The 111,272-nt window shown below is 71.1% G+C and carries 107 protein-coding genes and 1 pseudogene (2 of these 108 cut by a window edge); 64 read left to right on the top strand and 44 right to left on the bottom strand.

The window, feature by feature from the left end; all coding sequences use genetic code 11:
• From ACGF0J_RS08210 to ACGF0J_RS08190, 5 genes are all read left to right on the top strand, one after another.
• On the top strand, positions 1-673 hold the 3' portion of the coding sequence (locus ACGF0J_RS08210) for a GNAT family N-acetyltransferase (RefSeq protein WP_393143256.1). 14 nt of this gene lie to the left of the window's left edge; 673 of the gene's 687 nt are visible here — the last part of the coding sequence; its start codon lies off the left edge, out of view; the stop codon is at positions 671-673.
• A gap of 37 nt (positions 674-710) precedes the next feature.
• Positions 711-845, top strand: coding sequence for a hypothetical protein (locus tag ACGF0J_RS08205; RefSeq protein ID WP_393143254.1), 135 nt, complete (start codon positions 711-713; stop codon positions 843-845).
• Between the two features lie 88 nt (positions 846-933).
• On the top strand, positions 934-1,314 hold the full coding sequence (locus ACGF0J_RS08200; RefSeq protein ID WP_393143252.1) for an ArsR/SmtB family transcription factor: 381 nt from the start codon (positions 934-936) through the stop codon (positions 1,312-1,314).
• Positions 1,311-2,402, top strand: a complete 1,092-nt coding sequence (arsB, locus tag ACGF0J_RS08195) for an ACR3 family arsenite efflux transporter (protein WP_393143250.1) — start codon at positions 1,311-1,313, stop codon at positions 2,400-2,402. Before ACGF0J_RS08200 ends, arsB begins: the two co-directional genes overlap by 4 nt.
• A complete protein-coding gene (locus ACGF0J_RS08190; protein WP_393143248.1) occupies positions 2,395-2,817 on the top strand; it encodes an arsenate reductase ArsC in 423 nt (140 codons plus the stop codon). The genes arsB and ACGF0J_RS08190 overlap by 8 nt, the downstream gene beginning before the upstream one ends.
• Before the next feature lie 76 nt (positions 2,818-2,893).
• Here ACGF0J_RS08190 and ACGF0J_RS08185 read toward each other — a convergent pair whose 3' ends face one another.
• From ACGF0J_RS08185 to ACGF0J_RS08155, 7 genes are all read right to left on the bottom strand, one after another.
• A complete protein-coding gene (locus ACGF0J_RS08185; RefSeq protein ID WP_393143246.1) occupies positions 2,894-4,207 on the bottom strand; it encodes a M28 family metallopeptidase in 1,314 nt (437 codons plus the stop codon).
• The gene (locus ACGF0J_RS08180; RefSeq protein ID WP_393143244.1) at positions 4,204-4,479 is read right to left on the bottom strand and encodes a hypothetical protein; all 276 of its coding nucleotides are present in this window, start codon (positions 4,477-4,479) and stop codon (positions 4,204-4,206) included. The genes ACGF0J_RS08185 and ACGF0J_RS08180 overlap by 4 nt, the downstream gene beginning before the upstream one ends.
• 160 nt (positions 4,480-4,639) lie before the next feature.
• Positions 4,640-5,698: an ArsO family NAD(P)H-dependent flavin-containing monooxygenase gene (locus ACGF0J_RS08175; RefSeq protein WP_393143242.1), complete on the bottom strand. Its 1,059-nt coding sequence runs from the start codon at positions 5,696-5,698 to the stop codon at positions 4,640-4,642.
• Complete coding sequence (locus ACGF0J_RS08170) at positions 5,695-6,081, bottom strand: metalloregulator ArsR/SmtB family transcription factor (protein WP_393143240.1); 387 nt, start codon at positions 6,079-6,081, stop codon at positions 5,695-5,697. The genes ACGF0J_RS08175 and ACGF0J_RS08170 overlap by 4 nt, the downstream gene beginning before the upstream one ends.
• A gap of 32 nt (positions 6,082-6,113) precedes the next feature.
• Positions 6,114-7,349 carry an MFS transporter gene (locus tag ACGF0J_RS08165; RefSeq protein ID WP_393143238.1) on the bottom strand — a complete coding sequence of 412 codons (1,236 nt, stop codon included), beginning with the start codon at positions 7,347-7,349 and terminating at the stop codon, positions 6,114-6,116.
• Between the two features lie 107 nt (positions 7,350-7,456).
• Positions 7,457-8,872 carry an FAD-dependent oxidoreductase gene (locus tag ACGF0J_RS08160; RefSeq protein ID WP_393143236.1) on the bottom strand — a complete coding sequence of 472 codons (1,416 nt, stop codon included), beginning with the start codon at positions 8,870-8,872 and terminating at the stop codon, positions 7,457-7,459.
• A 201-nt stretch (positions 8,873-9,073) separates the two neighbouring features.
• On the bottom strand, positions 9,074-9,415 hold the full coding sequence (locus tag ACGF0J_RS08155; RefSeq protein ID WP_393143234.1) for an ArsR/SmtB family transcription factor: 342 nt from the start codon (positions 9,413-9,415) through the stop codon (positions 9,074-9,076).
• Between the two features lie 53 nt (positions 9,416-9,468).
• Between ACGF0J_RS08155 and ACGF0J_RS08150 the strand changes: the two genes are divergently transcribed.
• From ACGF0J_RS08150 to ACGF0J_RS08110, 9 genes are all read left to right on the top strand, one after another.
• Entirely contained in the window at positions 9,469-10,536 is a 1,068-nt protein-coding gene (locus tag ACGF0J_RS08150) for a flavin-containing monooxygenase (protein ID WP_393143232.1), read from the top strand.
• Positions 10,537-10,640: 104 nt separating this feature from the next.
• Positions 10,641-10,991, top strand: a complete 351-nt coding sequence (locus ACGF0J_RS08145) for a hypothetical protein (protein ID WP_393143230.1) — start codon at positions 10,641-10,643, stop codon at positions 10,989-10,991.
• Entirely contained in the window at positions 10,988-12,412 is a 1,425-nt protein-coding gene (locus ACGF0J_RS08140) for an FAD-dependent oxidoreductase (protein ID WP_393143228.1), read from the top strand. The genes ACGF0J_RS08145 and ACGF0J_RS08140 overlap by 4 nt, the downstream gene beginning before the upstream one ends.
• Before the next feature lie 273 nt (positions 12,413-12,685).
• On the top strand, positions 12,686-13,450 hold the full coding sequence (locus ACGF0J_RS08135) for an SDR family NAD(P)-dependent oxidoreductase (protein WP_393143226.1): 765 nt from the start codon (positions 12,686-12,688) through the stop codon (positions 13,448-13,450).
• A 315-nt stretch (positions 13,451-13,765) separates the two neighbouring features.
• The gene (locus ACGF0J_RS08130; protein ID WP_393143224.1) at positions 13,766-14,113 is read left to right on the top strand and encodes an ArsR/SmtB family transcription factor; all 348 of its coding nucleotides are present in this window, start codon (positions 13,766-13,768) and stop codon (positions 14,111-14,113) included.
• A gap of 26 nt (positions 14,114-14,139) precedes the next feature.
• Positions 14,140-14,619, top strand: a complete 480-nt coding sequence (locus ACGF0J_RS08125) for an SRPBCC family protein (protein ID WP_393143222.1) — start codon at positions 14,140-14,142, stop codon at positions 14,617-14,619.
• On the top strand, positions 14,619-15,239 hold the full coding sequence (locus ACGF0J_RS08120) for a dihydrofolate reductase family protein (protein WP_393143220.1): 621 nt from the start codon (positions 14,619-14,621) through the stop codon (positions 15,237-15,239). Before ACGF0J_RS08125 ends, ACGF0J_RS08120 begins: the two co-directional genes overlap by 1 nt.
• Before the next feature lie 171 nt (positions 15,240-15,410).
• On the top strand, positions 15,411-15,803 hold the full coding sequence (locus tag ACGF0J_RS08115; RefSeq protein WP_393143218.1) for a transposase family protein: 393 nt from the start codon (positions 15,411-15,413) through the stop codon (positions 15,801-15,803).
• A gap of 19 nt (positions 15,804-15,822) precedes the next feature.
• On the top strand, positions 15,823-15,951 hold the full coding sequence (locus tag ACGF0J_RS08110; RefSeq protein ID WP_393143216.1) for a hypothetical protein: 129 nt from the start codon (positions 15,823-15,825) through the stop codon (positions 15,949-15,951).
• A 113-nt stretch (positions 15,952-16,064) separates the two neighbouring features.
• On the opposite strand, the gene ACGF0J_RS08105 is transcribed toward ACGF0J_RS08110, so the two are convergent.
• The gene (locus tag ACGF0J_RS08105; protein WP_393143214.1) at positions 16,065-17,294 is read right to left on the bottom strand and encodes a hypothetical protein; all 1,230 of its coding nucleotides are present in this window, start codon (positions 17,292-17,294) and stop codon (positions 16,065-16,067) included.
• Between the two features lie 362 nt (positions 17,295-17,656).
• On the opposite strand from ACGF0J_RS08105, the pseudogene ACGF0J_RS08100 reads away from it, so the two are divergent.
• The 3 genes and pseudogenes from ACGF0J_RS08100 to ACGF0J_RS08090 form a co-directional block, all read left to right on the top strand.
• Positions 17,657-18,103: pseudogene (locus ACGF0J_RS08100) on the top strand (hypothetical protein); the annotation flags it as partial.
• A 384-nt stretch (positions 18,104-18,487) separates the two neighbouring features.
• Positions 18,488-20,017, top strand: coding sequence for an endonuclease/exonuclease/phosphatase family protein (locus ACGF0J_RS08095; RefSeq protein ID WP_393143212.1), 1,530 nt, complete (start codon positions 18,488-18,490; stop codon positions 20,015-20,017).
• 336 nt (positions 20,018-20,353) lie between these two features.
• A complete protein-coding gene (locus ACGF0J_RS08090; RefSeq protein WP_393143209.1) occupies positions 20,354-21,562 on the top strand; it encodes an RNA-guided endonuclease InsQ/TnpB family protein in 1,209 nt (402 codons plus the stop codon).
• A 32-nt stretch (positions 21,563-21,594) separates the two neighbouring features.
• On the opposite strand, the gene ACGF0J_RS08085 is transcribed toward ACGF0J_RS08090, so the two are convergent.
• Together ACGF0J_RS08085 and ACGF0J_RS08080 are read right to left on the bottom strand one after the other, a co-directional pair.
• Positions 21,595-22,008 carry an aminotransferase class I/II-fold pyridoxal phosphate-dependent enzyme gene (locus tag ACGF0J_RS08085; RefSeq protein ID WP_393143207.1) on the bottom strand — a complete coding sequence of 138 codons (414 nt, stop codon included), beginning with the start codon at positions 22,006-22,008 and terminating at the stop codon, positions 21,595-21,597.
• Complete coding sequence (locus ACGF0J_RS08080; protein ID WP_393143205.1) at positions 22,005-22,619, bottom strand: transcriptional regulator; 615 nt, start codon at positions 22,617-22,619, stop codon at positions 22,005-22,007. The genes ACGF0J_RS08085 and ACGF0J_RS08080 overlap by 4 nt, the downstream gene beginning before the upstream one ends.
• Positions 22,620-22,987: 368 nt before the next feature.
• On the opposite strand from ACGF0J_RS08080, the gene ACGF0J_RS08075 reads away from it, so the two are divergent.
• On the top strand, positions 22,988-23,719 hold the full coding sequence (locus ACGF0J_RS08075; protein WP_393143203.1) for an alpha/beta hydrolase: 732 nt from the start codon (positions 22,988-22,990) through the stop codon (positions 23,717-23,719).
• Positions 23,720-23,741: 22 nt separating this feature from the next.
• Here ACGF0J_RS08075 and vanY-N read toward each other — a convergent pair whose 3' ends face one another.
• Complete coding sequence (vanY-N, locus tag ACGF0J_RS08070; RefSeq protein WP_393143201.1) at positions 23,742-25,703, bottom strand: D,D-peptidase/D,D-carboxypeptidase VanY-N; 1,962 nt, start codon at positions 25,701-25,703, stop codon at positions 23,742-23,744.
• A 191-nt stretch (positions 25,704-25,894) separates the two neighbouring features.
• On the opposite strand from vanY-N, the gene ACGF0J_RS08065 reads away from it, so the two are divergent.
• From ACGF0J_RS08065 to ACGF0J_RS08055, 3 genes are read left to right on the top strand one after another with little or no spacing between them, the layout of a single operon-like run.
• On the top strand, positions 25,895-26,569 hold the full coding sequence (locus ACGF0J_RS08065; RefSeq protein ID WP_393143199.1) for a response regulator: 675 nt from the start codon (positions 25,895-25,897) through the stop codon (positions 26,567-26,569).
• Positions 26,570-26,576: 7 nt separating this feature from the next.
• Positions 26,577-28,067 carry an ATP-binding protein gene (locus ACGF0J_RS08060; protein ID WP_393143197.1) on the top strand — a complete coding sequence of 497 codons (1,491 nt, stop codon included), beginning with the start codon at positions 26,577-26,579 and terminating at the stop codon, positions 28,065-28,067.
• Positions 28,064-28,555 (top strand): hypothetical protein, encoded by a 492-nt coding sequence (locus ACGF0J_RS08055; protein ID WP_393143194.1) that lies wholly within the window; start codon positions 28,064-28,066, stop codon positions 28,553-28,555. Before ACGF0J_RS08060 ends, ACGF0J_RS08055 begins: the two co-directional genes overlap by 4 nt.
• Before the next feature lie 118 nt (positions 28,556-28,673).
• Here the strand turns inward: ACGF0J_RS08055 and ACGF0J_RS08050 are convergent, their stop codons facing one another.
• A complete protein-coding gene (locus ACGF0J_RS08050; protein WP_393143191.1) occupies positions 28,674-29,612 on the bottom strand; it encodes a hypothetical protein in 939 nt (312 codons plus the stop codon).
• Between the two features lie 72 nt (positions 29,613-29,684).
• Here ACGF0J_RS08050 and ACGF0J_RS08045 point away from each other — a divergent pair, with 72 nt between their 5' ends.
• The 5 genes from ACGF0J_RS08045 to ACGF0J_RS08025 all read left to right on the top strand — a co-directional run bounded on the left by ACGF0J_RS08045 (position 29,685) and on the right by ACGF0J_RS08025 (position 39,618).
• On the top strand, positions 29,685-29,978 hold the full coding sequence (locus ACGF0J_RS08045; RefSeq protein ID WP_393143189.1) for a YcxB family protein: 294 nt from the start codon (positions 29,685-29,687) through the stop codon (positions 29,976-29,978).
• A gap of 169 nt (positions 29,979-30,147) precedes the next feature.
• Positions 30,148-32,424, top strand: coding sequence for a hypothetical protein (locus ACGF0J_RS08040; RefSeq protein ID WP_393143187.1), 2,277 nt, complete (start codon positions 30,148-30,150; stop codon positions 32,422-32,424).
• Positions 32,425-32,827: 403 nt separating this feature from the next.
• A complete protein-coding gene (locus tag ACGF0J_RS08035; protein WP_393143185.1) occupies positions 32,828-33,211 on the top strand; it encodes a YbaB/EbfC family nucleoid-associated protein in 384 nt (127 codons plus the stop codon).
• Positions 33,208-33,507 (top strand): hypothetical protein, encoded by a 300-nt coding sequence (locus ACGF0J_RS08030; RefSeq protein WP_393143183.1) that lies wholly within the window; start codon positions 33,208-33,210, stop codon positions 33,505-33,507. Before ACGF0J_RS08035 ends, ACGF0J_RS08030 begins: the two co-directional genes overlap by 4 nt.
• Before the next feature lie 6 nt (positions 33,508-33,513).
• On the top strand, positions 33,514-39,618 hold the full coding sequence (locus ACGF0J_RS08025) for a hypothetical protein (RefSeq protein ID WP_393143181.1): 6,105 nt from the start codon (positions 33,514-33,516) through the stop codon (positions 39,616-39,618).
• Positions 39,619-39,674: 56 nt separating this feature from the next.
• Here the strand turns inward: ACGF0J_RS08025 and ACGF0J_RS08020 are convergent, their stop codons facing one another.
• On the bottom strand, positions 39,675-40,127 hold the full coding sequence (locus ACGF0J_RS08020) for a hypothetical protein (protein WP_393143179.1): 453 nt from the start codon (positions 40,125-40,127) through the stop codon (positions 39,675-39,677).
• A 93-nt stretch (positions 40,128-40,220) separates the two neighbouring features.
• On the opposite strand from ACGF0J_RS08020, the gene ACGF0J_RS08015 reads away from it, so the two are divergent.
• The gene (locus tag ACGF0J_RS08015; protein WP_393143177.1) at positions 40,221-41,633 is read left to right on the top strand and encodes a cellulase family glycosylhydrolase; all 1,413 of its coding nucleotides are present in this window, start codon (positions 40,221-40,223) and stop codon (positions 41,631-41,633) included.
• Positions 41,634-41,678: 45 nt separating this feature from the next.
• On the opposite strand, the gene ACGF0J_RS08010 is transcribed toward ACGF0J_RS08015, so the two are convergent.
• Complete coding sequence (locus tag ACGF0J_RS08010; RefSeq protein WP_393143175.1) at positions 41,679-42,056, bottom strand: VOC family protein; 378 nt, start codon at positions 42,054-42,056, stop codon at positions 41,679-41,681.
• Here ACGF0J_RS08010 and ACGF0J_RS08005 point away from each other — a divergent pair.
• Positions 42,055-42,219: a hypothetical protein gene (locus ACGF0J_RS08005; RefSeq protein ID WP_393143173.1), complete on the top strand. Its 165-nt coding sequence runs from the start codon at positions 42,055-42,057 to the stop codon at positions 42,217-42,219. The two genes, ACGF0J_RS08010 and ACGF0J_RS08005, sit on opposite strands and share 2 nt — an antisense overlap.
• Positions 42,220-42,265: 46 nt before the next feature.
• A complete protein-coding gene (locus tag ACGF0J_RS08000) occupies positions 42,266-43,516 on the top strand; it encodes a serine hydrolase domain-containing protein (RefSeq protein ID WP_393143171.1) in 1,251 nt (416 codons plus the stop codon).
• A gap of 45 nt (positions 43,517-43,561) precedes the next feature.
• On the opposite strand, the gene ACGF0J_RS07995 is transcribed toward ACGF0J_RS08000, so the two are convergent.
• Entirely contained in the window at positions 43,562-44,398 is an 837-nt protein-coding gene (locus ACGF0J_RS07995; RefSeq protein WP_393143169.1) for an NAD(P)H-dependent oxidoreductase, read from the bottom strand.
• Between ACGF0J_RS07995 and ACGF0J_RS07990 the strand changes: the two genes are divergently transcribed.
• Both ACGF0J_RS07990 and ACGF0J_RS07985 read left to right on the top strand, forming a co-directional pair.
• A complete protein-coding gene (locus ACGF0J_RS07990) occupies positions 44,385-45,392 on the top strand; it encodes a helix-turn-helix transcriptional regulator (RefSeq protein ID WP_393143167.1) in 1,008 nt (335 codons plus the stop codon). The two genes, ACGF0J_RS07995 and ACGF0J_RS07990, sit on opposite strands and share 14 nt — an antisense overlap.
• 113 nt (positions 45,393-45,505) lie before the next feature.
• Positions 45,506-45,652, top strand: a complete 147-nt coding sequence (locus ACGF0J_RS07985) for a hypothetical protein (protein WP_393143165.1) — start codon at positions 45,506-45,508, stop codon at positions 45,650-45,652.
• Positions 45,653-45,826: 174 nt separating this feature from the next.
• Here the strand turns inward: ACGF0J_RS07985 and ACGF0J_RS07980 are convergent, their stop codons facing one another.
• Both ACGF0J_RS07980 and sigJ read right to left on the bottom strand, forming a co-directional pair.
• Positions 45,827-47,011 (bottom strand): RNA-guided endonuclease InsQ/TnpB family protein, encoded by a 1,185-nt coding sequence (locus ACGF0J_RS07980; RefSeq protein ID WP_393143163.1) that lies wholly within the window; start codon positions 47,009-47,011, stop codon positions 45,827-45,829.
• A gap of 189 nt (positions 47,012-47,200) precedes the next feature.
• Positions 47,201-48,082, bottom strand: coding sequence for an RNA polymerase sigma factor SigJ (gene sigJ / locus ACGF0J_RS07975; RefSeq protein WP_393143161.1), 882 nt, complete (start codon positions 48,080-48,082; stop codon positions 47,201-47,203).
• Between the two features lie 215 nt (positions 48,083-48,297).
• On the opposite strand from sigJ, the gene ACGF0J_RS07970 reads away from it, so the two are divergent.
• Complete coding sequence (locus ACGF0J_RS07970) at positions 48,298-48,927, top strand: LUD domain-containing protein (protein WP_393143159.1); 630 nt, start codon at positions 48,298-48,300, stop codon at positions 48,925-48,927.
• 180 nt (positions 48,928-49,107) lie between these two features.
• On the opposite strand, the gene ACGF0J_RS07965 is transcribed toward ACGF0J_RS07970, so the two are convergent.
• The 5 genes from ACGF0J_RS07965 to ACGF0J_RS07945 are packed head-to-tail and all read right to left on the bottom strand — an operon-like array spanning position 49,108 to position 53,636.
• The gene (locus tag ACGF0J_RS07965) at positions 49,108-49,782 is read right to left on the bottom strand and encodes an HAD family hydrolase (protein WP_393143157.1); all 675 of its coding nucleotides are present in this window, start codon (positions 49,780-49,782) and stop codon (positions 49,108-49,110) included.
• Complete coding sequence (locus tag ACGF0J_RS07960) at positions 49,772-50,851, bottom strand: ABC transporter ATP-binding protein (RefSeq protein WP_393143155.1); 1,080 nt, start codon at positions 50,849-50,851, stop codon at positions 49,772-49,774. The genes ACGF0J_RS07965 and ACGF0J_RS07960 overlap by 11 nt, the downstream gene beginning before the upstream one ends.
• Positions 50,835-51,695 (bottom strand): ABC transporter permease, encoded by an 861-nt coding sequence (locus ACGF0J_RS07955; RefSeq protein ID WP_393143153.1) that lies wholly within the window; start codon positions 51,693-51,695, stop codon positions 50,835-50,837. Before ACGF0J_RS07955 ends, ACGF0J_RS07960 begins: the two co-directional genes overlap by 17 nt.
• Before the next feature lie 10 nt (positions 51,696-51,705).
• On the bottom strand, positions 51,706-52,518 hold the full coding sequence (locus ACGF0J_RS07950; RefSeq protein ID WP_393143151.1) for an ABC transporter permease: 813 nt from the start codon (positions 52,516-52,518) through the stop codon (positions 51,706-51,708).
• Entirely contained in the window at positions 52,518-53,636 is a 1,119-nt protein-coding gene (locus tag ACGF0J_RS07945; protein ID WP_393143149.1) for an ABC transporter substrate-binding protein, read from the bottom strand. The genes ACGF0J_RS07950 and ACGF0J_RS07945 overlap by 1 nt, the downstream gene beginning before the upstream one ends.
• A gap of 134 nt (positions 53,637-53,770) precedes the next feature.
• Between ACGF0J_RS07945 and ACGF0J_RS07940 the strand changes: the two genes are divergently transcribed.
• Positions 53,771-54,499 carry a GntR family transcriptional regulator gene (locus ACGF0J_RS07940; RefSeq protein WP_393143147.1) on the top strand — a complete coding sequence of 243 codons (729 nt, stop codon included), beginning with the start codon at positions 53,771-53,773 and terminating at the stop codon, positions 54,497-54,499.
• A gap of 52 nt (positions 54,500-54,551) precedes the next feature.
• On the opposite strand, the gene ACGF0J_RS07935 is transcribed toward ACGF0J_RS07940, so the two are convergent.
• Positions 54,552-56,996: a glycoside hydrolase family 5 protein gene (locus ACGF0J_RS07935; RefSeq protein ID WP_393143145.1), complete on the bottom strand. Its 2,445-nt coding sequence runs from the start codon at positions 56,994-56,996 to the stop codon at positions 54,552-54,554.
• Positions 56,997-57,194: 198 nt separating this feature from the next.
• On the opposite strand from ACGF0J_RS07935, the gene ACGF0J_RS07930 reads away from it, so the two are divergent.
• The gene (locus tag ACGF0J_RS07930) at positions 57,195-57,779 is read left to right on the top strand and encodes a DinB family protein (protein ID WP_393143143.1); all 585 of its coding nucleotides are present in this window, start codon (positions 57,195-57,197) and stop codon (positions 57,777-57,779) included.
• A gap of 96 nt (positions 57,780-57,875) precedes the next feature.
• On the opposite strand, the gene ACGF0J_RS07925 is transcribed toward ACGF0J_RS07930, so the two are convergent.
• Complete coding sequence (locus ACGF0J_RS07925) at positions 57,876-58,436, bottom strand: TetR/AcrR family transcriptional regulator (RefSeq protein WP_393143141.1); 561 nt, start codon at positions 58,434-58,436, stop codon at positions 57,876-57,878.
• Positions 58,437-58,611: 175 nt separating this feature from the next.
• On the opposite strand from ACGF0J_RS07925, the gene ACGF0J_RS07920 reads away from it, so the two are divergent.
• Positions 58,612-59,085, top strand: a complete 474-nt coding sequence (locus ACGF0J_RS07920) for a DUF1348 family protein (RefSeq protein WP_393143139.1) — start codon at positions 58,612-58,614, stop codon at positions 59,083-59,085.
• A 67-nt stretch (positions 59,086-59,152) separates the two neighbouring features.
• Here ACGF0J_RS07920 and ACGF0J_RS07915 read toward each other — a convergent pair whose 3' ends face one another.
• The 4 genes from ACGF0J_RS07915 to ACGF0J_RS07900 all read right to left on the bottom strand — a co-directional run bounded on the left by ACGF0J_RS07915 (position 59,153) and on the right by ACGF0J_RS07900 (position 63,373).
• Positions 59,153-59,902: a hypothetical protein gene (locus ACGF0J_RS07915; RefSeq protein ID WP_393143137.1), complete on the bottom strand. Its 750-nt coding sequence runs from the start codon at positions 59,900-59,902 to the stop codon at positions 59,153-59,155.
• Complete coding sequence (locus ACGF0J_RS07910) at positions 59,899-61,242, bottom strand: VWA-like domain-containing protein (protein WP_393143135.1); 1,344 nt, start codon at positions 61,240-61,242, stop codon at positions 59,899-59,901. The genes ACGF0J_RS07915 and ACGF0J_RS07910 overlap by 4 nt, the downstream gene beginning before the upstream one ends.
• Positions 61,239-62,327, bottom strand: coding sequence for an AAA family ATPase (locus tag ACGF0J_RS07905; protein WP_393143133.1), 1,089 nt, complete (start codon positions 62,325-62,327; stop codon positions 61,239-61,241). The genes ACGF0J_RS07910 and ACGF0J_RS07905 overlap by 4 nt, the downstream gene beginning before the upstream one ends.
• 347 nt (positions 62,328-62,674) lie before the next feature.
• Positions 62,675-63,373: a TetR/AcrR family transcriptional regulator gene (locus ACGF0J_RS07900; RefSeq protein WP_393143131.1), complete on the bottom strand. Its 699-nt coding sequence runs from the start codon at positions 63,371-63,373 to the stop codon at positions 62,675-62,677.
• A 108-nt stretch (positions 63,374-63,481) separates the two neighbouring features.
• Here ACGF0J_RS07900 and ACGF0J_RS07895 point away from each other — a divergent pair, with 108 nt between their 5' ends.
• From ACGF0J_RS07895 to ACGF0J_RS07865, 7 genes are read left to right on the top strand one after another with little or no spacing between them, the layout of a single operon-like run.
• A complete protein-coding gene (locus tag ACGF0J_RS07895; protein ID WP_393143129.1) occupies positions 63,482-65,113 on the top strand; it encodes an amidohydrolase in 1,632 nt (543 codons plus the stop codon).
• A gap of 24 nt (positions 65,114-65,137) precedes the next feature.
• Positions 65,138-66,742 carry an ABC transporter substrate-binding protein gene (locus ACGF0J_RS07890; RefSeq protein WP_393143127.1) on the top strand — a complete coding sequence of 535 codons (1,605 nt, stop codon included), beginning with the start codon at positions 65,138-65,140 and terminating at the stop codon, positions 66,740-66,742.
• A complete protein-coding gene (locus ACGF0J_RS07885; protein ID WP_393143125.1) occupies positions 66,712-67,686 on the top strand; it encodes an ABC transporter permease in 975 nt (324 codons plus the stop codon). Before ACGF0J_RS07890 ends, ACGF0J_RS07885 begins: the two co-directional genes overlap by 31 nt.
• Positions 67,686-68,537 carry an ABC transporter permease gene (locus ACGF0J_RS07880; protein ID WP_393143123.1) on the top strand — a complete coding sequence of 284 codons (852 nt, stop codon included), beginning with the start codon at positions 67,686-67,688 and terminating at the stop codon, positions 68,535-68,537. Before ACGF0J_RS07885 ends, ACGF0J_RS07880 begins: the two co-directional genes overlap by 1 nt.
• A gap of 2 nt (positions 68,538-68,539) precedes the next feature.
• On the top strand, positions 68,540-69,466 hold the full coding sequence (locus ACGF0J_RS07875; protein ID WP_393143121.1) for an ABC transporter ATP-binding protein: 927 nt from the start codon (positions 68,540-68,542) through the stop codon (positions 69,464-69,466).
• Positions 69,463-70,206 carry an ABC transporter ATP-binding protein gene (locus ACGF0J_RS07870; protein WP_393143119.1) on the top strand — a complete coding sequence of 248 codons (744 nt, stop codon included), beginning with the start codon at positions 69,463-69,465 and terminating at the stop codon, positions 70,204-70,206. The genes ACGF0J_RS07875 and ACGF0J_RS07870 overlap by 4 nt, the downstream gene beginning before the upstream one ends.
• A gap of 14 nt (positions 70,207-70,220) precedes the next feature.
• Complete coding sequence (locus tag ACGF0J_RS07865; protein WP_393143116.1) at positions 70,221-71,606, top strand: amidase; 1,386 nt, start codon at positions 70,221-70,223, stop codon at positions 71,604-71,606.
• Between the two features lie 121 nt (positions 71,607-71,727).
• On the opposite strand, the gene ACGF0J_RS07860 is transcribed toward ACGF0J_RS07865, so the two are convergent.
• On the bottom strand, positions 71,728-72,102 hold the full coding sequence (locus ACGF0J_RS07860) for a DUF6355 family natural product biosynthesis protein (protein WP_393143114.1): 375 nt from the start codon (positions 72,100-72,102) through the stop codon (positions 71,728-71,730).
• 327 nt (positions 72,103-72,429) lie between these two features.
• Here ACGF0J_RS07860 and ACGF0J_RS07855 point away from each other — a divergent pair, with 327 nt between their 5' ends.
• Together ACGF0J_RS07855 and ACGF0J_RS07850 are read left to right on the top strand one after the other, a co-directional pair.
• Positions 72,430-74,454, top strand: a complete 2,025-nt coding sequence (locus ACGF0J_RS07855; RefSeq protein WP_393143112.1) for a glycoside hydrolase family 44 protein — start codon at positions 72,430-72,432, stop codon at positions 74,452-74,454.
• A gap of 172 nt (positions 74,455-74,626) precedes the next feature.
• The gene (locus ACGF0J_RS07850) at positions 74,627-74,923 is read left to right on the top strand and encodes a hypothetical protein (RefSeq protein ID WP_393143110.1); all 297 of its coding nucleotides are present in this window, start codon (positions 74,627-74,629) and stop codon (positions 74,921-74,923) included.
• On the opposite strand, the gene ACGF0J_RS07845 is transcribed toward ACGF0J_RS07850, so the two are convergent.
• Positions 74,913-76,058 (bottom strand): FAD-dependent monooxygenase, encoded by a 1,146-nt coding sequence (locus ACGF0J_RS07845; protein WP_393143108.1) that lies wholly within the window; start codon positions 76,056-76,058, stop codon positions 74,913-74,915. The genes ACGF0J_RS07850 and ACGF0J_RS07845 overlap by 11 nt on opposite strands.
• A 29-nt stretch (positions 76,059-76,087) precedes the next feature.
• Positions 76,088-77,086, bottom strand: coding sequence for an NAD-dependent epimerase/dehydratase family protein (locus tag ACGF0J_RS07840; RefSeq protein ID WP_393143106.1), 999 nt, complete (start codon positions 77,084-77,086; stop codon positions 76,088-76,090).
• Between the two features lie 310 nt (positions 77,087-77,396).
• Here ACGF0J_RS07840 and ACGF0J_RS07835 point away from each other — a divergent pair, with 310 nt between their 5' ends.
• Positions 77,397-77,861 carry a GbsR/MarR family transcriptional regulator gene (locus ACGF0J_RS07835; RefSeq protein WP_393143104.1) on the top strand — a complete coding sequence of 155 codons (465 nt, stop codon included), beginning with the start codon at positions 77,397-77,399 and terminating at the stop codon, positions 77,859-77,861.
• Between the two features lie 20 nt (positions 77,862-77,881).
• Here the strand turns inward: ACGF0J_RS07835 and ACGF0J_RS07830 are convergent, their stop codons facing one another.
• A complete protein-coding gene (locus ACGF0J_RS07830; protein ID WP_393143102.1) occupies positions 77,882-78,760 on the bottom strand; it encodes an alpha/beta fold hydrolase in 879 nt (292 codons plus the stop codon).
• Between the two features lie 313 nt (positions 78,761-79,073).
• Here ACGF0J_RS07830 and ACGF0J_RS07825 point away from each other — a divergent pair, with 313 nt between their 5' ends.
• The 4 genes from ACGF0J_RS07825 (at position 79,074) to ACGF0J_RS07810 (ending at position 82,192) form a co-directional block, all read left to right on the top strand.
• Positions 79,074-79,484, top strand: a complete 411-nt coding sequence (locus ACGF0J_RS07825) for a molybdopterin-binding protein (RefSeq protein WP_393143100.1) — start codon at positions 79,074-79,076, stop codon at positions 79,482-79,484.
• A 13-nt stretch (positions 79,485-79,497) separates the two neighbouring features.
• A complete protein-coding gene (modA, locus tag ACGF0J_RS07820; RefSeq protein ID WP_393143902.1) occupies positions 79,498-80,298 on the top strand; it encodes a molybdate ABC transporter substrate-binding protein in 801 nt (266 codons plus the stop codon).
• An 83-nt stretch (positions 80,299-80,381) separates the two neighbouring features.
• Positions 80,382-81,164, top strand: a complete 783-nt coding sequence (locus ACGF0J_RS07815) for an ABC transporter permease (RefSeq protein WP_393143900.1) — start codon at positions 80,382-80,384, stop codon at positions 81,162-81,164.
• On the top strand, positions 81,161-82,192 hold the full coding sequence (locus tag ACGF0J_RS07810; RefSeq protein WP_393143098.1) for an ABC transporter ATP-binding protein: 1,032 nt from the start codon (positions 81,161-81,163) through the stop codon (positions 82,190-82,192). The genes ACGF0J_RS07815 and ACGF0J_RS07810 overlap by 4 nt, the downstream gene beginning before the upstream one ends.
• 75 nt (positions 82,193-82,267) lie before the next feature.
• Here ACGF0J_RS07810 and ACGF0J_RS07805 read toward each other — a convergent pair whose 3' ends face one another.
• Both ACGF0J_RS07805 and ACGF0J_RS07800 read right to left on the bottom strand, forming a co-directional pair.
• Entirely contained in the window at positions 82,268-83,476 is a 1,209-nt protein-coding gene (locus ACGF0J_RS07805) for a serine hydrolase domain-containing protein (protein WP_393143096.1), read from the bottom strand.
• 469 nt (positions 83,477-83,945) lie between these two features.
• Positions 83,946-84,479 carry a PadR family transcriptional regulator gene (locus tag ACGF0J_RS07800; RefSeq protein WP_393143094.1) on the bottom strand — a complete coding sequence of 178 codons (534 nt, stop codon included), beginning with the start codon at positions 84,477-84,479 and terminating at the stop codon, positions 83,946-83,948.
• Between the two features lie 54 nt (positions 84,480-84,533).
• Here ACGF0J_RS07800 and ACGF0J_RS07795 point away from each other — a divergent pair, with 54 nt between their 5' ends.
• From ACGF0J_RS07795 to pta, 3 genes are all read left to right on the top strand, one after another.
• Complete coding sequence (locus ACGF0J_RS07795; RefSeq protein WP_393143092.1) at positions 84,534-85,307, top strand: alpha/beta fold hydrolase; 774 nt, start codon at positions 84,534-84,536, stop codon at positions 85,305-85,307.
• A gap of 29 nt (positions 85,308-85,336) precedes the next feature.
• Entirely contained in the window at positions 85,337-86,074 is a 738-nt protein-coding gene (locus ACGF0J_RS07790) for a VOC family protein (protein WP_393143090.1), read from the top strand.
• 123 nt (positions 86,075-86,197) lie between these two features.
• A complete protein-coding gene (pta, locus tag ACGF0J_RS07785) occupies positions 86,198-88,273 on the top strand; it encodes a phosphate acetyltransferase (protein ID WP_393143088.1) in 2,076 nt (691 codons plus the stop codon).
• A 62-nt stretch (positions 88,274-88,335) separates the two neighbouring features.
• On the opposite strand, the gene ACGF0J_RS07780 is transcribed toward pta, so the two are convergent.
• Together ACGF0J_RS07780 and ACGF0J_RS07775 are read right to left on the bottom strand one after the other, a co-directional pair.
• Positions 88,336-88,875 carry a GNAT family N-acetyltransferase gene (locus tag ACGF0J_RS07780; protein ID WP_393143086.1) on the bottom strand — a complete coding sequence of 180 codons (540 nt, stop codon included), beginning with the start codon at positions 88,873-88,875 and terminating at the stop codon, positions 88,336-88,338.
• A 79-nt stretch (positions 88,876-88,954) separates the two neighbouring features.
• A complete protein-coding gene (locus ACGF0J_RS07775; protein ID WP_393143083.1) occupies positions 88,955-91,126 on the bottom strand; it encodes an MMPL family transporter in 2,172 nt (723 codons plus the stop codon).
• A gap of 112 nt (positions 91,127-91,238) precedes the next feature.
• Here ACGF0J_RS07775 and ACGF0J_RS07770 point away from each other — a divergent pair, with 112 nt between their 5' ends.
• Together ACGF0J_RS07770 and ACGF0J_RS07765 are read left to right on the top strand one after the other, a co-directional pair.
• Entirely contained in the window at positions 91,239-91,928 is a 690-nt protein-coding gene (locus tag ACGF0J_RS07770; RefSeq protein ID WP_393143081.1) for a response regulator transcription factor, read from the top strand.
• Positions 91,928-93,052, top strand: a complete 1,125-nt coding sequence (locus tag ACGF0J_RS07765; protein WP_393143079.1) for a sensor histidine kinase — start codon at positions 91,928-91,930, stop codon at positions 93,050-93,052. Before ACGF0J_RS07770 ends, ACGF0J_RS07765 begins: the two co-directional genes overlap by 1 nt.
• Before the next feature lie 37 nt (positions 93,053-93,089).
• Here ACGF0J_RS07765 and ACGF0J_RS07760 read toward each other — a convergent pair whose 3' ends face one another.
• Both ACGF0J_RS07760 and ACGF0J_RS07755 read right to left on the bottom strand, forming a co-directional pair.
• Positions 93,090-94,808, bottom strand: a complete 1,719-nt coding sequence (locus ACGF0J_RS07760; protein ID WP_393143077.1) for an ABC transporter ATP-binding protein — start codon at positions 94,806-94,808, stop codon at positions 93,090-93,092.
• Positions 94,808-96,622 (bottom strand): ABC transporter ATP-binding protein, encoded by a 1,815-nt coding sequence (locus tag ACGF0J_RS07755; protein WP_393143075.1) that lies wholly within the window; start codon positions 96,620-96,622, stop codon positions 94,808-94,810. The genes ACGF0J_RS07760 and ACGF0J_RS07755 overlap by 1 nt, the downstream gene beginning before the upstream one ends.
• A gap of 248 nt (positions 96,623-96,870) precedes the next feature.
• Here ACGF0J_RS07755 and ACGF0J_RS07750 point away from each other — a divergent pair, with 248 nt between their 5' ends.
• Positions 96,871-97,668 carry a helix-turn-helix domain-containing protein gene (locus ACGF0J_RS07750; RefSeq protein ID WP_393143072.1) on the top strand — a complete coding sequence of 266 codons (798 nt, stop codon included), beginning with the start codon at positions 96,871-96,873 and terminating at the stop codon, positions 97,666-97,668.
• 89 nt (positions 97,669-97,757) lie between these two features.
• Here the strand turns inward: ACGF0J_RS07750 and ACGF0J_RS07745 are convergent, their stop codons facing one another.
• The gene (locus tag ACGF0J_RS07745; RefSeq protein ID WP_393143070.1) at positions 97,758-98,366 is read right to left on the bottom strand and encodes a TetR/AcrR family transcriptional regulator; all 609 of its coding nucleotides are present in this window, start codon (positions 98,364-98,366) and stop codon (positions 97,758-97,760) included.
• Positions 98,367-98,474: 108 nt separating this feature from the next.
• On the opposite strand from ACGF0J_RS07745, the gene ACGF0J_RS07740 reads away from it, so the two are divergent.
• Positions 98,475-99,290: an SDR family NAD(P)-dependent oxidoreductase gene (locus tag ACGF0J_RS07740; protein WP_393143067.1), complete on the top strand. Its 816-nt coding sequence runs from the start codon at positions 98,475-98,477 to the stop codon at positions 99,288-99,290.
• A 137-nt stretch (positions 99,291-99,427) separates the two neighbouring features.
• Here the strand turns inward: ACGF0J_RS07740 and ACGF0J_RS07735 are convergent, their stop codons facing one another.
• Together ACGF0J_RS07735 and ACGF0J_RS07730 are read right to left on the bottom strand one after the other, a co-directional pair.
• Positions 99,428-100,360 (bottom strand): CPBP family intramembrane glutamic endopeptidase, encoded by a 933-nt coding sequence (locus tag ACGF0J_RS07735; protein ID WP_393143065.1) that lies wholly within the window; start codon positions 100,358-100,360, stop codon positions 99,428-99,430.
• 149 nt (positions 100,361-100,509) lie between these two features.
• On the bottom strand, positions 100,510-101,469 hold the full coding sequence (locus ACGF0J_RS07730) for a heme A synthase (RefSeq protein WP_393143063.1): 960 nt from the start codon (positions 101,467-101,469) through the stop codon (positions 100,510-100,512).
• Positions 101,470-101,722: 253 nt separating this feature from the next.
• On the opposite strand from ACGF0J_RS07730, the gene ACGF0J_RS07725 reads away from it, so the two are divergent.
• The 5 genes from ACGF0J_RS07725 (at position 101,723) to ACGF0J_RS07705 (ending at position 105,709) form a co-directional block, all read left to right on the top strand.
• Entirely contained in the window at positions 101,723-102,910 is a 1,188-nt protein-coding gene (locus ACGF0J_RS07725; RefSeq protein WP_393143061.1) for a cytochrome P450, read from the top strand.
• On the top strand, positions 102,907-103,509 hold the full coding sequence (locus tag ACGF0J_RS07720) for a TetR/AcrR family transcriptional regulator (protein WP_393143059.1): 603 nt from the start codon (positions 102,907-102,909) through the stop codon (positions 103,507-103,509). The genes ACGF0J_RS07725 and ACGF0J_RS07720 overlap by 4 nt, the downstream gene beginning before the upstream one ends.
• Positions 103,510-103,623: 114 nt before the next feature.
• On the top strand, positions 103,624-103,824 hold the full coding sequence (locus tag ACGF0J_RS07715; RefSeq protein WP_393143057.1) for a ferredoxin: 201 nt from the start codon (positions 103,624-103,626) through the stop codon (positions 103,822-103,824).
• 84 nt (positions 103,825-103,908) lie between these two features.
• The gene (locus ACGF0J_RS07710) at positions 103,909-104,388 is read left to right on the top strand and encodes a hypothetical protein (RefSeq protein ID WP_393143055.1); all 480 of its coding nucleotides are present in this window, start codon (positions 103,909-103,911) and stop codon (positions 104,386-104,388) included.
• Positions 104,381-105,709 carry a multicopper oxidase family protein gene (locus ACGF0J_RS07705; RefSeq protein WP_393143053.1) on the top strand — a complete coding sequence of 443 codons (1,329 nt, stop codon included), beginning with the start codon at positions 104,381-104,383 and terminating at the stop codon, positions 105,707-105,709. Before ACGF0J_RS07710 ends, ACGF0J_RS07705 begins: the two co-directional genes overlap by 8 nt.
• A gap of 16 nt (positions 105,710-105,725) precedes the next feature.
• Here ACGF0J_RS07705 and ACGF0J_RS07700 read toward each other — a convergent pair whose 3' ends face one another.
• Together ACGF0J_RS07700 and tnpA are read right to left on the bottom strand one after the other, a co-directional pair.
• Positions 105,726-106,883 carry an RNA-guided endonuclease InsQ/TnpB family protein gene (locus ACGF0J_RS07700; RefSeq protein ID WP_393143051.1) on the bottom strand — a complete coding sequence of 386 codons (1,158 nt, stop codon included), beginning with the start codon at positions 106,881-106,883 and terminating at the stop codon, positions 105,726-105,728.
• A gap of 16 nt (positions 106,884-106,899) precedes the next feature.
• Complete coding sequence (gene tnpA, locus ACGF0J_RS07695) at positions 106,900-107,340, bottom strand: IS200/IS605 family transposase (RefSeq protein ID WP_393143049.1); 441 nt, start codon at positions 107,338-107,340, stop codon at positions 106,900-106,902.
• A 480-nt stretch (positions 107,341-107,820) separates the two neighbouring features.
• Here tnpA and ACGF0J_RS07690 point away from each other — a divergent pair, with 480 nt between their 5' ends.
• From ACGF0J_RS07690 to ACGF0J_RS07680, 3 genes are all read left to right on the top strand, one after another.
• The gene (locus ACGF0J_RS07690; protein WP_393143046.1) at positions 107,821-108,597 is read left to right on the top strand and encodes a SigB/SigF/SigG family RNA polymerase sigma factor; all 777 of its coding nucleotides are present in this window, start codon (positions 107,821-107,823) and stop codon (positions 108,595-108,597) included.
• A gap of 317 nt (positions 108,598-108,914) precedes the next feature.
• A complete protein-coding gene (locus ACGF0J_RS07685) occupies positions 108,915-109,475 on the top strand; it encodes an RNA polymerase sigma factor (protein ID WP_393143044.1) in 561 nt (186 codons plus the stop codon).
• Positions 109,472-110,632 (top strand): CU044_5270 family protein, encoded by a 1,161-nt coding sequence (locus ACGF0J_RS07680; RefSeq protein ID WP_393143042.1) that lies wholly within the window; start codon positions 109,472-109,474, stop codon positions 110,630-110,632. Before ACGF0J_RS07685 ends, ACGF0J_RS07680 begins: the two co-directional genes overlap by 4 nt.
• 112 nt (positions 110,633-110,744) lie before the next feature.
• Here the strand turns inward: ACGF0J_RS07680 and ACGF0J_RS07675 are convergent, their stop codons facing one another.
• Positions 110,745-111,272, bottom strand: the 3' portion of a protein-coding gene (locus tag ACGF0J_RS07675; protein ID WP_393143040.1) for an SDR family NAD(P)-dependent oxidoreductase. It continues 261 nt past the right edge of the window; only the last 528 of its 789 coding nucleotides appear in the window; its start codon lies off the right edge, out of view — the gene reads right to left on this strand; the stop codon is at positions 110,745-110,747.

The raw sequence follows: 111,272 nt of genomic DNA, 5'->3' as shown, positions 1-111,272 counted from the left end.
GATCATCGACCGCTACTCCACCCGGGCCCGCGCCGCGGACGCCGGCCGGACGGTCACCGACTGCGGGCAGGACGCCTTCGCACAGGGCGGTTTCGGCGACGCCGAGCAGGCCGGCGCGGACGTCGTCGCCGCGCACTCGGCCGTCGCCCAGGCCGTCAAGCCCGCCATCGGGCCCGGCCTGGAGATCCGGCCGATGCGCGAAAGCGACGCCGCCGAGGTGCTGGCCATCTATCAGGCCGGGCTGGACACCGGCCAGGCCGGCTTCGAGACCACCGCGCCCAGTTGGGAGGGGTTCACCGCGAGCCGGTTGCCGCATCTGCGGTACGTCGCCGTGGATGGCGACTCCGGGGAGGTGCTCGGCTGGGTGGCGGCTTCGGCGGTGTCGTCCCGTCCGGTGTACGCGGGCGTGGTCGAGCACAGCATCTACGTCCATCCCGGCTGCCAGGCCCACGGCATCGGCCGCGCGCTGCTGTCGGCGTTCATCGCCGCCGCCGAGGACGCCGGCGTGTGGACGATCCAGTCGGGCGTCTTCCCCGAGAATGCCGCCAGCCTGTCCCTGCACCAGGCGCTCGGTTTCCGGGTGGTGGGCACCCGCGAGCGCATCGGCCGGCACCACGACGTCTGGCGTGACGTGATGCTGATCGAACGCCGCAGCGCTGCGGTCGGCGCCTGAAAGACCGCGAGCCGATCAATCCGGCTGTGTCGTCGAGATGATGCGCGAGCGCGGCATCGATACCACCGGCGAGTTCCCCACGCCGTGGGCCAGCGAGATCGTCCAGGCCGCCGACGTGGTGGTCACCATGGGCTGCGGCGACGCCTGCCCGGTCGGCGTCCCGGCCGGCTGAGAGCAGGCTCACGTATCCAGCAGGTAGAGACGCATGTCAATATAGACGTGCACCTATTTCGATGGATGTCTATACGAAAGGGCAGTGGATGGAACTGCTGGAGATCTTGGAGTGCAGCCCGCCGCTGACCCGTGAGCCGCTGGACGCCGAGCAGGCGGCCGGGGTGGCGCGCGTGTTCAAGGCGCTGGGCGACCCCGTACGGCTGCGCATCCTGTCGATCGTGGCCAGCCGCGCCGGCGGCGAGGTGTGCGTGTGCGACATCACCAACGCGTTCGAGCTGTCCCAGCCGACCATCAGCCACCACCTCAAGGTGCTCAAGGAGGTCGGGCTGCTGACCTCCGAGCGGCGGGCTTCCTGGGTGTACTACCGGCTGATGCCCGAGACGCTGGGAGAGCTGTCGGCACTGCTGACCCCGCCCACCAGCGGGCCCACCAGCGTGACGGCCGCTGCAGCGGCGGTGTCGCGATGATGTCGGCTCAACCGGGACAGGTCACCGGGCCGCCAGCCGGGGTGATCGGCGCTCTGTCGGTGCTGGATCGGTTCCTGCCGGTGTGGATCATCGCGGCCATGGGCGCAGGGCTGCTGCTCGGGCGGCTGGTGCCCGGCCTGGATGCCGCGCTGGACGCCGTCAAGATCGGCGAGATCTCGCTGCCGATCGCGCTCGGCCTGCTGCTGATGATGTACCCGGTGCTGGCCAAGGTCCGCTACGACAGGCTCGGCACCGTCACCGGCGACCGCCGCCTGCTGATCTCCTCGCTGCTGCTCAACTGGGTGCTCGGCCCGGCCCTGATGTTCGCCCTGGCCTGGATCTTCCTGCCCGACCTGCCCGAGTACCGCACCGGCCTGATCATCGTCGGGCTGGCCCGGTGCATCGCCATGGTGCTCATCTGGAACGACCTGGCCTGCGGCAATCGGGAGGCCGCCGCAGTGCTGGTCGCGCTCAACTCCATCTTCCAGGTGGTCGCCTTTGGCGCTCTGGGCTGGTTCTACCTGCAGGTGCTGCCCGGCTGGCTCGGCCTGTCCCAGGCCGCGCTCGACGTCTCGGCCTGGGACATCGCCTTCTACGTGCTCGTCTTCCTCGGCATCCCGCTCGCCGCCGGCTATGCCTCGCGCAAGCTCGGAGAGCGTGCCAAGGGCAGAGCCTGGTACGAGCAGCGCTTCCTGCCGCGCATCGGCCCGATCGCCCTGTACGGGCTGCTGTTCACCATCGTCATCCTGTTCGCCCTGCAAGGCCACACCATCACCTCCCAGCCCGGCGACGTGGCCCGCATCGCACTGCCGCTGCTGGCCTACTTCGCCCTCATGTGGGGCGGCGGCTTCCTGACCGGCAAGGCGATCGGCCTGCCGTACGACAAGACGACCACGCTCGCCTTCACCGCCGCCGGCAACAACTTCGAGCTGGCCATCGCCGTGGCGGTCGGCGTCTTCGGCGTCACCTCCGGCCAGGCCCTGGCCGGCGTGGTCGGCCCGCTCATCGAGGTCCCCGTCCTGGTCGCCCTGGTCTACGTCAGCCTGGCCGGCCGCCGCCTGTTCAGCAAGGAGCCCGTACGTGCCTGACAAGCCCAGCATCCTGTTCGTCTGCGTGCACAACGCCGGCCGCTCCCAGATGGCCGCCGCATGGCTCGCCCACCTGGCCGGGGATCGCGTCGAGGTCCGCTCCGCCGGGTCGGCCCCGGCCGATCAGGTCAACCCCGTCGCCGTCGAGGCGATGCGCGAGGTCGGCATCGACATCGCCGCGGCCCAGCCGAAGATCCTCACGGGTGACGCCGTCCAGGCATCCGACGTGGTGATCACCATGGGCTGCGGTGACGCCTGCCCGATCTTCCCCGGCAAGCGGTACGAGGATTGGAAGCTCGACGACCCGGCAGGACAGGGCATCGATGCCGTCCGCCTGATCCGGGACGACATCCGGTCGCGCGTGGAGAAGCTGCTCAGCGAGTTGCCGCCTGGCCGGCCTGCCTCCACGGACTGACGGCGCCGGCCGCTGCCCGATCATCTGCCACCGGTACCTGAGCGGCGCCTGACCGGATGGCGCCCTCATGAGGGGATCAGGACGGCCGCCGGGAAGTCAGCAGCCACACGGTGGCCATCAGTAGCCGGGCCGCTGCCACCAGGGTGTCCGCCTGGACGCGGTCGGGGGTTTCGGCGGGGGTCTGGTAGCCGGGCATGCCCATACCGATGCCGATCGCGGCCAGGCCGGCGGCGGCGTAGCGACGGTTGTCGGAGGCCATGGCGCCGGCCCGCAAGGGCACGCCGGTCAGGCGGGCGGCCTGGTCCAAGGTGGCGAGCAGCGCGTGGGCGGGGCCGCCCGCTTCGACGGCGGCGGCCTGGTGCAGCTGCGCGGCACCGTCGAGGTTGATCACGAGCGTGTCCGGCGGCAGGGCGGGGGCGTGGTGAGCCGAGCCCCACGCGCCCGCCTCTTCCGCGTCCAGGAAGGCCACCGTCAGCTCCAGCGCCCCGGGCGGCGGAGCGGCGGTCAGCACGCGGGCGGCCTCCAGGACCGCGGCCACTCCGGAGGCGTTGTCCGCGGCCGCGGGCAGGCGCCGGTCGGGATCGTCGCCCACGCCGTCGTAGTGCGCGCTCAGCAACACCCGCAGCCCCGCGTTCACGCCGACGGGCCCGTCGCCGTGACCGGCGCTACCTTGGTGGCCGTCGGTCTCCTTGCAGGGAAAACGGGCGTAGACGTTGCAACCGCGGGTGGCGACCTGCCGCAACGGCATCGAGCCGGTCACCTGGACCGGGCCACCGTGCAGCGCTTCGGCCAGGTGCCCGTGGACCTCAGGACGCACGGCGATGATGGGCACCACGCGGGCAGGCGGCCCGGCGATCATCTTGGGCATCCAGCCGTCGGTGTCGGTGCCGCGTACGGTCAGCACTCCGGCCGCGCCGTGCGCCTCGGCCAGCTCACACGCTCGCCCCCAGGTGGTGGCGTCGGCCAGCACCCATCGGCCGCGCAGGCCGGTCTCCGAGCCTGTCCCGGAGTCCGTCTCGGGGCCCGTGGTCAGCAGGGCGGTGCGCGGGTGTGGCAGTTCGGCGGAGGCCAGGTGCTCGACGAAGTCGCGGCGGTGCTCCAGGTGCTGTGTCTGCCCGGCGCCGCGCCATGCGAGCACGGGCGTCGCGTACAGCTCGCGCACCCCTGCCACGTCGAACTCCGATAGCTGCACCTGGGCGCCCAGATCGCCGAGTCGCGCGGCGAGCCAGGAGGCGGCGGCGCGGCCGCCGGGCGAGCCCACGCGCCGCCCGGCGTAACGGTCACCGGCCAGCTCGCGCACCGCGGCGTGCATGCGGGTGGCCGACACTGCCTCCACCAGGGCGGCCAGCTCAGCCGCGCCCTGACCGAGCCCAGCTGCTGTGCTGGTCATCCGCAGCACCCCTGAACACCGGCCTGAGATCCGGCCTGAGATCCGACCGGAGCCGGGGCCTGGCCGCAGCAACCGCTCTGGGCGGCCAGGCTCGCGGCGGCCTGGCTGCCGCAGCAGACCGTCGCCGCAGCGGCCGGCTCGGTGACCGCCTGCTCGGCGACGCCGGACGGCTCGCCAACGGAGGAAGGGGAGCCGCAGCAGCCTCCGGCGGCGGGCGGAGCGAAGGCCTCGTCCAGGTCGCCGAGGAAGCCGCCGCTGGTCTGGTTCGTCATCGTGGTCTCCCTGTCGAGCAGGGTGGATCGCCCACCCCCGCCCAAAGAATTAGATGGATGTCTAAGCAGTTGCCACGATCTCACGCTGTTTCGATATCTGTCAAGATAGATGAGCATCTAATTAATAGATGGCCGGTTGGCACGCGCGACGCGAAGCTCACTACAGCTGGGCGGTGATCTCGGCGACCGACTGCCGGGCTGTACGGCCCGCGCCAATGAGGGTGGCCGAGGCCGGGCCGGTCCAATCGCCGTAGCCGAGCAGGTGCAGGCGGGGCTCACCGACCGCCTGGGTGCCGCGGGTGAGGATGAGTCCGTCCGGGCCGCGCAGGCGCAACGGGGCCAGGTGGCCCAGGGCGGGCCGGAAGCCGGTGCACCACAGGATCACGTCGCAGGCCAGGGTGCTGCCGTCGGCCCAGGCGACACCGCGCAGAGTGATGCGGGTGAACATGGGCTCGGCCTTGAGCACGCCCCGGTCGCGAGCCTCGCGCACGGGCGGGACGGCGACGATGTCGCCCAGGTCGGCGATGCCTTCGGCCTGCTCGCCCGCCTGGGCGGCGCGGTGGCGGCGGGTGGCCAGGTCGAACAAGGCGCGTCCATCGACCTCGTCCGGCAGCAGCCGTGGCGGTCGCTGGGTCACCCAGGTGACCTCGGCGACGGCGGTCAGCTCGGCCAGCAGCTGGGCGGCGGAGTTGCCGCCGCCGACGACGACCACGCGCTTGCCGCGCAATGGTTCGGGGCCTCGGTAGCCGGCGGTGTGCAGGTGCTCGCCGCCGAAGTCGCGCAGGCCGGGATAGTACGGGATGTAAGGGCGCCACCAGGTGCCGGTCGCGCTGACCACCGCCTTCGCCTGCCAAGTGCCGTGGCCGGTCTCGACCAGGAGATGGCCGTCACCGCGCCGCACTGCGTGCACGGTCACCGGGCGCAGCACCGGCAGCTCGTAGCGGCGTTCATAGTCGGCCAGGTAGGTGACGACCTCGGCGGCGCTCGGGTAGCCGCCGACGGGCGGGATGGGCATCATGCGGCCGGGCAGCGAGCTGTACTGGGCCGGGGAGAACAGGCGCAGGCTGTCCCAGGCGTGCCGCCAGGCGCCGCCGGCGCTGTTCTGGGCGTCGAGGATGACGAAGTCGGCCTTCGCGCGGCGCAGGTAGTAGCCGGCGGCCAGGCCCGCCTGCCCGCCGCCGATCACCAAGACGTCGACGGGTCGGGAGACGGCCGTCATGCCGGAAGCAGCTCCAGCTCTGTACGTCCCGCCGCAGGCTGGGGGACGGACTCGGTGAGAGGGGTGAACAGGGCGCCGAGCCGGTTCACCGCCTCGGGGATGATGCGGTAGTAAACCCAGGTGCCGCGCCGCTCCCCGTCGATCAGCCCGGCCGTGCGCAGCACCTTGAGGTGGTGAGAGATGGTGGGCGCGGTCAGGTCGAAGGCGTCGGTCAGGTCGCACACGCACGCCTCGCCGCCGGCGTGAGAGCCGATCATGGAAAGCAGGCGCAGCCGGACCGGGTCGGCGACCGCCTTGAGCATGACGGCGAGTTCGGCGGCGGTGTCCTCGGCCAGTGGTTCGCGGGCGATCGGGGCGCAGCACTGGCCGGTGGGGACGGTCATGACAACCCCTCCTGATTAGAAGTCTGTCGAAATTATAGGCGGTGGTAGGTCACCAGCGCGAACGCGGCAATCGCGCAGACGGCGGCCACCGCCCCCATCACCCACCCGTAACCCGCGGCCTGGGCGAGGGCGAGGGCGCCGAGCGGGGCCAGCGCCTTGTCCGCGACGGAGAAGACCGCGATGCGGCCGGCCAGCGAGGCATAGGCGGCGATGCCGTAGCGGCCGACCAGCAGGTGCGGCAGGGTGATCGAGGCGATGCCGAACCCGAGCCCGAACAGCAGCACCGCGCCGATCGCGCCCGCCACCGTGCGGCCGATCAGCGGCAGCAGCAGAGCGGCCACGCCTTGCAGGGCGAAGATGGCGGCGGCGATGAGGGCGGCGGGCAGCCGGGTCTGCAGGCCGGTGGTGATCAGCCGGCCGGTCACCGACAGCACGCCCAACAGCCCGGCCAGCGTGGCGGCCAGCACCGGCGGATGGCCGAGGTGGATCAGGTAGGTGATGAGCAGGACCGCCACGGTGGCGACCGCGCCGCCGCTGGCGGTGAAGGCGATCACCAGCAGCCAGAACGGCCGAGCGCGGGTGGCCGCCTTGACGATGGCGGCCCGCTCCTGCGCCGCGGCCGACGCCTGCTTCCTCGCTGTACGGGCGCGGCGCAGCACGAGGGCGTGCAGCGGGATTGCCGCCAGGCCGTAGATCAGGGCCAGGATCACCAAGGCCGTACGCCAGCCGCACCGGTCCACCAGCAGGCCGCTCAGCGGCAGGAAGATCGAGGAGGCGAACCCGGCCACGATGGTCAGCGCCAACAGCCCGTTCGCCCGGCCGCGCTCGTTGCCGGCGTTGAGGGAGACGATGACGGCGAACGCCGCCTCGTACAGCACCAGGGAGCAGGCGACGCCGACGAGCGCGAACACCGCGTACAGCTGCGGCAAGCTCTCCACGCGTGACCAGGCGAGCACGGCCGTGGTGCCGAGCAGTGACCCGGTGGTCATCAGGGCGCGCCCGCCGCGGGCATCCAGCAGGCGGCCGACCATCGGCGCGCACAACGCGGCGATCAGGACGGACAAGGTGAGCGCCGCGGCGATCTGCGCGTGGGTGGCGTGCAGGTCGCGGGCCATGGGGGCGAGGAAGACGGAGAAGGCGTAGTAGAGCACGCCGTAGCCGATGGTCTGGGTGACGGCCAGCGCGGCGACGACCCGCCGGCGATGTCCGGAGCGTGGCGGACCGCCGCCCTGCTGGTCGAGGGCGGCGGTCTCGGTGGGGGAAGTCATGCCGGACAGGCGATCAGCTCGCGACCCTCGGCCGTGGTCGCAGATGAGGCGCAGCGCCTCCCTCTGAGCGGCAGTCGGGTAGCCGTCGGACATCAGGGGTGCTCCTTTCAGCCGCAGCAGCCGCCGCCGGATTCGGCGTTCGCGCCGACGGTGGCCGGCGGGAGGGGCGTGGACAGCAGGCCGCCGCTGATGCCGGTGGCCAGGCCGACCCGCTGTTCCTGGGCCTCGGCCAGGCCGGAGGAGCACACGCCGGTCTCGGGCAGGTCGAGCTGCACGTCCCGGGCCGCCTCCCAGTCCCCGGCCAGCGCCGCCACGACCGAGCGGACCTGCTCATACCCGGTGGCCATGAGGAACGTCGGCGCGCGGCCGTAGCTCTTGACGCCGACCGCGTAGTAGCCGGGCTCGGGATGCGCCAGCTCATCCACCCCGTGAGCGGGGACGGTGCCGCAGGAGTGCTGGTTGGGGTCGATCAGCGGGGCCAGGGCGCGGGTGGAGCCGAGCACCGGGTCCAGGTCCAGCCGGAGCTCGGAGGCGATGGAGTGGTCGGGGCGGTAGCCGGTGGCCGACACGATCCGGTCCACGGTGACGCTCTGCTCGCGGCCGGACGGGTCGCGGCTGACCACCTCGACGCCCTGGCCGGTGGCGTGGACGCGGTGGGTGAAGAAGCCGGTCAGCAGCTGGATGCGGCCGGAGGTGACGTGGGCGCGCAGCCGGGTGCCGAGCGCGCCGCGGGCCGGGAGCGCGTCGGCCTCGCCGCCGCCGTAGGTGCGGGTGGCGTTGCCGGCGCGGATGGCCCAGGTGATCGGGGTGTCGTCCAGTTCGGCCAGCGCGAGCAGCGTGGTGGCGGCCGAGTGGCCGGCGCCGACGACCAGCACCCGCTTGCCCTCGTAGCGATCACGGTCCGCGCCGAGCACGTCCGGCAGGGCGTGGTCGACGAACACCTCGTGCTCGCCGTGGGCCGGCAGGCCGTTCGCGCCGAGTACGTTCGGGCTGGTGTAGGTGCCGGAGGCGTCGATGATCGCGCGGGCGGTGAGGTCGGTGCCGTCGGCCAGGCGGATCAGGAACGGGGCGTCGTCGCGGCCGGCGGTACGGACCCGGTCGTGGCCGAGGCGGCTGATCGCGGTCACCTTCGCGCCGAGCCGTACCTTGTCGCCGAACAGCTTGGCCAGCGGTGCGAGGTAGTCGTCGATGAGCTCGGCGCCGGTCGGCAGCCAGTCGGGGTCGGGGGCGCTCCAGCCGTCGGCCTCCAGGAGGCGGCGGGCGGCGGCGTCGATGTTGTACCGGTACGGGCTGAACACCCGCACGTGGCCCCACCGGGCCACCGAGGCGGCGACGCGGTCGCCGGCTTCGAGGATGGTGAAGTCGATGTCGCGCTCGACCAGGTGGGCGGCAGCGGCCAGGCCGACCGGGCCGGAGCCGATCACGACGACGGGCAGGTTGCCCGGCTGCCCCGGGGTGGCCTGCTGAGGGGTGGCGAACTGCTCGATCTCGACGGCAACGGTGCCGCAGCAACGGTCACTCATGACGGCTCTCCAGACGGGCGCGCGGATCAGCGGAAGGACAGGGCGAAGGTACGGGCGCACTTGATGGCGGTCTCGGCGCGCATCGCGCACACCCTGAATAGAAGTTCATCTAATCAGTTCGGATTCTGGACCACTGATTAGAGGATTGTCAAATCAGATGAGCACCAAGCCGGGTACGCGCGGTGGCCGCCTGCGGCCCGGTCAACCGCAACCCTCGACGGAGGGGCCGTCGCCCGGCGGGCAGCACGCGGCCAGGGCGGCCTGCAGGTCGGCCAGCGCCCGCCGCGCCCCATCGGGGTTGGCGCGGTAGTAGACGGTCTTCCACTCGCGCCGAGAGGTGAGCACCCCACCCTCCCGCAGCGTCGCCAGGTGGGTGGAGGTGGCCGACTGGGCCAGCGACAGGCGCTCGGCCACCTGGCTCACGGTCAGCTCCACCCCGCCCTCGAACAGGAACAGGATCTGCTGGCGGGTGTCGCTGGCCAGCGCCTTGAGGAAGCCGCGTGCCGCGTCGGTGAGCTGGATGCCGCTGCCTGCCGTCTGCATGGCACGACTCTACCGTATTGTCATTTCTGGATATGAGGATATGATCCGGCGGCATGGACACCATCGTCATCGGCGCCGGCCAGTCCGGCCTGGCCGCCGCCCACGCCCTGCGCGCCGCCGGGCGCACGCCCGTCGTCCTCGAAGCCGGCCCGGCACCCACCGGCTCGTGGAGCAGCTACTACGACAGCCTCACCCTGTTCTCACCCGCCCGCTACAGCGCCATGCCCGGCCAGGACTTCCCGGGCGACGGCGACCACTACCCCACCCGCGACGAAGTCGTCGCCTACCTGCAGCGCTACGCCGACGGCCTGGACGCCGAGATCCGCACCGGCGTCCGCGTCACCGCGGTGGAAGCCGATGGGGCGGGTGGCTTCCTGGTGCACACCGTCGCCGGGGAGACGCTGCGCGCCATGGGCGTGATCGCGGCCAGCGGCTCCTTCGGCAACCCCTACATCCCCGCCGTGCCCGGCCAGGACGGCTACACCGGCCAGGCCCTGCACGTGGCCGGCTACCGCAGCCCCAAGCCGTACGCCGGGCAGCGCGCCGTGGTGGTCGGCGGCGGCAACTCCGCCGTCCAGGTCGCCTACGAGCTGGCCGAGGTGGCCGACGTCACGATCGCCTCCCGGCAGCCGCTGCAGCTCATGCCGCAGATCGTCGGCGGCAAGGATGTGCACTACTGGCACACCACCACCGGTTTCGACCAGCTTCCGCCCGCCTGGCTGGCCCGCGTCGCGAGTGGCACCCTGGTCATGGACACCGGTGACTACGCCGCCGCTCTGGACGACGGCCGCCTGCAGCGCCGCCCCATGTTCACCGCCTTCGACGGCGACCACCTCATCTGGGCCGACGGCGAGAGCGAGCGCGTCGATGCGGTGATCTACGCGACCGGCTATCTGCCCCACCTGGACTACCTGGCTCCACTCGGCGCCCTCGACGAGGCGGGGTTGCCCCTGCACGTCGGCGGCCTGTCCACCACGCACCTCGGGCTCGGCTACGTTGGCCTGGAGTTCCAGCGTTCCTTCGCCTCCAACACCCTGCGCGGCGTGCACCGCGACGCCGAGCACGTGGCGGCGCCGATCGCCGCCTACGCCGGCGGCGTCCTGGCTGCCTACGGCCTGTGACATGGATTCTCCGCTGATCACCCTGGCGCTGTTCGTGCTGCTGCTGGCGACCATGCTGACAATCGCCCGGCGCCGCCGAGCGGGTACAGAAGGTCAGCAGGCGGGTGGCTGACGTGCTGCTGGTGGCCTCGACGCTCTCCATCCTGGCCACCACCGCCGACCGGCTGACCGGCATCCCGGCCTCCGGCTGGGCCGTCTTCGCCCTGCTGACGCTCCTCATCCTGGCGGCCTATGCCGCTCCCGGCCTCGACAGTCCGGCGGCCCGGCGGGCCGCCGCCATGACCACCATCATCCGCAATCTGTCCCTGGCCCTGCTGGTCGCCGGGCTGTCCGCCGACATGGCCCTCGTCAGCCTCATCGTGCCGGCCTACGGCCTGGTGATGTACGCCGTGGCCGGGCTGGCCCTGGCGCCGCTCCGCAGAACCGCTCGTCTTGGAAAGGACTTCGCCCGATGAACACCGCTCTGCCCGTGGCCGTCATCGGCGCCGGCCCCGTGGGTCTGGCCGCCGCGGCTCACCTGGCTGAACGACACCTGTCCTTCGTCGTTCTGGAAGCCGGGCCCGCCGCCGGTTCCTCGGTGCGCCAGTGGGGACACATACGCATGTTCAGCCCGTGGCGCTACAACACCGACGCCGCCGCGGTACGCCTGCTGCGCGCCCGCGGCTGGACGCCGCCCGACCCCGAGGCGCTGCCCACCGGACAGCAGCTCGTCTCCGCCTACCTGGAGCCGCTGGCCGGCCACGACGCCATCGCCGCGCACATCCGCTACGGGGCGCGCGTGTCCGCGATCAGCCGCCTGGACGTCGACCGGCTCCGCACAGCGGGCCGCGAGAGCGCGCCGTTCGTCGTCCGGCTGAAGGACGGCAGCGAGATCACCGCGCAGGCGGTGATCGACGCCTCCGGCACCTGGGCGACTCCGAACGTGCTCGGCGCCAACGGACTGCCCGCCCTCGGCGAGCGCGAGGCGGCCGACTGGATCGACCACGCCCTGCCCGACGTGCTCGGCACCGACCGCCACCGGTTCGCCGGCCGGCACACGGTCGTGGTCGGCGCCGGCCACTCGGCCGCCACCACGCTCCTCGCGCTCGCCGACCTGGCCGAGCAGGCGCCGGGTACCCGCATCACCTGGGCCATCCGCGCCGACGCGCCGGAGCGCGCCTATGGCGGCGGCGAAGCAGACGCCCTGCCCGCCCGCGGCTCCCTCGGCTCGGGCCTGCGCCTGCTCGTCGACAAGGGCCTCATCGACCTGGCCGCGGGCTTCAAGGTCAGCGCCGTCCGCGTCCTGACCGACGGCACCGTCGAGCTCCGCTCCCGACAGCCCGCAGGCTCCGATCGCACCCTCAGAGCCGATCAGGTCGTGGCCGCCACCGGCTACCGGCCGGACCACTCCATCGCCGCCGAACTGCGGCTCGACCTCGACCCCATCCTCGGCACCACCCGCCTGCTCGCCCCGCTGATCGACCCCAACGACCACTCCTGCGGCACCGTACGCCCGCACGGGGTGGACGAGTTGGCCCACCCCGAGCCCGGCTACCACGCCATCGGGATGAAGAGCTACGGCCGCGCCCCCACCTTCCTGCTGGCCACCGGCTACGAGCAAGCCCGGTCCGTCATCGCCGCCCTGGCCGGCGACTGGGCAGCGGCCCGAGAGGTCCAGCTCGACCTGCCCGAGACCGGCGTCTGCTCGGTCACCCTGGCCGTGCGCGCCATCACCGACGACTTCGGCCTGCCGCCCGACTCCCCCGCCAAGCTCATGGCCGCCACCACCCGCCACCTCGCCCAACACACCAACCCCGCCGACGCGGTCATGGCCGCGGCCCACGAACTGGGCATCGAACCGGCCGCCGCCCTCAAACTCGCCGCCCTGGCCGGATAGGCCGCCCACGCCCCAGTGGCTCGACCGCGTCCGTCGTCGGCTCGCCGCGCTCGCTCGTGGCTGGCTCCCGCCTGTTGGTCATCGACCGTGCCACACGCACCAGATGCCGGTCACGATCGCTTCGTTACGTCCCCGATCGGTGGCGTACGTCACATGGCCGTGCTGTCACACGGGGCGGGTCACCGGCATCTCCTGTTCGCCAGGACGGCGCGCGAACGACCCGTGCGGCACGCGACGCCACCGAACAGAAATCCATCGAACAGGGGCTTGGTCATGAAAGAGCACACCACGCAGAAGGTGGCAATGATCACCGGGGCGAACAAGGGGATCGGTCGCGCGACCGCCGAGCAACTCGCCAGGATGGGCATGACGGTCCTCATCGGCGCCAGAGACCCGCAGCGCGGCGAGGAAGCCGCCGCGGCGATGCGTGCGGCGGGTGGTGACGCGCACACGATCACCCTGGACGTCACCGACCCGACCACCGTCCAGGAGGCCGCGAGGTGGGTCGAGGAGCGCTTCGGTCACCTCGACGTGCTGATCAACAACGCGGGCGTCACCGGTTCCGGGCAGGTCTCGCCCGCGGACGCCCACGATCAGATCCCAAGCTCCGTGGACCTGGACATGGTCCGGGCGGTCTTCGAGACCAATGTCTTCGGAGTGATCGCGGTGATCAACGCCATGCTCCCGCTGCTGCGGCGGTCCCCGCTGCCGCGCATCGTCAACGTCAGCAGTCACGCCGGGTCGCTGACCCTCACCAGTGACCCGGACGGCCCTTTCGCGGCGCTGCTGCCGTCGGCCGCGTACACGCCGTCCAAGAGCGCACTGAACGCGCTGACCGTGCAGTACGCCAATGAGCTGCGTAAGGACGGCATTCTCGTCAACGCCGCCGCCCCCGGATATGTCGACACCGACAGCAACAACCACACCGGGCACCTCACCCCCGCGCAGGGCGCCGCGGTCGTGGTACGCCTGGCCACGCTCGGCCCGAACGGCCCGACCGCCGGGTTCTTCAGTGAGGACGGCCCGCTGCCCTGGTAGCGGTCAGTGATGCGGTGAAGGAGCGGGACCCCGCTCCTTCACGGCCCTCCGCTCCCGAACATGTCCCCAGCCGCCAGGTAGCCGGGTGAGAGATCTTGATTGCGGTTCCTGATCGTTTTGGTGGGCGGTCGGGTGAAGAGTGGGTTCGGGTGCGTCGGGAGTGGGAGCCGGAGGAGCTGATCGCGGCGTGGACGCTGCTGGACGGCGACTGGGAACGTTTCCGCAGCCGCTGGCAAGGGTCACGATCGTCATCTGACAAGGCCCGCCTGATTCCCCTGGATTGACGCATGCCGATATCGGCATATGATGGCGCCCATGGCACGAGCAGCGACGACGTCGGACGTCTTCAACGCGATCGCCGAGCCGCAGCGCCGGGAGATCCTGATACTGCTGCGGGCGGGTGAGCGGCCGGTGACCGAGTTGGCCCAGGAGCTGGGGATGACCCAGCCGCGGGCGTCCAAACACCTGCGGGTGCTCCGGGAGGTCGGGCTGGTGCGGGACCGCAAGGCCGGCAAACAGCGCCTGTACGGCCTGGACGCCCGCGGGCTGCGACCGGTCCACGAGTGGACCGGCGGGTTCGAGCGGTTCTGGAACGAGAGCTTCGACCGGCTGGCCGAGTACGTGCAGGACCTCAAGCAGGCAAGTCAGGAAGGAAGTAGCTGATGAGCGAAACGGGACAAGGAGCGCCGGTGCAGTCTGCGACGGCCGACCGCGAGATTGTGATCTCCCGGGTCATCGACGCCCCACGGGAGCTGGTGTTCGAGGCGTTCACCGAGGTGCGGCACCTGTCGCGGTGGTGGGGGCCGGAGGGGTTCACCACCACCACGCGGTCCTTCGAGTTCCGCGTCGGCGGTGAGTGGGACTTCGTGATGCACGGGCCGGACGGGACGGACTACCAGGAGTGGATCACCTGGACCGAGATCGTCCCGCCGGAGGGGATCGCGCTGCTGCACGGCGAATACCGCGGCGACCCGAACGCCTTCGAGTCGGTCCTCGCGTTCGCGCCCGATGGGGCGGCGACCCGGATCGAGATGCGCACGGTGTTCCGCACCAAGGAGCTGCGCGACGAAGCGGTTGCGAAATACCACGCGATCGAGGGCGGCCGGCAGACCCTGAGCAACCTGGCTGCCTACGTCACCGAGATCGTTCGGAAGGGAGCTGAGGGCTGATGGCCGGCAAGGTGTTCTTCAGCGTGTCGATGTCGCTGGACGGTTTCATCGCACCCGAGTCCCTCGGGGATTTGATGGGGCGGCAGTGGATGGAACTGCAGCGATGGATCTTCCCACAGCGGTTCTTCCGGGAGAACCTGAAGCTCGGCGAGGGCGGTGAGGAAGGGCGTGACAACGACATCGTGCGGGAGACGTTCGAGCGCACCGGCGCGAGCGTGATGGGCAAGCGCATGTTCGACGCCGGCGAGCAGATGTGGCCGGAGGAGGCACCGTTCCACACGCCGGTGTTCGTCGTGACGCACGAGAAGCGTGACCCCTGGGAGCGGCCGGGTGGGACCACCTTCCACTTCGTCAACGACGGCATCGAGAGCGCGCTCGACCAGGCCCGAGATGCCGCCGGCGACCGAGACGTCCGCATCGCGGGCGGCGGCGCGACGATCCTGGAGTACGTGAACGCCGGCCTGGTCGACGAGTTCTCGATCGCGCTCTCACCCGTGCTGTTCGGCTCCGGAATCCGCCTGTTCAAGGGCGTGGACGCGGGCCGAGTGGCCCTGGAGCAGGTCCGCGGGGAGCCGACGCAGCGGGTGACCCACCTGACCTACGCAGTCCGGGAGCGGTAACTGTCTCGACCTCAGCACTCCCCCGCCGAGGTCAGCAGCGCGATGAGATCCTCGATGCGCTGAGCGTCAGGGCCCTCCCCGCTCCCGAACATGTGCCAGCCGCCAGGTAGCTTCCCCGTGACTACGCGAGCTCGCCGTATTCGGCAACGTTATGCCGCGTAGTTCACGAGTGTGGTGTTTGCGGGGCTGTCAGCCCTGGTCATCGAGGCAGTAGAGGACGAGGATGACCTCATCCGGGTCGTGGCCCGGACGCGGGATGAGCCGGTGCCGTGCCCGGTGTGCGGGGCGCTGACCGGTCGGGTGCACAGCTACGGCAGGCGGACGGTCACGGATGTCCCGGTCGACGGACGGCCGGCGGGTGCTCGGTTGTCGGCGGTCTTGGCCGTCCCGATGAGCGTGGCCGAATGCCGGGCCAGCTTGGGGTGCTGGCGGGCCCGCTCCTTGCCGGCGGCGGTCTCGGCCTCGCCGATCAGCTCACCACGGTTCAGCTCACCACGGTTCAGCCCACCACGGTGCGGCAGATCTCCTCGGTCGATGACGCGCTCGATGTGCGGCATCTGCTGATCGACCGGCGCCGGAGACGGTGCGGCGCCGCTTCGGCGACGGCATCGAGCCGTACGAGGAGAACGACGGGATCCGCGAGTACACCGTGTGTGAGACACGGCTCGCCGACCTGGTCGAGGAGGAGATCGCCGAGCACGTCGAGGGGTGAGCAGCCCGCGGATGCGGGACATGACCGCCTTGAGCGCGATCTTCTGGGAGTCACCCGAAGGGGGTCATCGCTCCTGAAGGTGGGCGCGGGCGGCGGCCCGACGGCCGGAACGCTCAACGTGAGCGTAGTTCCGCCGCCACCGCCCGCTCCCGCAGTTCGGCCGCCTCGGCCCGCGCGGCGTCGAGCTGAGCCCGGACGTCATCCAGCCGTGCCCGCTCCAGTCGCAACTCCACGCGCAACTCATCGCGCTCGCCCGCCAGCGCGTCGGCCCGCGCTCGTTCGGCGGCCACGGCCTCGGCCGCCTGCGCGGCCTCACGCGAACCGGCCTCGGCGGCTTGCCGTTCCAGGTCCGCCAGGCGCCCGGCCAGCTCGACCAGCTCACGGGTCGCGCTCTCCTGCTCCCGCCTGGCCAGCGCGACCTCCGCCTCAGCGGCCTCGCGTACCTGCGCGACCTCCGCCTCGGCGGCCTTGCGTACCTGCGCGACCTCCGTGCCGGCCGCGTCACGTGCCAGCCGCGCCTGCTCGGCCGCGTTCTCGCGGGCCTGTTCGGCCTCGTTGAGTGCCAGGGCGCGGTCCCGTTCCGCCTCCGCCGCCGCCCGCGCGGCGTTCTCGGCGCGGGATACGGCCCGGTCACGTTCCTGGGCGGCAGCCTCCGCCCTGGCCTGCGCGGCAGCGACGTCACGTTCGGCCTCCTGCCGAACCCGTACGGCCCCCGTCACCTCCTCGCGCGCCTGATCACGTTCGGCCCGCGCCCGTACGGCCTCCTCGGCGGCCTGCTCAGCCCGCTCCTGTGCCTGCCGGATCCGGGCCTCGGCCTCCGAGACCCGTTCGGCGAGCTCGCGGGCCGCCTGGTCCCTGCCTGTCTCCGCCTGCTCGGCCCGTCGCGCCGCGTCGTCCGCGCGCCGCTCGGCCAGCTTGGCCCGCCGCGCCGCTTCCTCGGCGTTCTGCAACGCCTGCCGCTCGGTGCTGGCGGCCTCGCGCAGGGCGGCCAACGCCTGCTCGCGCGCTCTCTCGGCATCGCTCAGCGCGTCGTCCCGCTCGGCTTGGGCCTCCTCCACCCGCAGCCGCATCTCAGCGGCTTCCCTGCGCGCGTGCTCGGCGGCCTCCCGTGCCAGCCGTACCTGCTCGAAGGCCTGCTCCCGCTCGGTACGGGCGATCGCCACCCGCGTGTGCGCCTCCGCCTGGACCGCGCTGAGCTTGGCCTCCACCCCCGCCGGGCTCAGCTCCTCGGCCAGCGCCCGGGCCAGCGGCTCGATGGCCGCCGCCAGCCCGCTCTCCATCCGTTCGTACAACTGCTCGGCCCTGGCCAGCGCCCCCTCCAGCCCCGGGGTCGCCCGCCGCATCTCGCGCTCCCGCTTGGCGGTCGCCTGACAGTCGCCCTCAGGACAGTACGCCTTGGGCCGCCCCCTCCCCCGCCGCTGCTCGATCGGCGATCCACAGTGCCTACACGGCGTCACCACAACCGTCTCTTCCGTCACAGCACCACGATAGCATTACTGGTTTTCCAGAAAATAGAAAACAGAAAATCTGATCTGTTGCGCGCCACGATGATGCAGACAACTTGCGAGAAGGCTGAATTCCCGCAAGTTTCGCCGGGTGAGCCGGGAGGCACGTGCGGTGACGTCAGTCGTGCGGACCGCTTGTCGGGTGTTCCCGTGCTTGATGGTGACCCGCGAGCTGTACCCTCTTCTGCTCCCCCTCGCAGGAGGGGATGGCGTGGGCGCGGGAGAAGACCGACACCGATGAGCACCTGCTGGCGTTGACGCTCGCGCTGAAGTGTTTTCAGCGGCTGGGCCGGTTCGCCAAGGCCCGCGAGGTGCCGCCCCCGGTGGTGAAGCATGCACGGCGGTGTCTGGAGCTGCGCGAGGACGTGGCGCCGGGTATGCCTCGCCGCGTCCGGCGGAGTCGCATTGGGTGGTGGTGCGGCGCCGGGAGGGGGTGGCCTATGCGCCCAAGCGCGACCTGCCACGATCGCTCGCTCGCGGGTTCCGGCTGGGCATCGTCCAGCATGAGCGGGAAGAACGTTCCGGCGGCCGGTGTCACGTTGGCCAACAGGGCTGTGCCTTCGCTGATGTCCGCCTGTGCCAGAAGTGCTCGTGCCAATATCCAGGCGCGATCGACGGCCTGCCCGAGGGGCAGCCATGAGCGGTGAGATGGATCATGGCGCAGATGGTCACCGCGACCTGCGGAAACACTCAAGGTCGCGTTATTGCGCCAGACTCTCCCGCCAGTCAGGCCGACGCCGGCTCACCGCCGTTAGTCGTGCACACCCGTCCTGACATGCTCGAACATCCCCCACCGCTAATGGCTGTCCGCTCGTTCCTCGACCCCGCGATCGCCCAGCACCTCGTAGGGGCCGCCGAGGGGTTCGGGGGGCTGCGCGGCCGGCACCGATCCGCTCGGCCCATTCGGGACGCAGGAACACGACGACCAGGGCTTGTTCAGACAAGCTGTGCGCACTTGTCCAAGTAAATACAGGGGAAACTGGCAAATTTGCGTACATCTGGGCTTTACTCTGGTCATGGATGCTTCCTCCATGCGCAGGACTCTCTCCATCGCGGCCGCCCTCCTGGCCACCGTCTCCCTCACCGCAGCCGCCCCCGACGGCACGCTGACCCCCGTCTCCGCCTCCGTAAAGGCGGGCGACCCCGTCCAGCTCCGCTACTCCACCCCCGCACCCGACCCGAAGAACTGGATCGGCCTCTACACCGACCCGGGCAACGGCCCCGTCGACCAGAAGTACGTCGGCCCCTCGCTGAAGTGGGTCTACGTTCCACAGGGCAGCGGCACCGCCTCTCTCGACACCGACGGTCTCGAGCCGGGCGACTACGTCGCCTACGCGCTGGCCAAGGACGGCTACCAGTGGTTGGCCGATCCAGCCAAACTGAGGATCGTGAGCAGCGAACCCCTTCACTTCGTCACCGGGTCGATCCCGCTGCGCAACGCCCGCGCGGGTAGCCCCTACAGCGCGACCGTCCACGGCCTGGTCAGGGGGGCGGCGACCGGCTTCCGCAAGGTCAGCGGGCCCGACTGGCTCGACGTCGGCCAGGACGGCTCCGTCACCGGCACCCCGCCCGCCTCCGCCTCCGCCAAGACCGTCACCGCCACCGTCGAGGCCGCCAACGCCGCGGGTGAGACCGCCACGACCCAGGTCAGCGTGCGGGTCAGGCCGCCTGGCGCGTCACTCGTGCCCGAGCTGAAGGCGCTCAGCTGGAACCTGTGGCACGGCGGCACCCAGGTGCGCGGCGGCAGGGAGAAGCAACTGAAGTTCCTGCTCGACCGCGACATCGACGTGGTCGGCGTGCAGGAGAGCAGCGGAACCTCGGCCAAGGAGCTGGGCGAGGCGCTCGGCTGGGACTACCACCAGGCGGGACCTGACGTCGGCTTCATCAGCCGCTATCCGATCACCTCGCGCGGCCCGCTGCCGTCGGAGTCGGGGCTGCCCGCCACCAACGTGAAGGTCAGCGTCGACGACCGTCGCGGTCGCGAGGTGGCGCTGTGGAACGTGCACCTCGGCTACACCCCCTACGGCCCCTACGACGCGTGCTTCGGCAAGTACCCGGTCGACAGGCTCATGGCCAGGGAGGCCGAGTCCGGCCGTACCGCGCAGATCGAGGGCGTCATCAAGGCGATGCAGGGCGACCTGGCCGCGGCCGGGCGCACCCCCGTCCTGCTCATGGGTGACTTCAACGCCCCGTCCCACCTCGACTGGACGCCGGCCGCCAAGAAGTGCGGCTACGACTCGGTGGCATGGCCCACCTCCGTCGTCCCCGAGCGGGCCGGACTGAAGGACTCCTTCCGCGTCGCCCACCCCGACCCCGTGGCCGAGCCCGGCATCACCTGGTCGCCGATCTACACCGCGTTCACCGGCGGCTACGGGCACGACTCCCACAAGGGTGAGCCGGAGCCGCAGGACCGCATCGACTTCATCCACTACAAGGGCGGCCTGCGCGTCCAGAGCTCGGCCGCGGTGGTCGAGGGCACTCCCGCGCCGATCCCCGGCCACAAGGACAACGCCTGGACCTCCGACCACGCGGCGGTGCTGACGGCCTTCACGCTCCAGTAGCCGGAAACCTGTCCGACACGGTCGCGCAACGCTCAGGAACCGCGCGTTTCTGATGTCCGGCCCTGCGGCTTACCCCACACGAGCAGGAACGCCTGCTCATCCATCAAAGCCTCCCGAGGGGACCGGCGGCTTGAGCCGTCGGGGGAATCGGGAGCGGGAGGGCTGTCAAGGCCCGAGTGTGCCCTGACCTGTCAGATTCGGGCATCAGAGATGTCCGTTCATCGTGCGTTAGATACATGACGCTGGGATAGTGATCGTGTGACTCGTCAGGTGCGCACGTCCCCCGGCGCGGCGTACGACCTCGGGTACGGGTGCAGCGGTACATCGAGACGCGGTATGAGCGGGCACCCAGGGCGGGTGGCGGTGCGTAGGTCTTACACGTTCCTCATGCGTGCGACCGCGCACCAGCGGGCCGCGCTCACCGCGTGCCTGGACGACCACCGCGCCCTGTACAACGCGGCGCTTGAGGAGCGGCGCGAGGCGTACAAGCGGTCCAAGGTGTCGATCCGGTACGGCGACCAGTCGGCCCAGCTCAAGGAGATCCGCGCCTACGACGCGGACCAGGCCCGTTGGTCGTTCTCGTCCCAGCAGGCCACGCTGCGCCGGTTGGACAAGGCGTTCGGCGCGTTCTTCGACCGCGTCAGGAAAGGCGCGACGCCCGGATACCCGCGCTTCAAGGGCCGGGGCTGGTTCGACACGGTCGAGTGGCCCAAGGACGGCGACGGCTGCCGGTGGGACTCCCAACCCGAGCATCCGGCCGCGACGTTCGTGCGCCTTCAGGGCGTCGGCCACGTCCGGGTGCACCAGCACCGGGCCGTGAAGGGCCGGGTGAAGACGATCAACGTGAAGCGGGAAGGCTCCCGCTGGTACGTCGTCCTGTCGTGCGACGACGTGCCCGCCGAGGCCCTGCCCGTCACGGGTGCGGTCGCGGGGGTCGACCTGGGGGTGGCGTCGCTGGTCACCACGAGCGACGGCGAGCATCTGGCCAACCCGCGTCACCTCGCCGCGACCGCCGATCGTCTCGCGACGGCGCAGCGCGACCTCGCCCGCAACAAGCGGGGCTCCAAGCGTCGTCGCAAGGCGGTGGCCCGTGTCGCCGCGCTGCACGCCAAGGTCCGGCGGCAGCGCCTCGACCACGCGCACAAGGCCGCCTTGGCCCTGGTCCGTGGCTACGACGTGATCGTGCACGAGGACCTGCGGATCACCCACATGACCCGTTCAGCGTCCGGCACGATCGACGCGCCCGGCCGCAACGTCGCCGCCAAGGCCGGCCTGAACCGTTCGATTCTCGACGCGGGTTGGGGGGTGTTCCTGACGATCCTCGCGCACAAGGCTGAAAGCGCCGGTCGAGAGCTGATCGCAGTCGATCCCCGCAACACCTCCCGCACGTGCGCCCGCTGCGGGCACGTGGCGAAGGAGAACCGTCTCACCCAGGCCGCGTTCGCCTGTACGGCGTGCGGGCACACCGCGCACGCCGACGTGAACGCGGCGACCAACATCCTGAGGGCAGGGCTTGCCCTTCGCCAGGCCGCGCAAGCGGCTTAGCGAGAAGCCGCTCCCTTCAGGGAGCGGAGGAGTCACTGCCCAGTCCCGGTCGGGTCGAGGGCGACGCCGGTGACCTCGCACAGGGCGAGCGGGACGGTCTCGGCCGCCTGGTAGTTCGGGGTCACCACCACCGCGTGGTCGCCCGCGCCCAGCAGCACGTTCATCGCCAGGTAGAGGGCCTCCTCTGCGCCGGCGAAGCAGATGACGTCGGCCGCGTCAGCTTGCTCGTACGTTCCGGCGATCGCCTCGCGCAGGGCGGGGTCGCCGTAGGTCTCGGTGTAGCCCAGCGAAAGGTTCTCAAAGGCGGCGCGGTCCTGGTCATCGGCCAGGGCGAGCAGCTCGCTGAGGGTCATGGTCTGCGCGTCGGAGGCGGTCAGGTGATGGCGCGCGGTGAACTCCCACCGGGAGAAGTAGGTTTCCAGGCGGAAGTCGGGCAGGCGGGTCACGGCGTGTGGTCCTTCGTGCTGGGTGCTCGGAGTTCGGCCAGCAGGCCGTAGAGGGTGGAGCGGGAGACCCGTAGGGCGGCGGCGACGACGGGGGTGGCGCGGCGCACGGCGAAGACCTTGGCCTCCTCCAGCCGGGCCAGGACGGCCAGGCGGTCGGCGCGGGTCAACCGCTCCACCGGGCGGCCGCACTCGCGCACGTAGGCGCCGACGATGTGCTGGACGCGCTCGTTCCAATCCTGCTCGAACAGCGGCTCCGGCCGGGGCGTCGTCGGGGCGCCGAACGCGGACAACACGGCTACGGCCTGCTCCAGCGGTGTGCGGTCGAGGTTGACGCACAGCACCGCGGCGGCCTTGCCGTCCGGCTCGCGCAGGACGGCGCTGACCGATGACAGCCGCCGACCGTCGGCGAGCAGCTTCTCGTACGGTCCGAACACGTCCCGCGCGGATGGGTCCAGCGTGTCCAGCTCGCCCAGCAGTGACGGGTCCCCTGGGCCGCGGGAGCTCATCGGATTCCAGATCGCGAGGATTCGGTCGGTGTCCGGGTCGTGCAGGACCACCTCGGCATACGGGCCGAGCAGCAGCGCGACGGCCTGGCATGCCGGCGCCCACATCTGGACTCGGTGATCTGTGCTTTCTTTGGCAGTCTCCACCATGTTCTGGACTATACGTCCAGAATGGACGAAGAGTCCAGAATCGATCTCGCAAACGACCCTTTCGGGGAGCAAGATTGGAAACGGTCGCCGGGATCTACCACACCGGCCGCTTCAAGAAGGTCGCCCGGCTCGCAAAGCTGCTGCGGGCGCCGACCCCGGCCGACCGCGGCCCCGGACCCACTGCTAGCTTTCTGGAGACCGTGCCAGATAACGAGGAGGTGGTACCCGTGAACGCAGTATCGACATGGGTGCTCCCCTCCGGGGTCACGGTCGGGCGATAGGTCGTCCGGGAGCGCCGTTCAAGAGCACTCCTGAAAGGCACGACCATGCGATTCACTTCCGAGCAGCGCCTCGACGACGGCCTCCTCGAACGCGAATTCACCCTCGGCGAGATCCCCGGCATCCTGTGGACGCCCGGATCCGCATCCGCACCGGCACCGCTGCTCCTGCTCGGCCACCCCGGCGGGCTGCACCAGATGCGCCCCCGACTGGTGGCCCGGGCCCGGCGCTCGGCCGCGGACGGCTTCGCCGCGGCCACCATCGAGCTCCCCGGGGGCGGTGACCGGCCCCGTTTCGCCGTCGCCGAGCAGGCCCGAGCCGACCTGCGCCGGGAGCTGGAGGCAGGCGAGCCGGTCGACGAGGAGATCATCGACCGGCTCGTCCTCCCGCTGGTCGAAAAGGCGGCCCCGGAATGGCAGGCCACCCTGGACGCCCTCCTTTCGCTACCCGAGATCGGCGGCCCGGTCGGATACTCGGGGGGAGTGATCTCCATCGGCATCCGACTGGCGGTGGTCGAGCCGCGCATCTCGGCCGCCGTTCTGTTCGCCGGGAGTTTCGTGCCTCGCACCATGTTCGAAGAGGCCCGCCAGGTCACCATTCCGCTGCACGTCCTGCTGCAGTGGGACGACGAAGGGAACGACCGGCAGGCGGCCCTGGACCTGTTCGACGCCTTCGGCTCGAAGGAGAAGACCCTGGAGGCCAATATGGGCGGGCACACCGGCGTCCCGCAGTTCGCGGGAGACGCCGCGGCCCGGTTCTTCACCCGGCATCTGAGCTAACCGCCGACCATCCCTGCGGTGATCAGGTGGCCTTGCCGCGGGCGATGTAGAGGTTCATGCCGGTGAAGTCGACGGTGATGTTGTAGGGCTTCCAGAAGCAGTGGGAGAACCAGCCCATCGAGTCGAACCCCGTCCCGTAGGGCCAGGGCACGTTGACCGGCTGGTTGGGGTTCGTGTAGCAGTAGACCTCCTTGGCGACGGCGTTGCCGAGGTGGATTTCCTTCGGGTAGCAGGGGTAGACGACGGCCGGATGGCTTTGGGCAGAAGTCCCGATCTGGCGGTCGTAGTCAGTGCGGATCCCCAACTGCTCGGCCGTTCTCCCGCGCACGCCCGCGGCGATCTCGCCGACTCCGCCGAAGTTCACGCCCACCACCCCTGTGCGGGAGCCGGCGGCGCCGGCGAAGCTGCCCGTGCTGTGCAGGTACTGCTCACGGGCCAGCCACAGCGGCAGGGGTTCGGCGCCCGCCCGTGTGGCGGCGGCGCGTGCCTTCCTGGCCGTTTCGGGGGTGCGGCGGCGCAGGATCAGCTGCCGGCCCGCGTAGTCGAAGGTGGGCAGCAGGTGATAGAAGACCCACATACCGATCAGGCCGTCGCTGTCGGTGCCGACATCTTCGCCCGACACCGTTGCCGACCAGCTCACGGGGATGTTGCGCAGCTCGATACCGCCCAGCTGGAAAGAGTCCAGAATCCCCCAGTACGCCAATACGGTGCCGCCCCCGAAATCGGCCTTCTGACTGGCGACGGGGCGCAGCCCGGCCTCCTTGGCCACCGACGCGCGCACGCTCAGATTCGGGGCGCCGGTGTAGAACGTGAAGCGCTTCGTCGGTCCGCCGTTGACCGAGGCCTCCACCAGCGGCATCGGGTCCATCTGCTGGAGCGGCACTCGCGCGGTCTCGCCGTGGACCTGATACGCCTCGCCGCGGACTGCCGCGAACCACTTGGCGTAGTTTTCTTCGCCGGCCGCTTTCCAGTGTGGTGCGGACAGGGCGAACTTGTCCTGCCGGATGTAGCAGTCGCCCAGGAGCTGGTTGGTTTCCTTGTCGTCGGGCGCCAGCTTGAGGGCCATCTTGAGGTATTTCTCGGCGTCGGGGAACCGGTTGGACAGCAGTCCGACATAGCCGCGCCGGCGGGCCGCGAGCAGGTTCTTGGGATCCTTTTTCAGAATCTCCTCATACGCGCGGCCGGCCTGCTCGAATTTCCCCGCCTTGAACAGCGCGTCGGCGTCACCGCCGCCGGCCAGTGCCGGGGCCGCCCCGCCCAACAGCGGCGCTGTCGCGGCCGCACCGGCCAGCGCGGCGGCGCCCCGCAGCAGCGAACGCCGGTCCCACACTCCGTCATCAACCAAGGCATTCTCCCTATTTGTGATCGTCGTCGACGGCTGCGGGGCGAGGCGCTGGTCCTGCCGCGCGCCGGAGCCGTGGTCCGGCCGGCACCACGCGTAGCCGGCGCCGGGGTGAGGTCGCTGTCGTGGTGGCGTGCCGCCGCATTCCGGGCGGTATTCGAAGTGCCACCACTCGTTGTCGTAGATGCGGTAGAGGTCGTAGCGGGCGCCGTGTTCCTCGAGCCAGCGCGCCGCTTCGTGCGGGCGTACGTCCAGGGCGATGCCCTTGACGTGGTTGGATTCCGTGGGCGGGAGCACGAGCATGCGGGCCGCGGCCGGGGAGCCGGAGCGGCGCACCTCCTCGTCGAACATCCGCTGCTGGATGAGGGGCTCGCGGTATCCCGAGGTGAGGCCGATGAGCTGGCGGTGACGCCACAGTGCTTCGGTGCGCGCCGCCGTGAACGCCGCCAGGGCGCCGTCGGTGAGCCCGGTGAGGTTCTCGGCGGGGAATCGCAACCGCAACGCCCAGCGGCAGGCCAGCTCGCGGGCGCGGCCGGGACGGCGGACGAACGCCGCGGGCAGCAAGAGCACCGCGAGCACCAGTGTGACCGCGGCGAACAGCCGGTCTCGGGGCCGAGATGGGATGGTCCGTGGTTCGCTCATGACGAACAACGGTCGGCGGCGAATGCGCGCGGGTTGTCCGCCGAACGTCACCGTTTCTCGACGGCTGCGCCGCCCGGGGAGACCGTGACACAACCATGACACGGCGCTGACGACGCGAGAACACTGCCGGCCGACAGTAGATTGGGTTGACCGGCGGGCGAGTTACGGAGCGTACGGTGAAACTCGGCGGCGTGTCGCGAGTGTTGTTGATCGAGGACGACCCCGCGGTGAGGGAGGGCCTGGAACTGGCCCTGAGCCGGCACGGGCACCGGGTGCGCGCGGTGGAGTCCGGCGAGCAGGGGCTGGACCGGCTGCGTACGGACCTTCCCGACGTCGTCGTCCTCGATCTCATGCTGCCCGGGATGGACGGTTTCGAGGTCTGCCGCCGCATCCGGGCCGCCTGGGAGGTGCCGATCATCATGCTGACGGCGCGCGGCGACGACATCGACGTGGTGGCGGGGCTGGAGGCGGGCGCCGACGACTACGTGGTCAAGCCGGTGCAGCCCAGGGTGCTCGAGGCGCGCATCCGCGCGGTGCTCCGGCGCATCGGCCGGGATCAGGCGGAGCTGGAGCGGCACGGCGACCTGACCATCGACCGGGCCGGGCTGCTGGTCGCCAACCGCGGCGAGCCGGTCAGCCTCGCCCCGACCGAGCTGCGCCTCCTGCTCGAGCTGTCCGCCACGCCGGGCCGCGTGCACAGCCGCCAGCAGCTGCTGGAGTCGGTGTGGGAGCACGGGTACTTCGGCGACTCCCGCCTCGTGGACGCGTGCGTCCAGCGGTTGCGCGCCAAGATCGAGGACGACTCGGCGACGCCCGTCTATGTGCAGACGGTGCGTGGGTTCGGGTACCGGTTCGGGCCGGTGTGAGCCGCCGGTGACACCTCGGCCGAGCCTGGGGCTGCGCGCGCGGCTGCTGTCCGCGTTCGCGCTGCTGAGCGTGGTCACCGCGGCGGCGGTGGCCGGCGCGATCTACGTCGAGGCCCGCAACGACATCCTCCAGCGAGCCCAGGACGCCGCGGTGCAGGCGACGAAGAGCCGGCTGGAGAGGCTCTTCCCGTTGCGGAGTGCGGAGCCCGGCCCGGACGAGCTCCGCGGTATCGCCAACCAGATGACCGAAGGAAACCTCCGCGCGATGGCCATCTACCGCGGGGCGTACTCCACAGGCGACCCGGCGCCGGCCGACCCGCCGGCCGACCCGCCGGGGCTCCGCAGGCAGGGCGGTAACAGGCCGGTCGTGGATCCCGAGATGCTTCCACTGTCCCTGCGGCGCGAGGTGGCCGGCGGCAATGTCGCGTGGCAACGCGTGGTGGTGTGGCAGGGCGCGCCCTATCTGCTCATCGGCGCGCCGCTGCTGATCGCCGAGCCGGACGGGACGGCGCGGATGTCCGGCATCGAGGTCTACGTCCTGCACAGCCTGCAGCCCGAACAGCACAGCATCGACCGGCTCGCCACCTTCGCCTGGCTCACCGGCGGGGCGGGCCTGGCGTTCGCGGTCGTGCTGGCATGGCTGGCCACCCGTGGCGTGCTGCGCCCGGTGCGTGAGCTCGGCAGGGCGGCGCGCCTGCTGGGCGAGGGCGAGCTGCGGACCAGGATCGCGGTCACCGGCTCCGACGAACTGGCCGACGTGGCACGCACGTTCAACAACACCGCCGCGGAGCTGGAACGGCACGTCGAGCAGCTACGGCAGATGGAGGCCGACGCCCGACGGTTCGTCGCCGACGTCTCCCACGAGTTGCGCACCCCGCTGGCGGCGCTCGCCGCGGTCGCCGACGTCCTCGACGAGGAGGCGGCCCACCTGCCCGAGCCCGCCGGCAGGGCCGCCCGGCTGGTCAGCCAGGAGACGCTCAACCTCACCGGGCTGGTGAACGACCTCATCGAGATCAGCAGGTTCGACTCCGGCGTCGCTGCCCTCGCGCTGAACGAGGTCGACGTGGCCGAGCTGGTGCGCGCCACCCTGCGTAGCCGGGGCTGGTCGGAGTCGGTCGAAACCGAGCTTCCCGCCGGGGTGACGGCCCGGCTGGACCCGCGCCGGGTGGACGTCATCCTCGCGAACCTGGTCGGCAATGCCCTGCGCCACGGCGAGCCTCCTGTGTCGGTACGGCTCGCCGCCGATCCGTACTGGGGCACCCTCGAGGTCCGCGACCACGGACCGGGGCTGGACGAGGCGGTGCTGCCGCGTGTGTTCGACCGGTTCTACAAGGCCAGCGCGGCCAGGGCCAGGTCCGAGGGCAGCGGCCTCGGCCTCTCCATCGCGCTCGAGAACGCCCGCCTGCACCGGGGCGACCTCACCGTCAGCAACGTCCCGGACGGCGGCGCCAGGTTCACGCTGCGCCTGCCGCGCGATCTGGACGGAGGCCCCGAGTGAGGCCCGGGCTCACCCGCCTGGTGCTCGCCGCGGGCCTGGTATCGCTGCTCGCCGTAGCCGGCTGCGGCGTGCAACCCAGCGACGCCATCCCCGCGGGCGCCCCGCCGAGCGGACCCGTCGCACCTACCTGGAAGATCACCCTCTACCTGGTGAAGGACGGCCGGCTCAGCACGGTGACGCGGCGATCCGCTCGTGGGCCATCCCGAACGAACGCGCTCATGCTGCTGGCGGAGGGACCCACGCCGAGCGAACAGGCGGAAGGGCTCACCACCGACATCCCGCGCAAGGCCGCCCCGTTCTCGGTCAGCACCGAACGGGTGGACCGCCTGGTGGTGACCGTAGCCACCCCGGCAGCCGAACTGTCGGCACTGGCCGTGGACCAGATCGTCTGTACGGTCGTCGCCGCGACGCACCCGCCGGAACCCTCCACCCAGGTCACGGTCGTCGGGGCCGGGCAGAGCGCCGGCCCCCGGAGCTGCCCGCGGTGAACATGACCTTGGGCCGAGGTCAAAGAAGCCGCACGCCCGGCTGGACGGTGGCCGTCAGGCGGTGCAGCGACTGAAGAGATCGCCCACGCGCCTGCCACGACTCCCGCTCGTCGTGACCTCAACCATGCAGCAGGTTCTCCCGCCGGGCCAGCAGCCGGGCACGCTCGGCGGACAGTTCGGCGTGGCGGGCCTTCAGATGCTCACCCGTGTCGCGGACCCAGCGGGCGGTCTTCTCGACTTCGCCGAGGGTGTTCTCGATGCGCTGGTGCTTGATCACGTCGGTGACGATGTTGTCGAAGAAGGTGTCGACGAACCACCGCGTGTCCACCTTGGGCAGGTGGGGAGGGGTGGGGACGCCGACGTCGGCGAGCTCGCGGGAGAAGACGTCCAGGGCCCGCTGGGCGTGGCAGGCGGCCTCGTCGGCGGCGCGCAGCCGGTCGTGCTCGATGGAGTCGGCGATCAGACCGCCGCCGAACAGGTCCCACGTGGAGGCGCCCCTGGCCGCCTTCAGCGGGCGCAGCACCCGGCCGAGCGCGTCGTGTGCGGCCGCTCCGGCCCGGTGGGCCTCCGCGTGTTCACGCAGATCGGCCGTCACCCGGTCCAGGGCGGCGCCGAGCTCGGCCAGCTCGCGGGCGCAGGCGTCACCGCTCCTGAGGAGCCGGTGCTCCTTCGCGGCCAGCAACTCCGTGTACTCCTCCGGGGCGCTCGCCAGCTCGGACAGCTCGGCCGCGGTCGCCCGCGCATCAGCCTCCAGCGCGGCCAGGCGGGCCCGGTGGTCCTCGGCCCGCTGCCTGGCGGTGGCCGCCTCGGCCCGCTCGCGTTCCAGCCGTTGCTCGCGGTTGCCCAGCAGGCGGGCCAGGACGGCGGACAGCCCGCCTTCCAGGCGGGCGACGTCGTCCTCCTCCAGGGACGCCTCCAGTTCGAGGTCGGCCAGGGTGCGGCGGGCCTGCTGGATCCGCTCCGCGGTGACCTTGCCCAGCCGCCGCAGGTGGTCGGCCCGCTGCATGCGGGCTGCCGCGTCGCGCAGCCGCTCGTCGAGATCCGGTGAGCTCGTCACACCTCGGAGGACGAACGAGACGTCCCGGATGTTCCGTCCGACCGGCCCGGGCCGGTCGGACGGTCCACGCCTGTGCCCACGGTGGCCTTCACCGTGTCGGCGGTTAGCTGCCTGCTGGCCGGTGCCATCGGCCTCGGCGCGGGCCTGCTGGCCGGGGCGGTGGTGTTCCCGTTCGTGCTCATCTGGTCGGCGCGCAGGATGGCCAGGCGACAGCTCGCGTACCTCTGCGTGCCCACGACGCTCCGGGTGACCGACGACGGGTACGAGTGCGCGACGGACCAATCCACCACCACGGTGCGGTGGTCCATGTTCGCACGGATCGTCGGCACTCCCGAATTCTGGCTGTTCTTCATCGGCAGGCAGTGAACGGGCTTCCTCCCCAGGCGCGCCTTCGACGGCGAGCAGCGCGCTCAGACGATGGATCTACGGCCTTGACCGTAGATCCATTACGGCCCCTTGATCGTTCCTGCGGCGGCTCGTTAGGGTTGGGCGCCCTTTTGTTCGAATCCTGTCCGCTCGTGCCCGAGGATCGTTCGTGCGCCGCTATCGTTTCGGCAGAATCGCCGCGCTGTTCGCCGCCCTCTATGTGGCCGCCGTCATCGGGTCCGGCGTCCAGGCGCTGGCCACCGGCGACCCCGCGCTACTGCGCGAGATCGTCACCGGCGGGTGGGACCCGGACTTCGTGCCCTACACCTGGTGGGTGGAGCTCCTCATGGTCACGGGAGGAGTTCTGCAGGGCTGGGCCTACTGGCAGGTGCTGCGCGGGCGGCCGGCCGGCACGGCACCGGTCAACGACAGGCCGGTCCGGCTGTTACGGGCGGCCCTGTACCTCAGCGTCGCCTGCACGTTGCTGTACCGGCTTCCGATCCCGTACCCGTGGTGGTCGGGCCTGCCCTTCGACCTGCTCAGTTTCGCCGTCGTCGGGCTGTTCTTCGTGGTCCTCGCCGGGGCCCTGCCTCGATGGCTGCGGCTGCTCGGGGGCGTGGCCGGGCTGGCGAACGCCGCCATAGGCGTGACCTCCACCGTCTCCTACGGCCTCGGCCAGTACTCCGTCGTGCAGTTGGTCTCTCCGTACCAGCTCGGCAACGCCGTCTACCTGCTGTGGCTGGTGCCGGTCCTGGCCGGCCAGGCGAGGGACGCACGCTGGAGGCGAGGCACCGTGCGGCTGGGCGTGGCCTGGGCGGCGCTGTCGCTGCTGTCGTCGGGAGGTCGTTCGATCGTCGCGTTCGGCGGTTCGGGTGTCGACCACGACCTGGTGCTGCTCATGGTCTTGGGCGTCCTGGGCGTCTTCGGGACGGTGTGGCAGGCTCGCTCCGCCCACGACCTGGGCGGCCCGACCCCGGTACCGTCTCCGGCGCCTCCGGCCCGGCTCGCACCTGCGCGGGCGTGGCCCCTCGCCGCCGTGGCCGTGGTGGTCCCGCTGATCCCCGCGGCCGTCAACCTCGCGGACAGCATGCCCGTGTGGATCGGCTCCAGGGGCGCGGTGGACGACCTCTTCCACGGGTACGTCAGCTACCCGGCGACGGTGCTCTGGATCGCCGTGGACATCCTCGTCGGAGTCGGCGCGCCTGCCGTACTCATCCTGATCGCGGTCGTCCGCAGGACCAGGCGGCTGCTGCGTGTCACGATGCTGATCTTGACCGTCGCCGCGGCGGCAGGCGTCGTCACTTCGCTCACCACGAAGTCCGAGGCGGACTGGCATCTCATCTCCGAGATGGTCGACCAGCGGCTGGCTCTGTACCCGGACGGGCTGTTCGGCCGAGACGAGAACGGCGACATACTTTTCGGGCTCTCCCCGCTGTGGTACAGCGCCGCGCTCGCCGCCTCCGCCCTCGTCCTGCTCGTCCTGTACGGCGCCCCGCCCGCCGCCCGCCTGCGCCACCACGTGCTCGTGACGGCGCTGGCCACCTCCATGGCCCTGTGCTTTGTGCCGACCGCCGACCAGGCACGCGGCCCGGTCACCACGGCCGAGGACTGCTCGTCTCCCGAGCCCTGGGAGATGGACGGCAGGCCCGTGGAACCCCCGCCGCAGACCGGCTCGCGCGCCTTCATCTGCGCCGTACGCCAGCAGAATGCGCTCACGTTCGCCGCCACCACCCCCGACCAGGTGCTGCTCGCCCACGGCCGTCGCCTGTGCGCCGTCTACACCCGCAAGGACCCGCGCGAGCTGGCTCGCCTGCGGGAGGGGGAAGGGGTGAACGTCGGGAACCTGACCGGGGTGCTCGCCGGGATCTGCCCGGCCGCGAAGGCAGAGGTCACGGCGGAAGCGGCCGCCCAGAAACGCGAATTCGACGAGTTCCTGGCCGAGGAGCGACGCAAATGCGACGCCACCCCGCGTCATCGTCCCCGCATCAAGCCCGCCAAGACGATCCGCCTCAAGGAGCCGGAGTGGCCCGAGGCGGGGTTGGACCTGTACGAGGATGTCGCCGGCGAGGGCAGGAGCACGTCCGCCGGCCCGGTCACCGCCGGGCCCGGCCACGTGACGGTGGACACGCATTCCGACTTCCACGTCTGTGTCACGCTGGAGACCTACACGCGCCGCCCACCGGTCGAGACCAAGGGCTGGAACGACGTCGTCGAGGTCGGCTACGCCAACCGGAGCGGCAAGATGAGCTTCATGGACGGCCTGAGCGGCACCCAACTGCCCGACCTGTCGCTCAACGGCCGCAAGGGGCACTACCGAATCCGCGTGCACTTCGCCTGGTTCCCCTGGAAGGGCTATGAGTACGGCACCCAGCGGCTGCTGATCATGGCATACCCGGGACCGGGCGACAAAGTCGTCACCTACCGCAGCCCGCCCGAGCGACGTTGATGACGTCCCGATCACTCGCGCTGAGGTAGTGTCCCACCGCGTCAGCAACCGCGAGATCGCCGCGGAGCTCTTCCTCAGCCCTCGGAGTGAGCTCTCGCCACGACCTTCGACGACCGCTATCCTGCGCGAGCTTGTCTGCGATCCACACCAGCAGGCCATGCCTGAATCCTCGTGTGGCGGGCCTGCGCGATCCGTGCCGCTGAAAGCGATGGTTCCCGCGCGGGGCGGCCGCCATGCGCGTGCCGCAGCTGTGCCTTCGCACCAATCATCCAGCCGAGGAACCGCGCCGCGCCGGAGCGAGCGTGGGCGATCAGCGCCTTGTCAGTAAACGTTCAAAGCATCCTAAGATCGAAAAGACGCCACGTATGATGTGAGTGGCACTAGACGTACGAAAGGTGCGTTCGTGACAAGTGCGTTCGCGGCGGAGATCAGCCAACTCGCCGGCGAGATCGACGAGCAGGTGGCACGGATTCGAGAAGCGTACAGAGAACTCGCCACCATCGAACACACGGCCCGTTCCGCCGACGGGATGGTGAGTGTGACCGTCGGCCGGCATGGTCAGGTACACGACATCCAGCTGAACCCGCGGGTCTATCGCACCCTGTCCGCCTCGGAGCTGGCCGATGCGATCATGCAGCAGATCAACAAGGGCACCGCCGCGGTCACCGAGCAGAGCATGCAGCTCTTGAAGCCCCTCATGCCGGAGGGCGTGCCGCACGAGGACGTCTTCGGGGCGGGCGCCACGCTCGACGCGTTCTTCCCCAGCCCCGTGGAGCCGACCCCGTGAACGGCTTCTACGTGGAGCGGCAGCCGCTGCATGTTCAGGCCAGGGTCTACGACGAGTTCGAGCGCAATGCGAGGGAAGCGAAAGACGACCTTCGCGCTGCCTTTGACCGGGACAGGAACACGCTCGGCAACGACGAGTACGGCGCCCAGCTGGCCAAGTTCATGCCCGAAATCGAACGCGCCATCTTCGACGCTCTGAAGGCGCACATCGAGGAGCTCGATCGCGTCGCCTCGGGTCTGAACGTCAGCGCCCGCAACTATGAGGGGGCGGATCAGCCCTCAGCCAGGCGCGGCTGAGTCTTCATGGGCTTCGACGGGTTCCTCGTCCCCGACTGGGCCAAGTCATACGTCGGGTGGGTGGTCGGCATGGACTGGCCCGAAGGCGACGAGTCCGGCTGCTTCCGGTTGGCCGACGCCTGCATGACCGCCGCGCACCAGCTCGTCGAGGGCACGGGCGCCGACCAGCCGGGGAGCGCGAACAAAATCGGCTCCGCCTGGGACGGGGAGGCCCACCTCGCCTTCGCCACCCATGTCGAGAAGACGGTCGGCGGTCAAGTCGGCGCTGTGGTCAAGCAGCTCGTGGACACCGCCGTCGCGCTCAACGGTGTGGGGGTGCAGATCCAGTACGCCAAGTACATGATCGAGGCCACCGTCTGGCTGCTGATCGTACAGCTGGCACATCTGCTGGGCGCGGCACTGGCCACCGGCGGGCAGAGTCTGGCGCTCATCCCTCCGCGTCTGCGGATCGCACGGATGACGGTCGCGCAGATCGCCAAACAGTGCCTGCGCAACATAGCGCTGTTCGCCGGGATCGTGGCCGGCATGGACCTGGGCATCCAGCTCCTGCAGACTGCGAAGGGCCGCAGGGACGAGATCGACGTTCAGCAGCTCGCTATCTCGGCGGTGAGCGGCGGCGCCATGGGCGGGCTCATGGGACTGCTCTCCGGTGGGCTGAGCCGCCTGGCCACGCCGGCCCTGCAGGCCGGGCTGACCAGGGCCGAGATGACCGCGGCCGAGAGGCTGCTGGCCGCGGCCCACTCGTCGTTGTACGGCCAGGCCGCGCAGTTCGCCGTAACCGGCGGCGTCACGACCGCGGGAACGATGCTGGCCCAGGGAAACTTCAGCTGGGACATGCTGGCCAAGGGTGTCACATCCAGCGCGCTCGGGGCGGACGGGCAGCACCTGGCCGCGCCCGTGCCCCGTGGCGCCGACGGCTCGCCCCCGCCTCACCTGACCTTTCCGTCCGGAGACCCTTCACCGTCCGGACGTCCTTCGTCCGGCCCGGACGGCGGCCCCGCGCGCCCGCCGGAGACCAGCGGCGAGACGGCCCTGGCGGCAGCGCATCACAACCAGCGGAGCACCTTCACCTCGCAGGCCGGGGCTGACTCGCCGGCTGTCTGGAAGAGCCACGACGTGCTGCCCGAGCAGACGGAAGCCCCCACGGCTCGTCCGGTTGCCAACACGGGGATGCCGCCGTCGGTGGCGAACGCCGCCCCGTCATCGCGGCCCGGCGGTTCGTCGGCGTGGAAGAGCGCGGAGGCGTCGTCCATGCGACAAGCGGGTGGTGCGGCGACGAGATCTGAGGCCGGCCCGCAATCGGCCGAGCGAGGTGTCCCGGAGATGGTGGCGGACGCGAGCCGGACGGCGCGGCCCGAGGGGACTCCTGCGGGAAAGGGCGCCGAGCCGATCTCCCGGCCGGACACTGCGGCGCAGTCGATCAACGGCGATGCCTCGGAGACGGTGACGAGCGCCGCTCCGCCGTCCCGGCCGGACGGCCCGGTGGTGTGGAAGGACAGGACCGAGCTCCATCCGCCCCGCACCGTCGAGATCGGTGCCTTGGGCGAAACGGCCGTACACGACGTGCAGGTCCCGGGGAATCCGAAGGCGGCGGCCCAGGCACTGACCGACGACATCACAGGGGTCACCAAGCGGGAACGAGCCGCGGTGCGCGATTGGCTCACCCAGGTGCTCTCCGACGGCAACCGCGACACATGGACCAACCACCTCCAAAGAGGCGTGGCGCTCAGCGTCAGAGACAAGGTGATCTATCTCAAGCTGAGGCCGAGCGACTTCACCCACCTGGAACACCCGAGCCTGGCGCCCGAGAAGCCGGTCGCGTTCGGCGGGGATGGTGTGGACGGCAGGTCCTCGCAGGCATCCTCCCTGGAGCGGACGGTGGGGATGATTCGCGCGCTGAACCACTCATCGGACGAGGCCGAGGCGAACGCCCTGCCTCGTACGGGCGTCAGCACCACGTTGCGCACGACCCAGACGAACGGCATCGAGGTCATCAGCGGCCACAAGCCGATCTCCCCCGCGCACGACTATTTCGTTGCGGACATCGCTCTGGACGTCTTCCGCGACGGTGAGAAGGTCGCGGAAACCGCGCCAGTCCCCGAGTTGTCCGTGACCCTCCCCTTCCCCAAGCAGTTCACCCGGGAAGGTCCGCTTCTGGCCGCCGACCATCCGCCGGCGCAGCCTCGCCACGAGGTCCCGGCCGGAGCGGCGCACAAGTTCCGTGATCACGGGATCGCCATCACCGGGATGGACGTCACGCCCGTGGTGCTGGAGATGCAGCGCCGGGCGTTGTCGATGGGCGTGCCCGCGGGTGAAGTGGCCAAGATCATCGATCACCTCACGTCCACCGTTCTCAGCGAACAGGGGATGAAGAACCGTAGCCAGTCGTTGTTGTCGAGCGGGGTCTCCTCCGAAGCGATCCGGTACAAGAGCTCCGCGCTGCGATCAGCGGAGGATTCCGTCGAGATCACCGGCCAGATCACCCGGATCGAGCCAATTGACGGAAGCGGACGGGCACCGATCGAGACGATGTTCCGGGACGACATGGGGCGGCGCGAGAGCGAGGGATCGTCGCATCGGCAGGGCGCGAGCATCAACGTGCACGCGGGCGGCAAGCTCGGACTGTCCCTTGGCAGCACGACCGAGGTCGTCGCACGGGCAATCGGCGGGTTCGGCTTCGGATCGGACCATGTGACGACCTCCGGCAGATCACACGGCAACCACACCGTCCTGACCAGGCTCAGCGACGCCACCATGTACGACGCCCACATGCGGCTGAAGGTCGAGACCGAGAGGATGGGCACCTTCGAGGTCGAGGTGAAGGCCGAGCTGACCCTACCGGCTCGCGACGCGCCCCGGATGGAGCAGGACGTCTTCGGCCACGATCTCCGACCGCAAGGGGAGTTCAACGATATCCGGCAGAAACTCGTCGATCTCCACCAGGCGATCGACGACGTACGCAAGGAGTTCATGGAGGGCGAACCGGTCAAGGATGGCGAGCATCCCAGCCGCAGCTACGACCCCCACGCACTGGAGCCGGAGACACTTGCGGCCGGGCGGGGAACAGGGCTGGGCAGCGGGGTCCGCATCCATTCGGAGACGCTTCTCAGCGCGGAGATCCGCAGCGCCCTCGATCAGGCGCTGCCCGACCTTTCGCCGGGAATCAGACGGCAGATCATCAAGGACGTCGACAGCCGCTTCGGGGGCGTGGCCCTGGAAGCAGACCTGACGCATGCCCTGCACGGAATCAGGTACGAGAAGTCGATCGGCGGCTACACCTTCGAGATCCTGGCGGAGGGCGCTCTCGGCCGGCGGCACGAGGTCGGCTCCACCGACATCACGGTGAACGAGCGCCGGATCACGTCGCGGCTCAACACCAGCCAGCGGGAAACCTCTGTCGGAGGTCGTGCGGAGGTGCGTGCCGTCGCGCGCCTCGAAGTGAATGAAGGGCTCAAGGTCGACCCGGCGAACCTGGCTCTCACCAGGAGCGGCCAGAAGGCGGAGAGTGTCGGCTTCTCCGCCGGCCACACGAGGTACGACCGCACGGAGACCAGCGGCGGCTTCACCGTCACGCGGGATCTCTCGTTCGACGTCAGGATGAAGGTGTCGCGGAACGGCACACAGGTGACGAACGCCTCGTGGGAGGTGCACGGCAGCAGAGCGGAGGTCCTCGTGCCCAATGCCCACCTGCCAGAGACGCCGGTGCTCGCGCAGGACGTGGCGCAACTGGGCCGCATCGAGTCGTCGACCAAGCCGCCCGGTGACATATGGGCGCACGACGACCGGCTGCACGCCACCGTCCGCCTGGGCGCCATGCCCGACCTGGCTCAGACGGTGGCAAGGGCGTACGCCCAATGGGCGGGGCTGCCGGTGCCCAAGGAGCGTCTGGAGGCCCCGATGGCGTTCGAGACCGCCACCGACGTGATCAGGCTGGAAACCATGATCACATCCCACCCTGACGGCCTGCTCTACACCGTGGCCGACCAAGGGGGGTGGCGTCACGACGTGCACGTGAAGGCCGACGTGGCCGGGTTGAGGCACGTCAAGTCGGAAACCGGGGTAGAGCACGAAATCTACTCGAACAGCAACTCGAAGCTGACGGACAGCGAGCGCAGCAGAACGGCTCTGGGCGGGCATGCCCGGACCGGCCTGCGCGTCACCTTCGGCCGCGACGGTGAGCCGGGCAGTGAGCCGGGCAGTGAGCCGGGCGGCGAGACGGCCGGACACACGAGAGGGAACGAGGAATCCGAGCGAAAGATCGTGGCGCGAGCGGGGGTGCACGCCGCCGCGAAGCGGATGACTCAGGAGAGCTCCTACCTGGGCGGCAGCGACGTCGCCCGGGTCACCTACTCCGACGGCGGTACCTCGCACTGGTACAGGGGAGACCTCGTCCTGGAGGTGACGCCGACCAGAACCAACGGGGCAACGGTCGAACAGGGCCCGACCACCTACCTCCGGGTGCGAGAGATCATGGACGTCGTCCTCCCGGACGAGGTGGCACGCCGTCACGGATTGGACGGCCCGGAGTCCATGGAGCCCGCCAAGCAGACGGGGGACACCACTCGCGCCTATTCCGCGCCCGAGGCGGCGATGAACGCCGCCTTCGTGCAGCATCTCGACGCGCAGGCCGTACTCCCGAAGATCCTTGAGAAGCTGCGCGACGAGAAACTGCTCTTCCCGGACCAGGAGTTCACGAACCACCCGGTGGCCGAGCACCTACGCGGAAACTACAGTCAGGAAGCGCTCGCCACGAAATTGGGCGAACTCCGCGGAAACGGGGTGACTTCCTGGTTGTTCGTCACAGATGAACACGGCCGGGTCACCGAACGCGTGGGGATCAGGGTCAGGGCCGAGATCGGCGACGGCGTGCACGTCGCCGAGCGGCCCGACGCCGGCCTCATGTTCCGGAGCGAACGTCTCAGCGGCGACCTGAGCCTCCGCGAGGCGGGATCGGACCGCGGCGGGGAGGCGCTCGCGCGCTACCTCGAGTCTTCTGACGGCCGGCTCAGGGGCGCCGAGGCGGGGTTCGCGACCAACCGCGACTCCCACACCGTGGACGCGCACGGAACGAATGTCAAAGACATCAACCGGTACCAGACTCGCGAAGCCCCGCAGGAGTTCAAGCATCCGGTCAGCTATGAGATCACGCTCGAACGCACCCAAGTCCGTCCCGTCCTGGAACCCGTGCAGAATGCGGCCCGCAACATGCTGCTCAAAGTGGGCGAGGTGACCGGACATGACGGGGCCATGAGGCTCTTCGACCGGCATGTCGGAGTCACCTCGACGTCCAGGGCGGTCGCGGACGGCGAACTCGGCCTGTTGGTGCCGGGACACCTCACCACGAAGGTTTCGCAGGGCACCCCGGTCGCTGCGCCCACGCCCGTGGTCGCCGCGGACCCGCGCTGGGCGGAGCCGACAGAGCCCAGTGCGATGACCACCACGCTCCGGAGCGGCGTCCCCAGGGGGGACGTCAGCCAGGTCGCGTTCCCGGCCGCCACGATTGTGGAGGCATGGGCGCCGATGGCCGCGGTGGCGCCGAAGCTTCGGGAGGAGGTGCCCTCGCTGGCAGACCGGCCCAACGGATTCGAGCTTTCTCGCCCAGCCGGCATGTCCCTCGCCGAGGCCGCCAAGGAAAGGACCATGCGCGCCCACATGGAGCAGCTGCTCGCGCATGAGTACGAGATCCCAGGAGTCGGCAAGGTCGGCATCGACGTCAACCGGGCCCGCGAGATCACCAGCGCGCTGGTCAAACAGCGCGTCTACGCGCAGACCATGAACACGACCGGGCACGGACAGGAGCACGGCAGGGGCCGGTCCGCCCGAGCGGGCGGCTCCGCCGGATCGACCGGCGAAGGAAACGTGGGCTTCGGCGGCCTGGGTGGCAGCGTGAAGACGGGTGACGAAGCCGCATCGCGGAACGCCGACATCGTCGAACGTAACTTCCTGGAACAGCAACACGAGAACACCTACCTCGAACTGGACATCTCCGTCGTGCTCCATGGCGAGGGCAAGCCTCTGGTGGTGGACGTCGACAAGGGCCTCTACCTGAGGCTCACCCCTGCCGGGCTCGCCGAGTTCGACGCCGCGCATCCCGGGGTCATTAGGCGCTGACGTCGTCTTCCGCCGCAAAGGGGAGAAGACTGGAACGCCGCCCAAGTTCAGAGTGCTCACCCAGCCACGGTCATCCTCGCGGTGGCGCGCTCCCGCTGCCGACGCGGGAGGGCAGCCAGCCCGGCGAGCCAGCCCAGCGCGATCCCCCATAGCAGGCCCGCGATCAGCCCGCCCACGAGATGTCCGGCGTATGCCCCCAGGCTCGCCGAGGCGATCTGGGACAGCACGACCGCGCGCAGCAGGTTCACGACCACCGCCCCCAGCACGAACGCCCCCCACGTGCGCCAGAAGCCACCCCGGGCCCGGGCCACCATGACGACCAGCACCAAGGCGAGGACGCTGTCGGCGAGCGTGACGGGCCAGGTCGTCTCTCCCAGCGGCACCACACGTAGACCCGGCAGCCCGTACGGCAGGCCGAGCGAGGACGGCACGGCCAGGTAGCCCACCCGGGTGACCAGCGCGCTCCCCCACAGTCCGAAGGCGAGGACGATCGCGAGTGTGACGATCACGGGGAGGCTATTGCGACTAATGCTCATGTTCGGCAGGCTAGCCGCGACCGCGATTCTGGCGGAAGACCCCCGTTCCCGGTGATCGGAGTCCATATGAAGAGTGCTCGGCTTATCACGGCCGTCACCGTGCTGGCCGTCCTGGCCGGGGGCGGCGTCGCCGCGGCGACCAGACCCTCCCCGGAGCCCGTTGCCCGGTTCGTCACGGACGATCAAGGCAGGGTGCTGCTCCTGCACGGCTTCAACACGGCCAGCAGCGCCAAGAGCACGCCCGACGGCCTGCCGAAGTTCACCGAGGCGGACCTCGACCGTGAATACCAGGACATGGGGACGAACTTCGTCCGCTTCCTGATCCAGTGGCGCACCCTCGAGCCCACCCCAGGGACCTATGACACGAAATATCTGGACAAGGTGGCTGAGCGCGTCGCCTGGTACGCCAAGCGTGGCTACCACGTGATGCTGGACATGCACCAGGACCTGTGGGGCAGCGACATCACCCCTGATAAAGGGGCGGGCAACGGCGCGCCCGGGTGGGCCACACACCTCGACGGCCTCCCGGTCAGCACCGACCAGCCCACCTGGGAGATGTACTACTTGGAACCCGGCGTCATACGGGCCTTCGACCACTTCTGGAACACCACCGGTGACCACCCCGAACTGATGGACCACTACGCCAAGGCGTGGAAGGCGGTGGCTGCCAGGTTCAAGGACGACCCCGCCGTCATCGGCTACGACCTGATGAACGAGCCCTGGGGCGGCTCGATCCAGGGCGCCCAGTTCGAAACCGGCCCGCTGGCGACCCTCTACCGCAGGTCGATCGCGGAGATCAGGTCGGTCGACCCCGACAGCTGGATCTTCCTCGAGCCCCAGGCCGTGGGCGTCAACTGGGGTTTGCCGTCGGCCCTGCCGCACTTCGACGACCCGCGCGACGGCCAACCGCGCATCGGCCTGGCCCCGCACCTCTATCCGCTGCCGCTCGACCTGGGCGATGACTACACGGCCGGTTCGCGTCAGTGGACCGATCGCACGCTGGGCTGGTGGCGGGACAACACCCTACGCACCGCCGAACGCGTGGGCGGCCCTGTGGTGCTGGGCGAGTTCGGGCTGGACATGTCCCGGCCGGGCTCCCCCGACCTGGTCAAGCGAGTGCTCGAGCTCTCCGACCAGATGAACATGGGCTACGCGTACTGGTCACGCGATCCCGGACCCTGGGGTCCCTACGACGACAAGGGGAAGCCGGGGCCGCTGGTCGCCGCGATGGCCCGGCCGTATCCCAGGGCGATCGGCGGGGTGCCGGTGAGCGTCGCCTACGACGAGAAGTCCCGCGCGCTGACCTTGGTCTTCGACGCCAACAAGACCGGCCCGACCGAGATCTACCTGCCCGCACGCGACTTCCCCAACGGTGGGCAGGCCTCCATCGGCGAGGCCACCTGGGACGCCGGCAGGCGCGTCCTCACCGTGAAGACGAAGACAGCCGGCCGCCTCACCCTCACGATCACCCCTAGATAGCTGTACGGAGGGAGGGGGTGGCTCGGCTCTGGCGGTGCCGGCGCCTCAGCCGCCGTACGGCACGGTGATGATCTCCAGGTTGTGCCCGTTGGGGTCGGACCAGTAGAGGCCGCGCCCGCCGTCGTTGGTGTTGATCTGCCCCGCCCGCCGGTGGTACGGATCGGCCCAGTACGTCAGCCCGCGCTCTTTGATCCGGCCCCAGATCTGGTCGAACTCCTCCTCGCCGACCAGGAACGCGAAGTGCAACGACGGCAGGTCGTCGCCCGCCTGCACGACGTCGATCGACACGTCGTTGCCGAGCGAGACAACGCGGAACGGACCGTACTCCGGCGCCGGCTCCAGGCCGAGGAGCTCGACGAGGAACGCCGCGGTCGCGTCCCTGTCTCTGGCCGGCATGATCGTGTGGTTCAGATGGACAGGCATGCTCGCAGGCTACGCCAGCGCCACGGAATGCGTCGCGACGCCGTCGGCGAAGTTCGACGGCGGCCACGTCATCGGGCCCGAGGACGGCGCCCGGTACGACGAGCGCCGGTATGGACACGCCGACCTGGTGCGGGAGCTGACTTCTGTCATGCGACACCTGTGACACAGCGCACTGACCTCCGCCGAGCGGAAGGCTCATGCTGGGCACCATGACCATTCGTCGATTCAGTACGTTCGCCTCGCGGCTGGGAGCCGCGACCCTGACCGCCGCGCTGCTCGCGGCGGGACCCGTGGCCGCCGCCGAGGACGGCGGCCACGGCCGGCAGCGGCTGCGCCAGACGCTGGACGCCATGCACGAGGCCGGCATGTACGGCACCTATTCGAACGTTGTGGACGGCCGGCGGAGCTGGAAAGGCGCCGCAGGCGTCGCCGATGTCCAGACCCGCCGCCCGATGCGTCCCGAGATGGTGCACCGGGCCGGGAGTATCACCAAGTCGTTCGTCGCCGTGGCCGTGTTACAGCAGGTGGGCAAGGGCACGATCGAGCTCGACGCCCCCATCGGCCGCTATCTGCCGGAGCTGATTGCGGGTGAGCGTGGGCAGCAGATCACCGTACGCATGCTGCTCAACCACACCAGCCACATCGCCGACCACACCGGCGTGATCTTCCCGACGATCGAGAGCCTGGACGCCAACCGCTTCCGCGCCTTCCGGCCGGAGGAGCTGGCGCGGGCGGGGCTCGGCGCGCCCCCGACCGGGCAGCCGGGAGTGACACCCGGGGCGTACTCGAACACGAACTTCGTCATCGCCGGCCTGCTGCTGGAGAAAGTGACGGGCACGAGCGCCGAGCGGTACATCACCGACCACGTCTTCCGCAAGGCCGGGCTGCGGCACACCTCGTTCCCGCGCACGCCGTACGTCTCGGGGCCGAGCTCCAAGGCGTACGAGGCGCTGTTCGGCTACTTCGACCCGCCCAAGGACTACAGCGTCTACAACATGTCCTGGGCCTGGACGGCGGGTGCGGTCGTCTCGACGATGGAGGACCTCAACCGGTTCTTCCGGCTGCTGCTGCGCGGCGAGCTGCTCGACGCGACTCTGCTCGCCGAGATGCAGCAGACCGTGCCCATTCGGTCGTTCTCGGGCGCCGAGCTCGACTACGGTCTTGGGCTCTACCCCCTCGACCTGCCGTGCGGCAGGTTCTGGGGGCACGACGGGAGCGTTCCCGGCATGCAGACCTTCGCATTCTCCAACGCCGACGGCGGCCACCAGTTCGCCTTCGGCACCAACCTGAGGAACTACCAGCAGCTCGACGAGAACGGTAGTCCTGTCACGCACGCCATCGACTTCGCGATCGGGAACCACCTGCTGGAGGCGGCGTGCAGGCCCGACACGGGCGCGGCGACCAGGGCAGCGCGGACGCTCCCGGAGATCGGCGTGGACAGGGGTACGGCCACACCGTGACCGGCGGCGGCCCGGGCGGGTCACTGTGAGCCGGCGGGGCTCGGGTTATCGTCGCCGGCCGTTCTGATTCGGGTGGTCGCTCGTCCTGTCCCCCGCCGGCGGCTGATCCCGCACGTGCAGGCCGAAACCCTTGCGGCCCGGCACTTCCAGGCCCTCCTTCAACCGCAGTGACGGGATCTCGTAGTCACCGAAGTTCTGGCGCCGGAACGCGATCGGCTCGGTCGTCTCCAGCGACAGCAGCCGCTCCTTCCACGCCTTGGCGGCGTCCTCGAAGTCACCACGCGTCATCTTGTCGGCGCCGTACAGGACGAACGGCGGCAGCACTTCCAAGCCCGGGTAGTACAGGATCCCGTGGTGGATCGGGAACAGCAGGTCCTCGATCGGGCCGTTGATTCCGCGATCGGTGTAGTGGGACTCCGGGCCCCCGACGGTCACCGACAGGATCGCCCGCCGCCCCTGCAGCGTCCCCTCACCGAAACGCTCGCCGTACCGGGTCTCGTCGTGCACTCCGACGCCGTACGCGAAGTGGAAGGAGAACACCCGGTCCACCCAGCCTTTGAGGATCGCCGGCATCGTGTACCACCACATCGGGAACTGGAAGATCACCGTGTCGGCCCACAGCAGCTTCTCCTGCTCGGCCGCCACGTCGGGCGTGAGCGCGCCGGCGTCGTACGCCCCGGCCGAACTCGGTATCACCCGCAGCGGGCTCGTGGCGTGCTCGCCGAAGTCCGCCGCGTCCACCACGGCCTTCCAGTTCATCGCGTACAGGTCGCTCACCCGCACCTCGTGCCCGGCGGCTTCGAGAGTGGACACGGCGAGGTCCTTCAGAGAGCCGTTCAGCGAACGCGGCTCGGGGTGGGCGTGGACGATGAGCGTCTTCATGGCTGTTCCCTTCGACGAGGTGTGTCGCCATAGATGCTCGACCGCCGAGGGCCTCGTCGTTCAGGGACGCCTCTTCCATGGGACGGGACTTCCTGGTAACAGCAGGACCACCTTCACGTGCGTCACCGGAGCCATACTGGGGGGCATGGACGATTTCGCGGGCTTCCTGCGCACCCGGCGTTCCCGGGTCGACCCTTCCGCCGTCGGCATCCCCATCGACAGCCGCCGCCGCGTCGAAGGGCTGCGCCGCGAAGAGGTCGCGCACCTGTCCGGAGTCAGCGTCGACTACTACGTACGTCTGGAGCAGGGCCGCGCCACCCAGCCCTCCGAACAGGTCCTCGACGCGCTCGCCCGCGTCCTCCGCCTCGACGAGACCGAACGCGGGCACCTGTACCGGCTGGCCCGGCAGCGCCGCCGCCGTGCGAAGTTGCCCAGCGGGCGCCTGCGGCCGGAGCTGCTGCGCGTTCTCGACCTGGTCACCGGCGCGCCCGCCCTGATCATGGACCACCGGCTGGACGTGGTCGCGGGGAACCGCCTCGCCGGGCTTCTCTACGGCCGGGAGATGCCGGGCTTGAACACCGCCCGGCACATCTTCCTTGAGGAGGCCGAGCGCGGCCTGTACGCCGACTGGGAGAAATGCACCCTTGACGTGGTCGGGCACCTGCGTCTGGCGGCCGGGAAGTACCCCGACGATCCGCGCCTGGCCTCACTTATCGGCGAGCTGGCGATGGGTAGCAAGCGCTTCCGCCGCCTCTGGGCCCGCGCGGACGTGCGCTCCCGCACACATGGACGCAAGGCGTACCGGCACCCGCTGGTCGGACTGCTGGAACTGCACCAGGAGAACTTTGCACTGCCGGATGAATCGGGCATGGAGCTGCTGGTGCTGTCCGCGGCACCCGGGAGCCCTACCGAGGACGGGCTGCGCCTGCTGGGCGCGCTCAGTGGGGATGGACATCCCACGGTGAAAGGCCTGCCGGTAACGAATGTGTCATGAGCCGCAAGAAGCCGTCGGGGTCAGCGGCGGCGATCGGCGGGTTGTCCTCGCGGGTGTTGTGTTCGTCGGCGTCTGCGCCGCTGTCATCGTCGTCGCTCTGACCCTCGCGCCGCGTGATCAACGTGAGCCTTCGCTCGACCACCTCCGCCGGGATCCGCGAGGCGATCCGCAACGGAGCCGCCGAGTCGCTCAACAGCACCCTGAAGGTCGAGTTCGTGTACCGTCACCACTTCCGCGTACCCGGGCGGAGGCTCGACTGAAGATCGCGACCTGGATCGCGGACTTCTCCAACGTCCAGCGGAGGCACAGCGCCAACGCCGGGCTGCCGCAGACGCGTCGCCACAGGTCGCCGGGCACAGGTTGGGCACGTCGTGCCGACCCGAGCGCCGCCGCTGGCGTGACTCCTCCGCTCCCCTGGAGGGAGCGGCTTCTCGCTAAGCCGCTTGCGTGGCCTGGCGATGGGCAAGCCCTGCCCTGAGGATGTTGGTCGCCGCGTTCACGTCGGCGTGCGCGGTGTGCCCGCACGCCGTGCAGGCGAACGCGGCCTGGGTGAGGCGGTTGTCCTTCGCGCAGTGCCCGCAGCGGGCGCAGGTGCGGGAGGTGTTGCGGGGATCGACTGCGATCAGCTCTCGACCGGCGCTTTCAGCCTTGTGCGCGAGGATCGTCAGGAACACCCCCCAACCCGCGTCGAGAATCGAACGGTTGAGCCCGGCTTTCTGCGCGACGTTGCGGCCGGGGGCGTCGATCGTGCCGGACGCCGAACGGGTCATGTTCGCGATCCGCAGGTCCTCGTGCACGATCACGTCGCAGCCACGGACCAGCGCCAAGGCGGCCTTGTGCGCGCGGTCCACCCGCTGGCGGCGGACCTTGGCGTGCAGCGCCGCCACCCGGGCCACAGCCTTACGGCGGCGCTTGGACCCGCGCTTCTTCCTTGCGAGATCGCGCTGGGTCGACGCCAGACGGCCGGCGCAGGCGGCCAGGTGCCGCTGGTTGTCGATGTGGTGGCCGTCGCTGGTCGTGACCAGCGAGGCGACACCCAGGTCGATCCCCGCGACCACACCCGTGGCGGGCAGCGACTGCGCGGGCACCTCGTCACACGACAGCACCACGTACCAGCGCGAGCCCTCGCGCTTGACGCTGATCGTCTTCACCCGGCCCTTCACGGCCCGGTGCCGGTGCACCCGGACATGGCCGACGCCCTGAAGGCGCACGAACGTCGCGGCCGGATACTCGGGCCGGGAATCCCACCGGCAGCCGTCACCGTCCTTCGGCCACTCCACCGCGTCGAACCAGCCCCGCCCCTTGAACCGCGGGAACCCCGGCGCGCGCCCGGCTTCGACCCGGTCGAAGAACGCCCGGAACGCCCTGTCCAGCCGTCGCAGCGTGGCCTGCTGCGAAGAGAACGACCACCGGCCCTGACCCTCCCGATCGTCGGCGCGGATGTGCTTCAACTCAGCCGACTGATCGCCGTACCGGACCGTGACACCCGCCTTGGCGTAGGCGGTGCGCCGGTGCTCCAACGCGGCGTTGTACAGGATTCGGTGATCCTCCAGGCAAGCGGCGAGCGCGGCGGCCTGCCTGCTGGTGGGGCGCAGCAGGAACTTGAACGACCTGCGCACACCCACCTCCCACGCTCGGTAACGACGCGACCACGGTACCGGCAGGCACCGACAAGAACCGGAAGGAGACCCGTGATGCGCAGACCTGGCGGGTCAGGGCACGCTCGGGCCTTGACGGCCCTCCCGCTCCCGATTCCGCCGTCGCCTGAAGGCGACAGTCCCCTCGGAAGGCTCTGATGGAGACCCACCTCAGCTCGTCGTCCAGCGACGGAGTTTCTGGGGGTTGCGTACTACCCAGATGTGCTTGATCCGGTCGTCCACGACCTCGAACGCGAACACCGTCACAGTGACGCCGTCTTGCTGAGCCGCCAGACCGGGCTGACCGTTGACCGTGCACTCCAAGACCGTCATGTTGCCGGACCTTCGGTCGGCGATCTCGATCCAGGCGCGTGCGATCTGCTCGCCGCCTTCGATGGGGTCCAGGAAGGTGGTGGCGAGGCCGCCGCCGTCGGCGATCGCCGTGGCGTCGGGATCGAGCAGGCCGATCAGGGCGTCGATGTCCTTGGCCTCCCATGCCTGCTTGAAGTTCTTGACGATGCCGGCCTGCTGGGCTGTCGGATTCGCGTGGCCCTGCGATTCGCGGATGCGGCGGCGAGCCGAGGAGGCCAGTTGGCGGCATGCCGCCGGAGTCCGGCCGACGATCTCTGCCACTTCGGCAAAGGAGTGGCAGAAGACATCGTGCAGGACGAACGCGACGCGTTCGGCTGGGGTCATCGACTCGAGCACGACCAGGAAGGCCATGTTGACCGACTCATCCAGGGTGACCCGGTCGGCCGGGTCGACGGTCGCACCGCCCGGCCGCCCGCTGATCCACTCCATGTACTCGGGCAGCGGCTCGGGGATCCACTCGCCCACATACCGCTCCCGCCGCGCGCGCGCCGAGCCGAGCATGTCCAGGCAGACTCGGCTGGCGACCCTCGTCATCCAGGCGCCGGGGGACTCGATGGCGTCTTGCTGCTGCGGAGACAGGGCGTACCAGCGGGCGTAGGTCTCCTGTACGGCATCCTCGGCCTCGGCCAGGGAGCCCAGGAGCCGGTAGGCGAGATTGATCAACTGACGCCGCTCGCTCATGATCGTAGTCAGACCGGGATCGGGCCGGCCGTGTCCTGGCTCGGATCGGGTGGTCATGGTGTCGGCGGCTCCCCTGGTCGCATCTGCCCTCACCTGTTCGACGACACAGCGCGCCCAACTGTGAGGTCGGCGCGTCACCTGACATTCCGGGGGGCCGCGTCGTCGTACTGCCGAGACGAACACATCATCCAGCGAACAGGAAGCTCAGAGACATCATGACCACCTCAATGCCGGCATCACCCTTCGCCGACCCAGCCCCCGCGCAGCGCCTGGAGCGGGCGGCCGCTGCCCTGACGGAACACGGTTTCGCCGTGGAAATCCTCGACGACGCCACCGCTGCGCGTACCCGAATCAAAGAGCTGATACCTGACGGTGCCAGCGTGTTCACCGGGGCCAGCGAGACCCTCCGCCTGTCCGGCATCGAGGAGGACATCAACACCAGCGGGCGCTACGACGCCATCAAGCCACGCGGCCTGGCCATGGACCGCACCACCCAACTAGGCGAGATCTGGCGGCTGATGTCCACCCCCGACGTGATCGTGGGCAGTGTCGCCGCGGTCACCGAAACCGGCTCCCTTGTGGTCGCCTCGGCCAGCGGAAGCCAGTTGCCCGGCTACGCGGGCGCTGCCGCCCGCGCGATCTGGATCGTCGGGGCGCAGAAGGTGGTGTCCGACCTGCCCACCGCGCTGCGCCGCATCGAAAACCACTGCCTGCCGCTGGAGAACGACCGCGCCATGAAAGCCTACGGTAGGCCCAGTGCCCTCAACCGCCTTCTCATCCTCAACGCAGAACCCCACCCCGGGCGCGGCACCGTCCTGCTGCTCCGCGAAACCATCGGGTTCTGAACCACCAGCATTCCTCGTTGAGGGGACCTGACACATCGGCACCGCGCTCCTCAACACCATCGCGGCCAGCGCCACCGTCCACGACCTGGCCGGCCACTTGCACGGACGGCCGACACGCTGGTCTTCGGAGGGGTGGCGCGCTGATCCCGGGCGAGCGTCGGCGCCATGGAGGGCGGCACATCAACGACGAGGTTCTTCGCGATCGAGTCGGCACGTTGAGAGAGAGCTCCACGAAGGCACCTCGTCCTCGACGACCAGCACGTGACATCCCGCGGCGGTGGCGGCGGCGATCCCCGTGGGGCTGTCCTCGACGGCGACGCAGCGGCGCGGGTCGGCCTCCAGGAGGCGGGCGGCCTCCAGGTACGGGTCGGGGTGCGGCTTGCCGCGCGGGGCGTCCTCGGCGGCTACGACGACGGCGAACCGGTGGTCGAGTGAGGGCAGCACGAGCTCCACGATCGACCGCGGGGAGGCGCTGACCAGGGCGGTGGGGACGGCCGCGGCGGTGAGCGCCCGCAGCAGCTCGGTGGCGCCACGTACGACGCGCACCCCCTGTCCGATGCGGTGGGCGAAGGACTCGGTGAGCCGTCCGGCGACCGCGTCGACCGTTTCGTGGTCAGCCACCGCCCGTCCGGGCGCGGTCGCTCCGGCCGCCGGCACCAGGTACGCGGCCGTGTCCTCGACCGTCCGGCCGAGGACGTACGGCACGTCCGCAGGGCCCAGCGCCCGCCCGAGTGAGGCGGCGACGTCGGCCGCGGCCTCCCACCACAGGTCCTCGGTGTCGACGAGCGTGCCGTCCATGTCGAACAGGACGGCCTCGAAGGGAAGGGGTGTCGGCGGGGTCGAGTCAGAGGACACCGGCGGGATCCTCCGCGGGGGTCGGCGACGGGGTCCGGGTGCTGCGTGGCGCCACCAGGACGGGGCGTTCGACCAGGCGGACGCTCACGCGCGCGCCCGGCGCCAGCCGAGCCGCCTCGTGCCCGGGGACGTCGGCGAGGACCTCGCCGCCCTCCACCGACACGCGCAGCCTGACGGACGCGCCGCGGAAGGAGGCGGCGATCACCTCGGCCCGCCCGTCCTCGGTGGGGGTGACGAGCACGGCCTCGGGCCTGATGAGGACGTCCACGTCGGCGCCCGCAACGGCCCCGTCGATCGGCAGGAGCTGGCCGAACACCGTCACCTCGTCGCCCGAGACACGTCCCGGCAGGTGGTTCATGGTGCCGACGAACTCGGCGACGAACGGGGTGGCGGGCCGGTCGTAGACCTCCGCGGGCGCGCCGCACTGCTCCAGCCGCCCGCCACGCAGCACCGCGACCCGGTCGGCGATCGACAGCGCCTCCTCCTGGTCGTGCGTCACGAAGATCGTGGTGATGCCCAGGTCGAGCTGCAGACGGCGGATCTCCTCCCTGAGGGCGACCCGGACTTTGGCGTCCAGCGCGGACAGCGGCTCGTCGAGCAGCAGCAGACGCGGCGAGAGCGCCAGCGCGCGGGCCAGGGCGACGCGCTGCTGCTGGCCGCCCGAAAGCTGGTGCGGGAAGCGGTCGGCGTGCGAGGGCAGGCCGACCAGCTCCAGCAGTTCCAGCGCTCGCTGCCGGCGCGCGGCCGGTGGCGTCTTGCGGACCCGCAGGCCGAAGGAGACGTTCTCGGCCACGTTGAGGTTCGGGAACAGCGAGTAGGACTGGAACACCATGCCGGCGTCGCGCTTGTTGGCCGGCACGTTCGTGATGTCCTTGCCGTCCACCAGCACCGCGCCCTGGTCCGAACGTTCGAACCCGGCCACGCAGCGCAGCGCGGTCGTCTTGCCGCAGCCCGACGGGCCGAGCAGGGCGACCAGCTCGCCCGGCTCGATGGTGAGGTCGAGGCCGTCGAGGGCGACCGTCCTGCCGAAGGTCCGGCGCAGGCCCTGGAACTCAAGCCGAGCGGTCACGGCTTCCTCCCGAGATTGTGAGCAGCAGCAGCCAGGTGAGCAGGAGGCTGAGCACCGAGGCGGCGACGGACAGTTGGCCGTTGGCGCCCGAGATCGTGACGATCCAGACCGCGAACGGCTGGTAGCCGAGGATGCCGGCCACCGTGTACTCCCCCAGGACCAGGGCGAGCGTGAGAAACGCGGCGCTGGCCAGCGCCGAGCGGAGGTTGGGAACGATCACCCGGAGCATCACGTGCGGCCACGACGCCCCCAGGTTGCGTGCCGCCTCGACCAGCGTTCGCACGTCCATCGTGCGCAGCCCCGCGTCGAGGGAGCGGTAGACGAACGGCAGGACCAGGATGACGTAGACGAACACCAGCACCAGCGGGAAGTCCTGGTTCTGCAGGGCGATCAGCGTGGCCCAGAACGGGGTGGGCGCCAGCACCTCGCCGCCCACCTGGAGCGACTTGCCGACCCCGGCCACCAGCGTGATCGGCGGCACGATCAGCGGCAGCGTGCAGATCACCTCCATGACGGGGCGCAGCCGCGGCGCGGACAGCCGTACCGTGATCATGGCCGGCAGCGTCAGCAGCAGCACCAGCACGATGGTGGCCAGGGCGAGCCCGAAGGACAGCAGCAGGCTCGTCAGGAAGCCCTCCGCCGTCCACAACTGCGCGTAGGGGGCGAAGGAGAAGCCGGTGGCCTCGTTGTGGACCGTGTACCAGAACGACGCGGCGAGCGGCACCAGGAAGTACAGGGCGGCCGGCGCGAGGACGACCAGCCGCCAGAGGCGCGGCCTGCCTCGGCGGCGGGGCACGACCGGCACGGTCTCGGGAACCGGCGCGACGGGCGCGAGCGCGGTCATGGCGTCCACCTCACTGGAGCCATCGGGTGCTCCTTCTCTGCAGCGGCAGGTAGACCGCCATGACCAGCGCGGCGACCAGGACCATGTCGAGGCTCAGCGCCAGGCCGACGTTCTCGTAGCCGGTCTGCACGTCACCGGAGAGGGCGGCGGCGATCTTCAGGGTGACCAGCGGCAGCACGGTGCCCGCGCCCATCGCCGAGGCGGTGGCGTAGGCGGCGAACGCCGCGCCGAACAGCAGCACCACGCCGCCGAGCAGGCCGGGGGTGAGCACCGGCAGGGCCACGTACCGCCAGTACTGCCAGGCGGTGGCGCCGTTGTTGGCGGCCGCCTCGCGCCACTGCGGGCGCAGGCCGTCCAGGGCGGGCGCGATGACCAGCACCATGAGCGGCACGGAGAAGTACAGGTAGACCAGCGCCAGGCCCCAGAAGGTGAACAGTGTGCCGGGCGGCAGGCCGAGCAGGTGGCTGATCACTCCCGAGTTGCCGAGCGTGGCCACCCAGAAGAAGGCCAGCGGCACGCCGCCGAAGTTGGCCAGCACGCCGGAGGCGGTCAGCACGGCCTCGCGCAGTGCCCTGGAGCGGGAGGTGACCACGGCCTGGGCGAGGAAGGTGCCGAGCACCGCGCCCAGCACCGCCACCACGGCCGACAGCTTCACGCTGTTGACCAGCGCGAGCAGGTAGCCGCCCTGCATGGTGAGTGCCAGGTTGCCGAACCCGGGCGAACCTTCGACGGCGAAGGCCCCCGCCACCATGGCGACGGCGGGGATCCCGAAGGCGAGCGCGACGAAGACGAGCAACGGCAGCGCGCCGAGCATGCGCGTCATCAGCCCGCCACAGCCGCGTCCCAGGTCTTGGCCAGGTCGTCCTTGGCCTTGTTGACCTGGGCCTCGGTCGGGAACTTCGGCTCACCCTGGACCGGCGGCAGCTTCTCGGCCAGCGCCTTGTCGATGGTGCCGTCGGCGAGCATCGAGGGCATCAGGACGGGGCGGGCGCCGCCCTTGAGCCACAGGTTCTGCCCCTCGGAGCTGTAGAGGAACTCCATCCACAGCCGCGCGGCGGCGGGGTGGGGGGCGTCCTTGTTGATGGCCTGCACGTAGTACTGGGCGTAGATGCCGTCGGTCGGCACCGCCACCTGGAAGTCGAGGCCCTTGGGCAGGAACTGCTCGCGATATCCGGCGTTCAGGTAGTCCCAGTCGATGCTGATGGGCGTCTCGCCCTTCTCGACCGTGGCGGGCGTGGACTCGACGGGGTTGTAGTTACCGACGTCCTTCAGCTTCTTGAAGAACTGCACGCCGGGACCGATGTCGTCGAGTGAGCCGCCGTCGGCCAGCGAGGCCGCCCACACGCCGGCGAAGGCGGAGCCGGACTTGTTCGGGTTGCCGTTCAGCGCCACCTTGCCCTTGTACTCGGGCTTGAGCAGGTCGGCGAAGGTCTTCGGGCACGTGCTGATCTTCTTGGCGTCGCAGCCGATGGAGACGTAGCCGCCGTAGTCGTTGACCCAGAGGCCGTTCGGATCCTTCTGGCCCTCGGGGATCTTGTCCCAGCTCTGCACCTTGTAGGCCGCGTACAGGCCCTCCTTGGCGCCGCTGAAGCCGAAGGCCTGGCCGACGTCCAGCACGTCAGGCGCGCGGTCCTGGCCCTTGCGGGTCTTCACGGCGTTGATCTCGTCGGCGCTGGAGGCGTCGGGGTTCTCACTCTCGATCGGGATGCCGTACTTCTCCTGGAACTTCTTGATGATCTCGCCGTAGTTCGCCCAGTCCGGCGGAAGGGCGATGACGTGCAGCTTGCCCTCCTTCTTGGCCGCTTCGACGAGCTTGTCGAGACCCCCGAAGTCGGCGGCGGAGGTCGCCGTGGCGGCGTTCACCCCGCCTGTCGTCGTCTGTGTCCGGGTGGCCGGGGCGGCGCCGCACGCCGCGGTCACTACCGTTAGAGCTGTGATCAAGCCTGCGATGCGAGGTGCGGACACGTCGCCTCCACTCTCTGGGGTGTGGTTAAAGGTAGGGGAACTTGTACAAACAAGGCCAGACCTACTTAGTCGCATGAACATTGCTGTTTCATGAACAGGAGGGCTCGTGGATGGCTGCGCGCTATGAACAGATCGCCGCTGAGCTGCGTGATGAGATCCTGGCGGGTGTTCACCCGGTGGGGTCCCAGTTGCCCTCGGAGGCTGAGCTCGCTGCGCGCTATTCGGCCGCCCGCGGCACCGTACGGCAGGCCGTGGCGACCCTCGCCGCCGAAGGGCTGATCGGCTCGCGGCAGGGCGCGCGGCGCATCGTGCTGGGCGGTGAGCGCAGCCAGAGCTTCGCCGAACTGCACAGCTTCGCCCAGTGGGCCAGATCCAAGGGTCACGCGGTGGGCGGCGAGGTGCTCACCCAGCGCCGCCGCAGGGCCGCGCCGGCCGAGTCGGTCAGGCTCGGCACCGCCGAGGTGCTGGAGGTGCTCAGGCTGCGCACGCTGGAGGGCGAGCCCGTGCTGCTGGAGCGGACCGTCTACGCCTCGTGGATCGCGTCCGCTGTCGAAGAACTGCCGCGTGACTGCGAGTCGGTCACCCAGGCGCTGTACGACAGGGTCGGCCTGGTCTTCGCCTACGGAGAGCACCTCATCGACGCGGTCGCCGCGAGCAGCGCGGACGCCCGCCTGCTCGGCGTGCGGCGCGGCAGCCCACTGCTGCGCCAGCGCAGGATCACCACCACCCAGGAGGGGCGTCCGGTGGAGTGGTCGGACGATCGCTACCGGGCCGGCAGCGTCGCCTTCAGCATCCGCAACTCGATCGGCGCCAACCCCCTGGCCCGGCTGGCCCTCTGAACAGGGCGGCTCGCTTCTGATGCCCGCGGCGGAAGCCGCCACGGCGATCAGGCTAGCGGTGGGCGGTCAGGGTGTAGGCGCCCCGGGTGCAGCCGGTGATGCGCCAGCCGCCCGGTGTCCGCCGGGCGGCGACGCCCGTGACTCCGGTGCCGCCGACGACCGGCCGGGCGCTGCCGGGGAACCAGACGTCGAGGCCGCACCCGTGGCCCTCGCCCTGGGCCGTGAGGCTCGATCGGTCCGAGGTGAGGCTGGTCAGGCGGCCGGGGGCGGAACGAGGGTAGGGGCGGGAGAGCACGGCGACGTATTCGGGGGGCGGGGGCAGATCCTTCCCGGTGGCACAGTCCTCGATCATGAGGTTGCCGCCGGTCCTGGCTTGGGCCTGGGCGTGGGCGTCGCCGCAGGACTGCTTCCAGACCCAGAACGCGCCGCCGATGCGGTGCCGATCCTCTTGGTCGGCGTACCGCGAGATCGGGGCCGAGGCGGGGTCGCCGAACCAGCCCCACTCCCCCGACCAGAGTCCGGCCCCGTAGTACGCCGCCGCCCGGCTCGCCAGGTCGAAGCCACGCTCGATGCTCGTGATCGTGAGGCCGGTGCCCTGGTCGATGGTGATCGACTCGTTGTAGAGGTGGGGGGCGAAGACGAGCAGCCGGTCGTCGGTGAAGTCCCTGGGGACCGAGACCTCGAAGCCGACACCGGACCAGAGCACGGACGGTTCGAAGAAGATCAGGTGGGGGAAGCCGTGCTTCTCGCCCGCCCTGATGGCCTTGATCGCTCGGTCGTAGAAGCGACCGAGCAGGACGCCGGAGGTGATCGGCGGGGCCTCGCCGAAACCGGGCTCGTTCAGCAGGTCGTATCCGGCGACCATCGGCTCGTTCGCGAACCGCTCCGCCAGCATGCCCCAGGCGGCGACCAGACGGGTCTGGATGCCGTCCCTGTCCTGGTAGAAGTTGGTGAAGGCGCGGGCGACGGCCGGAGAGATGTCGCGGCCGGTGAACTCGCACCTGGGGGCGCCGTCGAAGCGGTCGGCCCAGGTGGGGGCGCCGTCCCAGCCGTGCATCGGGGAACCGTTGGCGCAGGTGGTGCCGGGGGCGGCGTCGACACCCTTGCCCCAGGCGTCCTGGTGCATGTCGATGACCGTGCGCAGGCCGTGCTTGGCCGCGGTCTCGACAGCCCAGGAGATCCTGGCGAGATAGGCCGGGTCGTAGCGGCCGGGCTGGGGTTCCAGCGCTGACCACGACACGGCGAGGCGGATGACGTTGAATCCCATCCGCTCCATGCCGGCGAAGTCCGCCTCGGTGAGCGGTCGCGTCACCGCCTTGTCCGGAAATTTCTGGAAGTAGTCTTCGAGCTGGTTGACGTTCACGCCGCGCAGCAGCACCTCGTTGCCGTCCGCGTCGACGACCCTGCGGTCGGCTGAGAGTGTCAGACCCTTGGTGCGTGGTGGCGCCGTGGTGATGGTGCCGGGCTGCAGGAGCGGTACGGCGAGCGCCGCCGCGGCCACGAGGGCCCCCATCCGTGTCGAGCCGGACAGGGCGACGCCGTCACGCGCCGGGCGAGGGGCGGTTCTTCGCGCCGGGAGGAGGGCGACGAGGGCTGCCGTCGCGAGGGCGAGGAGAGCGCCGAAGGAGAGCGCGGGGGCGAGGCGCAGCATGATCGCCGGGGCCCAGAACATGTCGCCGCCCGCCAGGTCGCCGGGCAGCCCGATGGCCACCTCGACCAGGCCCAGCGTCGCGGCCGCTCCCAGCGCGGAGACCCCGGCCACGACGGCCCGCGACGAGGTGGTGGCAGCGAGCCAGCGGTTCAGCGCCCAGGTCGTCACGCCCAGCAGGGTGACAGCGGCGAGGCAGCCCAGCGGTCCCGCCTCGGGCGCCGGGGCGAGCGGGGAGTCGCCGATGGCGTACCCGACGGGTGAGCCGCCCCACCACACCCCACCGACCAACGCCCCCAGGACCACGGCCACCACCGCCGCCACCCACCCCGGCCAGGACGGGACCGGCGCCTGCGAGGCCGCAGCGGGCCCAGCGCTCGACTCCGCGGACGGCGCGGGTTCCGAGCCGGAAGGGGGCCGGGCGGGGCGGCGGCGCAGGAGCTGGGCGAGCCACGTGGCCGCCAGGACCGGCAGGCCGAAGACCGCCGCCTTGACGCCGGTGAAGCCCGTCGACCACGCCAGGTAGACCACGTCGCCGCACGCCATCACCAGCGACATCACCAACTTGGCCGCCATCGCCGACCACACCACCGCGCCCCACACCAGCAGGGCCGTACGCAGCGGGGCGTGCCCGCGCGCGACCACCCACGCCAGCACCCCGACCCCTATGAGGAGCAGCGGCACGTACACGACCAGCGCAGCCACCTGCCAGATCCCGGCGACGGGGAGCAGGTCGGCACCTGTCCACGTGTACGGCGCGGCCAGCCCCGACGGGTCGAACACCGCCCCCAGCACGATGACGGCGGCCAGCACCACGACGGCGATCGGCGACAACCAGCGGTTCCTCATAGTGTCGGTGACCATACATGAGCATCACTCATAAATGAAGAGGCGGCCAACCGGCCCCGGGGAACATCGGTACAGCGGGTGATCCTGTTCAGGCCGGAACACCCAGGCCGGTGACGCGGTTCCGTGCCGGCTCTGCCAGGCGTCGCGCACCATGTACGGAATTGAGACCATGAGCAGCCCATGGCAGGCTCATGCCGCGTGATCGATGAATTCGCGAAAGACAACCTGCACGGGAGACTGCGGCGGGACCGCAAGGCGCTGCTCTGGAAACTCGACGGCTTGTCCGAATACTACGCCCGCCGACCGTTGACACCGACCGGGACCAACCTCCTCGGCCTGGTCAAACACGTGGCCACCGTCGAGGCCAGGTACTTCGGCGAGGTCTTCGACCGCCCATTCCCGCAACCGCTTCCCCGGTGGCAGGACGCCGACGGCAGCGATCTGTGGGCGACCGAGGACGAGACCCGCGACCAGATCATCGAGTTCTACCGGCGCACGTGGGAACACTCGGACGCGACGATCAACGAGCTTCCCCTCGACGCCCCCGGCCACGTGCCGTGGTGGCCGGAGCCTTATGCCGACACGAACCTGTTCGCCGTCATGGTCCATGTCCTCGGCGAGTCCATCCGGCATGCCGGGCACGCCGATATCCTGCGCGAGGGCCTCGACGGCCGGACCGGGTTGCGCGCCGAACACGAGACACAGATCGACGAGGAAGCCCGTGCTGCCCACTGCGCGAAGATCGAGCAGGCCGCCAGGACGGCCGCACGTCACCCGAGGTGAGCGTTCAGTCCACGCCTTCGTCGTCCTCGTCCGGCTCGGGCGCGTCCGGGTCGCGCAGCGGGCCGGCGGCCAGTGATGGCCGGCGACCGCCTTGAGCTAGGCGAGGCCGGCGGCGTCCAGCAAGGTTCGGGCGGCGTCCTTGGCCCGGTGAGCGGGTTCGGGCGATCCGTAGATGGCGGCGGTGGTCATGGCTCCCTCGGCGAGAAGCGTCACCTGGTCGGCCAGCCACGGCTCTCCGCCCGCTGCGGCGACCAGCCCGCCGAGGTAGCGGCGGAACGCGTCTTTGTGGGTGCGAGCGATCTCGGCGACAGCCGGGGAGACGGCGCCCAGTTCCCCGAAGGAGTTGATGAAGCCACACCCGCGAAAGTCGGCTTCGCCGAACCAGTCGTGCAGCCAGTCGAAGACGGCCAGGATCCTGTCGCGGGGGGTCATCTGGGCGTCGGCGTAGCTCTCCAGTGATCGCCGCCAGCGGATGTCGCGCTGTCGCAGGTAGGCGTCCACCAGGGATTCCTTGGAAGGGAAGATCTGGTAGAGACGCTTGAGCGACACCCCGGAGGCAGCGCGGATGTCGTCCATGCCGACCGCTTGGATCCCCCGGCCGTAGAACAGCTCCGCCGCAGCGTCCAGCAGGCGCGCCGCGGCTGTCTGCGCGTCCATCGCCCGACCTCCTTCAAGCCGACCTTTGCGTTCGCGCCGGTCCTTGCGCGTCGAGAACCGTCATTCTCTAGCCTACCGGCCAGCTTGCGAGAACAGCGACAGGAGCCTTGTCGGAGAACGACCGTTCTGCTAGCTTGTCGGAGAACGACAGTTCTCTACCGAGAGAAGAGCCGACATGACCTCCACTCCACGCCCTCCCTTCCCGCCGTTCACCCGTGACGGCGCCGTCGAGAAGGTCCGGTCGGCGGAAGACGGCTGGAACACTCGCGACCCCGAGAAGGTCGCTCTCGCCTACACCGCCGACTCCCGCTGGAGGAACCGCGCGGAGTTCGCCGAGGGGCGTGCGGAGATCGTCGCGTTCCTGACCCGCAAGTGGAGGCGCGAACTCGACTACCGGCTCATCAAAGAGCTCTGGGCCTTCGACGGCGACCGGATCGCGGTGCGTTTCGCCTATGAATGGCATGACGACTCCGGTAACTGGTTCCGCTCCTACGGCAACGAGAACTGGGAGTTCGACCCCGACGGGCTGATGCGCCGGCGTTACGCCTGCATCAACGACCTGCCCATCAAGGAATCGGAGCGCAAGTTCCACTGGCCGCTCGGACGCCGCCCCGATGACCACCCCGGCCTGAGCGATCTCGGGCTGTGACACCTGCCTCCTCGCAGGGGGGCACGGGGCGACGCGGCCGGCCTCGTCTGCCTCTCGCGCCTCTCGGTCAGGAATCGTCGCCCTCGGTCAAGGCCCGCAGCACCCTGGCCTGCTCGACGTCGGTGCCCTCGGCCCGTGCCCGGGCCGCCTCCTGGGCGGTGAAACCCGCCGCACACCAGGCCGCCACCTCCTCGATCGGCACCTCGGCGCGCCAGAACTCGGCCATCAGGGAAATGGCGTCCTGCCCCGAGACGAGCACCCGTTCGGCCTCACGGGCGGACAGGCCGAGCGCGTCGAAGACCCGTGCCTGGCCCGCCTCGATGCCGCGTCCCGCCCACTCCACCGCGGCGCCGTCGGTCCAGCCCGCCTCCACGTAGGCGCGCGCCCGGCTCGCCGGGACGCCCGCCCGCAGCAACCGGCGCATGCCGCCGGAGCGTTCCTCGTCGGCGAACGCCTCGCCCGGCTTCTCGCCCCGGTGCAGCAGCCGCCACAGCCGGCCCCGCGGGTGCGGGCGTTCCCCGGCGAGGTGCCGGTCGGCGGCCTCCTGGGGGGAGTAGCCCCGTTCGCGCCACTGCACCGCGTCCCGTGGGGTCATGCCGGCCCGTAGCCACAGATCCACGGTGTACGGGGTGGCGCCGGCGGTGCGCCAGGGCCGCGCGTCGGCGGCTGTGTAGACGCCGGACCTGCGCCACCGCTCGGCGTCGTCGATCGAGAAGCCGTGCTCGATCCACTGCCGGGCCTCGGCGATGGTGAATCCGCGTTCCCGCCACTCGTGCAGCGGCTCGGGGCTCGGCCCGTCGGTGTAGCCCGTTGTCATGACTCTCCTTTCGCCGGCGTCCGCAGCGGCGCGTCCGCCGGGATGCGGGCCACGGACGCCCAGTCGGGCGCGTGCCCGCCGTCGCCGATCAGGCAGACCAGCACATGTGTCGCGGGACGCTGCTCGGGCCACGGCGTCCGGCCGTCGGTCAGCACGATGACCAGGTCGGGCCGGGGCCGCAGGGCCATCGCCGCGGCGATGCCGGCCCGCATGTCGGTGCCGCCGCCACCGACGAGCTCGATGTCGCCCGCCCGGCGCACCACCTGGACCGCGTGGGGGTGGACGTCGCAGCAGAACGCCCGCAGCCGCCGGTTCGGACCGGCCACGCCCGCGATGATCCCGGTCACCTCCGCGAGCAACCGGTTCAGCGCGTCGTTGGTGACGCTGCCGGAGGTGTCGATCACCAGTACGGTGTCCGGGACCGCGCGCACCATCGACGGCGGCACGATGTCGGTGTACGCGCCGGCGCGGCGCGACGGGCGGCGATAGCTGAAGTCGACCTGCCCGGCCACCGTGCTCACCCCGCGCCGGATCGTCGCGCCCAGGCGGGCCCGCCAGTTCACCGAGGGGCGCAGGCGCTCCTCGGCCCAGCGGCGCCACCCCGACGGCACCTCGCTGCGCGCGCTGATCCTGTCCTGGATGCCGGCCGCGAGGGAGCGTTCGAGCAGTTCCCGGTCGAGCCGGGTGAGCCCGTCGCCGGAGCCGCTGTCCTCGTAGGGGCGCCACTGCCCGTCCGCGGCGCTGCCGCAGTCGATCGCCTCGGCCAGCGCCCGCCCGCCGCGGTCCATGGCCTGGGCCAGCACCTCAAGCATCGGCACGTACTCCTCGGCGGTGCGGTTGGCCGGAAGGCCCAGCTCGGCGGGCGACAGCACGCCCGCCGGGCCGCGCAAGTCCTCGGCCTCCAGGTCGTCGTTGATCTCGGCGTCGGCGGCCTGGCTCCAGCGGTGGGCCTCCGCGTCGCGCGGGCCCACCGCGCCCGCGGCGTGGCTCACCTCCTGGCCCGTTGCCGGGCGCACCGGCGAGCGGGCCGCGTGGCCGCGCACCAGGTGGCCCACCTGGTGCAGCATCCACCAGCCGATCTCCTCGACCGGGGTGGCCAGCGCGCTGCCCGGTTCCACGTACAGGTTCCACCGGGTGTCGGCGGGAAAGGCGCGGAAGTCAGGGTCGGCGACGGGCACGCCGGTGTCCGCGTCCCGGGCCGGTTGCAGGATGAGCGGGTTGAGGGCGAAGACGGCCGAGGCGAGGTACGGCGCCTGGTGCGCCGCCCACAGCCGCGCGGCGGCGATCCGGGCGCGCACCGCCTCTTCGTAGGCGGGGGCGCGGGGGCCGTCGGCGCTCATCGGATGAGCCCCGCCGAGCGCAGCACCGGCGCGAGTTCGAGCATCGTCGTGGGCAGGGTCGCGCCCTCGGGCCGGGAGCGGGCCAGCGGCCGGGCCGCGGCGGCCGCCACGTCCGGCGCGGTGCGCGCGACCCGGGCCACCACAGCCCACGCCCGCTCCCACGTGGCGGCCGTGCCGTCCGAGTGCACGTATGCCACCACCGCGCCGAGCAGGGCATGCAGCCGGTCGAGGCGTTCGGGCAGGCGGGCGCGGGGGTCGTTCAGCAGGGTCTTCGGGTCGGGCAGGTCGAGGTTGCGGCGCCAGGAGAGCAGCTCGAACCCGGCCGCCTCACCGACCGCGCCGAGCACCAGCTCGGCCATGACCGGCTCGCCGGCGCCCATGTGCTCGCACGCGGCGATCGCCCGTGCGGCCATCTCCCAGCTTCGCGGGCTGGGCCAGCCGCGGCCCGCCCGGTCGGGACTGTCGGGCACCGCCAGCACGAGTTCCGGCCGTACCCGCAGGAACGCCCCGACCAGCGCCCGTGCGCCGGCCACCTCGGCGGGCCCGGCCGTGTCCCGCGCGTCGAACTCCGGCACGGGGAACCCGCCGGCGAAGCCTTCGGCGATGTCCTCGGCCGAGACCGTCCAGTTCAGGTGGATGAGCCGGTTGGCCAGCGGCGCGGACAGGTCCCAGCCGTCGGCGGCCTGGTCCGGCGGGTTGGCCGCGGCAACGATTCGCACCCTGTGCGGCAGCACCAGGTCACCGACCGTGCGCTCCAGCACCACCCGCAGCATGGCGGCCTGCACGGCCGGCGGCGCGGTGGTCAGCTCGTCGAGGAACAGCAGCCCGCCGTTCTCGGCGGCGAGCCGCTCGGCCCATCGCGGCGGCGCGAACCAGGTGCTGCCGTCACGCAGCACCGGCAGCCCGGAGAAGTCGCTGGGCTCGCGGATCGAGCCGACCACCACCTCCACCGGCAGGCCGACGGCCGCGCCGAGCGTGGTCACCGCGGACGTCTTGCCGGTCCCCGGCGCACCCCAGAGGATGACCGGCAGATTGGCCGTCACCGCGACCGCGAGAGCTTCTCGTGTCACTGATGGCGCCGCCATTGTTCGTCCTCCTCGCCGGCCGCCCGAACCGTTTTCGGGCAGCACGTTTCGGGACGTCAAGCCGTGATGCGCCGACGTCCGGTGTGTCGGGTGTGGGCGCGGGCTGTTCCTGGCTGCGGAACAGGCCCCGGCCGCCGTACTTCTTGTGCACCGCCTGCTTGCTGATGCCCGAAGTGGCGGCGATCTCCGTCCAGCTGTTGCCCTGGGCGTATATCGTCATCCTAGGTTGACGAACGGCCCACGTCAACCAAAGATGACGCCCAACAGAGATCTGGGCGCAGCCCGGCCGAGAACCGCGCCACCCAGGCCGAGTTCCGATGCCCCGCGGGTTTGCCGGCCGAGACCGGTCAGGACCGGGCTGCGTCCCCCGCGACCGTCGCGGCCCGCGCCTCGATGGCGGCGATCAGCGCCTCCACCTGGACGGCGTAGACAGGTGCCGGGCGTACCTCGGCGAGTTCCGCCCTGAGCCGGGTGATGTGGGGGAAGCCCTCGGCGTCGACCGTGCGGTACTCCCGCCCCCATGACGACTCGTCGCCCGCTCTGACCTCAGGGGCGAACAGCACGTAGGCGGCCGCCTGGCCGACGTGCGCCAGGAGGGCGTCGGCGACGGCCCGGTAGTGGAGCGCCGCGTCGGCGCCGTCGAGCCCCGCCTCGTTGATCGCGCCGAGGATCAGCTCGACCAGCCTGAACTCGTTGGCTCGACGGGTCGTACGGCTGGCGGTGATCGAGGCGACGGCCGGATACTTGAGCCCGACCCGCAGCGCCGCCTCGGCCAGTGCTCGCAGCCGCTCCTTCCAGCCGAGCCCGTCGGGGATGCTCTCGATCACCTCGCCGTAGACCCGGTCGGCCACCGACAGCAGCAGCTCGTCCTTGTCGCGGAAGTGCCGGTAGACGGCCGTGGGGTCGGCCCCCAGCTCCTCGCCCAGCCGGCGCACCGTGAACGCGTCGCCGCTGCCCCGGGCGGCGATGCGCAGGCTGGCCTCGATGATGGCCTCGCGGCTGAGCTGGCTGCCTGAGCGCCGGGTCCTGACAGGTGTCTTCGCCATGATCGCACCAGTGTATCGGTTGGGTCTCCACGTAGCGCAACAGTGTTGACATCTATGTTGCGCTCGCGTTCACTCCTCCCCAACACGGCGTGAGCGGAAGGTACGGTCATGGTGGAAACGATCTTCGTGGGACGGGTCTTCACGGGCACGGCCCCCGCCCCCGTCGATGCGGCGGTGGCGGTCGGCGGCGGGCGCGTCCTGCGGGTCGGCGATCCGGACGACGTGCCGGCGCAGGCGGGCCCGGGCACCGAGGTGGTGGATCTCGGCGGCGGCCTGCTCATGGCGGGCTTCCAGGACGCCCACGTGCACCCGGCGGTCGGCGGCGGCCTGATGCTCCGCTGCGACCTGTCGGCCGAGCACGACGCCGAGGGCTACCTCCGGGTGATCGCCGCCTATGCCGCGGCGAACCCGGACCCGGCGTGGATCCACGGCGGCGGCTGGTCGATGGACGCCTTCCCCGGCGGCACGCCGACCAGGCAGCTTCTCGACACGGTGGTGCCGGACCGCCCGGTGCTGCTGACCAACCGCGACGGCCACGGCGCCTGGGCCAACAGCGCGGCCCTGCGCCTGGCCGGCCTCGACAGGGACACGCCCGACCCCGTGGACGGCCGCATCGAGCGCGAGCCGGACGGGACCCCGCAGGGAACCCTCCACGAAGGCGCCATGTCGCTGGTGAGCGCGCACGTCCCGGTGGCGACCGCCGACGAGGCGTACGCCGGGCTGCTCGCCGGCCAGTCCCACCTGTTCTCGATGGGCGTGACGGCATGGCAGGACGCCATGATCGGCGCATTCCCCGGCCATCCCGACAACTACCAGGTGTACCTGCGCGCCGCCCGGGAGGGGACGCTGCGGGCCCGCGTCGTCGGCGCGCTGTGGTGGGACCGCGAGCGGGGCCTGGAGCAGATCCCCGACCTGGTGGAGCGGCGGGAGCACGGGCAGGTCGACCGCTTCCACGCCACCACCGTCAAGATCATGCTGGACGGCGTGGCGGAGAACTTCACCGCCGCGATGCTGGAACCGTACCTCGACGGCTGCGGCTGCGCGACCGCCAACAGCGGCATCAGCTTCGTCGAGCCCGGCCTGCTGCGCGAGGCGGTCCGCGAGCTGGACGCGCTGGGCTTCCAGATCCACTTCCACGCCCTCGGCGACCGCGCGGTCAGGCAGGCGCTCGACGCCCTCGCCGGAGCGCGCGCCGCCAACGGCGCCAACGACAACCGCCACCACCTGGCGCACCTTCAGGTCGTGCACCCCGCCGACATCCCGAGGTTCGCCGAGGTGGCTGCCGCCGCCAACATCCAGCCGCTCTGGGCGGCCCACGAGCCCCAGATGGACGAGCTCACCATCCCGTTCCTCGGGACCGCACGCGCGGCGCTGCAGTACCCCTTCGGCGACCTGCTGCGCGCCGGCGCCCGGCTGGTCGCCGGCAGCGACTGGTCGGTGAGCAGCCCGAACCCGCTGTGGGGCGTGCACGTCGCGGTGAACAGGACCGTGCCCCAGGGCGAGCGGCGCGCGCCGTTCCTGCCCGAGCAGGCGCTCACCCTGGCGCAGGCGCTCACCGCCTACACGGCCGGCAGCGCCTGGATCAACCACATCGACGACGTCACCGGCACGGTCGAGGCCGGCAAGGACGCCGACCTGGTGGTGCTGGACCGCGATCCCTTCGCCGGCCCGCCCGAGGAGATCGGCGCCACCCAGGTGGCCAGGGCCTACGTCCAGGGCCGGCTCGTCCACCAGGCCTGACATCCCCCCAGAAAGGCGTGACTCATGAGCAGACTTCGAGGGACGGCACTGGCTGTCCTCGCCGTGGCCGTGGCCGCCACCGCGTGCGGCGGGGGCGGGCCCGCGGCCCCGGCGTCCGGCAAGAACCTGAGCGCCGGCACTCCCCCGCCCAAGGGTGACATCGACGCCTTCACCTGGGTCTCCTATGCCGAGCCACCGACCCTCGACTACGTCCACGCCTTCGACTACCCGCAGAACATGGTGCTCGCCAACGTCTGCGAGAGCCTCATGCGCTGGACGCCGGAGCTGAAGGAGGAGCCCGGCCTGGCGGAGAAGGCCGAACAGCGCGATCCCAAGACGCTCGTCTACACCATCCGCAAGGGCGTCCGCTTCCACAGCGGCGCCGAGCTGACCGCCGACGACGTGGTGGCCAGCCTCAGCAGGCACCTGGACGAAAAGGTCGGCTCCTACTGGATCTCCACCTTCCGCAACGTCGAGTCGATCACCAAGACCGGCCCGATGGAGGTGACGGTCCGGTTCAAGCGGCCCGACGCGCTGTTCCACCTGGAGATGGGCGCCTCACCCGGCACCGTGGTACGCGCCGCCTCGCTCACGGCACAGGGCAAGGCGTTCGGCACCGCCGACGGCGGCCTGGACTGCACGGGGCCGTTCAAGCTCGGCACCTGGACCAAGGGGCAGTCGATCCAACTGGACCGCTTCGCCGGCTACTGGGGCGCCAAGGCCAGGTCCGGCAAGGTCACCTTCACCTTCGTACCCGACACGACAGCCAGGACCAACGCCCTGGTGACCGGCGAGGCCGACGGCGGCTACCTGATCCCGGCCGCCGCCGTCGCCCGGCTGCGCTCCTCGGGGGCCGGCACCGTCTACGGCGGCCCCAACCTCACCACCGCGAACCTGATCGTCTCCGACCTGCGCGGCGGCCCGCTCGCCGATGTCCGGGTACGGCAGGCGCTGTCGCTGGCCATCGACCGGCAGGGCCTGGCCAAGGCGGCCCTCGGCGAGTTCAGCGCCCCCACGCTCGTGCCCGGGCCGGTGCAGGCCTGGCGCAACGTGGCCGAGGCCAGGCCGCCCGCCCCTGCCGTCACGCGCGACGTCGAGGCGGCCAGGAAGCTCGTCGCCGAGGCGGGAGCACGGGGCAGGAAGATCGTGATCGCCACCTCCAACGCGGCGCCCGAGTTCCCGGTGATCTCCAACGCCGTGCAGGCGGCGGCCCAGGAGATCGGCCTGACGGCCGAGGTGCGGACCGTCGCCCCCGACGCCTACACCGCGCTGTTCTCCGACCCGGAGGCACGCAAGGGCATCGACCTGTTCCCGACGTTCTGGTACCTGTCGGCGACCGACCCGCTCGAACTGTACGGGCTGTTCGAAACCGGGCAGTTCGAGAACTACGGCGGGTTCTCCGACCCCGCCTACGACAAGCTCGTGGACGCGGCCGAAGTCGAGTTCGACCGCATCGAACGGGCCCGGCTGACGGCCGAGCTCCAGGAGACGGTGGCCGCCCAGCTCCCGTGGATCCCGCTGGCGGACCTCGACAACGTGATGTTCCTGGGCAAGCGCATCACGGGTGCGCCCACCAGCATCTCCTACCTCTACTACCCGTGGGCCGCGGACATCGGCGCGGCGGGCTGATGGCGCGCTTCCTGCTGCGCCGGCTGGCCGGGATGGCCGCGATCCTGGGCGCGGCGTCGTTCCTGGTGTTCGGCGCCCTCCAGCTCGCCCCGGGAGACCCGGCCAGCTTCCTGCTCAGCGGGCGCTCCGCCACGCCGGAGGCCGTCGCCGCCATCCGCGCGCAGTACCGGCTCGACGATCCGGTGCCCGTGCAGTACCTGCACTGGACAGGCGGCATGCTCACCGGCGACTTCGGCCGCTCGCTGCAGTTCCGCACCGACGTCGGAGGGCTGATCGCCGCCCGCGTGCCCGTCACCCTCACCCTCATCGGCATGGCGTTCGTGCTGACGATGGTGCTGGGCCTGGCGTTCGGCGTGTGGAGCGCGACCAGGCCGGGGGTGGTGGACAAGGCCGTGCTCGTGGGCAGCTCGGTCGCGGTCGCCACGCCCTCGTTCGTGCTGGGGTTCGTGCTCATCGTGGTGTTCTCGGTGACCCTCGGCTGGTTCCCGTCCATCGGCGCCGGCGAGGGCCTGGCCGGCCGGTTGCACCACCTCGCGCTGCCCGCCGTGGCGCTCGCCCTCACCTTCGCGGGAGTGCTCGCCAGGGTGTCGCGCACGGCGATGCTCGACGAGCTGGGCCAGGAGTACGTCGTCGTCGCCCGCGGCCGGGGCGTGCCCGAACGGGCGATCGTGCGCAGGCACGTGCTGCGCGGCGCCATGACGGTGATCCTCACCTACGGCGGCCTGCTCGTGCCCGGCCTGCTGGTCTCGACCGTGCTGGTGGAGACCACCTTCGGGGTCAACGGCCTCGGCCAGTTGCTGCAGTACTCGGTGACGGTCAAGGACTTCCCCGTCGTGCAGGCGCTGGCCCTGCTGACCGTGGCGGTGTTCGTGCTGGCCAACCTCGTGGTGGACCTGCTCGCGCCGATGGCCGATCCCCGCGTGGGGCTGGGAGCGAGGACCTGATGGAACAACTCGTCGTCAGACCTGGACTGCGCGGCCTCACGGGCCGGTTCAGGGGCGGCGGCCTGCGGGTGGCCGCGCTCGCGGTGATCGCGCTGCTGGTCCTGGCCGCCGTGCTGGCGCCGCTGGTGGCTCCCGCCGACCCCGACGCGGTGGACCTGTCGGCCGCACTGGCCGGCCCCGGCGGCGACCACCTGCTCGGTGCCGACGCCTCCGGCCGCGACCTGCTGTCCAGGGTGATCTACGGAGCAAGGACAGGGCTGCTCGGCCCGCTGGGGGTCGTGGCCCTGTCCACGCTGCTCGGCGTCGTGGTCGGGCTGACCGCCGCCTGGCACGGCGGCTGGGTGGACACCGCGCTGTCGCGCTCGATGGAGCTGGTCTTCGCCTTCCCCGGCCTGCTGCTGGCCATGCTGGTGGTCGCGATGTACGGCCCCGGCCAGATCGGGCCCGTGATCACGCTGGCCGTCGCCTACACGCCGTTCGTGGGCCGCCTGGTGCGCGGCGTGGCCCGCGGGGAGATGGGCCGCCCGTACATCGCCGCCTACCGGGCGCTGGGCTTCGGCGGCCTGACCGTCTGCCTGCGCCATCTGCTGCCCAACATCGCCCCGGTGATCCTCGCCCAGTCCACGATCAACTTCGGCTACGCCCTGCTCGACCTGGCCGGGCTCGCCTTCCTCGGCCTGGGCGTGCAGCCGCCGGCCGCCGACTGGGGAGCCATGATCAACGAGGGGCAGTCCGCCGTCCTGCAGGGGGCGCTCGGTCCGATCCTCGTCCCCGGTCTGGCGATCGTGCTGAGCGTGATCGCCTTCAACATCGTCGGCGAGAGCCTCGCCGACCGCGTCTCCAGGAGGTGACCATGCTGGAGATCGACGACCTCGCGGTACGCCTGCCGCGCACCGCCCGCCCGGCGATCGACCACATCTCGCTCACCGTGGCCGAGAACGAGACCGTCGGCCTGGTCGGCGAGTCGGGATCCGGCAAGTCCCTGACCGCCCGGGCCGTCCTCGGGCTGCTGCCGCACGGCGCGCGGGCCGGCGGGGCGATCCGGATGGACGGCGCCGACGTGCTGTCCATGTCCCCGGCGAGCCTGCGCCGCCACCGGACCCACGCGGCCGCGATGATCTACCAGGATCCGCGGGCGGCCATCAGCCCCTTCCGGCGGATCGGCGACTTCCTCACCGAGATCCTCAGGGCGGAGATCGGCGCCAGGGCGGCCCGCGCCCGGGCGGTCGAGCTGCTGGGCATGGTCGGCCTGCCGGAGCCCGAGCGGCACGTGCGCCAGCATCCGCACGAGCTGTCAGGCGGCATGCTCCAGCGGGTGATGATCGCGGCGGCCCTGGCGGGCGGGCCCCGGCTGCTGCTGGCCGACGAGCCCACCACCGCGCTGGACGTGACCACCCAGGCCGAGATCATCCGGCTGCTGCACGACCTGCGCGCCAGGACCCGGACCGGAATGCTGTTCATCACCCACGACCTGGAGCTGGCCGCCATGATCTGCGACCGCGTCTACGTCATGTACGCCGGCCGGGTCATGGAGACCGGCCCGACGCGGCGGCTGTTCGCCGGGCCGCGCCATCCCTACACCGCGGGCCTGCTGGCCGCCACCCCGCGCCTCGCTCACCGGGGCGCCCTGCCGCCGCCGATCCCCGGGCGTCCGCCCGACCTGCTGTCGGCTCTCCCGGGCTGCCCGTTCAGCCCGCGCTGCCCCGACGCCGTCGACAACTGTACGGCCGCGGCCCCGCCCCTGGTGGACGGGGTGGCCTGCGTGAAGGCGGAACGGTGAGCAACGACCTCGAAGTGCGCGGCCTGCGCAAGCGGTACGGCGCGTTCACCGCCGTGGACGACGTCGGCCTCGACCTGGCGGCGGGCGGCTCGCTGGGCCTGGTGGGAGAGTCGGGCTCGGGCAAGACCACGACGGCCAGGCTGCTGCTCGGGCTGGAGCGGCCCGACGCCGGCACGGTGCTGGTGGCGGGGAAGCCGCTGGCGGCGCTCGGCCGCAAGGCCAGGGCGAGGCTGATCCAGATCGTCTTCCAGGATCCTCTCGGCTCGCTCGACCCGCGCCTCGCCGTACAGGAGTCGCTGGCCGAGGTGCTGCGGCTGCACTTTCCCGGCGAGCCGCACCGGGAACGGGTGGCCGAGCTGCTCGACCAGGTCGGTCTCGGCCCGCGTGCGGCGCGGGCGCTGCCCAGGGAGCTGTCGGGCGGCCAGCGGCAGCGCGTCGCCATCGCCAGGGCGCTGGCCGTGCGGCCCAAGGTGCTGGTGCTCGACGAGGCCGTGGCCGCGCTGGACGTCTCGGTCCAGGCGCAGATCCTCGGCCTGCTGGCCGAGATCCGCGCCGCGGGCGACGTCTCCTACCTGTTCATCACCCACGACCTGGCCGTGGTCGGCTGCGTGACCGATCACGTGGCCGTCATGCGGCGCGGCCGGATCGTCGAGTCGGGTCCGACGGCGCGGGTGCTGACCGCTCCCGGCCACGAGTACACGCGGCTCCTGCTGGATTCCGTCCCGCGGCCCGCCTTCTAAGGAGTTCTCCGGAAATGTTGTGTTACCTGTCGGCCGCCGAGGCCCGCACCCTCATGTCCAGACGCGAGCTGTCACCCGTGGAACTGCTCACCGCCGTCATCGACCGGGCCGAGGCGGTCGAACCACGAGTCAACGCCTTCACCGAAAGCCGGTACGAGTCGGCCATGGAGCAGGCCAGGACGGCCGAGATCGCCTACCTGAACGGCACCGCCAGGCCACTCGAAGGCATCCCGGTGGCGATCAAGGAGGAGCATCCCATCGAGGGCCACACCCACGAGGAGGGCTCGCTCCTGCTGCAGGGCATGATCGCCGAGGAGACCCATCCGGTGGTCACCCGGATCGCGCAGGCCGGCGGCATCATCCACGCCCGCACCACGACGCCCGAGTTCAGCTGCGCCGGGTTCACCAACAGCAGGCTGTGGGGCGTGACGCGCAACCCCTGGAACCTCGACTACTCGCCCGGCGGCTCCTCGGGCGGCTCCGGCGCCTCCCTGGCCGCGGGCACCTCGCTGCTGGCCACAGGTTCCGACATCGGCGGATCCATCCGCATCCCCGCCTCCTCCTGCGGGGTGGTCGGGTTCAAGCCGCCCTTCGGGCGGGTGCCCGCGCTGCCGCCGTTCAACCTCGACCAGTACTGCCACGACGGCCCCATGGCCCGCACCGTCGCCGACGCCGCCCTGCTGCAGAACGTCATCGCCGGCCCGCACCCGTGGGACGTGGCCTCGGTCCGGCCCAAACTGGTGCTCCCGCCGCTCACCGGCGACGTGCGCGGGATGCGGATCGCCGTGTCGCTGACACTCGGCGACTACCTGGTGGAGCCGGACGTCGTCGCGGGCACACTCGCCGCCGCCGAGGCGCTGCGCGCGGCCGGCGCGGCCGTGGAGGAGGTCGCGCTGCCGTGGACTAGGGCGCAGATCATGGCGGCCGCCGACGCCCATTTCGCGGGCATCTTCGGCGCCGGGATCGGCGAGCTGGCCGTCGAGCATGCGGACCTGCTGTCGGACTACACCCGACGGTTCGCCGAGACCAAGCCGGAGCTCAGCTTCTACCAGGGCATGGAGTTGGAGGGCATGATCTACCGGCCGCTCGGTGAGCTGCTGGAACGCTTCGACGCGCTGCTCTGCCCGACCATGGCGGTGCCGGCCTTCCCCGCCGAGCACGACGGCGGCCCACTGCCCGTCAACGGCGAGACCGGCCACTACATGCTCGGGGTCATGACGATCCCCTTCAACATCGCCAGCCGCTGCCCGGTCCTGTCCGTCCCGTCGGGGCTGGCCGCCACCGGCGTACCGACCGGCGTGCAGATCGTGGGCCGCACCTACGACGACGTGACCGTCTTCCAGGTCGCCTCGTACCTGGAGGCCGCCCTGCCCGGCATCGGACGGCCGACCCTCCAGTGAAGCCCGGCCCGCGCGCCCGGCCCGCTCCCGGCCCGCGCGCCCGGCCCGCTCCCGGTCCGGGCGAGCAGGGCTCCCGGCGCCGCCGGGAGCGAACGCCGGGCGGCGTGTGGACGGTGTCCTTCTAGCACAGGCCTATGTACCACGCGTTATCGGCGGTCTGGCGTTCCGCGAGGTACTTGTCTTCCCAGGGATCCACGCACGTGTATTGGTTGGGTCCGGAGATGTTGTCTATTTCGACGAAGATTCTGGTGTCTCCGCAGTGGTAGTAGCGGAGATCCGCGCCCCACGCCTCGCCGGTGAGGTAGGCGCCACACCGCTTGCCGATGGGAGCCGAAAGGACGCCGGCGTCCTGAGGGGCGGGGGCCGAGCGGTGAGCGCCGGATGCCGGTGCGGCTCCTGCGGCCGTGGCCGGTGCAAGTGATCCGGCGAGTATCCCGCCGGCGAGGAGTATTCCACCCAAGGCGCGTTTGACAGTCAGCACTTTGTTCTCCTTCATGTCGGTATCGTGTCGGCTCCCCGGGCCGCGGCCGTGCGGTCGGACCACCAGGAGCCGTTGTCCACGTAGCGGTCGGGAATCGCCTCCATAGAAGATCAGCACAGCCCTTCGTGCAAGAACCTGACCGGGATCGAACGATGAGTGGCGCCTGTTCCGGACTTCTGCCGGCTGCGGTACGGCGGGCGGCGGTGATCTCCGAAAGTTTCAGAAGCGACCTCATACGATTCCGGGACCGCCAGGCGAGTGATTGACACCCGTTCAGGGCCCGCCCCACGCTGTCGGAGCTTCCCGAACCCGGGAGCACACGCGCAGGGGAAGGGATTGCCGGTGCGTCGAAGAAGTGCGTTATGGTCGGCGGCTCTGGCCGGTCTGCTGGCCGGGGGTCTGGGCATCGGGCAGCTGACCGGCCTGGCTCGCGCCACCGCCACCGGTCCTGCGCTGGCCGTCGACATGACGGCTGAGCGCTACCCCATCAGTCCGCTGGTCTATGGCATGAACTTCGCCGACGAGGAGCTGGCCCGGGATCTGCGGCTGCCGGTTCACCGGTGGGGCGGCAACCACACGACTCGTTACAACTTCCGCAACGACACCACCAACCGTGCCGGGGACTGGTACTTCGAGAACATCCCCAACGACAATCCGGACCCGTCCACCCTGCCGGCCGGCTCGGAGACCGACCGCTTCGTCGAGCAGGACAAGGCCACGGGAACGCAGACCATCCTCACCGTGCCGATGGTCGGCTGGGTGGCCAAGGAACGGGCCAAGGCCTGCGGCTTCAGCGTCGCCAAGTACGGTCCGCAACAGTCCACCGACCCGTGGACACCCGACTGCGGCAACGGCAAGAAACCGGACGGAACGGCGGTGACCGGCAACGACCCGCACGACACCAGCGTCGAGGTCGGCCCCCGGTACGTCACCGACTGGATCACGCATCTCAAGAGCCGCCACGGGACCGCGGCCGACGGCGGCGTCCGGTTCTACAACCTGGACAACGAGCCGGACCTGTGGCACTCGACCCACCGTGACGTGCGGCCCACCGGCCTGGGCTATGACGAGCTACGCGAGCGCACCTACGCGTACGCCGCGGCGATCAAGGCCGCCGACCCGGGCGCCAAGACGCTGGGCCCGGTCGGCTGGGGCCTGAACTCGATCTTCTACTCCGGGCTGGACCAACAGACCTGCGCCGAGACCGGCTGCTGGAGCAACCCGCCGGACCGGGCCGCTCACGGCGGCGTGGATCTCGGCCCGTGGTACCTGGACCGGATGCGCGCCTACGAGCAACAGCACGGCACCCGCATCCTCGACTACTTCGACATCCACATCTATCCGCAGCAGGCCGGGGTGCACGACGATGAGGCCGGGGACGCCGCCACGCAGGAGCGGCGGCTGCGCTCGACCCGCCAGCTCTGGGATCCCGCCTACGTGGACGAGAGCTGGATCAACCAGCCGGTCCGTATGATCCCCAGGATGCGGGAGCTGGTCGCCCGGCACTATCCGGGCACCAAGGTAGCCATGACCGAGTACAGCTGGGGCGCCTACGGGCACATCAACGGCGCCCTCGCCCAAGCCGACATCCTCGGAATCTTCGGCCGGGAGAAGCTCGACCTGGCCACGCTGTGGACGGCACCGAAGACCGACGAGCCGGTCGCCCACGCCTTCCGCATGTACCGCGACTACGACGGCAAGGGCGGCGCGTTCGGCGAGAGCGCCGTCCGGGCCACCAGCGCGGACCAGGGCAAGCTGGCCGTGTACGCGGCCGAGCGCGCCGCCGACAAGGCCCTCACCCTGGTCGTGGTCAACAAGACCGGCGAGGAGCTGACCAGCGACGTCGTCGTCACCGGCCGCACCGGGGCCTCCTCGGCCCGGGTCTACCGCTACAGCGCCGCCAACCTGGCGGCCATCGAGCGCGCCGCCGATGTCCCGGTGGACTCCAGCGGCTTCACCGGCACCTTCCCCGCCAACTCCATCAGCACCATCGTCATCCCGCCGGGCGGCTCCGACCCTGACCCGACTCCCACGCCGGACGCGTCCTGCAAGGTCACCTACAAGGTCGTCAACCAGTGGCAGGGCGGCTTCCAGGCCAGTGTGACGATCACCAACCAGGCGGGCAGCCCCGTGCAGCGCTGGAAGCTCGGCTGGTCGTTCGCCAACGGCCAGCAGCTCACCCAGTCGTGGAACGGCGCCTTCGCCCAGAGCGGCCCGGACGTCGCCGTGACTGACGCCGGGTGGAACGCCACCATCCCCGCCAAGGGCGGAAAGGTGGAGTTCGGCTTCCTCGCCACCAGATCCGGCACCGCCAACGATCCGCCGGGCGCCTTCCGGCTCAACGATTCGCCCTGCGTCAGTGGATGATGACGATGCCCGGACCGGAGGCGCCCGGTCCGGGCATCGTCATGCCCTCCTTACCCTGATCACGGCTCCTGGCCTCGGCCGCGGGCCGACGCGCGCCGGGCGCCACCCGTACGCGGCCGGGAAACGCAGCGTTTGCTGACATGGCAACGGATCTTTCGGCGAGTCGTCGGCGGTGATCATCGGCCACGATTGGGGCGCGACGATCGCGGCGCACTCCGCGCTGCTGGCACCGGAGGTGTTCCGGGGGGTCGGCATCTTGAGCGTGCCCTACGCGCCGCCGGGCGGTCCCCGGCCGAGCGAGGCGTTCGCTCAGATGGGCGGGCTGGAGGAGTTCTACGTCTCCTACTTCCAGGAGCCCGGCCGGGCCGAGTCCGAGATCGAGCCCGACGTGCGGGGCTGGCTCGCCGGGTTCTACCGCGCTCTGTCCGGCGACACCATGGCCGGCCCCGACGCTGGATTCAGCCCTTGATGAAGCGTCGGGTCATGTACCGGCGCACCGGCGGCAGGGCGGCCAGGCGCAGCGGAAGCTGGGTCAGCCACAGCAGGAACGGGTTGGCGGGCGCGTAGACGCCTTTGACCCGGCGGCCGAGCTTCTGTTTCCGGTCCACCTCGGGCCGCAGCGCGGCCTCCCACGCGGCCAGCGCGGCGGCGACGTTGCCGGGGTGGCGCTCCAGTTCGGTGCCGAGCCGGTCGGCGCCGCCGACGGCCAGGGCCGAGCCGTACCCGGCGAACAGCGTGACGCACCAGGCGGCGTCGCCGAGCAGGACGACGCGGCCGCGGCTCCAGGTGGGAGCCACGACCTGGCTGATGGTGTCGAAGTAGACGGAGTCGGCTCGCTCCAGGCCGTCCAGTGCTTCCGGGATGACCCAGCCGAGGTCGCCGTAGACGCGGCGCAGTTGCGTGGCCGCGTCCTCGCCCGGGGCGGCGTGGCGGGTGCGGTAGCCGAAGAAGGCGACGTTGCGGCCGTCGCCGACGCTGATCACCGCGGCGGTGCGACCGCCGGAGGACAGGGTGCCCGTGGTGCCGGGGGCGATGGCGGCCGGGCGCTTGTCGAGCATGTAGACGGCGACCTTGTGCTCCAGGTCGAGCAGGAAGTCGCGCTCGGGGCCGAAGAGCAGGGCGCGGGTGGCCGAATGCAGGCCGTCGGCGCCGATGAGCAGGTCCGCGTGCTCCACGGTGCCGTCGCTCAGGGTCACGCGGACGGTGTGGGCGTCCTGGTCGACGGCGGTGACGGTGGTGCCGAAACGGAACTCGGCGATGTCGCGGACCCGCTCGTACAGGACGGTTTCGATGTCGCCGCGCAGGATCGTCATGGATCGGGGGCCGGCGGTGGCGGCGATGGTCTCGCGGGTGAGGGAGAAGCGCCGGGCTCCGTTGGGTTTGTGGTAGACGAGCTCCTCGGTGACGAAGGCCTTCCTCTCCAGTTCGGGCAGGATGCCCATCCGCTCGGCGGCTTCGTGGCCGATGCCGCCGAAGGTGACGGCGTAGCCGCCGCTGCGGCGCTGCGGGGCGCGTTCGATGAGGAGGCTGTCCCAGCCGATCTGGGACAGCCGCAGGGCGGCGGCCAGGCCGGCGATGCCGGCTCCGACGATGACGGCGCGCATGAGGGTTCCTTGCTTGTCGCTGGTGGGGTTCAGAGCTGGTCGAGAACGCGCTGCTCGGCGGCGGGGTCGAGCCAGGTGTCGGGTGAGGGCGCGTCGGGGCGCGGGGTGGGGTCGCCTTCGGCCTGCAGCCAGGCCCAGGTGTCGGCGATGGTGTCGCGGAGCGGGCGGGTGGTCAGTCCGGCGGCGAACGCGGCGCCGACGTCGGCGTCGTTCATGCCGGTCGGGGCCGTGTCGTGCGGGAAGCGCAGGCCGAACTCCATGCCCAGCCACACGCCTTCCCGGCGCAGCAGTTCCTCGGGCGCCCACACCAGTTCGGCGTCGAAGCCGGTCACCTCCAGCGCGGTCTCCAGCAACCGCCCGATCGTGATCTCGCCGGGGCGGCCGGTCACGGTGTAGGCGCCGCCGATGCCGTGTTCGGCGCAGTGCAGCATCCAGGCCGCCAGGTCGCGGGCGTCGATGTACTGCAGGGGCGCGTCGGCCGGGCCGGGGGCGAGCACCCGGCCGCCCTTCTCCAGGCGGCGCAGCCACCAGGGGATGCGGCCGACGTCCTCGTACGGGCCGAGGATCATCCCCGCTCTTGCCAGCAGTGCCCGCTCACCATAGGTCTCGGTCACCGCCATCTCGCCGCCGCGTTTGGCGGCGGCGTAGTCCTCGCTGCCGGTGCCGGCCGGGTCGCCGTCGACGAGCGGGGCGCTCTCGTCGGCGCCCGCGGGCCAGGGCCAGCGGTGCACGCCGCGGCTGGAGACGTAGCCGTAGTGTCCGGTACGGCCGGCCAGCAGGCGGGCGCTGTCCCGTACGACGCGCGGGGCCCAGGCCCAGGTGTCGATGACGGCGTCCCACTGACCATCGCCGAGGGCGGCGGCGAGTGCGCGGGTGTCGGTGCGGTCGGCGATGAGCGGCTCCACGCCGGGGGCCGGGGGGCGGCTGAGGCCACGGTTGAGCGTGGTCACCTTGTCGCCCCGCAGCAGCGCGGTTTCGACGAGGGCGCGGCCGACGTGGTGAGTGCCGCCGAGAACGAGCAGTTTCATGGCGTTCCAGGGGTGAGGGCCAGCCGGTGGGCTGACGGGTGGTCGGGGGCGGGGAGGATCTGGTGCGCCGGTGTGGCCGGTTCGCGCGCTGTGGCCGGTGGCTCGCCGGTGCCGGGGCCGCGAACGTAGCGGGGTGGGCGGCGCTGGGGCTGCAGGGTCATCGGGTCCTCATCGACGTGTCGTGGCTTTCACATCGCCGACCAGGCTTCCCGGCACACCATCGGTTCGTCGCAGACGGAGCCGATGGTCACGACTATACTGAACTTTCAGAAATTTCTGAAGAGATATGGCGTTCGCTATTCTGGACACCATGGGTGACGGGCAGGAGAAGCAGTGGGAGGCGGCCGAACAACTGGCCCTGACCTTGGCCGAAGGCGGGCTGCAGCGCATGGCGGCCCGCACTCTGGCGGTCTTCCTCTTCACCGACCAGGACAGCGTCACCGCGGGCGAGATCGCCGAAAGACTCGAAGCCAGCGCGGGCGCCGTCTCGGGCGCGGTCAAGTCCCTGCTGTCGGTCGGCCTCATCGAACGCCTGCCCGCCCCCGGCAGCCGCCGCGAACACTACCGGCTCCACGACGACGCCTGGGCCAGGCTGTTCACCAGCCAGAACGCGATCTTCCAGGCCGTGCTGCAGGCCGCGCGGACCGGGATCGAGACCACCGCCGAGCACGACCCCGCACACCGGCGGCTGGCGCAACTGCGCGACTTCTACGAGTTTCTGCTGGGCGAGATCCCCGCCCTGCTCGAACGCTGGCACCAGAAACGGTCCGGCTGATCGTCGTCAAGGCAGAACCTTCACGGCGTGCGTCGCCGGCCCCACAGGCGATCAAGCAGGGCGGGCACAAGCGTGACGTCCTCGTGCGGGCCCAGATGCCCCAGCCCCGGCACGGCGACCACATCGGTGCCCAGCAGGACGCGAGCCGGCCCCCCGACCCGGGCGGGCGGGTAGAAACAATCCTCCACCCCGGTCGCCACGACCACCCGAGTGCCCGCCCAGCGGCGCAGGACGGGTGCGGGCAGTGGCGGCGGAGCCAAACTGGTGCGGCTGTGCCGGGAAACGAGGGTCATCCACTCCCCCAGCAGATGATCGGAGTCGGTCAGCCCGCGTAGGTGACCGCTCATGTACCGCAGCAGCGCCTGACTGCGCCCGGTCGTGGGAGCAGCCAGCCACGGCAGGGTGACGCCGAGCAGCGCGGGAGTGAGGCGGGCTCGGCTCAGTCCGGCCGGGGACACGAGTATCAGGCCGCCGATCCGCGGCGCTGGTCGCGCCGCCAGGGCCACGGCAGCGCCGAGCGAGTGCCCCACCACCACGACAGGCCCGGTGCTCACCTGGCCGATGACGTCCCCGGCCCACCGCCCGTAGGCGGCAAGGCGCCCCCTCCCCGGCCGATGCGGTGCGCTCAGGCCTGGCTGGCCCGGCAGGTCCGCCATGATCACCTGATGGTCCGGCAGCAGGGCGTCCGCGACCTCCAGCATGGTCGCGGCACAGAAGTTGGTGCCCGGCAGCAGCAGCACGCCGGGCCCCTGCCCGGCGATGACCACCGTCGTGCTTCCCAGGAAGGTCTCCAGGGTGCGCGTCCGGTGGGGTGTCGCCCAGGAGTCCAGCCGGTCTCGGCACCAGTCGCGGACGCGCCGCTCGCCGGCAGGCGAGGTGTAGATGGTCGAGGAGGTCAACGGGAAGCCTTTCCGAACGGGGGCGGGTCGAAGCGCCGACCAGGCTTCCCGGCTCACCAGCCACGCGACGCCGCCTGTCATCGGCGTTCCCGCGGGCGTCCCGCCAGCCTGGCAAAGATCGCTGCTGCACGCAATATCCCCGCCCGCTTCCGCGGTGGCGACTGCCGACGCGGCGGCCCAGGGGTGGTGACACCGAGCCCCGCGGAAGACCCTCGGACCTCGCGGATGCCATGCCGAAGCCATGAACCATGCCGCTCTTGCGGCCATAGAGCGGCATGCGGGCTGGAATGTGCGCAGTGTATGGTGAGGGTTTGTGACGACGTTCCGGATCAGCGAGGCCGCGGCGCTGCTCGGGGTCAGCTCCGACACCGTCCGCCGGTGGGTGGACGCGGGCCGGCTGACGGCCGAGCGGGACGAGCACGGCCACCGGCGGGTCAACGGCGCCGACCTGGCGGCCTTCGCCCGTGGCCAGGTCGAGACGGTCGACGGCGGCCGTTCGTCGGCGCGTAACCGCTTTCGCGGGATCGTCACCGAGGTGATTCGCGACGCGGTGATGGCGCAGGTGGAGATCGCCGCGGGGCCGTTCCGGGTGGTGTCGCTGATGAGCCGCCAGGCCGCCGACGAACTCGGCCTGGAGGTGGGGGTGGTGGCGGTCGCCGTGATCAAGTCCACCAACGTCGTCGTGGAGATCCCCGGTCACGAACGCGTGGCCAGTCACCTGTGAGGAGCCCCCCGTGGTGGTGTCCAGGCGTCCTTCCCGATGGGCGATCGCCCTGCCCGTCGCGCTCGCGCTGGCGGGCCTGTCCGGCTGCGGCTCCGGCCAACCGGCCACGACCTCCGCGTCGGCGTCGGCCGCCGGTGGCGGGGCAAAGGAGGTGACCGTGTTCGCTGCGGCCTCGCTGACCGGCACGTTCACCCAGCTCGGCAAGACCTTCGAGGCCGCGCACCCGGGTACGACCGTGAAATTCAACTTCGGCTCCAGCGCGACACTGGCCCAGCAGATCGTCCAGGGCGCGCCGGCCGATGTGTTCGCGGCGGCCAGCCCGGCCACGATGAAGACCGTCACCGACGCGTCGCCGGCGGCCCCGCCGACCACGTTCGTCCGCAACAAGCTGCAGATCGCCGTGCCGAAGGACAACCCGGCCCAGGTGGACGCACTGCGGGACCTCGCCGACGCGAAGGTGAAGGTGGCGCTCTGCGCCGAGCAGGTGCCGTGCGGCGCCGCGGCGGTCAAGGCGCTGGACGCGGCCGGGCTGAAGGTCACCCCGGTCACCCTGGAGCAGGACGTCAAGGCCACGCTGACCAAGGTCGAACTCGGTGAGGTGGACGCCGCGCTGGTCTACAAGACCGACGTGATCGCCTCGGCGGGCAAGGTGACCGGGATCGCGTTCCCGGAGGCGGACCAGGCGGTCAACGACTATCCGATCGCGGCTCTGGCCAAGGCACCCGCCGGTGATCTGGCCGGGCGGTTCGTCGATCTGGTGCTGTCGCAGCAGGGCAGGGACGTGCTCACCAAGGCCGGCTTCGAGGCGCCCTGACCGTGACCTCCTCTGCGCCGGAACAGCTCGGCTCGGCGGACCCGCGTGGCGGGCCGGCCGGGCGTTCGACGGCGGGCCGGGAGATCGCGGGGCGGCTGCCGTGGGTGCTGGTCGTGCCCGCGGTGCTCGGACTGGTCTTCCTGGTCCTGCCGCTGGCCGGGCTGCTGGTACGGGCGCCCTGGTCCACGCTGCTCCAGCGGCTGGCCGAGCCGCAGGTGCTGGAGGCGCTGCGGCTGTCGCTGATGACCGCCACCGTCGCGACCGCGTTCTGCCTGCTGCTCGGCGTTCCGCTGGCCTGGCTGCTGGCCCGGGTGGACTTTCCCGGCCGGCGCCTGGTGCGGGCCCTGGTCACCGTGCCGCTGGTGCTGCCGCCGGTGGTGGGCGGCGTGGCGTTGCTGCTCGTGCTCGGCCGGCGCGGGCTGGTCGGGCAGTGGCTGGAGGCCGGCTTCGGCATCACGCTGCCGTTCACCACGACGGGTGTGATCGTCGCCGAGGCGTTCGTCGCGATGCCGTTCCTGGTCATCAGCGTCGAGGGCGCGCTGCGTGGCGCCGACCGGCGCTTCGAGGAGGCCGCGGCCACCCTGGGCGCCTCACGCTGGATCGTCTTCCGGCGCGTCACCCTGCCGATGGTCATGCCGGGCGTGGTGGCCGGAGCGGTGTTGTGCTGGGCGCGGGCGCTGGGCGAGTTCGGTGCGACGATCACGTTCGCGGGCAACTTCCCCGGCACCACCCGCACCATGCCGCTGGCCGTCTACCTGGCGCTGGAGACCGAGCCGGAGGCGGCGATCGTGCTCAGCCTGGTGCTGCTGGCCGTCTCGGTGATCATCCTGGCGAGCTTGCGCGACCGGTGGGTGAGCGCGCCATGACGCTGCACGCCCACCTGGTCGTCACCCGGCCCGCCTTCACCCTCGACCTCGAACTCCAGGTCGTCGCCGGCGAGGTGGTGGCGCTGCTCGGCCCGAACGGCGCGGGCAAGACCACCGCGCTGCGCGCCCTGGCCGGGCTCACCGCACTGTCCCGGGGCGAGATCGTCCTCGACGGCCGCCGGCTGCACACCCTGCCCGCCGAGCAGCGCCCGATCGGCATGGTGTTCCAGAACTACCTGCTCTTCCCGCACCTGTCGGCGCTGGACAACGTCGCCTTCGGCCCACGCTGCCAGGGCGTGCCCAAGGCCGAGGCCCGCCGTGCCGCCGCCGCCCTGCTGGAGCGGGTCGGCCTGGCCGACCGTGCCGCCGCGAGGCCCCGGCAGTTGTCCGGCGGCCAGGCCCAGCGGGTCGCGCTCGCCCGCGCGCTGGCCGTACGGCCCCAGTTGCTGCTGCTGGACGAGCCACTGGCCGCGCTGGACGCGCACACCCGGCTGGAGGTCCGCTCCCAGCTCCGCCGCCACCTGGCGGACTTCGACGGCGCCACCGTCCTGGTCACCCACGACCCGCTCGACGCCATGGTGCTGGCCGACCGGCTGATCGTCATCGAGAACGGCGCCGTCGTGCAGGAAGGCGCACCGTCCGAAGTGGCCCGCCGCCCGCGCACCGACTACGTGGCCCGCCTCGTCGGGCTCAACCTCTACCGGGGCGCCGCGGACGGGGCCCGGGTCAAGGTGGGCGAGTTGCCGCTCAGCACCTGCGAAGGCCTGGACGGGCCCGCGTTCGTGGCTTTCCCGCCCACCGCCGTCGCCCTGTACCGCACCCGGCCGGACGGCAGCCCGCGCAACCTGTGGCAGGCCCGCATCGACGGCATCGAACGGCACGGCGACAATGTCCGCGTCCACCTCGACGGCCCCATCACCGTCTTCGCCGACATCACCCCCGCCGCCCTCGCCGACCTCGACCTGACCCCGGGCCAGCGGATCTGGGCGTCGGTCAAGGCCACCGAGACCCACGCCTACCCCGCCTGAGCACCGCAGGGGGCGGCGCCGGCGACGACCGCGACGCCATCTGCCTCGGCCTGCTCACCCACGTCGGCCAGGACATCAGCTTGCGGTCTGCCCGCCGCAGAACGCCGCCTTGACGAGCCCGTCCAGCAGCTTCGGATAGGTGGCGAGGTCGAACGCGGCGTCGCCGGTGGTCACCGAGGCGGTCAGGGTCTTGGCGCCGTCGGGCGAGCTGTACATCAGCGCCGCGTACCCCGCAGGAGGGCTGCCGTTGTGGTTGAGCACGGTGCCGCAGGCCGGACCCAGGTCCTTCACGAACATCCCCAAGCCGTAGCGGCCGTAGAGGGGGTCGCTCTTCGGGTGCGGCTCGCGCATCTCGGCCAGCAGCTTGGCCGGCAGGAGCTTGCCGCCGTTCAGCGCGGAGAAGAACGTCCGGAGATCCTTGGTGGTCGAGATCATGTCACCGGCGCCGGCCAGCAGGGAGGGGTTCTGGCGGGAGACGTCGGCCACCTTCCACTGGCCGGTGTCCTGGTAGCGGAAGTAGCCGTGGGCGTACGGGGTGGGCAGCCGCGTCCGGTTGCCCGGCACCACAGTGCCCTTCAACCCGAGCGGCCTGACGATCCGCCGCTTCAGCTCCGCGTCGAACGCACGGCCGGTGACCTTCTCGATCAGCAGCATGGCCAGCGTGTAGTTGGTGTTGGAGTAGCTCCAGTCCTTCCCCGGCGCGAACTTCACCGGCTTGGAGAGCGCGAACCGCACCAGTTCCTGTGGCCGGTAGGAGTGGAATCGGTTGTCCAGCCACTCCTTGCCCGTCGCGGGAAGACCGGGCACCCATGTCCCGTCGGGGTCGAGGTCGCCGGTGTAGTTGAACAAGCCACTGGTGTGCTGCAGCAGCATTCGCACCGTGATCCGCCGGTCCAACCCGAACTCGGGCAGGTGACCGGCCACCGGGTCGTCCAGCCCGATCTCGTCCTCGGCCACCAGTTGCAGCAGCACGGTCGCGACGAAAGTCTTGGTGACGCTGCCCACCCAGAAATGCCCGTTCACCGGCGGCTTCGCGCTCGCGCCCAGCTTGCGCCGCCCGGCACTGTCGGCCCACTCGCCCCGCTCGTCGTTCACGCGCACCTGCACACCGAGGAAACCGGCGTCGACGAACGCCTGGACGGCCTTCCGCAACTCCGGGCGATCCTGTCCGGCGGCGGCCTTCGGCACGGTCGCGCCGCTGTCCGCGGCGGCCGCACCCGCCGTGGCCACGGCGGGTGCGATCGTCCCGGCCAACAGCCCGGCCGCGAGCGCTGTGACCGCCACCGGCCGCAAGACGGTGTGTCGGCGCCCCGACGTACCACCGTCACGGAGCATCGTCCCGCTCGCTCCGGCGTGCCTCCGACCGCCCCGGCCCGCAGCGGCAACCAGCCCCGGCATCCGCCCGGATTCGACATGCCGTGCCAGCACCTCGCGCAGTACGCGCAGTCCTGCCTGGGAGAAGCCTTTGTTGTTCTGTCCCATCATGAATGTCCTTACCTACAGTGTTCGATCGGTACAGTACGCAGCCACTGCCAGCTACCTGGCGTTACCGAGTACTGGTAGAAAGTAACACTGACTACCAGTACTTAGCAACACCAGTTAGCTGAGGCGCAGGCCGGACGTTCGCGTGTGACGGTGGGCGACGCGCCAGCCGAACGGCCCGGTGTGGGCGAGTCCCGTTCCCGCGCTCGGATGGTGTCGCCGGGATGACGGTGAAGCGTGCTGACGAGCGGCCCCGAGTGCGTCCTCCCCGTCACGGGCGCGGCGGCTCCAGTGCGGCGAGCGTTTCGCGCAGCCACCTCAGCTCCGTTCGAGTCGTGGCCGTGGCGATCGTGAACAGCCCTTGCCGGAACGGGTCGTCGAAGTCGGCCGCGCGCAAGGGGCGGTCACCGTCCCAGAAGAAGCTCGCCGGTTGGGTGAGGAAGTGCAGCCTGCGGCGCAGTACCGCCGCCTGCTGGGCCGGCTCGTCAAGGTGGCGCAGGAAGGCCAGCAGGGTGAACCACCGGTTCTCGTCGGTGATGAACAGCTCGTCGGGTTCGCGCAGCCGGCGCAGCAGTTCCTGCCTGCCGGCCGTGGTCAGCGACAGCATGTGCCGAGGCGCGGCGATCTGGCCCGGCTGCAGCTCGCGGCGCAGGAGCCCGGCCGCCTCCAGCCGCTTGAGCAACGGGTAGAGCGTGCCGTCGGCGATGGGCCGCACGTGTCCGGTCAGGGCCGCGATGTGTCGTCGCAGCTGGTAGCCGTGAAGCTGGGCGTCGTAGAGGAAGCCGAGGACGGCGAGCTCAAGCATGGTTCACCATACCTTGTTGACGACATACCTCGGATGCGAGGTATGTTCTGTCCCATGCACAGCGCACAGGTCCTCCCCGACGGCTCCCGCATCCGCTGGGTCGAGATCGCCGGCGTCGAGCCCGCCCGCGTTTTCGTCCACGGGCTCGGCGCCAGCTCGGCTCCCTACTTCGCCCCGGCAGCGGCGCACCCGGCCCTCGCCGGGCACCGCTCCCTGTTGATCGACATGCTGGGCTTCGGGATCAGCGACCGCCCCACCGCCCCCGCCTACACCCTGGAAGAACACGCCGACGCCTTGGCCCGCGCTCTCGACCAGGCTGCGGTGGACGCCGCGGACATCGTCGCGCACAGCATGGGCGGCGCGGTCGCCATCACCCTGGCCGCCCGCCACCCCCACCTGGCCCGGCGGCTGGTGCTGGTCGACGCCCCGCTCGATGCCACACCGCTGCCGCGGACCAAGCGGCCGGGCAGTTCCGGCATCGCCGTCTACCGCACCGAGCAGGAGTTCCTCGATCACGGCTGGAAGGAGACCATGGAGTTCGTCGGCCCGCTCTGGGCGGCGACGATGCGCCTGGCCGGGCCCGAGGCGCTCTACCGCAGCGCGATGAATCTCCTGCGCGGCACCGTACCGACGATGCGGGAGAACCTGGAGCAGCTGACGATCCCGCGCACGTTCCTCCATCCGGCCGTGGACGGCCCGCGCGCCGACGCCCCAAGCCTCACCGCCGCCGGCGTCTCGGTCCTGGCGGTCCCCGACTGCGGGCACAACATCATGCTCGACAACCTCGACGGCTTCGCCCGGGCTGTCGCCGACGCGCTCAGCGCATGACCTTCGTGACTCCTCGTAGGATCGGCGGCATGGCGTTGCGACTCGTTCAGATTGCGATGAATGCTCGGGACGACTCCGTGGTCGGCCGGTTCTGGGCGGAGACGCTCGGCTGGAGCGTCTCCACCGAGGGACCCGGCGTGACCAACCTCGAACCCGCGGGCTTCGCCTATCCCGACCCCGTCGCCGTCTGTATCGACGTCCTTCGCGTTCCCGAACCCAAGACGGTGAAGAACCGGGTGCACGTCGACCTCGCCACCACCTCCACGGCCCATCAGGCGGAGCTGGTCGCGCGTCTGGAGGATCTCGGCGCGGCGCCCGTGGACATCGGGCAGGGTGACGTGCCGTGGACGGTCCTCGCCGACCCGGAGGGCAACGAGTTCTGCGTGCTGGAGCCTCGGGAGAGCTACCGGGACACCGGGCCGATGGCCGCGGTGGTGGTCGACTGCGCCGATCCGCGGGCCATGGCCGCGTTCTGGGGTGCGGCGATGGACTGGACCCTGCACGAGGTGACCGACGATCATGCGGTGCTGCGCTCCGCCAAGGGCGTCGGCCCGTATCTGGAGTTCCTCCGCACGCCCGACGCCAAGACCGTGAAGAACCGCCTTCATCTCGACCTCCGGCCGTACCCCGGTGACGACCAAGCGGCCGAGGTGGCCCGGCTGCGCGCCCTCGGCGCCACCGACGCCGACGTCGGCCAGGGCGACGTGCCCTGGACGGTCCTCGCCGACCCGGAGGGCAACGAGTTCTGCGTCCTCACCCCTCGCTGACGCCGGAGTCGCCCTCCGCTGTGGCCGAGCCTGCCCGCACAGCACGGGCACGCGGCCGGTCAGCGCCGCCACGCAGCAGCGGCCCCCGAAGAAGCCGGGCGAGGGGCCGAAGACAATGGGAACATGACACGAGCGGTGTACGTCGCGGCGAGTGAGGCGGGAAGCAACAAGGCAACCGTCGCCCTCGGCCTGGTCGAGTTGCTGTCCCGACAGGTGGAGAGCGTGGGGGTGTTCCGTCCGGTGGTGCGGGCGGGCCGCGAGGACGCCCTGATCAACACCATCCGCAGCAGATTCCAGCTCGCGCTGCCCTACGAGGCGTGCGCGGGTGTCACCTACGACGAGGTGCACGCTGACGTGGAGCGTGCCGCGGGGGACGTCGTGGCCCGCTACCGTGCTCTGGCCAGGCGGTGTGACGCGGTGGTGGTGATCGGCACCGACTACACCGACGTGGGCGCGCCGACGGAGTTCGGTTTCAACGCCAGGCTGGCGGCGGACCTGGGCACGCCCGTGATCAACGTGGTGAACGCCAAAGGCCGGACGGACGCGCAGATCGCCGCCGCCGTCGAGCTGTCGTCCAGGGAGCTGGCGCACCACCACGCCCGCGAGCTCGCGGTCGTGGTCACCCGGGCGGCGGCGGACTCGTCGGCGATCTCGCATCCGACTCCGATGTTCGTGCTGCCGGAGGCCCCCTCCCTGCGCGCGCCCACGGTCGCCGATCTGCTGGACGCGTGCGACGGCCGGCTCTTCCTGGGCGAACGCGACGGGCTCGGCCGGGAGGCGAGCGCGTTGATGGTGGGCGCCATGTCGCTGCCCGGCATCCTGGACCGCCTCACCGAGGGCGCCGCCGTCATCATCCCGTCCGATCGGGCCGCCGCGCTGCTGCCCGGGCTGATCGCGGCGCACACGACGCCGGGCTTCCCCGCCCTGTCGGCGGTGGTGGTGACCGGCGGCACGGATCTGCCGGCCCCGGTGGACCGGCTGCTGCACGGCATGGCGATCCGGCTGCCGGTGATCGCCACCGAGCACGACACCTTCGACACCGCGACACGCCTGTCGGCGGTGGAGGGCCGGTTCACACCCGAGGCCGGCGGGAAGATCGACACGGCGCTACGGCTGTTCGCCGCGCACGTGGACGGCAGGCTGTTGCTGGAGCGGCTGGCGATCGCCAAGACCGACGTCGTGACGCCGCTGATGTTCGAGTACGAGCTGCTGGACCGGGCGCGCGCCCGGCGTCGCCACATCGTGCTGCCCGAGGGCGAGGAGCCGCGCATCCTGCGCGCGGCCGACATCCTGCTGCGCCGCGGCGTGGCCGAGCTGACCCTGCTCGGCGACGAGGAACGCATCAGGGTCCAGGCCGCCCAGCTCGGCCTGGACCTGGCCGAAGCCAGGGTGATCAGCCCGTTCGACGCGGAGCTGCGCGAGCGGTTCGCCCGCGAGTACGCCGCCGTCCGCGCGCACCGCGGGATGACCGTCGAGCTGGCCCGCGACACCGTCACCGACGTCTCCTACTTCGGCACGCTGATGGTGCACACCGGCATGGCCGACGGCATGGTCTCCGGCTCGGCGCACACCACCGCGCACACGATCCGGCCGGCGTTCGAGATCCTGCGCCTGGGCCTGGTCTCCAGCGTGTTCTTCATGTGCCTGGCCGACCGGGTGCTGGTGTACGGCGACTGCGCGGTGAACCCCGATCCGACCGCCGAGCAGCTCGCCGACATCGCGATCTCCTCAGCTCGTACCGCGGCGCTGTTCGGCGTCGATGCGAGAATCGCGATGTTGTCGTACTCGACGGGCGCCTCGGGCGCCGGGGCCGACGTCGACAAGGTCCGCACCGCCACCGAACTGGTCCGCGAACGCCGCCCCGACCTCCAGGTGGAGGGGCCCATCCAGTACGACGCCGCGGTGGATCCGACCGTTGCCCGGACCAAGATGCCCGACAGCCAGGTGGCCGGCCGCGCCACCGTCTTCGTGGTGCCCGACCTCAACACCGGCAACAACCTGTACAAGGCCGTGCAACGCAGCGCGGGGGCGGTCGCGGTGGGTCCGGTGTTGCAAGGGCTGCGCAAGCCGGTCAACGACCTGTCGCGCGGCGCCACCGTCGCCGACATCGTCACCACCGTCGCCGTCACGGCCGCGCAGGCGCGCGACGAACGGACCGCTCATGGGGACGAGCTGCTGGAGACGGCGACGCGCCGATGAGGCGTCGTGCAGCGGCGCCGAGTTTCCACCCTGACCAAGCTCAACCTCTGCCGTGATGTGGCTCAGCCGGGCAGGTTCCTCGCGAAGATCCAGTCCAGGCCGTCCTCGCCGTCGGTGTCGAGGTGGTCGGCCCGTACCAGGCCGGCGCGCACCGCCACCCGTTGGGAGGCGATGTTGGCCGGGCGCACGCGGGCGATGACGGGCAGATCGGGAACGCGTCCGGTCATCCACTCGACCACCGCGGTCGCGGCCTCACCGGCCACCCCCTGGCCCCAGGAGAAGGCCGCGAAGCGGTAGAAAAGGTTCAGCACGCTCGTCCCGCCGAGGTCCATGACCTTGGTCCCGCAGAAGCCCAGCGTCCGGTCCGAGCCGCGGCGTCGCACCACCCAGTAGCCGTGGCCGAAGCGCCGCCAGTGATCATCCCAGCGTTGGAAGAGCGCCACCGCCTCCGCACGCCCGGCCAGGGCGTCGGAGGGGTTGTGCAGGCAGGTGGCGGGATCACTGTGTACGGCGAAGATCGCGTCGATGTCGTCCGGCACCGGACGCCGCAGCGACAGTCGCGCGGTCAGCAGCTCTTCCCCATCAAGGTTTCTCTCCAGCATGCGGCGATCCTAGGGGCCGTGCGCGACGGCAGCGTCTTCGCCGTGACCACGTTCGACCACCCCAGCACCATGCCCGGCTTCACGGTAGGGCGGGATCCGGCGTCCGCAGCGGCGCCTCGTCCCGCAACGGGGAGGGTGCGACCCGCAGGAGCCGGGCGGCCCGGTCCGGCAGCCACCAGTTCCAGCGCCCCATCATCGCCACCACGGCCGGCACCAGCACCCCGCGGATGAGCGTGGCATCCAGCAGGACGCCCAGGGCCAGGCCGCTGGTGAAGACCTTGACGTCCAGCTCGGGGGTCATGGCCAGGGCCGCGAACGAGACGAACATGATCAGCGCCGCCGAGGTGACCAGCCGTCCCGTGCGGCCCACACCCTGGACGACCGCCTGGTGGGTGTCGCCGGTCCTGTCGTACTCCTCCCGCATCCGGGCCAGGACGAACACCTCGTAGTCCATGCTGAGCCCGTACAGGAAGGCGAAGATCGTCAGCGGGACGAACTCGCCGATCGAGCCCGTGGGCTGGATGTCGAGCAGCGCAGCGGTCCCCCAGCCGAACTGCCACAGCAGCACCATGGCGCCGATCACCGCGCCGAGCGAGAGCAGGTTGAGCACGATCGCCTTGAGCGGCAGGAGCAGGGACCGGAAGGCCCGCGCCAGCATCACGAACGCCACCAGGCCGATCAGCGCCAGCATCCACGGGAACGCGCCGTAGGCGTGGGCCTGGAAGTCCATGCTCTGCGCCGCGTTGCCCCCGACCCGCACGCCTGCCGGCGCGCCGTCGCGAATCCTGGTGACGGTGGCCTCGCCGGCGGCGCTGCCGCTCTCGGCGACCGGCAGCACGGAGACCACCGCGGTGCCCTGCCGCCGCCAGGTGTCCGTCGCGGGCGCCAGCACGGCCGCCACGCCCTCCACCCGCCTGAGCCGATCGACGGCCGCGGCCGGGTCGCCGGTGACGAGGACGTCGATCGGCGTGATCACACCGGCCGGGATGCCCGCGCCGGTGAGCGCGGCGATGCCGTCGCGGCCGGGGCCGGAGGTCTTGAGGTCGCGGCTCTCGGGCAGCCCGAGGTCGGCCCCGAGCGCGGTCAACGACAGCGCGATCAGCAGGCCGCCGCAGGCCAGCGCGGCCGGCCGGCGCAGCCGCACGACGCCGCGGGCCCAGGCGGACCAGGCGCGGCCGGCGTCCGCCTCGCGCGCGAACCGCCTGCCCGTCGCGGCGCGGCGGTCGAGTCGCCGGCCGGCGAGCGCCAGCAGCACCGGCAGCACGGTCAGCGTCGCCGCCACGCTCATCGCGGCGATGATCACGCCGGCGATGCCGAGGCTGCGCAGGAACGGCACCGGCAGCACCACCATGGTCGCCAGCCCGATGGCGACGGCGACACCACTGAACAGCACCGCGCGCCCCGCCCCCGCCATGGCCCGGTGCACCGCCTCGTCGCCGCGGAAGCCGCAGGCCTGCTCCTCACGCCACCGGGCGACCAGCAGCAGCGAGTAGTCCACCGCGATGCCCAGGCCGAGCAGCGGCATCGTGGTCAGCGCCACGTCGTGCACGGTCATGACCATCGTGAGCAGCAGGATCACGACGAACGAAGCGAAGATCGACAGGACGGAGATGAGGATCGGCACCAGCGCCAGCGCCGAGCGGAACACCAGCACCAGCACGACGACCGCGGCCAGCACACCGACGCCGATCTTGGCAGGTACGTCCACCCCGCCCGCGTCCACGCTGGGCGCGAGCGTGTCCAGGCCGGTCACGTGCACCTCGGCCCCCGGCGGCAGGTGCGGGGTCATCGCCTCGACGATGACCGGACTCTCGTCGGGCGTCTCGCCGAGACCGCCGCCGGGCGGACTGCCGTCGGAGTACGTCCCGGGAAACACCAGCCCGAACGTGGTACGCCCGTCGCTGCCGATCAGCCGGGGATCGGAGGTGTCGGCGTAGGACACCACACGCGACCGCGGCAACCGGGCGGCCACCGCGGAGAAGGCCCGCCCGATCACCTCCTCGCTCGCGTCGGCGCGCCACCCCTCCGGCAGCACCACCACCGGCACGAACGGCCGCTGGTAGCCGCCGTTGCCGTAGACCTTGACGATGTCCTGGTTGGCGTCGAACGCGGGCATGCCGGGGTGGGCGTACACCTCCGACAGGCGTTGGATCGCGACGGGGGTCGCGCCCACGCCGACGAAGAACGCCAGGGCGGCGAACAGGCCGACCAGCCCCTTGCGTCGCAGGACGAAGGCCGAAAGTTTCTCCATGACCCCCAGCCCAGCAAAACGATCTTCGAGTGCCGTGCGGGCGTTCTTAGACGGTTCTGTGAATCGTGGATCTCCGCGCGCCGCCGCCCGCTCGCCGGGTGAGACTGAACGGGTGAGCCGCATCCTTGTCGTGGACGACGAGCCCTACCTCGCCGACCTGGTCTCGACCGCACTGACGTACGAAGGCTTCGCCACCGCGACGGCCGCCACCGGCGCGGCGGCCGTCGCGATGACGAACTCCTTCCGGCCGGACCTGATCGTCTTGGATGTCATGCTGCCGGACCTGCCGGGCACCGAGGTGTGCCGCAGGCTCCGGCGGACGGGGACGGAGGTCCCCGTGGTGTTCCTCACCGCACGGGACGCGACCGAGGACAAGATCGGCGGGCTGACGGCCGGCGGCGACGACTACGTCACCAAGCCGTTCAGCCTGGAGGAGCTGATCGCCCGCATCCGCGCGGTGCTGCGCCGCACCACGCGGACCGAGCCCGTCGGCGGCGGCCTGCTCGGCTTCGAGGACCTGGTGATCGACGAGGACGCCTACGAGGTGCGCCGCGACGGCGTCCTGCTCGACCTGACCCCGACCGAGTTCAAGCTGCTGCGCTTCCTGGTGACCAACGCCGGGCGGGTGATGACCAAGAGGCAGATCCTGGACCATGTCTGGGAGTACGACTTCGGCGGCAACGACGGCGTCGTACAGACCTACATCAGCTATCTGCGCCGCAAGGTGGACGCCGTGCACCCGCCCCTCATCCACACCGTGCCCCGCGTCGGCTACGTCCTGCGCCTGCCCAGGCAGGCCTGATGTCCCTGCGAGCCCGCCTCGTCGCCACCGTCGTCGGCCTGCTGGCCCTCGCGCTCGGCCTGGCCGCCGGCGCCACCTTCGGCGCCATCCAGGACTGGCGCGGCCCCGGCGCCTCACGCCTGCTGTCGCTGACCACCCCGCGGCAACTGCTCGCCGCCTCCGACGAGCTGTCGGAGCGGGTCGCGTTCGTGCTGATCGGCACCTCCGGCTTCGGCCTGGCCGCGCTGACCCTGCTGACCGCCCACCTGATCCGGCGCGGCCTGCGCCCGCTCGACCGCATCGTGGACACCGCGGCCGCCATCGGAAACGGCGACCTCACCCGCCGCGTCGAGACCGGGCCGCCCGGCACCGAGGTAGGCAGGCTCGGCGACGCGCTCAACGCCATGCTCGGCCAGATCGAGGACGCCTTCCGCGAGCGCGAGGCGTCCGAGGACCGGCTGCGCCGCTTCGTCGCCGACGCCTCGCACGAGCTGCGCACGCCCATCGCGACCATCCGTGGCTACGCGGAGCTGTTCCGCCGCGGCGCCGCCACCCGCCAGGACGACCTGGACAAGGCCATGCGCAGGATCGAGGCGGAGGCCGCCAGGATGGGCTCGCTGGTGGACGAGATGCTGCTGCTGGCCCGCCTCGACCAGGGCCGCCCGCTGGACCGCGAACCCGTCGAGCTGACCGAGCTCGCCGCCGACGCCGTGGCCGACACCCTGGCCGTGGACCCCGACCGGCCCCTGACGCTGGACCACGACGGTGCCGTCTGGGTCAGCGGCGACGCCGCCCGGCTGCGGCAGGTGCTCGGCAACCTGCTCGCCAACGTCCTGCACCACACCCCGCCCGGCACCCCGGCCGCCGTACGCATCGGCGTCGAAGGTGACCGGGCGCTGATCGAGGTCGCAGACCGGGGGCCGGGGATGTCGCCGGAGCACGCGTCGCTCGTCTTCGAGCGCTTCTCCCGGGTGGACCACAGCCGCGAGGACGGCGCGCGCCGTGGTGGGGCCGGCCTCGGCCTGGCCATCGTCCGGGCGGTGGTGACGGCGCATGACGGCGACGTCACCGCGCGGTCCGTACCCGGCGAGGGAACCACGTTCCGGGTACGCCTGCCCCTGCCGGAACCCGCCGCGCGTCGGTAACCGGTGCTCAAGCCGCCAGACGTATCCTCCCTGCTTCTCATCCTCCCTGCGCGGCGGGAGCCATGGAGATGCTCCAGAAGTCGGCGTAGCGGCCGGCGCGGGTGAGCAGCTCGTCGTGGGGTCCTTCTTCCACGATCCGGCCGCCGTCGAGGAAGGCGATGTGGTCGGCGCGTTGGACGGTGCGCATGCGGTGGGCGACCATCACGACTGTCCGGCCGGCCATGAGGCGTTCGATGCCCTCGTGGACGGCTGCCTCGTTGACCGGGTCCAGGGCGGAGGTCACCTCGTCGAGCAGCACGATGGGGGCGTTCTTCAGCAGGGCCCGCGCGATCGAGACGCGCTGGCGTTCGCCTCCTGACAGCAGTGTGCCGCCCTCGCCGACGTTCGTCGCCCAGCCGCCGGGCAGCCGCTCGATCACCTCGTCCAGCCGGGCGGCGCTCGCCGCGGCCCGCAGCTCGGCCTCGGTGGCGTCGGGACGGCCCAGCCGCACGTTGTCCTCGATCGTGCCGTCGAAGAGGTAGACGTCCTGGAAGACGATGGCGATCCGCGCCATCAACTCCTCGCTGCCGATCGCGCGCACGTCCACCCCTCCCACGCGCACCGCTCCGGCGTCCACGTCGTAGAAGCGCGCCAGCACCTGCAGCAGCGTGCTCTTGCCCGCGCCGGACGGCCCGACGACCGCGAGCCGCTGCCCCTCGGGAACGGTGAGCGACACCTCGTCCAACACCGTGCGCCCGCCGTGCCGGAAGGTGACGGCGTCGAACTCCAGACCGTGGTGGGCCGGCCGGATCGGCTCGCGAGGGTCGCGCAACGGCTCCGCGCGCAGCACCGTCTCCAGTCTGGCCAGCTCAGCACGCGCGCCGCGGAGCTTGCCGCCGATGTCCGACAGCGACAGCAGCGGGTCGGCGCAGCGGGCGGCAAGCACCAGGACCGCCAGGATCTCAGCCGCACCGATATTCCCGCCGAGCGCGAGGGACACGCCCAGAACCAGGAGCCCCGTGAACATCGTCTGCACGGTGAGCGTCAACCCCACGGCGCCGGGCAACGTCGCCAGCACGGTACGGCGGGAGGCGCGCTGGGCGTCCAGCAGCGAGCCGTCGAGCACCTGGAAGCGTTCACCGGTCCGGCCGCCGGCCCGCAGCACCGGCTGGGCCTGGAGGAACTCGACGACGCGCGCTCCGGCCTCCTGGTCGCGTTCGTGCCGCTCAGCGTCGGCGGCGGCCGTCGCGCGTGCCGTCCAGACCTGGATCGCCGCCACCACGGGTGCGGCGAGCAAGGCGGCCAGCCCCATCCGCCAGTCGAAGACGGCCATCACCGCCACGATGGTCAGGGGCGTGACCAGGGCGGAGATGAACGGCGCCAGCAGATGCGCGGCCACGCCCATGGCTTGCAGGAGCCCGCGGCCGGCCAGGACGGACACCTCGCCGATGCGACCGGCCTCGTACCAGCCGAGGGGAAGGCGGGCCAGATGCTCGCCGAGCCGGCGATACATGCCGCGCAACATGGTGATCCCGACCCGCATGCCGGACAGGTCGCTGATGTAGCGCAGCACGGCGTAGAGGGCGACCGCGGCCCCGAAGGCGACCAGCCAGGGCACAGCGTCCGCGGGCGTGCTGCCGAGCAGCGCCCGCAGCACCGGGACCAGCAGCGCGTAGGACAAACCTTCGACCACCGCGGTGATCGTCATCAGGATCACGGTACGGCGCATCACGCGGGCGTACTCGTCTCCGAGCACGCGCAGCAGCATTCGGATCATCAGTGCTCGTCTCCTCGCAGTACGCCACCGTGGGTTTCGATCTCGGCGGACTGACGGGCCCGCCAGAACGCGGCGAACCTTCCCCCTCGTGTCAGCAGGTCGGCGGGCCTGCCGCGTTCCACGATCACCCCGTCCTCCAGCACCACGACGGTGTCGGCGTCGGCGACCGTCTCCAGCCGGTGAGCGATGACGACGACCGTGCGGTCGCCGCCCAACGTCGCCAGGGCCCGGCGGACCGCCTGCTCGGTCCGCGGGTCGGCGAAGGAGGTCGCCTCGTCCAGCACCAGGACGGGCGCGTCCGCCAGCAGCGCGCGGGCGATCGAGATCCGCTGCGCCTCGCCGCCGGACAGCTCGGCCTCCGCACCGAGCACCGTGTCGTATCCGCGCGGCAGTTGGAGGATGCGGTCGTGAATGCCGGCCAGCCGGGCGGCACGGACCACGTCGTCGCGGCCGGCCCGCGGCACCGCCAGCGCGATGTTGTCGGCGACCGAAACGCGCAGCAGCCGGACGTCCTGCAAGACGAAGGACACCTGCCGATACAGCTCCCGGCTGCCGATCTGGCGCAGATCGACGCCGCCGAGCAGGACCGAGCCGTGGGTGGGGTCGAAGAACCGCGGCAGCAACTGGACCAGCGTGGACTTGCCGCTGCCCGACGGCCCGACGATCGCGGTGACCGTGCCCGGTTCGAGGACCAGGTCGATGCCGCGCAGCACCTCGCGGTCGGAGTCGTAGGCGAAGCGGACGTCACGCAGTTCCACCCGGTGGCCCCGCGGCGGCCGAGGGTGGGCGGGCTCGGGCAGGGGCGCCACCGCGAGCACGTCCTTGATCCGGCCGAGAGCGCGGCCGGCGCTCTGCAGATCGTCGAAGCCGTGCCCGAGCGCCGCCACCGGAGCGGTCAGTCCCAGCCCGAGCAGCAGGAACGGCAGCAGGTCCGCCGGGGCCAGGCCGCCGGAGACGATCAGCGCCGCGCCCCCGACCAGCACGATGAGCAGCACGAACGGCGGTGACAGCGCCAGCTGCATCCCGGCGGCGATCACGGACATGCCGCGTACCCAGCGGGAGAAGATGCTGACGAAGTCGTCGGCGGCCGTCAGGAACCTGCGGTGGGCGCGCTCGCCTCCGCCGAACGCCTTGACCACCGAGATGCCTTGCACGAACTCGACGACGGAACTGGCGATCCGCCCCATGGCCGCGTCGTAGGCCTCCTGCTCGCGCGTCCTGGCGGGCAGCATCAGCAGCGGGACCAGCGCCATCGCCAGTACCACCGGAACCAGCGTGATCAGCGTGAGCCGCCAGTCGACGGTGAACAGGTAGACCAGCGACACCAGCGGAACCACGAACGCGGAGACGAGCTCGCCGGGGGCGTGGGCGATGAACGGGTGCACGGCGCTGACGTCCTCGCCCACCACCTTGGCCAGCTCACCGGTCCGGCGGCGGGAGAACCAGCCAATGGGGACGCGTGCCAGCCGCGCGGCCAGGTGCCGGCGTAGGGCCAGTTGTACGTGGCCGTCGAGAAGGTGCCCGATTCCGGATGACGCGGCCGTGAACAGCAGCCGGACGAGCAGGCCGGCCGCACCCGCGACCACGACCGTCCAGACGTGATCGTGATCGATCGGGCCGGGCGACAGCAGGCTGCGCCCCAGTTCGACGACCGCCAGCAGCGGGGCCAGACCCGCGACGGCGCCGATCACCTGCAGGACCATCACGGCCGCGAAGCTCCGCAGGTGCGGGCGCAACAGCCGTCTCATGCTCTGACCTGCCGCGGAGTCGGCCTCCGCTTGCCCGATCGGCCGGGCGAGGTCGGTGGTGGTCATGGTCGGCCGTCCCGGCACACGTGGATGTCGCCGTCATCCAGGGCCAGGGTCGAACTTTCCGTGGTGCCGTCAGGAATGGTCATGAGCCCACTGTGGCCGCCGGTGCGCGCCGGTGGATTGGACGAATGTTCCCCCTCGCCCGGCTCCCCTAGCATGGGCGGATGCGGCCTACTGTGCGCGGACGAGACGATGCCGCTGCGTGGGACGTCACGTCCGCAGTGCGGCGCAGCCGGGTGACGGGTGTCACCATGGCCGGCTTCCGTGACCGGGGCATGGCTCCGGAGGGTCACCGGATGATCCCGCACCCGGCCGTGACGCTGGTTCTGGACCTGGGGGCCGGTTCGCCCGTCGTCGCGGACGTCACCGGGCGGCGGCACCGGGGAAGTCTTGTCGCCGGGCTCGGGCTGGGCGGCGCGGTGTGGGTGCGAGGCCAGGACATCTCGTGTGTTCAGGTGCGCCTGTCCCCCGTGGTCGCCCGCGCGATTCTGGACGTCGGCCCGGCCGAGCTGGACGGCCGCGTGGTGACGCTGGACGACCTGTGGGGCAGGCAGGCGTCACGGATCAGCGAGCAGCTCGGCGAGGTCTCCTCCTGGCCGGATCGCTTCGCGTTGATCGAGGCGTTGCTCGCCCGCCGGCGTGCGGCCGGCTCGCCGGTCCAGCCGGAGGTGGCCTGGGCCTGGCACCGGATCGTGGCCGGCCGCGGCCGGGTCCAGGTGGAGCGGCTGGCGGCCGAGCTCGGATGGAGCCGCAAGCGCCTGTGGTCGCGATTCCACGCGCAGATCGGCCTGCCGCCCAAGCGCGCCGCGAAGCTGGTCCGCTTCGACCATGCCGCCCACCGTCTGGCCACGGGGCACGACGCGGCCGGGGTCGCGGCGGACAGCGGCTACGCCGACCAGTCCCACCTGCATCGGGACGTCATGGAGTTCGCCGGGGTCACCCCAGCGGCCGTGGCCCACGAGCCGTTTCTGGCGGTCGACGACGTCGCCTGGCCCGGCCACGGAACACCCGACCAGCCCGCCGCTGCCGATCGAGCGCGCGTGGCGTGACCGCCGTGCGCGAGGGGCCGGGCGTCTGCTCTCCTCCCCCTATGGACGGGAGCTTCGAGCTCCCCGGCGGGCCGTCGAGCGCCCGCCGTTCATGAAGGGGGCGAGGTGGGCCGCATGGCCTTGACGAAGACCTCGACGAGGGCGTCGGCGTAGGCGGGGGTGAGCGGGCCGGAGCGGAACAGCCAGCGCTGGTAGAGGGGCGCGTACAGCAGTTCCAGCGCCAGGTCCAGGTCGGTGTCCATGGGGAGCTGCCCGGCCTGCTGCGCGCTGCGCAGCCTGGCCTTCTTGGCCTCGTCCACCGGCCGGGCCAGCTTCTCGTGGTATTGGGCGGCCAGCGCGGGGTCGTTGATGATCTCGGTGTTCAGCGCGCGGATCGGGCCCTCGAACGCGGGGTCGGCGAACTCGGCCACGGTGGCCCGCATCACCACCTTGAGGTCCGCCTCCAGGTCGCCGGTGTCGGGCAGCGCCATGCTCTGCTCGGGCCCCGCCTCGCTGAGGGCCAGGAAGGCGTCGAGGACGACGGCGCCCTTGGAGGGCCACCAGCGGTAGATGGTCTGCTTCCCCACGCCGGCCCGGGCCGCGATGGCCTCGATGGTCAGCTTGGCGTACCCCATCTCGGAGGTCAGCTCGCGGGCCGCGCTGAGGATGGCCTGCCGCGAGCGCTCGCTGCGGCGGGCGGGGTTGGGGTGCTTCGCCATGACCGCGACCCTACCACCATCAAGACGAAACGTTCCGTCTTGACATCCCATCGAGCCGAGACGTACCGTCTTGCCTTGTCCGAGAACCCTGCAGGAAGGCAAAACTCCATGAGCCGAGTGTGGTTCATCACCGGCGCGTCGCGCGGCCTGGGCCGGGCGTTCACGGAAGCCGCCCTGCACGCAGGTGAACGTGTCGTCGCGGCCGCGCGCAACGTCGAGCCACTCGCCGACCTCGCCGAGCGCTGCCCCGACCACCTGGTACGGCTGCCGCTCGACGTGTCCGACCGGGCCGCCGTGTACGAGGGCGTGGAACGGGCGGCGGCGGCCTTCGGCAGACTCGACATCGTGGTCAACAACGCCGGCGTCATGCTGCTGGGCATGGTGGAGGAGGCGACGGAGGAGCAGATCAGAGCCCACTTCGACGTCAACCTCTTCGGCGCGATCTGGGTCACCCAGGCCGTGCTCCCGCACCTGCGCGCCCAGGGAGGCGGGCGGATCCTCCAGGTCACGACCATGGGCACCGGCGGCGGCTTCCCCATGGTCGGCATGTACGCGGCCGGCAAGTCGGCGCTCGACTCGGTCTCCGAGGCCGTGGCCATGGAGACCGAGCAGTTCGGCGTCAAACTCACCATCGTCCAGATGGGCGGCTACGACACCAGCCTGTTCACCACGGGCACCACGATGACGACCCCTGACCCGCACTACCAGCGGCTGCGCGACGAACTGCTCCAGATGTGGGGCGACGACGCCGGCCCCGCCCCGGACACCGCCGTGCCCGTGATCATGGAGCTGATCGACCTGCCGGACCCGCCACTGCGCCTCATCGTCGGCAACGCGTCCTACGACCTGGTCCAGACCGACCTCGAAGACCGTACGGCGAAATACCGCGCCTGGGAACACCTGAGCCGAAAAGCGCCCGGCTGACGGCCCCCCTATAAAGGCGACACGGTGCCGCGACGTCACACCTTCACCCGCCCCGGCCGGACCAGCTCCCGCTCGGCTTCCGCGGGCGGCGCGGCGCCGCCGTGCCGGTTCCGCCCGCCGGCGCGGACGGACGCTCGTCAACCCCCCGGCATGACGGGGACGGGCGAGCGGCGCCTGCGGTGGACGGCGAGCGCACCTGCGCACAGCAGGGCGAGCAGCAACGTGGTCGGCAACCCCGTGAACGGGCCGGCGAGCGCGGCCTCGCCCATCAGAGGGTTCCCCTTCGGCTGGCTCAGCAGCACCACGGCGATCGCCGGCGGGCGCCCGTCACCCACCACGAAGACCTGGCTCGCCAGCCAGAGCGGCGTGGCATGGAAGGCCGTCGCCGCCCACAGGTTCCCCGACATGAGCGTCAGCAGCGCCGCCAGCACCGACCAGAGCACCAGGTTGAGCGCCAGCACCCAATGGAACCGGTGCAACGGCATCACCAGCAGCAACGGCCCGGCGAAGTGGAAGAGCGCGAACGCCGCCGACGAGACGGCGATGCCGGCCGCCACACCCCAGCGCGCCATGCCGGTGCGCAGCAGCCAGCCCCGGTAGAGGATCTCCTCGATGGCGATCATGCCGATCCTGGCCAGGTAGAACACCGGCAGCAGGTACAGCACGGACGCTCCCGCGGCCGAACCGGCGAACGTGTCCTCGATCCGCAGGTTCCCGATGGCGTACTGCAGGGCCAGCCAGCCCGCGATGAACGCCACGCCCAGGCCGAAACCCGCCCCGTGCCACCGCCAGGCGGACCGGCCCCATGTCAGGCCGAGCGAGGCGAACGAGCGGCGCTCGTAGAAGCGCAGCCACGCCCACAACAGCAGGAAGATCGGCGCATGGCCCACCGCCGTCTGAAGAAGCGTGACCACGGCGATCAACGGCCCGGACGGCGTCGTCCCGGCGAACGGCCGGGCCAGCACCGCGACGAGCAGGCTGCCCGCGACGACGCCCGCGGCGTAGATGAGCTGCGCCAGTAAGACGGCGAGCAGGGGATGAGTGTCACGAACGGAACCAGTGGCTGTCATGGGGCCGAACGTAATGACGTGGCGCCCCCGACGGATCCGGCCCGCGGCCCATTCCGGGACGATCTCGCGATGTGCCGGAGGTCATGGTCGACGGCATGACCCTGGGCACGAGGCCCTCCCGGTGCGCGGCTGTTCGCCCCCTCCACCCGTCATCGAAGTGCTGATGTGCGGCTACGGAAGTGTGAGCCGGGTGCGTGCCTGTGTGGTGCTGTCCGGGTGTGGGTGTCGAGGAAGACGCGCACCGCGCCTGCCCACACGAGTGCGGAGCCGAGCAGATGCGCGACGATGACGACCTCGGCGAGGCCGGTGGCGAGCTGCGTCAGACCGATGAGTCCCTGCGCGACGAACACGGCGAGGAACAGCGTGGTGCGCCCGTGCGCGGTGGAGCCCCGATCCTGGCGGGTCCTGGCCCACAGGACGGAGGCGATGGCGAGCACGATCACGGCGGCGGCCGCGTGGAGCCAGGCCATCGCGGTCCAGTTCAACGGCATGCGCGGCACGTCGGAGGAGTCGCCGGCGTGCGGCCCGGTGCCGGTGACGAGCGTACCGGCCACGACGAGCAGCGCCGTGGCCGCGAGCAGGGCGGCGGGCAGGCGGCCGACGGGGACGGACAAGGGCACGGCGGGGTGGCCCAGAAGGCGGACCTTGTGCCAGACGACCGTGGTCGCCGTGAGGAACAGCACGGCGGCCAGAAAATGCGCCGCGACGAGGTAGGGGCTCAGCCGCGCCCAGACCGTCATGCCGCCGACGACGGCGTTCAGGACGACGATCCAGAACTGCACCCATCCCCACCGGGTCAACGCGGGGACGGGGTGGCGCTGCAGTCGCGAAACGACGATGAGCCACCCGACCGCTACGCACACGACGCCGGTGAGCAGTCGGTTCGTGAACTCGATGGCGCCGTGCACCCCCATCTCGGGCGTCGCGACGAAGCTGCCCTCGGAGCAGTTGGGCCACCCGTCACAGCCCAGGCCGGATCCGGTCACCCGGACTATGCCACCGGTCATGATGATCATCACGCTGGTTGCCAGCGCCGCGACGGCAGCCCGTCGCAGGGCCTTGCGTTCGAAGCGGACCCGTGTGGCGAGCCACTGAAAAGGAGTCGTCATACGCCTGAGATATCCCTTTGGTCCTCATTGGGCTACTACCTGCGGGGAGGCTGCATGGGTGCGATCAAGCCTTCACTCTACAACCCGTAGAGCTAGGGGCGGGTGCGGCATACCCGCCCCCGACCAGCTACCGGCCAGGGCACGCGCCCACACGCTCGCCCCTCCCGTCTACGCAACCTCCTAAATGTTAGGTTGTCTTTCACTTATCTGCTACGTTGGGCCGGACAAATCCGATCATGGAAGGGGATGGACGATGACGGAGGCGCCGGAGTTGTCGCTGGAGATGCGGCGGGACGGACTCGACCCGGTCGAGGAACTGGCCCGGGCCCGGGACGGTGAGGGTGTGGTGCAGGTGGTGACGCCGTTCGGCCGGCCCGCGTACCTGATCCTCCGCCACGAGGATGTGCGCGAGGTGCTTTCGGATCCGGCCCGGTTCAGCAACGCCATGACACCGTTCGCCGCGGCCGGTGAGATGAGCCAGGAAGAGCAGGACAAGCTGCGGGCCGGGTTTCTGCTCGCGTTCGACCCGCCGGAGCACACCCGGTTGCGGCGGATGCTCACCCCGGAGTTCACCATCCGTCGGATGCGCCGGCTCGAGCCGCGCATCGTGGAGATCGTCGAGGCGGCGCTGGACGATCTGGAGCGGGCAGGCAAACCGGCCGACCTGGTGGCGCACTTCGCGTTGCCGGTGCCGTCGCTGGTGATCTGCGAGTTGCTGGGAGTGCCGTACGCCGACCGCGCCGAGTTCCAGGAGCGTTCCGTCCGCCTGCTGGACACCTCGTTGCCGGTCGAGGAACAGACCGCGGCGCTGCGGGAGAACCGCGCCTACATGGCCGGCCTGGTCGCCCGCGCACAGACCGACCCGGGCGAGGACATGCTGGGCATGCTGGTGCGCGAGCACGGCGACGACCTGAGCACCGACGAGCTCAACGGCATCGCGGCCCTTCTGCTGCTCGCCGGCCATGAGACGACCTCGAACATGCTCGGCCTGGGCACCCTGGCGCTGCTGCGGCACCCGGACCAACTCGCCACGATCCGCGAGGACCCGACGCGGGCCGAGCCCGCCGTCGAGGAACTGCTGCGCTGGCTGTCCATCGTGCACTCGCCGTCACCGCGCACGACCACGACGGATGTGGAGATCGCCGGCCACGTCATCCCCGCGGGATCGCTGGTGCTCCTTTCGCTTCCCGCCGCCAACCGCGACGGTGGCCACATCGAGAACCCCGACACCCTCGACATCACCCGGGGCGCCCCCGGACACACCGCCTTTGGCCACGGCGTGCACCACTGCCTCGGCGCGCCGCTGGCACGCATGGAGATGCGCATCGCCTTCCCGGCCCTGCTGCGACGCTTCCCCAACCTCGCACTGGCGGACGAGCAGGCCGGCTTCAGGGTCTTCAGCACCGTCTACGGGTTGAACTCGCTACGGGTGACCTGGTGAGAGCCGACGCAGCCCGCAACCATGAGCGCATCGTCGGCGCCGCGGTCCTGGCGTTCGAGGAGATCGGGCCGCAGGCGACGCTCGAGGAGATCGCCGCACGCGCGAACGTGAGCGTGATGACGGTCTACCGCCGCTTCCGCTCGCGTGACCAACTCGTCCGGGCCGTCTTCGACCATGTCCTCACCGTCGAGCTCCAGCCCATCACGGCGGTACACACCGATGACCCGTGGCAGGACCTCACCGGGATGCTTGAGGCAGTCACCGAGGTACTCGCCCGGCGGCGGGTCATCATCTCACTCGCCCACGAGTTCGTGACGTTCGCGAACGAGAGCACGCGGCTCTTCGTGCAGGCCATCGAACCCATGCTGCGCCGGGCCATCGACGCGGGCGTGGTGCGACCGGAACTGCTTCCTCGCGATCTGACCGTGCTCACCGTCATGAACCTGGCCACGGTGCACCCCGGCGATGCCCAGGGCGAGGACCGCAGGCGCTACCTCGCCCTGCTCATCGACGGACTGCGCCCATCGCCGACCACCCTGCCCCCACCCTCACCGCATGACTTCTTCGAGCCACCCGGCGCCGACGAACCTGCGCCCTGACCGACCCGCTGTGGATCGCCGCCGCCGCGTGCTGCGGAATCGTCGCCCTCGTCATGCTGCCCCGCGGCTGCTCCAACAGCGTTCCGCAAACCGAACCGACACCGAGGAGCCGACATGGAAGTGATCGTCGACCAGGACAGGTGCACCGCGGGCGGCCTATGCGTCATGGCCGCGCCGGAAATCTTCGACCAGCGCGACGAGGACGGCATCGTGATGCTGCTCGACGCCAATCCGCCCGCCGGCCACCACGAGGCCGTCCGCGAGGCCGTCATGATCTGCCCCGCCGCGGCCATCCGGCTGAAGGAGGCTCGATGAGCGGCGTCCTGGTCGTCGGCGCTTCTGTCGGTGGTCTCACCGTGGTGGAGGCGCCTGCCGAGGCACGAAGTGAGAAGCACCCTCATGACCACTGACCCGTTGCGCGCCGTGCCTGAGACCTCGCCTCGCACGACGCTCTCCGAGCTGATCCTGCGGGCCGTCGTCAGCGCGCACACGGTGGCGGTCGTCGGTCAGCCGGTGTTCGCCGGAGTGTATCTGAGCGGTGACTACGACGGCTTGGGCTGGCATGCGGTCGGCGCCGACGTGGTTTCCGCAATCGGCTTGGTGCAGGTGATCGCGGCGATCGTGGTCTGGGTTCGGCTGCGTCGGGCCTGGCCGTTCTTCGCCACGTCGGCTGTGGTGGCGGCCGAGGCGGTGCAGTACCTGGCCGGGATGGACGGCGCGCTGTGGTTGCACCTCCCGTTGGGAGTGATGAGCGTCGCCGCCCTCGTCGTGCTGTTCATCGCCGTATGGCGCCGGCCCCCGCCGCGCCGGCCGCAGACCCCGCGCGGGCCGGTGCGGACCGTGGAGCAGCCTCGTCATCGGGAGGCCGGCCATGCGTGAGCCCCGCGACGACCGATCCGACCGTACCCACGGCACGACCAGGCGCCGGGCGCTCGGCATCGGCGGGGCGCTCGGCCTGATGGCGGCCGCCGGACTGTCGGCCTCTACCGCGCTGGCCCGCCGCCCGCCGTTCACCGGTGCCGAACTGCGCAGCGCCGCGCCGATTCCGCCGCCGTTCCAGGTGCCGTTGCCGCTTCCCTCCGTGCTCGCGCCGGTCAGCACCTCGGGCGGTGTCCACCGTTACGAGATCACCCAACGCGAAGCGACCGCGGAGATCCTGCCCGGGGTCAGAACGACGCTGTGGACGTACGAGGGCACCTTCCCCGGGCCGACGATCGAGGCGCGCCGCGGCCGGCCCGTCACCGTGACGCACCGTAACGAACTGCCCGTGCCCACCGTCGTGCACCTGCACGGAGGACGCACTCCGGCAGCGTCCGACGGATACCCGACCGACCTCGTTCTCCCCGAAGGCTGGTACGACGCCGCCACGCACACCGGGCACGGCCCCGCACGCGGCTCCGCGCACGGCATGCATGATCCGCGGGCCGCGGTGACCAGCCTGACAAGGGATTACACCTTCCCGCTGGACCAGCGGCCGACGCTGCTGTGGTACCACGACCATCGGATGGACTTCACCGCCCCCGCGATCTGGCGAGGCCTGGCGGGGCTGCAGATCGTCCGCGACGACGCCGAGGACGCGCTCGACCTGCCCGCGGGGCAGCGCGAACTGCCCCTCATGATCGCCGACCGGGCTTTCGCCGCCGACGGCAGCCTGGACTACCCCGCCCTGGACCCCACCCTGCGCGAGCGGCCGGGCGTTCCTGAACGCTATCTGGCCGGAGTCCTCGGTGACGTGATCCTGGTCAACGGCGCCCCGTGGCCCGTGCACGAGGTGGACGCGGCCCGCTACCGGCTGCGCATCCTGAACGCCTCCAACGCCCGGCACTACGAACTCGAAGCGGTCGGCGACGACGGACGCCGCCTGGATCTGGTCCAGATCGGCGCCGACCAGGGACTGCTCGCGGTGCCGGTCACCCACCGGCTGCTGCCGATCGCGCCCGCCGAACGCTACGACGTGATCGTCGACTTCTCGGGTGTCCCGCTCGGCGGCCGCGTCAGAGTCGTCAACCGGCTGGGCTCCGGGCGCACCCGCGACGTGATGGCCTTCCGGGTCGCGCGCGAGGCCGCCGACGACAGCCGCATCCCACGCGTCCTGTCCACCGATCTGCCGACCTGGCGCCGCCCGGACGCCGTCAGGGTGCGCGACTTCTCCTTCCGCGCCGGGCGGATGCGCGGCGGTCGTGACTCCTCCGCTCCCTGAAGGGAGCGGCTTCTCGCTAAGCCGCTTGCGTGGCCTGGCGAAGGGCAAGCCCTGCCCTGAGGATGTTGATCGCCGCGTTCACGTCGGCGTGCGCGGTGTGCCCGCACGCCGTGCAGGCGAACTCGGCTTGGGTGAGACGGTTGTCCTTCGCCACGTGCCCGCAGCGGGCGCAGGTGCGGGAGGTGTTGCGGGGATCGACTGCGATCAGCTCTCGACCGGCGCTTTCAGCCTTGTGCGCGAGGATCGTCAGGAACACCCCCCAACCCGCATCCAGGATCGAACGGTTGAGCCCGGCTTTCTGCGCGACGTTGCGGCCGGGGGCGTCGATCGTGCCGGACGCCGAGCGGGTCATGTGGGTGATCCGCAGGTCCTCGTGCACGATCACGTCGTAGTCGCCGACCAGGGCGAGCGCGGTCTTGTGCGCGCCGTCCACCCGCTGGCGGCGCACCTTGGCGTGCAGCGCCGCCACCCGGGCCACAGCCTTACGGCGACGCTTGGACCCGCGCTTCTTCCTGGCGAGAGCTCGCTGAGCCGATGCCAGACGGTCGGCGCAGGCGGCCAGGTGCCGCCGGTTGTCGATATGGTGGCCGTCGCTGGTCGTGACCAGCGAGGCGACACCCAGGTCGATCCCCGCGACCACACCCGTGGCGGGCAGGGGCTGCGCGGGCACCTCGTCACACGACAGCACCACGTACCAGCGGGAGCCCTCGCGCTTGACGGCGATCGTCTTCACCCGGCCCTTCACGGCCCGGTGCCGGTGCACCCGGACGTGGCCGACGCCCTGCAGGCGCACGAACGTGGCGGCCGGATGCTCGGGTTGGGAGTCCCACCGGCAGCCGTCGCCGTCCTTCGGCCACTCGACCGTGTCGAACCAGCCCCGCCCCTTGAAGCGCGGGTATCCGGGCGTCGCGCCTTTCCTGACGCGGTCGAAGAACGCGCCGAACGCCTTGTCCAACCGGCGCAGCGTGGCCTGCTGGGACGAGAACGACCAACGGGCCTGGTCCGCGTCGTAGGCGCGGATCTCCTTGAGCTGGGCGGACTGGTCGCCGTACCGGATCGACACCTTGGACCGCTCGTACGCCTCGCGCCGCTCCTCAAGCGCCGCGTTGTACAGGGCGCGGTGGTCGTCCAGGCACGCGGTGAGCGCGGCCCGCTGGTGCGCGGTCGGACGCATGAGGAACTTGTAAGACCTACGCACCGCCACCCGCCCCGGGCGCCCGCTCATACCGCGTCTCGATGTACCGCCGCACCGTCTCGGCGGACACAGTGCCGACGGTGCCGACGGTGGCGACGGTGGCTACGAAGCAGGACCGCGACCACAGCGTGGGCACCTGGGAGCGCAGGTGCGCGAACTCGGCGCGCAGGTGGTGGGAGGTGAACCCCTTGAACTGGCTGGCCACATATGACGGGGAGTTCTTCTGGTGCGGCCTGACGAACAGATGCACGTGGTCGGGCATCACCTCAAGGGCCACGATCTCCCAGCCGTGCTCGCCGGCCTTGGCGCGGATCAGCTCCTCCAGGCCGGTCTTCACCCGCCCGCCGAGGACCGGGCGGCGGTACTTCGGACACCACACGACGTGGTACCCGAGGTCGTACGCCGCGCCGGGGGAGGTGCGCACCTGACGAGTCACACGATCACTATCCCAGCGTCATGTATCTAACGCACGATGAACGGAGACCTCTGATGCCCGAATCTGACAGGTCAGGGCACACTCGGGCCTTGACGGCCCCCCACTCCCGATTCCCCCGACGGCTCCAGCCGCCGGTCCCCTCGGGAGGCTCTGATGGGGATGATGGCCAACATCGAGATCATCTGACACCTGCGCACCATGACCGACCACCGACGACGCGCCCGCGCCACCACGCCCACGGCCGGGCCCTCCTGCGACGTGGCGGCCGGAGCGCTTTTCCGGCCCGGACATCCGGCCACCGCGGCATGGAGCCCCGACATCAGTTATGAATCCGTTACCGTCAGGAGGTGAGGGCAGGGCCCTCATGGGGGATAGTGGATCTCGAAGTCCAGCAGAGGGCTTCCTCTCACGCACACGAAGGCGTGCCTCTGCATGGGCTTTTTCTCATGGACGGGGCCGCCGACACCCCCGGGAGAAGACGTGCCCCTCCTGACCATCACCTCCGACCAGCTCACCGCCGAGGAACTCCTCACCCGCCTGGCCGAGCCGGACATCTCCGACCTGGACGCGGCGCGCATCCGCGAGCGCCTGGTGGAGATGCATGAGGGACTGGTGACCGAGATCACCCGCCGCTACCGCTACCGCGGCGAGTCCATGGACGACCTGCGCCAGGCCGCCTACGTGGGCCTCATGAAGGCCGTCAACGGCTACGACCCCTCGCTCGGGCACGAGTTCAGGGGATACGCCATGGTCACCGTGCTGGGCGAGGTCAAGCGGCACTTCCGCGACCGCACCTGGGCCGTCCGGGTGCCGCGCGTCTACCAGGAACGCCGCATCGAGATCAACAAGGCCACGGCCGAGCTGACCCAGACCCTCGGCCACTCCCCCACCGTCGCCGAACTGGCCGCCAAGCTGGGCATTTCGGAGGAGGACGTGCTGCTGGCCATGGAGGCCTCCGCCGCCTACTCGACGCTGTCGCTGGACGCCCCGGTCGGCGGTGGCGCCGACGACGACGCGGCCGAACTGGGCGACCTCCTGCCCGCGCAGGACCAGTCGCTCGACACCCTGCTCGACGCCCACGCGATCAAGCCGCTCATCGACGCCCTGCCGGCCCGGGAGAAGAACATCCTGCTGATGCGCTTCTACGGCAACATGACCCAGTCGGAGATCGCCGAGGAGTTCGGGATCTCGCAGATGCACGTCTCGCGCATCCTGCGCGCGGTGCTCACCAAGCTGCGCACCGCCCTGACAGCCTGAGCCGTGACAGCCTGAGCCGTGACAGCCTGAGTCCCGACAGTCTGAGCCCGGGGCGCGGGCCGAGCCGCCGCCGCCGAAGGCGCGGCGCAACCGCGGCTGTCGTGCCGAAAGCCGGGCTTCCAGCAGCCTGCTGGAAGCCCGGCTTTCTGCTGGATGCCTGCTTGTTGTGCTTGTTGGCTGCTGCCTGCTGGATGCCCGCCCGCCTCTCCGGCCCGCAGAGGCGATACTTCGGAAAAGTGCGCACCGAGGCGTAACGAGAAGAAGGTTCGCGCCACTTCCTGGTGTCAGAGAAAGCACCCGAACGAAGGGGCTGGGTGGTGACGGACGATGCGCACCGGTTCACCGGTATCTACGACGAATGCCGACAACGTGTGTGGGCCTACGCGGTCAGTCGCGCGGGGCGGCAGGTGGCCGATGAGGTGGTGAGCGAGACGTTCGCGATCGCCTGGCGACGGCTGGACGACGTGCCGGAGCACGCCCTGCCGTGGCTGCTCGGCGTCGCCCGCAACGTCCTGCGCGACAGCGTGCGGGCCGAGGCCCGCAGGGAGGCGCTGGCCGCCGAACTGCGGTGCTGGACCGAGGGCGACGTGGCCGACGAGGTGACCGAGCGGATGGGCGTGCTGCGGGCGCTGGCCGCGTTGCCGGACAACGACCGGGAGATCCTCGTCCTGGTCGCCTGGCACGGGCTGTCGCCCAAGGAGGCCGCCCGCGTCATCGGCTGCTCGTCGGCGACGTACCGCGTGCGGCTGCATCGGGCCCGCAAGCGGCTCCAGCGAGCCATCGCGGAGGCCGCCGAACCGGCCAGGGGCTCGCGTGGCGGCGACCCCGCCCAGCCGTCCCTGCCCCACGTGCACAACCTCAGCGAGGAGTGGTCATGAATCACATCGACGAGCTCCGGGCCGCGCGGCCCGCACATCTCGGCGACCGGCCCGTGGACCCGCGCACCAGGTCCGCCGAGCTGGCCCGCGCCATGTCGCAGCCGCGGCCGGTGCGGCGCCGGCGCATGGCCGTCAAGCCGGTGTGGGGCCTCGGCCTGGCCGGGGTCGCGGCCGCCACGGCCGCCGCGACCGCGGTGGTCGTGGTCATGGCGGGCAACGGCACGGCGCCGACGCCACGGGCGCCCGATGGCGGCCGTCCGGTCGCCGGCAGCCCCAGCACCGCGCCGGCGACGCGGGTGAAGCTGGCGGCGCGGGACGTCCTGCTGGCCGCCGCGGAGAAGGCCGACCGGCGAAGCGAGCGGACCGGGGCCTACTGGCACACGGTGTCGGTGACCCGGAGCCTGTACAGCGCGGCGAAGGGCGGTTACCGGGTCGTGGCGCGCGAGCGCAGCGAGATGTGGACGCCCCGCGCCGCCGGTGGCGATCAGTGGGCGCGCAGCCGGCCGCTGGGGGTCGCGCCGGCGAGCGAGGAGGACCGCAAGGCGTGGGAGCGGGCCGGCTCGCCCGGTGAGATCGACATCGCGGTGCCGGGCAAGCGCGGGCCCATGACCCTGACGGTCTCCCCCGGCCGGGCCCGGACCAGCCACAGCCCGCTGGTGGACGGCGACAAGGTGTTCTGGCTGGGCAGGAACGTCACCATGAAGGACCTGCGCGGTCTCCCGAGCGACCCCCAGCAGCTCAAGAAGTGGCTGCTGCGCTCCTACCAGGGACACGACACGGAGTCCTCCGCTGTCCCGATGGGGTCGGACGCCTGGCTGTTCAGGGTCAGCGCGGGCCTGATCACGGACATGCCGGTGACGTCCCAGGTCCGCGGGGCGGCCTTCCGCATGCTCGCCGAACTCGATTCCGTCGAGGTCATCCAGAACGTCACGGACGGCGAAGGCCGCCGGGGCACGGCCGTCGCCGTCGAGGAGCGCGTCACGGGTTCCGCCGTCCTGCAGCACCGGCTGATCTTCGACGAGGCGACCGGCCAGGCCCTCGGCGACCAGAACGTCGTGGTGAAGCCCGGTGGCCTTCAGGCCGGCTTGGAGCCCGGCACGGTGTTCAACTCCACCGCCGTCCTGGAGGCCGGCTGGACCGACGCCAAGCCCTCCTGACCGGCGGACACAGGCGGACACAGGCGGACGCCGGCCGACGGGCCCGCCGGACCACCCGGTCCGGCGGGCCCGGTCTCAGCACGGGGCTGACGGTCTTCGGGCTTCGACGGCATCAGCCGAGGGGGGTGAGGACCTTGCGGGTGATGCGTTCGGCGATGGCGGCGACCAGGGTCCGGGGGCGGCGGGGGGTCAGGTGCGCGGTGAGGGCGTTGCCGAAGCCGGGGGCGACGTAGCCGCGGTCCCGCTCCAGCGCGCGCAGGGCGGCGCGGACGACGGGTTGCGGGGTGGTCATGGAGCCGGTGACGGCCGCGTTGCGGGTGCCGATGGTGTCGAAGAAGGCGGTCTCGACCGGGCCGGGGCACAGGGTGAGCACGCGGATGCCGCGCCGGCGGTACTCCTGTCGCAGGGCGAGGCCGAAGTTCAGCACGAAGGTCTTGGCCGCGCCGTAAACGGCGAAGTACGGGGAGGGCTGGAAGGCGGCGTTGGAGGCGACGTTGACGATCGCGCCGCGGCCGCGCTCCAGCATCCCGGGCAGCACCTCGTGGGTGAGGTCGACGAGTGCGACGACGTTGACCATCAGTTGGTCGTGGTCGCGGGCTGCGGGGATCTCCTCGAAGCGGCCGCAGGTGCCGAAGCCGGC

It is taken from the genome of Nonomuraea sp. NPDC047897 (assembly GCF_043204415.1).
In the GTDB taxonomy this organism is placed as follows: domain Bacteria; phylum Actinomycetota; class Actinomycetes; order Streptosporangiales; family Streptosporangiaceae; genus Nonomuraea.
The sequence above is the reverse complement of the archived record's forward strand: the minus strand, read 5'-3'. Positions and strand labels throughout refer to the sequence as shown.

What these genes read in the sequence shown, in the direction of transcription:
- ACGF0J_RS08205 (WP_393143254.1), top strand. Translation starts at nt 711, where the DNA reads ATGATGCGCGAGCGCGGCATCGATACCACCGGCGAGTTCCCCACGCCG.
- ACGF0J_RS08200 (WP_393143252.1), top strand. Translation starts at nt 934, where the DNA reads ATGGAACTGCTGGAGATCTTGGAGTGCAGCCCGCCGCTGACCCGTGAG.
- arsB (WP_393143250.1), top strand. Translation starts at nt 1,311, where the DNA reads ATGATGTCGGCTCAACCGGGACAGGTCACCGGGCCGCCAGCCGGGGTG.
- ACGF0J_RS08185 (WP_393143246.1), bottom strand. Translation starts at nt 4,207, where the DNA reads ATGACCAGCACAGCAGCTGGGCTCGGTCAGGGCGCGGCTGAGCTGGCC.
- ACGF0J_RS08180 (WP_393143244.1), bottom strand. Translation starts at nt 4,479, where the DNA reads ATGACGAACCAGACCAGCGGCGGCTTCCTCGGCGACCTGGACGAGGCC.
- ACGF0J_RS08175 (WP_393143242.1), bottom strand. Translation starts at nt 5,698, where the DNA reads ATGACGGCCGTCTCCCGACCCGTCGACGTCTTGGTGATCGGCGGCGGG.
- ACGF0J_RS08170 (WP_393143240.1), bottom strand. Translation starts at nt 6,081, where the DNA reads ATGACCGTCCCCACCGGCCAGTGCTGCGCCCCGATCGCCCGCGAACCA.
- ACGF0J_RS08165 (WP_393143238.1), bottom strand. Translation starts at nt 7,349, where the DNA reads ATGACTTCCCCCACCGAGACCGCCGCCCTCGACCAGCAGGGCGGCGGT.
- ACGF0J_RS08160 (WP_393143236.1), bottom strand. Translation starts at nt 8,872, where the DNA reads ATGAGTGACCGTTGCTGCGGCACCGTTGCCGTCGAGATCGAGCAGTTC.
- ACGF0J_RS08155 (WP_393143234.1), bottom strand. Translation starts at nt 9,415, where the DNA reads ATGCAGACGGCAGGCAGCGGCATCCAGCTCACCGACGCGGCACGCGGC.
- ACGF0J_RS08150 (WP_393143232.1), top strand. Translation starts at nt 9,469, where the DNA reads ATGGACACCATCGTCATCGGCGCCGGCCAGTCCGGCCTGGCCGCCGCC.
- ACGF0J_RS08140 (WP_393143228.1), top strand. Translation starts at nt 10,988, where the DNA reads ATGAACACCGCTCTGCCCGTGGCCGTCATCGGCGCCGGCCCCGTGGGT.
- ACGF0J_RS08135 (WP_393143226.1), top strand. Translation starts at nt 12,686, where the DNA reads ATGAAAGAGCACACCACGCAGAAGGTGGCAATGATCACCGGGGCGAAC.
- ACGF0J_RS08130 (WP_393143224.1), top strand. Translation starts at nt 13,766, where the DNA reads ATGGCACGAGCAGCGACGACGTCGGACGTCTTCAACGCGATCGCCGAG.
- ACGF0J_RS08120 (WP_393143220.1), top strand. Translation starts at nt 14,619, where the DNA reads ATGGCCGGCAAGGTGTTCTTCAGCGTGTCGATGTCGCTGGACGGTTTC.
- ACGF0J_RS08105 (WP_393143214.1), bottom strand. Translation starts at nt 17,294, where the DNA reads ATGCGGCGGGCGACCCCGGGGCTGGAGGGGGCGCTGGCCAGGGCCGAG.
- ACGF0J_RS08095 (WP_393143212.1), top strand. Translation starts at nt 18,488, where the DNA reads ATGCGCAGGACTCTCTCCATCGCGGCCGCCCTCCTGGCCACCGTCTCC.
- ACGF0J_RS08090 (WP_393143209.1), top strand. Translation starts at nt 20,354, where the DNA reads ATGAGCGGGCACCCAGGGCGGGTGGCGGTGCGTAGGTCTTACACGTTC.
- ACGF0J_RS08080 (WP_393143205.1), bottom strand. Translation starts at nt 22,619, where the DNA reads ATGTGGGCGCCGGCATGCCAGGCCGTCGCGCTGCTGCTCGGCCCGTAT.
- ACGF0J_RS08075 (WP_393143203.1), top strand. Translation starts at nt 22,988, where the DNA reads ATGCGATTCACTTCCGAGCAGCGCCTCGACGACGGCCTCCTCGAACGC.
- vanY-N (WP_393143201.1), bottom strand. Translation starts at nt 25,703, where the DNA reads ATGAGCGAACCACGGACCATCCCATCTCGGCCCCGAGACCGGCTGTTC.
- ACGF0J_RS08025 (WP_393143181.1), top strand. Translation starts at nt 33,514, where the DNA reads ATGGGCTTCGACGGGTTCCTCGTCCCCGACTGGGCCAAGTCATACGTC.
- ACGF0J_RS08015 (WP_393143177.1), top strand. Translation starts at nt 40,221, where the DNA reads ATGAAGAGTGCTCGGCTTATCACGGCCGTCACCGTGCTGGCCGTCCTG.
- ACGF0J_RS08005 (WP_393143173.1), top strand. Translation starts at nt 42,055, where the DNA reads ATGCTCGCAGGCTACGCCAGCGCCACGGAATGCGTCGCGACGCCGTCG.
- ACGF0J_RS08010 (WP_393143175.1), bottom strand. Translation starts at nt 42,056, where the DNA reads ATGCCTGTCCATCTGAACCACACGATCATGCCGGCCAGAGACAGGGAC.
- ACGF0J_RS08000 (WP_393143171.1), top strand. Translation starts at nt 42,266, where the DNA reads ATGACCATTCGTCGATTCAGTACGTTCGCCTCGCGGCTGGGAGCCGCG.
- ACGF0J_RS07990 (WP_393143167.1), top strand. Translation starts at nt 44,385, where the DNA reads ATGAGCGTCTTCATGGCTGTTCCCTTCGACGAGGTGTGTCGCCATAGA.
- ACGF0J_RS07995 (WP_393143169.1), bottom strand. Translation starts at nt 44,398, where the DNA reads ATGAAGACGCTCATCGTCCACGCCCACCCCGAGCCGCGTTCGCTGAAC.
- sigJ (WP_393143161.1), bottom strand. Translation starts at nt 48,082, where the DNA reads ATGAGCGAGCGGCGTCAGTTGATCAATCTCGCCTACCGGCTCCTGGGC.
- ACGF0J_RS07970 (WP_393143159.1), top strand. Translation starts at nt 48,298, where the DNA reads ATGACCACCTCAATGCCGGCATCACCCTTCGCCGACCCAGCCCCCGCG.
- ACGF0J_RS07955 (WP_393143153.1), bottom strand. Translation starts at nt 51,695, where the DNA reads ATGACCGCGCTCGCGCCCGTCGCGCCGGTTCCCGAGACCGTGCCGGTC.
- ACGF0J_RS07950 (WP_393143151.1), bottom strand. Translation starts at nt 52,518, where the DNA reads ATGACGCGCATGCTCGGCGCGCTGCCGTTGCTCGTCTTCGTCGCGCTC.
- ACGF0J_RS07940 (WP_393143147.1), top strand. Translation starts at nt 53,771, where the DNA reads ATGGCTGCGCGCTATGAACAGATCGCCGCTGAGCTGCGTGATGAGATC.
- ACGF0J_RS07935 (WP_393143145.1), bottom strand. Translation starts at nt 56,996, where the DNA reads ATGAGGAACCGCTGGTTGTCGCCGATCGCCGTCGTGGTGCTGGCCGCC.
- ACGF0J_RS07925 (WP_393143141.1), bottom strand. Translation starts at nt 58,436, where the DNA reads ATGGACGCGCAGACAGCCGCGGCGCGCCTGCTGGACGCTGCGGCGGAG.
- ACGF0J_RS07920 (WP_393143139.1), top strand. Translation starts at nt 58,612, where the DNA reads ATGACCTCCACTCCACGCCCTCCCTTCCCGCCGTTCACCCGTGACGGC.
- ACGF0J_RS07915 (WP_393143137.1), bottom strand. Translation starts at nt 59,902, where the DNA reads ATGACAACGGGCTACACCGACGGGCCGAGCCCCGAGCCGCTGCACGAG.
- ACGF0J_RS07910 (WP_393143135.1), bottom strand. Translation starts at nt 61,242, where the DNA reads ATGAGCGCCGACGGCCCCCGCGCCCCCGCCTACGAAGAGGCGGTGCGC.
- ACGF0J_RS07905 (WP_393143133.1), bottom strand. Translation starts at nt 62,327, where the DNA reads ATGGCGGCGCCATCAGTGACACGAGAAGCTCTCGCGGTCGCGGTGACG.
- ACGF0J_RS07900 (WP_393143131.1), bottom strand. Translation starts at nt 63,373, where the DNA reads ATGGCGAAGACACCTGTCAGGACCCGGCGCTCAGGCAGCCAGCTCAGC.
- ACGF0J_RS07895 (WP_393143129.1), top strand. Translation starts at nt 63,482, where the DNA reads ATGGTGGAAACGATCTTCGTGGGACGGGTCTTCACGGGCACGGCCCCC.
- ACGF0J_RS07890 (WP_393143127.1), top strand. Translation starts at nt 65,138, where the DNA reads ATGAGCAGACTTCGAGGGACGGCACTGGCTGTCCTCGCCGTGGCCGTG.
- ACGF0J_RS07880 (WP_393143123.1), top strand. Translation starts at nt 67,686, where the DNA reads ATGGAACAACTCGTCGTCAGACCTGGACTGCGCGGCCTCACGGGCCGG.
- ACGF0J_RS07875 (WP_393143121.1), top strand. Translation starts at nt 68,540, where the DNA reads ATGCTGGAGATCGACGACCTCGCGGTACGCCTGCCGCGCACCGCCCGC.
- ACGF0J_RS07865 (WP_393143116.1), top strand. Translation starts at nt 70,221, where the DNA reads ATGTTGTGTTACCTGTCGGCCGCCGAGGCCCGCACCCTCATGTCCAGA.
- ACGF0J_RS07860 (WP_393143114.1), bottom strand. Translation starts at nt 72,102, where the DNA reads ATGAAGGAGAACAAAGTGCTGACTGTCAAACGCGCCTTGGGTGGAATA.
- ACGF0J_RS07845 (WP_393143108.1), bottom strand. Translation starts at nt 76,058, where the DNA reads ATGCGCGCCGTCATCGTCGGAGCCGGCATCGCCGGCCTGGCCGCCGCC.
- ACGF0J_RS07840 (WP_393143106.1), bottom strand. Translation starts at nt 77,086, where the DNA reads ATGAAACTGCTCGTTCTCGGCGGCACTCACCACGTCGGCCGCGCCCTC.
- ACGF0J_RS07835 (WP_393143104.1), top strand. Translation starts at nt 77,397, where the DNA reads ATGGGTGACGGGCAGGAGAAGCAGTGGGAGGCGGCCGAACAACTGGCC.
- ACGF0J_RS07810 (WP_393143098.1), top strand. Translation starts at nt 81,161, where the DNA reads ATGACGCTGCACGCCCACCTGGTCGTCACCCGGCCCGCCTTCACCCTC.
- ACGF0J_RS07800 (WP_393143094.1), bottom strand. Translation starts at nt 84,479, where the DNA reads ATGCTTGAGCTCGCCGTCCTCGGCTTCCTCTACGACGCCCAGCTTCAC.
- ACGF0J_RS07795 (WP_393143092.1), top strand. Translation starts at nt 84,534, where the DNA reads ATGCACAGCGCACAGGTCCTCCCCGACGGCTCCCGCATCCGCTGGGTC.
- ACGF0J_RS07790 (WP_393143090.1), top strand. Translation starts at nt 85,337, where the DNA reads ATGGCGTTGCGACTCGTTCAGATTGCGATGAATGCTCGGGACGACTCC.
- pta (WP_393143088.1), top strand. Translation starts at nt 86,198, where the DNA reads ATGACACGAGCGGTGTACGTCGCGGCGAGTGAGGCGGGAAGCAACAAG.
- ACGF0J_RS07780 (WP_393143086.1), bottom strand. Translation starts at nt 88,875, where the DNA reads ATGCTGGAGAGAAACCTTGATGGGGAAGAGCTGCTGACCGCGCGACTG.
- ACGF0J_RS07775 (WP_393143083.1), bottom strand. Translation starts at nt 91,126, where the DNA reads ATGGAGAAACTTTCGGCCTTCGTCCTGCGACGCAAGGGGCTGGTCGGC.
- ACGF0J_RS07765 (WP_393143079.1), top strand. Translation starts at nt 91,928, where the DNA reads ATGTCCCTGCGAGCCCGCCTCGTCGCCACCGTCGTCGGCCTGCTGGCC.
- ACGF0J_RS07760 (WP_393143077.1), bottom strand. Translation starts at nt 94,808, where the DNA reads ATGATCCGAATGCTGCTGCGCGTGCTCGGAGACGAGTACGCCCGCGTG.
- ACGF0J_RS07755 (WP_393143075.1), bottom strand. Translation starts at nt 96,622, where the DNA reads ATGACCACCACCGACCTCGCCCGGCCGATCGGGCAAGCGGAGGCCGAC.
- ACGF0J_RS07750 (WP_393143072.1), top strand. Translation starts at nt 96,871, where the DNA reads ATGGCCGGCTTCCGTGACCGGGGCATGGCTCCGGAGGGTCACCGGATG.
- ACGF0J_RS07745 (WP_393143070.1), bottom strand. Translation starts at nt 98,366, where the DNA reads ATGGCGAAGCACCCCAACCCCGCCCGCCGCAGCGAGCGCTCGCGGCAG.
- ACGF0J_RS07740 (WP_393143067.1), top strand. Translation starts at nt 98,475, where the DNA reads ATGAGCCGAGTGTGGTTCATCACCGGCGCGTCGCGCGGCCTGGGCCGG.
- ACGF0J_RS07735 (WP_393143065.1), bottom strand. Translation starts at nt 100,360, where the DNA reads ATGACAGCCACTGGTTCCGTTCGTGACACTCATCCCCTGCTCGCCGTC.
- ACGF0J_RS07730 (WP_393143063.1), bottom strand. Translation starts at nt 101,469, where the DNA reads ATGACGACTCCTTTTCAGTGGCTCGCCACACGGGTCCGCTTCGAACGC.
- ACGF0J_RS07725 (WP_393143061.1), top strand. Translation starts at nt 101,723, where the DNA reads ATGACGGAGGCGCCGGAGTTGTCGCTGGAGATGCGGCGGGACGGACTC.
- ACGF0J_RS07715 (WP_393143057.1), top strand. Translation starts at nt 103,624, where the DNA reads ATGGAAGTGATCGTCGACCAGGACAGGTGCACCGCGGGCGGCCTATGC.
- ACGF0J_RS07710 (WP_393143055.1), top strand. Translation starts at nt 103,909, where the DNA reads ATGACCACTGACCCGTTGCGCGCCGTGCCTGAGACCTCGCCTCGCACG.
- ACGF0J_RS07705 (WP_393143053.1), top strand. Translation starts at nt 104,381, where the DNA reads ATGCGTGAGCCCCGCGACGACCGATCCGACCGTACCCACGGCACGACC.
- ACGF0J_RS07700 (WP_393143051.1), bottom strand. Translation starts at nt 106,883, where the DNA reads ATGCGTCCGACCGCGCACCAGCGGGCCGCGCTCACCGCGTGCCTGGAC.
- ACGF0J_RS07680 (WP_393143042.1), top strand. Translation starts at nt 109,472, where the DNA reads ATGAATCACATCGACGAGCTCCGGGCCGCGCGGCCCGCACATCTCGGC.